Here is a 115,343-nt window from a genome sequence, read left to right as displayed (position 1 = left end):
ATAAAATAAAAATCCAATATTATACAGTTAATACTAAAGAAATCACGGGAACCAGAGGAAGCGCTACCAATTAAAGGTTTCATCCAAAAGATAGCCGACACAAAAAAACAAAGCAACTGAGCTGCTTTGTTTTTTTATGTATTGATTCTGTTTGTTAGGATCCCACTTTGCTTTTTATACTTTTTTCAATTATTGGCTGACTCACTTTTTTATTCCAAAAATCAATTAATGGTCCAGTAAAAAAAGCATTAATTACTGTACCGATTCCAACTGGCCCTCCAAAAATAAAAGCTAGCACAACGAAAAAGATGTCTTGGCTCACTCGAACTGATCGATAGTGAAATTTAGTTCGTTCAACTATAATTGGGGCGATAGCATCATAAGGAGCATTCCCGAGCTTTGCTGACATATAAAACGACGCGCCGAATGTAAAAATCAACACACCAATTACAAGAGCCAAGCTTTGAGTGAAAAAATTGATTTTAATGGTGATAAAATCCGTGTAAATCCACGTGTAAAAATCAATAAAAAAACCCGTAAGAACCATATTAATAACTGTTCCGATACCGATGTAGCTTCTTCCAAGAATAAAAACAATTCCTAAAATAATAAAGTTGATCATCAATTGATAAACACCTAAAGAAAGTCCTAGAACATTCCCGATGCCAATATTCGCTGCAGTATACGGATCTAAGCCAACTTGACCAATCCGTAACGTGGCTGCACCAAAAGCTAAAATTGCCACTCCAATCAAAGCATATAGAGAGCGCAGAGCTCGTTCTCTTATTTCCATTTTCCAACACCTCATTTAAGTTTACTCATCAAGCATCTCAAAAAAGTCATTAAAATGCAAAATATTCTACTTAATTACACTAAAAAACCTAGAGCTGAATTCCAGCTCTAGGTTTTTAATGATTATTTTTTAGCTATATCTTTTAATGCCGCTTGCGCTAATAAGTTCAAGTAGTTCCAAGGGCGGTCAAAATGGGGCTGGAAGAAGAAGTCAGATAAAGCTAAATCTTCTACCGTCATTTTATTTTGCACAGCCAAAGATAATGTATTAGCTGATTGAGTAATATCATATTTAGACATTAACTGTCCTCCAACAATACGATTTGAGCCCTTTTCATAGACTAATTCCATCATGACGTTTTCCGTTGTTGGCATGAACTCTGGACGATAGTTATCTTCAAATTGTGTTGCTTCTACCTCTAAGTTGTTCATTTTCGCACTTTCTAGAGTAACACCAGTTGAGCCGATTTTCCAGCCGAATAAATATAAACCAGAAGTTCCTTGTGTCCCACGATAAGCAAGTTTTTCTTCTGTTAAATTATACCCAACTAACATTCCTTGTCTAACAGCATTTGTTGCTAATGGAATATAATTTGTTGTATTGCTTGGGTTATAGTGTACAACTGCACTATCACCAGCAGCAAGAATATCTGGATTGCTTGATCTCATAAATTTATCGACTACGATCGCACCATTAGGTAGCATGTCTACCTTATCTTTAAGCAATGTTGTGTTCGGACTGAAACCAACACACATAATCACCATGTCAGCATCAAACTCTTGACTAGGAGTAATGACTTTATTCACATGTCCGCTTGCATCCGCTTGGAATTCTTGAACATTTTCACCTAAAGCTAAAGTAACACCACGATCAACAAGTTCTTTTTCCAAAACGTCTGTAAATGGTTTGTCCAGATATTTATTTAAAATACGGTCTAAACCATCGATCAAAGTAACGTCTTTACCTGATTCTACAAAAGCTTCTACCAATTCGATACCAATGTAACCTCCACCAACAACGACAACTTTCTTCGCATCTTTTGCACGTTCGATAATTACGTTTGCTTGGTTAAAGTTTTTACATAATAAAATGTTTTCAGCATCGATTCCTTTGATTGGAGGAACGATTGGCCACGAACCTGTGGTCATGACTAATTTATCATATTCTTTTGTTTCAACTTTGCCTGTGTTCAAATCTTTTGCAGTGATTGTTTTATGATCAACATCGATAGTTTCGACTTCATGTTCCATTTTAACTGTAGCACCTAGTGACGCTAGTTCTTCAGGACTTGAATAGAATAAACTGTCAGCCTCCTTCACTACTCCTCCAACATATAGAGCGATACCGCATGATAAAAATGATACATTATCATTTCGTTCATAAACGGTTACCTCCGCGTTTGGGTGATTTGTTAAAATACTTTTGACTGCAGCTGTTCCTGCATGCGTACATCCTACGACTACGACTTTCATTTTGTAAATCCCTTCTTTCAAGTTAAATTTTTCACCAATGATTTTAATAAAAATCTACTGGTATACTAAAAATATAACAAAGTGAGGATGTGTATTCGAGTTCTTTGCTTGTGAATCACTAACTTATTTTTTCACAAACTTCTCTATTTTTAACTGTTTCTTCATTTGAATCAACATCTACCGGGGGATGAATGCTGTTTTCACAAGCTAAAAAAGCTAAGAAACATAGCTTTCTTAGCTTGTGAAATTAAAGAATTATTCATTAACCATTGCAATAATTTCTATCTCAATCAGAACATCTTTAGGTAAGCGGGCTACTTCCACAGCTGACCTAGCTGGTAAATGATTTGTAAATGCTGTAGCATAAACTTCGTTGAACGCAACAAAGTCGTTCATGTCTTTTAAAAAGCAAGTTGTTTTAACAATATGATCAAAGTCACTCCCTACTTCTGCGAGAATGGCTGCGATATTTTTCAAAACTTGTTGCGTTTGCTCTTCTATGGTAGTACCAGTAACATCTCCAGTCTCAGGATTTAACGGGACTTGACCTGAAGCAAATAATAGCCCATTCACAATGTTCCCCTGTACATAAGGACCGATTGCTTTTGGTGCCTTATCCGTGTGGATCGATCTCATTCTATCACTCATTTCATTCTTTTTTGGCTTTTTGACAATCAGGACATAATCCATATAATTCTAGTCGGTGTTCGTTGATTTCAAAACCAGTCAATTTACTTGCTGCCATCTCTACATCTTCCAATCCTGGATAATGGAAATCCACAATTTTGCCACAATTTTGGCAGATTGCATGATAGTGTTTTTTTGAACTAAAGTCAAATCGGCTAGATGCATCACCATAATTCATTTCCTGAACAAAACCAATATCAGTAAACAAACGTAAATTATTGTAAACAGTCGCAACACTCATATTTGGAAAACGATCTTCTAGTGAACGATAAATTTCATCAGCTGTTGGATGGCTATGATTCTCAATTAGATATTCCAAGATTGCATATCTTTGAGGAGTAATACGAATATTGGCTTCTTTTAATTCTTCCAGTGCATTCTTTACCAATACGTTATCCATTTGGTTCCCCTCCCAGTCTTCTTTCCTAAATGATACTATTTCTAATCTGACTTGACAAGAATAATCGTGCAAATAGTAGGGGAAATAGCAGGTTTATCTCAATTTTTTGTATTTTATTATACTATTACATACTATTTGTGTGGTTGAACAAGTAAAAAAGAGAAGACCCAAATTTACGTCTTCTCCTTCAGTCTCTAGTTATTCAGGAAAATTATACAAAGCCGTTGACAGATATCGTTCCCCATTATCAGGAATAACAGTCAATACTTTTTTTCCAGCACCTAACTCTTTAGCAACTTGGATTGCAGCATTTACAGCTGCTCCTGCTGAGATCCCAACTAACAAGCCCTCTTTCGCTGCTAATTGACGGGCAGTTTCCATTGCCTCTTCACTTGGTACGGCAATAATTTCACCATAAATTTCTGTATCTAATACTTTTGGAATAAAACCAGCGCCGATCCCTTGAATTTTATGTGGGCCCGGGGAACCGCCTTCTAAAACAGGCGATTCTGTTGGTTCTACAGCAACAATCGAAATTTTTGGATACACACGTTTTAATTCTTTCCCAACACCTGTAATCGTGCCACCGGTACCTACTCCAGCCACGAATGCATCCAAACCGGCTGGTCCAAAAACATCCTGAATTTCTTTACCAGTCTTTTTTTCATGTGTTAACGGATTTGCTGGATTATCAAACTGCATCGGCATGAAAAAGCCCTCTTTTTCAGATAACGTTGTAGCTTTGGCAATTGCGCCTTTCATTCCTTCAGCTCCTGGAGTCAATAATAACTCAGCACCATAAGCCTGCATTAATTTTCTACGCTCAATACTCATTGTATCAGGCATTACGATAACGACCTTATAGCCTTTTGCAGCGCCGACCATTGCTAAACCAATTCCAGTATTCCCACTAGTAGGTTCTACAATTGTATCTCCCGCTTTCAGTTGGCCATTTTTTTCAGCAGTCTCGATCATACTTAAAGCAATCCGATCTTTTACACTTCCACCTGGATTGAAAAATTCAAGTTTCACAAAAACGTCAGCCGCTCCATCTGGGACAATCTGACCTAACTTTACAATGGGTGTCTTCCCTATCAATTCAGTAACTGAGTTAAAAATTTGAGTCATGATTCATTCCTCCAGTTTGATATTCGTATAGCTAAAAAATCTGTCTTGTGTTTATAATAGCTTATATCAACTTATCTGGCTATCATTTTGCAACTGTTACTCAATTGATAAGTTCTCTTTAAATAAATTTAACAAACATGTTGTAATGTTGTATAGTATAGGAGACTTTAAAAATAGTAAAGTAGGAGTTATTTTATTTATGAAAATTATTAATATTAGCCCGCGAGGCTATTGTTATGGGGTTGTTGATGCAATGGTCATCGCTAGAAATGCCTCGCTTGATGAAAACTTACCTCGCCCGATTTATATCTTAGGCATGATTGTTCATAATAAACATGTGACTGACGCCTTTGAAAGCATTGGAATCCACACTTTAGATGGAGCTAGTCGTGAAGATATTTTAGCTCAAGTTGATCAAGGAACTGTTATCTTTACAGCTCACGGAACTTCACCAAAAGTCAAACAATTAGCGGTTGAAAAAGGCTTGACCGTGATTGATGCAACTTGTCCTGATGTGACGATCACCCATGAGTTGATTGAAGCAAAGGTTACAGATGGCTATGAAATTATTTATATTGGTAAAAAAAATCATCCTGAACCTGAAGGCGCATTGGGTGTGTCGCCAGAACATGTTCATTTAGTCGCTAATCAAACAGATATTGCTGATTTAGACTTGCAATCTGATAAAATTTTTGTCACTAATCAAACAACCATGAGCCAATGGGATGTTAGCGATTTGATGGAATTGATTCAAAAAAAATATCCTAATGTGCTTATTCATAAAGATATTTGTAAAGCGACCCAAGTTCGCCAAGAAGCCGTTGTTGAACAAGCACAAGGTTGTGATTTAACACTCGTTGTTGGTGATCCTAAAAGTAATAATAGCAATCGCTTAGCTCAAGTTTCCATTGAACAGGCTGGTGTTCCTGCTCACCGCATATCTGATGTATCACAAATCGATCCTAAATGGTTTTATGATGTGGAGCAAGTAGCCGTGACGGCAGGTGCTTCTACTCCAACACAAATTGTCCGCGAAGTTCTTGACTATTTAAAACAGTTTGATGTAAATAATTCTTTAACACATTCAATGGAGTCAACTACAACTTCGGAGTCGATTCTACCTCGCCCGAGAATCAAAGATCTAACTAAAAATCGTCAACGTCGCTTAGAAGAATTGCGATCAGGAAAACGATAAAAATAAAGCTATCAACAATTCGTCATCTAGATGACTGTTTGTTGATAGCTTTTCTTAGGCAACTTGTAATACTTGTCCTACAGTGATCAATTCAGCTGTGATACCATTTGAAGCCATCAATTGATCCACTGAAACTCCGTATTTTTCAGCGATTCCCCAAAGAGTATCACCAGAGGCTACTGTGTATGTTTGCCCAGCAACAGTGGCACTACTTTGTCCAATTGCCGCTTGATCGCTGCTTGCTTGGTTTTCATAGGCTGTAGTGGCTACGGTACTACCACTATCGTACGCTGTTAAACCGTAGGTAGAAATCAACCAGTTCAGTTTACTTGCATAGTTAGGATCCGTTGCATAGCGACCAGCTAAAGCCGCTGTTGCATCCATATAACTCGTTGTATTACTTTTCCATACACCAGAGTAATGATAGTTACCACTTGAAGCTATCGTTGTTTTAAGCACGTTAGCATGGTCTTGAAACGACTCAGTATAGGATGGATAACTTCTAAATGGTTCGGTTACAGTGACCCATTCACCATTCAAATATTCAGCTGTAGGCATATAAACTGTTTGTCCACCATAACTTCCTTTGACACCGAATAAATTATAGTTTGGAGCCGCAGCTAAACCTGAAGTTCCATAACTACTCTCTAATAATGCTTGAGCGATCATGACAGAGGCATATAAATCATTTGCATCCGCTACTGAAGTAGCTGAATAGCCAATAGAATCAATAAATGCTTGTTGTGAAACTGCTCCTTGAGTTTCAACTTCTGTCGCTTGAACACCCAATGGTAACAGATTCCCTGCGACAGGAAGAAATACTAATGAAGTCCCAATCACAGAAACTATTCTTTTATGATTATTCTTCTGTGTTTTTTGTTGGTGTCTACTACTTCTTGTTTTGATCTCGTCCATTCATTTGTTCCTCCTCAATAGAACATCGTAACACCATTTTACTCGTGGAATTTTTTATAAACAATTATTTACTCCTGAAATTTGAAGTTTTAAAGTGAGTGTAATCTAGCTGAAATTTTTGTTTTATAGTTTCAGGAGCAATTGTTTTGTTCAGTTTACATGGTGTCTATTTTTGGACTGTATTTCCCATCAAGAATCCTTTAGATTTCTATTTATTAACTTTTTTATAATAAATAGAAAAATATTGCAAATGTTACACGGATGTTACAAGCTCTCTTCTATCCATTTTTTTACAAATTATACACTCTATTTACACCAACAAAAAAAGCAAAAGTCCAACTAATTCGGACTTTTGCTTTTTCATTTACTATTTATAATTCATTATATTTTGTTACGACATTTTCAACTGTAAAACCAAATTCTTTTAAGACTAAATCGCCAGGAGCTGAAGCACCAAAGTGGTTGATCGTCACAGTTGTACCAGCTGTACCAACATAACGTTCCCACCCGAATGGTGAAGCAGCTTCGATTGCCACACGCTTGGTCACAGCTTTAGGTAAAACAGATTCTTTATATTCTGCTGTTTGTTTTTCAAATAAATCAAAACTTGGCATTGAAACGACTGAAACATCTTTGCCTTGTTCTGCCAATGCTTTTTGAGTTTCAATGGCTAAGTTCACTTCTGAACCAGTTGCAATTAGGATTCCTTCTGGTTTCTCACCTTTTTGCTTAGAAATCACATAGGCACCTTTTTGAACAAGCTCTCCAGCATGTTCTTTGGTTCCTTCAATAACAGGTAAGTTTTGGCGACTTAAAACTAAAACAGTCGGAGCGTCTTTAGTCGTCATAGCGATTTTCCATGCAGCAACTGTTTCGTTCCCATCAGCCGGACGAATCACTTGAACACCAGGCATACAACGGATACTTGCTAATTGCTCAACAGGTTCATGCGTTGGGCCATCTTCCCCTACCGCTACAGAATCATGCGTCAGTACATAAGTTACAGGAGTATTTTGAATCGCTGCTAAACGAACCGCAGGACGTAAATAATCAGTAAAGACAAAGAATGTTCCACCATATACACGGCTACCACCATGTAGTTGAATTCCGTTCATCGCTGCAGCCATGGCAAACTCACGAACGCCAAACCAAATATTGCGACCTTCATATTGACCCGGTTCAAAATCTTTTTCTGCTGCGACCATTGTATTGTTTGATGCAGATAAATCAGCAGAACCACCCCAGAAACCTGGTACAGCCTTAGAGATTGCTTGAATTGTTTCTTTACTTGTTACACGACTTGCAGCACTCGAACCTACCTCATAAGTTGGTAATTCTTTATCCCAATTTTCAGGAAGTTCATCCGCAAAAGCTTGTTTGAATTGTTTTGCTAATTCAGGATGTGCTTTTGTATAGTTTGCAAACATGTCATTCCAATTAGTTTCAGCTTTGCCGCCTTTTTCTACCATTGTTTCTTTAAAACGAGCAGCAACTTCTTCCGGAACAGTAAAATCAGGATATTCCCAACCATAAACAGTTTTAGCCGCAGTAATGCCATCTGCTCCGATTGGGGCACCATGAACAGAAGATGTGCCTTCTTTTGGAGCACCATAACCAATAACTGTTTTGACTTCGATCAAGGTTGGTTTATCTGATTCAGCTTTGGCTGCTTCAATTGCTTTAGAAATTTCTTCTAAATCATTACCATCTTTTACTAAAATATGTTGCCATCCGTATGCTTCATAACGAGCCCCAACATTTTCTGTAAAGGCTTTTGAAGTTGGACCATCTAAAGAGATATCATTTGAATCGTACAACACAATCAATTTGCCCAATTTCATGTGCCCAGCCATCGAGCTCGCTTCTTGAGAAACACCTTCCATCAAATCACCATCACCGCATAAAGCATACGTATAGTGATCAATCACAGGGAAACTATCGCGATTGTATGTCGCAGCAGTGTGCGCTTCAGCCATCGCCATTCCAACTGCCATTGCAATCCCTTGACCTAAAGGACCAGTAGTCGCTTCAACACCATCTGTATGATGGACTTCTGGATGTCCTGGAGTTTTACTACCCCATTGACGGAAACTCTTCAAATCATCCATTGTTACGCCATAACCTGCTAAATGAAGTAAGCTATAAAGCATTGCAGAACCATGACCTGCTGAAAGAATGAAACGGTCTCTATCTACCCAATTTCTAGCTGTTTTTGGGTTTACTTTCAAATGTTTTGTCCAAAGCGCATACGCCATAGGTGCAGCACCCATTGGTAAGCCTGGATGGCCTGAGTTTGCTTTTTGTACTGCTTCAATACTCAATGTACGAATCGTGTTGACGCCTAACTGATCAGTGTTGTCGAACAAAAAAATCATCTCCTATTTAGGTTTTTTTTACCTTTATTAACTATAGTTTAGCGTATTTCGTTTATGAAAGCAATTACTTTTAGTAAAAAAAACTGAAATTATTTTCTATTGTGCAGGCCTTTTGCCTTTTGGATCTCTTTTAACTTCTCTGGTGTAACGTCATTCCCTTTAGGATCAACGACTTTCATGCCCTCGATATGGTGACGCATACCGCCGCGAAAAGCAGCTAGGTATTCTTGACGAAGCACTTTTTGTTCTTCTTTTTCTTTTTCAGTCAACTCATTTTCTTTTGCTTTTTTGGCAAGTTCGTTGATACGAGTCATTTTTTCTGATGATAACATGCTTTTACCTCCTTTACTTTCCATGTCTATCTTATAAGATGAGCGCCAAAAATACAACTATATTCTTAATAAAAAAGGGAAACAAGTACCTTTAAATACAGAATTTAACATTGAAAGCCTACTTACTTTTTAGTAAAAATTAACCTAAAGCCACGTTTAACAGAAACACGAACGCTTGTTTGATTCCTGTACAAAACTATGGTACACTAAAAATATAAATTGAAAGAAGGTGCGGATTGTGGTGAAACGTACAGACACAAGACAAATTGAAGTACTAAAATATATATATGAACAAGTTGAACTTAAAGGTTATCCTCCAACCGTAAGAGAGATTGGAAAAGCAGTTGACCTTTCTTCGACATCCACTGTCCATGGCCATTTAGCCCGTTTAGAAAAAAAAGGAATGATCCTGCGTGACCCTACAAAGCCAAGAGCCATTGAATTGACAGCAGACGGTCTAGAAAGAATCGGGGTCAAACCTACTGTGATCCCTATGCTTGGTGTTGTTACAGCTGGTGAGCCTATTTTAGCAGTTGAAGAAGCATCTGACTTCTTCCCGCTCCCACCTGACCTAAGAACAGAAGAAAATGCTTTATTCATGCTGACGATTCGAGGAGAAAGTATGATCAATGCTGGGATATTAGATGGTGATCAAGTCATCGTCCGCAAACAAAGTGCTGCTTCAAACGGTGATATTGTGATTGCCATGACGGATGAAGATGAAGCAACCTGCAAACGTTTCTTTAAAGAAACGGACCATGTTCGTCTACAGCCAGAAAATGATGCTTTAGATCCAATTATTTTAAATAATGTCAGTATTTTAGGTAAAGTTGTTGGTTTATATCGCAATCATATTTAGAAACAAAGAGTCTGGGACATAACTTGAAAAGTTATGTCCCAGACTCTTTGTTTCTTTTGTTTAAGTGGCATAAATGATTTTACTCTGCAATCACTTTACGCTGATAGGTTTCAAATTGGTAGGCATAATGATTATTTTCATCTTGTTCCCCTTCACTTAAGTTGATCAATGTCCACTCATCCCAAGCAACAGCAGGAAATTTGGTATCACCTTCAAATGAATGATTAATGACGGTGCGATACAACACATCACAATAAGGTAAAAAATCCTCATATACCGCTGAACCACCTGAAATAAACGTAATTCCAGCAAAAGTTTTTGCGTATTCAAGCACCTCTTCCACAGTATGAAATACAATAACGCCTTCTGCTCGGTATTCTTTATCTCTAGTTAAAACAATTGTTTGACGATTTGGTAACGGGCGGCTGCCCATTCCCTCAAAAGTCTTTCTACCCATCACAATGGTGTTATCTTCCGTCATTTGTTTAAAAAACTTTAGATCATTTGGCAAATGCCAAGGTAAGCGATTCTCTTTTCCAATCGTTCCTTGTTCATCTTGTGCCCATATAGCTGCTAACATCGGGGAACTCCTTTCAAATTAAACGGCAATTGGCGCCTTGATTGCAGGATGGGGATCATATCCTTCAATGACAATATCTTCCATTTCAAAATCAAATACCGATTTTTTTTCTTGATTTAATTTTAATGTAGGAAACGCTCGAACTTCTCGAGCCAGTTGTTCATTCATTTGCTCGATGTGGTTAGTATACAAGTGAGCATCGCCGATCGTGTGGACAAAATCGCCTACTTCTAAACCTGTTTCATGCGCAATCAAATGAGTCAGCAAGGCATAACTAGCAATGTTAAAAGGTACACCTAGAAAAACATCCCCGCTACGTTGATATAATTGACAACTCAATTTTCCATCATTTACATAAAATTGAAACATCGTATGACACGGCGGTAACGCCATCGAAGGAACATCTTCTGGATTCCAAGCTGAAACAATCAAGCGTCTTGAATCTGGTGTTTTTTTGATCATCGCAATAACATTTTTTAATTGATCGATAAATCCACCCTCTTTTGTTTCCCAATGACGCCATTGTGCACCATAAATGTTGCCTAATTCACCATGTTTGGCAGCAAATACCTCATCCGATAAAATTGCTTCACAGAATTTTTTATGTTCTATTTCGTAAGTTTGCTTAAACACTTCGTCTGTTAAAACACGATGGCCAAAATCAGTCATATCAGGTCCCTTGTAATCGGCACTTTTCACATAACGTTCAAACGCCCATTCATCCCAAATATGATTGTTGTGTTGTAAGAGGTAACGAATATTGGTATCGCCATTCAAAAACCATAAAAGTTCGCTTTTGATCAAGCCGAAAGGCACTCGTTTAGTCGTTAATAAGGGAAATCCCTCAGATAAATCAAAACGCATTTGATGCCCAAAAATACTCCGCGTCCCTGTTCCAGTCCGGTCTTCTTTTAGATGACCTTCCTCTAAAATTTTACGGCCTAATTCTAAGTATGCTTCTTCCATAGTTTGTGCCTCCTAGTTTTCTGCAAATTCACTCAAATATTCCCAGCGATCCATTTTTCCATCCAGTTCTTCTTCCACTGTCGCCAATTCGGTTTGAAGCTGTTGTAGTTTTGTAAAATCATCACCTTGGTGATTCATCTCTTCTGTAATTTTAGCTGATCGCTCTTCAAGTTGTGCTATATCAGTTTCGATTGTTTGCCATTCTCTTTGTTCCATATATGTTAACTTTGTTTTTGCTTTCTTTTCACCTTCACTAGTTGGTTTTACTTCTGTTTTCGTTGCTTTTTTCGTGGGCTCTTTACTTACCGCTAAATAGTCACTCATCGATCCAAAATAAGTCGTGATGTGGCCTTCTCCTTGAAAAACCAATAGTTTGTCCATTGTTTTATCAAGGAAATAACGGTCATGAGAAACAGCGATTACAGCGCCTTTAAACGTTTGAATGTAATCCTCTAGAATAGTTAAGGTATCAATATCTAAATCATTTGTCGGCTCGTCCAATAATAACACATTTGGCTGACCAATCAAAAGTTTTAATAAATATAGCCGGCGTTTTTCACCACCAGAAAGTTTCCCAATAACTGTTCCATGCATGAAACGAGGAAATAAAAACCGTTCCAATAATTCAGCAACACCGATAGTGGTTCCATCGCTCCGTTGCACTTGTTCCGCCGCTTCTTGTAAATAAGAAATCATGCGTTGGTTAGGGTCCATCGCTTCATTTTGTTGCGTATAGTAAGCCAAGTTAACTGTTTCACCAATTGAATAGAATCCAGCGTCTAACTCTATACGACCCGCGAGGATATTTAATAATGTTGATTTGCCAGCACCATTTTTCCCAGTTATCCCAATCCGATCTTTTGCTTGGATAAGTATATCAAATTCTTTCAAAATTGTTTTATGTTCGATTTGATAATCACCATTTTGGATTTCTAAAACTTTTTTACCCAGTCTCTGGGTTGCTACATCCATTTCCAGCTGACCTTTTTGATCAACTTGATGGAGATTTTCTTTTAGGTCATGGAAACGATCTTGCCGTGCTTGTTGTTTCGTTCCTCGCGCTTTAACACCAGCGCGCATCCATTCCAACTCTTGTTTATAGAGTTGTTTTCTTTTTTCTTCTTGTTCAACACCGACTCGTTCACGCTCAGCCTTAGCAATAATATACGCCTCATAATTCCCCTTGTATTCGTATAGTTTTCCAAAAGAAAGTTCGAAGATTCGGTTTGTGACCCGATCTAAAAAGTAACGATCATGGGTCACCATTAAAATGGCTCCGCGGTAGCCGTTTAAAAAGCTTTCTAACCAATTGATCGCTTCATAATCCAGATGGTTGGTCGGTTCATCCAATAATAATAGGTCAGGTGATTCGATCAATACTTGGGCAAGACTGACACGTTTCTTTTGTCCTCCAGATAACTCACCTATTTTTTTGTGCAAGGTTTCAATCCCTAGTTTTTGTAAAATAATTTTAGCATCTGTATCTGCTGTCCAGGCATCCTCTTTATTCATGCGTTCTTCTGCTTGAGCATATTGTTTTTGAGCAGTAGGATCTAGTCCGTCTTCTGCTAATGCAAGTAGCGCCAACTCATAGTTTTTAACTGCTTGAATAATTGGTGTTTCGCCTTGGAAAACGGCTTCTACAACGGATAGCTCCGGATCAAACTCTTTATCTTGAGAAAGATAGCCGATTTGATAGTCATTTGGCTGTTGGATCGCCTGACCATCACCATCTCCACTATCCTTACCCGCAAGAATATTCAACAAACTGGTTTTTCCAGTCCCATTTGTCCCAATCAAGCCAATCCGATCTTTATCATGAATATGGAAAGAAATCTGATCAAATAATGTTTTCTCTCCATACGTTTTCGTTAATTCAGTTACTTTTAACTCGTTCATTTGCTCACGCCCTTTTCATCCTGCTTATTGTATCAAAAAAAAGTAAAAAAAAGAAGCTAGTTTTCTTAGTCTGCTTCTTTTTTTAATTCTCTTGTCAGTTTCCTTAGTGGAACAGCACTTGAAATATCGTTGATCGAATAGGATTCTAGCAAATTGACATTTTTCCGATATTCATTTGCTTCAAGAGAAGTTATTTTTCCAGAGATTTCATATTCATCGATCACTTTTCGTTCTTCCTGATAGCCAATCAATAGTTCTTTTACATAGTTAGATTGAGAGCGAACAATGAAAGAATCAATAAACGTCCCATCTTCTAGCCTATGCGCCAATTGTAGCCGTCCTTCAATAAAGAAGCGAATGATTTCTTCATCGTAAATACCATTTAGATTATCCAAACTTTTTAAAATAACCTCTGTATTTTGTAAAAAGACCTGGCGAACATTTTCTAGTTCTTCTTTTTGGAATTCTCGTCTATTTTCTTCATCTTTCTGAGCGAATAAATGCTTTGGATGGATAAAAAACGCAATGATTTGCCGAACAAACAGCAACCAAAAACCGATAATCGATAGTAACTGCCTAGCAATTGAACGTTCCATTCTTGATATCAAACGTTCATATAACCGATAGCCTTCAATTCCGATTTCTTTTTGACGAAAGCTCTCTTCCAAACCATCTCGTTCAATCGAAACAATCAATGCTCGTAACTCTTGCACTTCTTGTCGTTGATCCGACGGTAGTTGTTCTGTATACAGTTCTTTTACGCGATCTTGATAATTTTCAATCACAACATTCATTTCAACATGAGGATCTTCTTGATTTATCTTTTTAAGTTTTTCGATGACCTCTTGCAACAGCATTATCCCTTGCATATTTGTACTTTCAATCTCATCTGAGTCGGTTAAAAATGGTAAAACAAGAATCCCTCCAACTAACGTGACCAAAATCACACAAGCAGTGATAAATAAGAGTAACGAGCGTTCAGGAAAATCTTGTCCATTTAAAGTCAACGGTAAAATGAAAATAGTCGCCAAACTAACGGTTCCTTTGACGCCGCCAAACGTTAAAATCAGCATTTCATTCATCGAATGCCAGACGTTTTTCAAGCCGTTTTTTACACTATAAATCACAAAAATGGAGAAAAATCGAGCAACAAACAACGTCACACTTAAAATCAAAATAACCAACATCAAAAAGCTGTTAGAATATGTCTCACTATTCCAAATAGGTGAAAAGACTTGAGATAATTCAATTCCTAAAAATAGAAAGACAAGGGCATTTAGCATAAACGTAATTGTGCCCCAAGTACTTTCAGAAACACTAGAAAGCTCCGCTTCAAACAAAGAGACCTTTTTAAAACTCGCTGCTTGCATAACACCAGCTACTACCGCTGCAATGATTCCAGAAACATGAAATAATTCAGCGACCATATAGGCTAAAAAAGGCAACAATAGTTCCAATAGTAAATAACCTGTAACATCTCTTGCTGAAGCTTTTTCTAAAATCATGACAACTTGACGTTTGATCATCACTAAGATAGCACCTACAAAAGCGCCTCCAATACTAGAGACAACTAAAGTAATTCCTGCATCGGCAGCTGAAAAACTCCCAGTCAATAAAGCCGCTAGCGCAAATTGGAATGCTGTAACGCCGGAAGCATCATTGATTAGGCCTTCACCCTCTAAAATATGCATCGCTTTAGGCGGGATTTGAATTTTTCCAGATAAAGAACCTACAGCAACTGCATCTGTAGGTCCTAAGGCTGCACCTAATGCAAAACAAGCGGCGATCGGTAAAGCTGGTATAACCATATGTAAAGCCCAGCCTACGCTTACAAGAGTAATCAAAACACCAATGAAAGCTAAAAATAAAATGACACTAAAATTTTTCATAGTAGCCGCAGTATCGTTTCGTTCCCCTTCTCGGAACAACAATGGTGCAATGATCATCACTAAAAATATTTCTGGTTCAAATACGATTTCACGACCAATAGAGGTAATTCCAATCAAAACCCCTACAATTATTTGTACGATCGGCAATGGAATGATCGGCACGATTCGATTAAAGACATTTGAAAAGGTGATCGCAAAAGCAAATACAATAATTAAATAAACAAACTCCATCTCGTATCCCCCTTATTCATTACTGATTGAGTTGTTTCCCTAAGTACCGTAATAATTTTTCTTTTTTACAGGTAATTTTCTTTTCTATTAATCCAAGCTCTTTTTCCTTATCACATAGTTCTAATTGTGCACGACGAGCTTCTAAACGGAGCAACTCAGATTTAACCAATTCTATTTTTTTATAGTTCAAAAAATTTCTCTTTTTTATATGCCGTTCCCACTCTGCTTTTTTCTCTGGTGGCAACTCTTTATATTTTTCACGTAATTCAGCAATTCGTTGCTCTATTTCTTTATTCACAACAATACTTCCTTTCAGAATTTCTCTGCACATTATAGCAAATTGTTTAAGAAATACCTACTAAAATTGACTATTATTTTAGAAAAACTTTATGAATGTAATTTCTGACCCTCAAAATGAATTAAAAAGAGAAATCAGCTGTCTAATTTCTCCTTTAAGTGGTTGATTACTGCTTGTCTTCCTCAACTAAAATACTGATTTCAGCCTCTTCATTCAAACGATCGGAAAGAAACGCCAATAGATCTTCTAATGAAATTGAGAATTTCATCATAGGGCCACGACGACCATTTTTAAAATAATTCAAACGAATTTCATTTTCCTTAAGCAATAATGCCATTTTTTCTACATCTCGATACAGCACACCATTTTTATCAAACGGTCCTAAAATGAGTCGATCATCCGAAAGACCTTTTGCATCTAGTAAAAAACTCAAAACAAGTAACATTGCTAAGAAACTACGCAGTCTTTGATCGAGCGATTGTTCAATAAATAGCGTACTAATAAGGATAAATAGACTTACCCCAATCACTAATCCATAGATAAGTTTTCTTTTGACACTCTTGATCAAAATGCTTTTTCTAACCAAGATTAAATAAACATACATGATCACAACAAAAGCTGTGAGTAACACTGTAAAAAAATCTATACCCAAAATACGCTCCTCTTAAAAATAGAATTTCAACCTTTATTTAACTCTGTTAGTTGTTGATTGATTTTTTTTATTTTATCTTTGCAAGCTAATATATCACGAATCATCTGATCACGCTTAACGCCTAGCGGCAATCGATTAACTACTTGATAATATGCAGCGAGCAGTTGAACTTGTTTCATTTTTTCTTTTTGTAAACGTTCTTCTATTAGATTCATCCACTCGCCCTCCTTTTCTTTAAGTATACCTTACTTTTAAAGAAAAATGACTATTGAATTGTTATTTTTTATTGATTGTAGTAAAAAAGGATTCTCTTTCTATTATTGTAGCATACTATTTCTTTTTAGTTGAAGTATACGTTTAGTCACACATTGATAGTTGATCGTCAACCTCAAAAATACTTTTTAAGAATCGAAATAAGGATGAAGCAAAACGAAAGAATCGTTTTGTTTCATCCTTATTTTAATATAATTTATTTATTGCGCTGAAATACAAAGAGCAATAGCTTTCTCACCGAGATGAGTCCCAATAACAGGGTTAAAATGACCGATTTCAATAACTGCATTTGGATACTTAATTTGAAGTTTTGCTTTTTCTTCCTCAGCAACAGCTAAGTTGTTGGCATGAATCACATATAATTTAACGGGTCGGCCAATTTCTTGGTCCCGTTTACCGATAATTGCCTCTGCACGAGCAAAGGCCTTTTTAGTTGAACGGATTTTTTCAAATAAGACAATTTTACCATCTTCAAAAGTCAAAATCGGCTTGATTTTTAATAAACCGGCAATCAGAGCTGCTCCATTCGTTAAACGACCACCACGTACCAAATTGTTCAAATCCTCAACAATTAAATAAGCGTACGTGTTATCACGAATGATGTCTAGCTTAGCAAAAATATCTTCTAGACTAGCATTTTCTTTGATTAAATCTAAAGCAGCTTCTACCATATGCCCCATTGGCACACTTGTAATTTTAGAGTCATAAGGATAAAGTGTAACACCATCGATTGAATCCGTTAGTGAAAATAATGTATTCACAAAACCTGAAATCCCAGAAGAAAGATGAATACTGATAATCGTATCATATCCCTTAGCAGCAATTTCTTTGTAGAGTTCAATCACTTCGCCTAATGCAGGTTGAGAAGTTGTTGGAAACTCGTTACTATTATTTAATAGCTCATAATATTCATCAGCTTCGATATCGACACCTTCGTTATATATCTTACCATCTAAAATAACTGGAATGGGGATAATAAACAGATTAGGAGAGTTCTTAATTCGCTCGGGTAAATAGGCTGTACTATCTGTCACAACAGCAATTTTCATTTTGTAACCTCGTTTCACTCATTTTGCACGTTAGTATAAATATAGCATAAATCAGTTAATATTTAAATAAAATCCTCATTGCCCAAGAAATTCTTGAACTGCCTTTTGATTCGTTTCTAAATCAATTTGAAGAATGCTCCCAGCATAGTAGCTTTCATCGTTACTCCATGAACCTTCTACTGGAACCGCTAAGCGTTCAATCCCACTTCCACCTTTTAGCATCAAAGAAGGACCATTTTTCAACATAAACGTCGTCGGGATATCTGTAGACATATAACCAACTAAACGTCCTAATGATTCAGGTGTACGAAGTAATGCTAAAGGATTTTTCAACTGCCCCATAACAGCCGACATCACTTGTTGCTGACGGCGAACACGACCAAAGTCGCCTTCTTCATCTTTTCTAAAACGAGAATATTGTAAAAGTGTATGCCCGTCCATACTTTGCTGCCCTTTGGCGATATCGACACCATCTAAATTCAAGTCTTTTTCAGCATCGATTTTAACTCCGCTTGGGAACATCGAATCAACAATTTTTTCAAAGGATTGAAAATCAACTTTCGCATAATATCTACATTGAATATTGAAATTTTCCGCTAATGTTTGGCGAACTAAATCCGCACCGCCTAGAGCATAAGAAGCGTTGATTTTATTTGCATCATAGCCTGGAATATCAACGAATATATCTCGCATAAATGAAATCAATTTAGGCTTTTTAGATGGTCCGTCTAATTGTAGTACCATTATGGTATCTGCACGTCCAGCATCTTCTCCTCTTGTATCACTACCCAAAATCAAAATATTGTTGGCGCCGTTTGCACTTTTCACACCATTAAATGTTTCAAGTGCTTCTTTAGGCAAAGATGCATCATTTTCTGCATATGATTTACCTTTAAAAAAGAATCCTACAGCTAAAACAATCAGCAAGACAAAGAATAATGCAATTCTTTTAGGCCAACTAAATCTTCTCTTTTTTCTGATTTTTTTTGGTTTTTTCTCTTTTTTGGGTATTTGTTTTGACGGGCCATTTGAATTGTCTTGTCCCGAATAGTTTTCCTGATGCTCTGTGGGCTCTTGGTCAGGAAATGTTTCTAGTCCTCGATAATAGCTTTGTCTAGGTTCTTCAGAATGATTTTTTTCTTTTCTAGGATTAAAGGAATTTTTCTCTTCTATTGGTTTTGCTTTATCATGTATATGTTTATAACGATCCACGCGGCTCATTATTTCCACCTCACTATCAATTAACAACAGTTATAAGCATACCTTATTTTAATAGAAATTCCTATTAGTTAGTTAAAATTTAACAAAAAATAAAAAGACCTTTTCAGATCTTTATACCCCGTTGATTGGATGAATCGCATAATTTCCGAATATTTTTACAGTTCCACCCATTAAACGTATTTCTTCTAAAGCGTTATCCAGTAATAATTGTGGTTTTTGAACGTTGATATCAATTAAAAAGAAATATTCTCCCAATGTTGTTTTTAATGGACGTGACTCGATTTTGCTCAAGTCAATATCTCGCCAGCTAAATGCTGATAATGCTTTATGCAGTGCACCTGGCATATTATTTGGCATCGTCAAAGCAATTGTCAGCTTCTGGTGTTCTGATTGAATTGGTAACTCAATTTTTTCGGCGCCTAAAACCCAAAATCGTGTTTGATTGATTTCTACATCTTGAATATCTTTCCCAACTATTTCAAGATCATACGTTTCAGCAGACATTTTCGGTGCAATCGCTGCGATTTTTTGGTTTGGATGACTGGCAACAAAATTTGCGGCATAGGCAGTGGATGGTGTTGCCTCAAGCTCAGCCAGTGGAAAATAAGTACGAATAAATTCTTGTGATTGCGCTAAAGCTTGTGGATGTGACATGATTTTCGTTGTTTCAAGCCATCGCGCTTGATTCTTTTTAGACACCATAAATTGTTGATAGATCGGTAGTACAATTTCGGCTCCGACCGGAATGGTTGTCTGATGAAAAAGATAATCTACCGTAGTGTTAACAGAGCCTTCAATCGTATTTTCAATTGGTACGACGCCTAGATCGACCTCCCCAAATTCAACCCCTTTAATACACGCAGGAATTGAATGATACGAAACCAATTCCTCATTTGGAAAGGCAGTTCTAGTTGCATTATGAGTAAAAGAAGCTTCTGGACCTAAATAACCGACTTTCATTGACTCACCTACCTATATATTTTCTAGAATTTCATGAACAATCTCTTCTGGCGTTCGATCATCTGTCGCAACAACTAAGCTAGAACTCTCTTCATAAAAAGGGATACGAGGCTCAAAAACCTGTCTAATTTCCTCTGGGGATTTTGACACAACTAAAGGTCTAACAGTGGTATGATCGTGTTTTAAACGCGGAATAAACACTTCTGGCTTTGTTTGTAAATAGATAACAGGTGCCATTTGCTTTAATAGTTCCCGATTCTCCGGTCTCATGACAATGCCGCCACCTGTTGATACAACTTGATTATGATCAATATAGCGTTTTAAGACATTCGTTTCTCGTTCTCTAAATGCTTCTTCACCGTGTAAATCAAAATATTCTTGAATTGTCATTCCTATTTCTTCAACGATTTTATCATCAAAATCGATGTGTTCCATACCCGTTTTTTCTGAAAGCAGTTTTCCCACAGTGGTTTTCCCCGCTCCCATAAAACCAATTAAAATAATCCCCTTCATCTTCATTCCTCCGTTTATCAATATAATTTAGTTAAATCATCAAAAAATCTTGGATAAGAAACTGAAATTGCTTCCGCTTTGTCTAATTCAACTTTGCCACTTTCTACTAAAAGAGCCGCAATTTGCAGCATCATACCAATGCGATGGTCTCCATAACTTGTTACATTCGCACCGTTTAGTGGTGTTTTACCATGAATAATTAATCCATCATCAGTTGGCTCGATTTTAGCTCCCATTTTGTTTAACTCAGTTGCGACTGCATCGATCCGATTCGTTTCTTTTACTTTCAACTCTTCAGCGTCACGAATAATTGTGGTTCCCTCAGCCTGAGTGGCTAATAAAGCAATGATCGGTAGTTCATCGATTAATCTTGGAATAATTTCTCCACTGATTTCAATTCCTTTAAGATCACTTGTTTCAACGGTTAAAGTTCCAGCTTTATTGGCTTCACTACCCGATTCTTGTACTAGTAGCTTTCCACCCATTTGTTGAATAACATCAATGATTCCCGTACGAGTTGGGTTTAAGCCAACGTTCTTTAAAATGATTTTGCTATCTGGAATGATCAGTCCTGCCGTAAGGAAGAAGGCCGCTGAAGAAATATCCCCTGGCACCACTACTTCTTGTCCAACTAACTTTTGTGGTCCACTGATTCTAATTTCTTTTCCTGAAACTGAAATATCACCGCCAAATTGACGAATCATATCTTCTGTATGATCACGCGTCTTCTCTTTTTCTACAATAACGGATTCACCATGAGCTTGTAAAGCGGCAAACAAAATCGCTGATTTAACTTGAGCACTCGCAACAGGCATTTGATAATGAATAGGGCTTAGTTTTTCTGTACCTTTCACTGTCAGCGGCGGAAACTCTGTCCCATCATGCCCTGTACAAACAGCACCCATTTGATTGATCGGTAGCATTACTCGATTCATAGGACGTTTAGCAATCGAATGATCACCAAACAATTCGGTAGTGAACGATGTTCCTGCCAAAATCCCCATAATCAAGCGAATCGTAGTCCCAGAATTTCCAACATAAATTGCTTGCTTCGCAGGTTTCAATCCTGAGAAACCATTACCATGAACGGTTATAACTTCGCCATCATCTTCAATTTTAACCCCCAAATCTTGAAAAGCTTTTAAAGTGCTTAAACAATCATCACCACGTAAAAAGTTGCGAATCGTCGTCTTCCCTTCAGCAATAGCACCAAACATAATACTTCTGTGAGAAATCGATTTATCACTAGGAATATCAATTACCCCATTCAAACCAATTTTATTAATAACTAAATCCAAAAAATCCCTCCTAAACTTAAAAGCGCAGCGAGCTCGTTCAACTCTGACAGAAAAATAGGAAATTCTAACTGAGGTGTTTTTTGCCTCATTTAGAATTTATCTTTTTCCCGAAGAGTTAGCTCTTGAAGCTAGATAACACATGGTAACAACGTTCCGCTTCGCTACATCTTGTACTTTTCAACATCTTAATAACTGAAGGAAGCAACCTTCCTTTCAGTCACATTGTACCAAGTCTTTTCGTGCGACGAGTAATTGCAGGAGCAATCAATATCAACTCATAATATTGTTGTATTTCTCGGCATGTTTCAAAGCAACTACTATACAAAATCTCATTTTTCATAGCACAAATATTCTGTCTCTTTTTCAATAGTCACTTTCGCTTTTTCTAAATCATCCTGCCTTTTAAAGGTTAATTGTAAAATACCGTAAATATCTTCCCGAGTTTCAAGAATTTTCAAATTAATCAACGAGAGGTTTGCTTTACCTAATAAACCTGTAATCTCTGCAATCACACCTGGGACATCCGGTACGTCAACAAATAAATCATAGAAGGCTGGAATTGCGCCCTCTTTGTGAACAGGCATTTGATTTCTTGTTTCTTTTGCTTCATAGAAAAACTGATAAATCGCTTCACTATTTTCATTTTGGATCCAATCGGAAACTTGTTCCATTTCAGTTTGCCATGAATGCATCAACGTTAATAACGCCTCTTTATTACTCAGCAAAATATCAGTCCACATTTGCGGATCAGAAGAAGCGATCCGGGTAATATCACGAAAACCGCCAGCCGCTAATTGTCGTGAGCGGGGATGTTCTTCATTGAAAACCTTACTTTGGTTGACTAGACCCGCTGCAATAATATGTGGTAAGTGACTGAGCATTCCTGTAATTTGATCATGTTCCTCTGCTGTAAGAACCACAAATTTTGCTCGTGTTCCTTGTAAAATGGTTTGTAATTGCTGGACTTGCTTTTGTGTTCCATCTTCTGAAGCGGTTAAAATATAATACGCATTTTCAAATAAGTTTTCATCCGCTGCCGTCACACCAGATTTATGTGAGCCTGCCATAGGATGTCCACCGATAAACGTTTTTAACCCAGCTGCTTGAGCTGTTTCAATAATTTCTAATTTCGTACTGCCAACATCTGTTATGATTACCTCTGGTTTTAATGACAAGGTTCCTAATAGTTTGAGTTGGTTCAACATACTTTTAACAGGCGTACATAAAAAAATAATATCTGCTTGTACCGCTGCTGTTTCAATTGTGCTCTCTTTTTGGTCAATGATTTTTCGCTTTAACGCAAAGTCTACAGAACTTTCTTGATTATCCATCCCGATGATCGTTACAGCTGGATGCTCTTTTTTTATACATAAAGCAATTGAACTGCCGATCAAGCCTAATCCAATGATCAAAACCTTTTTATCCATTCCGCTTCACTCTCCATTTTTTAATTTGAATTAAAACGTTTGAGTATAGCGGCGGTAAGAGTCAACTTCTGCTTTCATTTGTTCAAAAGCATCGCTACCAAATTTTTCCAACATTGCTTGAGCAACTTCTGTTGCCACAACCGCTTCACAAACAACACTAGCAGCGGGCACAGCAGTACTGTCAGAACGCTCTACGCTTGCTTTGTACGGCTCTTTTGTATCGATATTGACACTTTGTAAAGGTTTATACAATGTCGGAATCGGCTTCATAACACCTCTAACAACGATTGGCATTCCATTTGTCATACCACCTTCAAAACCACCTAGATTGTTTGAAGTTCTTGTATACCCAGTTGCTTGATCCCAGACAATTTCATCCATAACTTGGCTGCCTGGTTTAAAGCCCATTTCAAAACCAATCCCAAATTCAACCCCTTTAAAAGCATTGATACTGGTAACGGCTTGAGCAATTTTCGCATCTAACTTGCGATCCCATTGGACATAACTGCCTAATCCAATCGGCACACCGCCGACAACAACTTCGACCACTCCACCGATCGTATCACCATTTTTCTTAGTTTTATCTATCAGATCACGAATTTCTTGTTCAACTGAAGGGTCAAGAACTCGAACGTCGGATTTTTCTGAACGTTCTTGAATTTCTTGAACGGTTAAATTATCTGGAATTTCAGCTTTGATTCCACCTAATATGGCCACATGCCCCGCTACTTCGATATCTAGCTCTTTCAACAGTTTTTTAGCAACGGCTCCAATTGCCACACGCATAGTTGTTTCGCGTGCTGAGGAGCGTTCTAAGACATTTCTAAGATCATCATGCTGGTATTTAATGCCGCCAACCAAATCAGCATGACCAGGACGTGGTTTGTTAACGCGGCGAATCTTCTTCTCTTTTTCCGTGACTTTTTCGATCGACATAACCGATGTCCAGTTTTTCCAATCTTTGTTCTCAACCACTAATGTCACTGGCGAACCTAATGTTTTTCCGTGACGAATGCCTGAAGTGATTCTTACTTGATCTTTTTCAATCAACATTCTACCGCCACGACCATATCCACCTTGTCTTCTTGCTAGCTCTAAATTAATATCCTCAGGTGACAATGGCAACCCTGCTGGTAAGCCTTCGATAATTGCTGTCAATTCTGGTCCGTGTGATTCTCCCGCAGTAATAAAACGCATGTGATTTCCTCCTAATTTTAAAAGTGTAACGGGCTCGTTCAGCTCTGACAGAAAAATAGGAAAAATTGACTGTGGTGCTTTTTGCCACATTCAATTTTTATCTTTTTTCCGAAGAGCTAGCCCGTGCAGCTAGATATGGTAACAACGTTCCGCTTTGCTTCACCTTGCACTTTTCAACATCTTAATAACTGATGGAAGTAACGTTCCTTTCAGTCACCTTGTACCAATCAATATCAACTCATTACTTCGTTGTATTTCTTGGCATGTTTCAAAGTAAAAGCGTAATAAGCCCGTTTAAGCTCGCCTGGAAAACAGAAAAGCTAACACTCGTTGCTAGTTAGTCTAAATAACTCTTCATTTCTTCGATTGGAATACGAACAATTTTTGCATGACCGATCGTTTCTAATAAAATAATATTGATTTTTCCGCCGCGCGCTTTTTTATCATGTGTCAACGCACTATACAGTTGTTCTTGATCCCACAACTCTGAGGTGATCGGCAAATGAAATTTTTGGATCATTTTATTCAGTTGGTCTGTCGTACCGCTCGGCGTTAATTTTTTACTTTCAGCGACTCTGGTGATCTGGCTCATCCCGATTGCAACCCCTTCACCATGCGTTAAGTTACCGTAACCAGCTGTATTTTCTAATGCATGACCGATCGTATGCCCGAAATTGAGAAGTAAACGAACACCATTATCTAATTCATCTTCTTCTACTACTTTTCGTTTTATTTTACAGCAAGCAGCAATGATGTCTACTGCATGTAAAATCAAATCATGCTCATCAGTCAAATCAGCCAATTTTTGCCATAAATGCTTATCTGCAATCGCAGCTGATTTAATGATTTCAGCAATCCCTTCTCTAACACGTCGAACCTCTAAGGTGTTCAACGTATCAGGATCAATTAAAACGCCATCCGGCTGAGCAAATGTTCCAACTAGATTTTTAGCTTTAGTCGTATTGACGGCTGTTTTACCACCAATACTACTATCTACTTGTGCCAACAACGTCGTTGGAACTTGTAAAAAATGCAAACCACGCATATATGTTGACGCAATAAAACCTGCTAAATCACCCACAACGCCACCACCTAAGGCGATAATCCCATCACTCCTAGTCAATCCTTTATCTGCTAGAAAATCGTAGATTTCAGCAGCGACAGTCAGGCTTTTACTTTGTTCACCTGCATCGATCACAAAAGTTGCAGGCTCAAAACCAGCTTCTAGTAAACGTTTGGAGACTGCTTCACCATACAAAGGCTGAACATTAGTATCAGTTATGATCACAACTTTTTGCGGTGCCCATAACGCTTTTACCCAAGAACCGATATCTTTCAACAGTCCTTTTTCAATGGTTAAATCATAAGAATGGTTTGGTAAATTGACCGTGAGTTTCATTTTTTCAACTCCTATTTTTTATTAAAAAGAAATACTAACCTTTATCTATGCCCTAATTTCGTTCCTTTATTCTCCTAAAGCATTGATTTCTTTCATTGCTTTTTCCATAATATGAACTTCTTGCATCATTCGCATGTAAGTTTTTTCGTTTAGTGATTGTGGACCATCAGACCACGCATTAACTGGATCTGGATGGATTTCAACGATTAATCCATCTGCACCAGCAGCAACTCCTGCACGTGCCATTGGCGGAACTAGGTCCCAAATCCCAACTCCGTGACTAGGGTCAACAATAATCGGAAAATGGCTTAGCTTTTTAATTAGTGGTACAGCACTCAAATCCAACGTATTACGTGTGGCTGTTTCGTAGGTACGAATCCCACGTTCAATGAACATCACATTGAAGTTACCTTGTGCCGCAATGTACTCCGCAGCATTTAACCACTCATCAATTGTACCAGAAATACCGCGTTTTAAGCCAATTGGTTTACCTGTTTTTCCAACTGCTTGTAATAATTTGAAGTTTTGCATATTTCTCGCACCAATTTGCAAAATATCACTGTATTGAGCAATCATATCAATATGCGCTTCATCCATGACTTCTGTAATAACTTTCATGTCAAATTCATCGGCTGCTTGACGAATGTACTTCAAGCCTTCTTCTTCTAATCCTTGAAACGCGTATGGAGAGGTTCTAGGTTTAAATGCTCCACCACGTAAAATCGTTGCGCCGCCAGCTTTAGCAATTCTGGCACATTCACGGATTTGATCTAAACTTTCAATCGAACAAGGGCCAGCCATCATCGTCATACTTCCATCGCCTATCTTAATGCCATCAACATCCACAACTGTGTTTTCTGGGTGAAATTCCCGACTTGTTAATTTGTATGTTAAGGAAATTCTTACTGCGTTTTCAACACCATCGTAACTATTAAATGCTACATCTTGCATTTTTCTTGTGTCACCAACCAAACCAATGATGGTTTGCTCTTTGCCTTCACTTAGATGAACTTCTAGTCCCTCTTTTTTTACTCGTTCAATCACCGATTTGATTTGTGCCTTTGTTGCTTCTGATTTCATAATTACGATCATGTATATTCTCTCCTTCAGTCAATTCTAATTTAGTTGTTTTCAATAATTGGTTTTACGATTTCTATTGGCATTTCTTGTCCTGTCCATTTTTCAAATGCTGCAGCTCCTTGATATAGCAGCATGCCTAAACCGTTGTTGGTTTTAGCGCCACGTAACCGTGCTTGTTTTAGAAATTCTGTTTCTCTAGGTGTATAAATAACATCGCAGACAGCTAAGTCTGGCCGAATGATCGAAAAATCTTGGATCGGTGTTTGACCTTCTAACGGCTTCATTCCGACACCAGTTGCGTTTAGTAATAAGGCACTTTCTGCTACATCTTCAGCCAAAGCGGCTTCATCAGATAAGTCATGTAAGTTAATTGTACAGTTGGTATTTTCAGAAATATACGCTAATTTTTCTTTAATTTTATCGTAGAAATCATCTTTTCGATTATAAACAGTGATTTCCTTAACACCATCTAATGCTGCTTGAACAATAATGGCTGTAGCTGCACCACCTGCACCGATGATTGTCATTTTTTTACCAATAAGATCAACTTCAATGTCTTGCAAGCTTCTCATAAATCCGGTGCCATCTGTATTATGTCCTGTCAGCTTACCTTGATCATTCGTAATCGTGTTGACAGCGCCGATCAAGCGAGCAGCTTCACTTAGCTCATCCATATATTCCACTGCTAATATTTTGTTTGGCATTGATAGATTAGCCCCTATCATATCCAAGTTCTTGATTGAATCGATTGCTTGTTTTAATCTGTCTGTTCCCACTTCAAAAGCAAGATAGACCGCGTCGATTCCTAGTGTTTGAAAAGCTGTATTATGGATCATTGGTGAAACACTGTGACGAATCGGTGTAGCAAATAGTGCAGCCAATCTCGTGTGGCCTGTGATCTTATTGTTCATCTTATTTCCTCCTCAAAAAGTGATTTTCGTCAAACAAAAAAGGTATTCACGTAAATTTTCAGAAAAATCTACAGTGAACACCTCACAAAAAATAGGTAATATAAAAGCCACTATAGATTTTATCATCTACGCGGCTGAAAGTCATCTCAAAATCCCCTAGCCATCATAGATACAAACTTGCTAGTCTGCATCCACAATGTTCATGAATACAAACTCATCTAAAATAGCTAAAGTAATAATTATTCAGTTGTATTTGGTTATGCTTCATGGTTGTCATATGAATCACTCCGTAACTGATTTATTTAAGAATTATTCTCAGTATATACCTACTAAAACTAAGTGTCAACATTTTTTTCTTTTAAATTTAAAATCTGGGGACTTTTGAATGAAGTAACCTTCCGTTTCCAAGGATTGCTTCGATCATTTTTAACCTCAATTAACAGTTAAAATGATCTTCCCTTTATTCTTATTACTTTCCATATAGCGATGTGCATTTTCCACATTTTCAAGTTGAAATACAGAATCAATGATTGGCTTTAGCCTGCCTGCCGCAAATAACTTATTTGTCCTTGCTACAAACTCTTTTGTTAGTTTAGCCTTATAAGCATCACTTCTAGGAGTAAGTAACGTGCCTTTGACTGTGATTCTTTTCTGTAATAACGTCATCAGATTCACGTCTTTAACAATTGCCCCACCTAAAATGCCAATTAGAATCAAGTACCCATCAACAGCGATGCTGGCTAGATTTTGCTCCCAATAAGAAGCTCCGATAAAGTCTAAAATCAAATCAGCACCACGACCACCTGTCTCTTCTATGATTTTTTGACTAAACGCTTCTTCTCGATAGTTAATTAAACTATCTGCTCCCAGTTTCCGACATAACGCGAGTTTTTCTGCGGAACTTGCCGTGACAGCTATTTTAGCGGAGCTTAATTGTTTAGCTAACTGAATCGCAGCTGTCCCTACGCCACTAGCGCCGGCATGAATCAATACGGTTTGAGCAGTAGTCAAATTCCCAAGCCAAAATAGTGTTTGATAAGCTGTAAGAAAAACTTCCGGAATGGCCGCTCCTTCTTCAAAGGTTAACTGATCTGATAATGGCATGGCATTTCCCACATTCATCACGACATACTCCGCATAACCACCACCATTGACAAGTCCCATCACACGACTGCCACATGGAAAAAGGTCTGTATCGCTCTCTACTACTATTCCAGAAACTTCTACACCTAAAATAGCGTTGCCTTTAGGTAAATTTCCAGTTTCTTTAGCGACTAGATCTGTCCGGTTGACAGCAGCTGCCGCAACTTTGATCAAAAGCTGACCTTTTTCTCTAACTGGTATCACAGCTTCTTTATTTAAGGTTAAAACAGCTTGGTTTTCTTTACAAGATAGTTCCATTGCTTTCATCCAATACACCTCGCTCAATCTCACAAAAAACCGTAGATTCTTTTAAAAAGAAGTCCACGGTCAATTAGTTACATATTAAAATTCTTCACCATATACATCATCAACTGTTTGTTCTGGGTCGATCACGATATATAAGCTTTTCGTTTTTTCGCTGACTTTAGTAGATTGATAAACATTATCTAATCCTTCGTCAGTTTTATCTTTGTATGGGAAGTAAACTAAATCTGGTGTACCTGTTTTGTATAAAATTTCCATACGTTCAATATCTTCATATTTCAAAGCACGAGCAAACATCCCTAATTCAAGACCACCAAGGTTGATATCATGTGTTTGAACGTGATCTCCTTCTTGGAAAATTTCGATTTTAAATCCTTCACATGGATGGATTTCCATAAATTCGCTTCCGTGAATACGACCAAAACTAGTTGTGATTTGTTTGATCCATAAATCTCCGATAAAACGGCGACCGATCGTCCAAGTTTCACCATTTCTAAAATAAAATTTCAATCCTGTCATTTCTCTACTCATAATATAAGTCTCCTTATCTAAAATAATTTCTACAAAGTTAAGTTTAGCATAACTTTCATGTTGGGTCACACTATTAGCTTCTTTACTTAGGATGAGCTAATTTTTCTAAAAAAACATCTGTTAAGATAACAGCTCTTTGATGAATCCCTGTGGCTACGACTTGTTCATTGTCAAATACCTCGAAAGAAAAATTGATTTTTGTTTTTTCCTGTGAAGCGACCTTAACTTTGACGGTCATTTGGGCTCCAACTATAGAAGGGCGCAAATGTCTCGCTTCAATCAATGTACCAACACTGGTTTCTTCTGGGGCTAATTGCTTATGCAAATACTCTTTTGCCGTATTTTCCACCATTGTAATCATCACTGGGGTAGCTAAAACCTCTAAATCACCAGATCCAATCTCTTTTGCAGTATCGTTTGAACCAACAACAAACTTTTTCGAAAACTCTTTCACGGCTTTCACTCCTTATCAATCCTATCCTTTGCGTATGCAATTAGTGCTTCTTTATTATTGGTTATTTGACCGTTCACAACAGCGATTTCAAGCATATTAAGCATATCTCCTAGCCATTTTCCAGGATTTTTATCAAAATAAGCCAATAAATCATTACCAGTTAGAGCTAGCTGCTTCCTATCATGAATCGGCAAATCTAAATAACCTTCTTTCGCTTCTTCAAGTGTACTCTTTTGACCAAAATAAAACAATAGTTTTTCTATAGACAAAACCGCATCCAATCCCAAGTTAAACAAATCCATTCGTTTCCAGTCTCCAATGAGACGCTGATTCAACCCATAAATCAATGATTGTACTTCATGAATCATTTGATTAGACTGCTTCCAAGCTTTTAGAAAGCCGCGAATATCATTTTCTTTTAAGCCCATCGTTTGAATCAATAAGGTCCACGCTTGGCTTTCACTTTCGATCTGTTTATTTGGAAGCTCTGAAAAGTTCAGTAATGCTTCCCCTGATTTTTTTAAACCTGGACAATACTGATAACATTCAGTCTCAATAAACGGTAATAAAGCGGCACGTCGATTTTTTCCTAACAATAGTTTGATAAATTCCACCGCAATCCGCTCTACAGAAATTTTACCTAATAACGGATGAAATTCTTCTATTGCTGACAATGTATTAGTTTCAATCGTAAAATCTAACTGACTAGCAAAACGCAAGCCTCGCATCATACGTAAAGCATCTTCATGAAATCGCTCTTTAGGATTTCCTACGGCTCGAATAATTTTTTTTTCTAAATCGTCCATACCATCAAATAGATCAATGATTTCACCATTCACATCCATCGCCAATGCATTGATTGTAAAATCTCTGCGCTTTAAGTCTTCTTTTAATGAACGGACAAACGTCACTGTGTCGGGACGTCTAAAATCTTGATAGGTTGATTCTGTTCTAAAAGTTGTGATTTCATATTGTTCTTCACCGATTAAGACAAGCACAGTCCCATGATCGATTCCTACGTCAATGGTTCGATGAAAAATCTGTTTGATTTCTTCCGGATAAGCGCTAGTTGCTATATCCACATCATGGATTGGTTGATCCAACAAAGCATCACGAACACTGCCTCCAACAAAATATGCTTCAAATCCATGTGCTTGAATTTCTTGTAGCACTCCAGCTGCTTTGGTAAATTCATCAGGTATTATTTCTAATTTCATAATAAGTTTTCCAGTCCATAGACTAATTTATCTAAGTGAACCACCTTTTCACAGCCCAAAGCAACGCCTGTCATAAACGAACTACGGTCATAGGAATCATGTCTGATCGTTAATCCTTCTCCAACACCACCAAATTGTACTTGTTGATGGGCTATCATGCCTGGTAAGCGAACGCTATGGATTTTCATCCCTTCAAAATTAGCACCGCGTGCACCAGCGATCAACTCTTTTTCTTCTGGATGGCCTTGTGTTTTTTTCGAGCGCACTTCACTCATCATTTCGGCCGTTTTGATTGCCGTTCCGCTCGGTGCATCTAACTTATTATCATGATGCAACTCGATGATTTCAACATCTGGAAAATATTCAGCAGCTTTTTGAGCAAATTGCATCATCAAGACAGCACCCACAGCAAAATTCGGCGCAATCAAGCCGCCAACTTTCAAGCGATCTGATAAATCAGTCAATTCTGCTAATTGCGCTTCCGTTAAACCAGTCGTTCCTACAACCGGCGCGATTTTATGCTCTATTGCAAATCGAGTGTTTTCATAAGCAACTTTTGGAATCGTGAAATCGATCCAAACATCTGGCTGAACAGAAAGAACCTCTTCTTTTGTTTTAAAAATCGGGACATTACTATTTGGATATTCAACTAATTCACTGAGATTATCTTTTTCTTCAAATGGATCCAGCACACCAACCAATTCAAATCCGACGTGCTCTAAAACCATCTTGGTTGCAGTAGCCCCCATTTTCCCTTTAAATCCTGCGACTAAAATTTTAATCATTTGTTTGCCCGTCCTTTCGCTCAAAACGATATTTATCCCGTTGATTGAATTTTTCCATATTTTTTTGAAATGCTTCTGTTAAATCTATATCTAGAGAATTTGCCATGATCATCGTGACAAACAAGACATCTCCTAACTCTTCTGAAACCGTTTTTGGTTTTTCATCTATTTTCTTGGGTTTTTCGCCATAATAATGATTGATCTCTCTAGCTAATTCCCCGACTTCTTCTGTTAATCGTGCCATCTGGCTTAATGGAGAAAAATAACCCGTTTTAAATTGTTGGATATAGTTATCCACTTCTTCTTGCATGGAATGCAGAGATTGATTTTCGTCTTTCATTTTACCCCAACCTTTCTATTACACATCTTATCAAAAACTGCGCCATCTGAAAAGGTTCTACTTGTTGTTTTATATTGAGAATGATAAAGTGATTACTGGATAAGGGTTCTTGATGATACCATGATACAGCATCAACCCAGTATGTTTTAGCCAGCTTCGCGAAACAGTTCCTTCAACAATTTAGCGTTTCGCTACGCTTTTAAAATACGAGGAGTGAGTACAATGATTGAAGAAAAAAAGTTTTATGTTAAAGACGTTCTGTTGATTCTAGCAGGTACTTGTCTTTATGGGTTTGGCCTAGTAACCTTTAATATTGCAAATGACTTAGCAGAAGGCGGAGTAACTGGGATCACCTTGATTTTACGGGCACTTTTTTATATCGATCCCGCTTATTCCACTTTGATCATCAATATTCCGTTGATTTTGATTGGGGGAAAAGTTTTAGGAAAGCATTCATTTTATTATACAATTTTAGGTACCGTTTCCTTATCTGTCTTTTTATGGTTATGGCAACGATTCCCCATCGAAGTGAATCTAGATCATGATTTGTTGATTGCTTCTTTATTAGCTGGATTAGCTGCTGGTATCGGTAGCGGATTAGTCTATCGAGTCGGCGGGACGACAGGCGGAACCGATGTGATCGCTCGTATTTTGGAAAAAAATTACGGCATCAGTATGGGCCGTTCCTTGCTGATTTTTGATATTCTCGTTTTGATTTTGTCTTTAAGCTATATCGATGTGAAACGAATGATGTATACCTTGATTGTTTCATTTGTTTTCAGTAAAGTTGTCGATTCGGTTTTAGATGGTGCCTATGCTGCCAAAGGAATCTTAGTGATCTCTGATCATTCAGAAGATATTGGAGAAGTGATCATGTCCTTATTAGAACGTGGTGTGACCTATTTAGAAGGCCAAGGCGGTTATTCTCAAGTCGAGAAAAAAGTCCTTTATGTAGTTGTTAGTCCTAGTGAAATCATAGAAATCAAGCGAATCGTTCATGAGTTGGATGCAAAAGCGTTTATTTCTGTCATTAATGTTCACGAAGCAATCGGAGAAGGATTCACCTATTCTAGACCGACAAAAATGCTCTTCAAAAGAAAAAAACAGCTTAACTAAGTCAAAAATAGAGCGGGACAAAACGAAAGATCCGTTTTGTTTCGCTCTTTAAAGTTGAATAAACGACGAGAAAAAGGTAGCTACTACACTACGTTCCAATCTCATCAATCTCTAAGCATCAATGACACTAAGAATTGAAGGACTTGGTTCTCGGGGCTACACACTTTTTTCTCGGCCACTTTTTTTATTTTTTCAAACGGTTTAATTCATCTGTTAACTCTAAAAACGCTTCGTGGTTTTTATCTTCTAAAGCTAAATCGATTTGATGATAGAGTAAATCAATTTTCGCTTGCTTTTCCTCATGAGCGAAAAACGTATTAATACTTTCAATTACTTCTTCACTCACCTGTTCATTCCAGCGCGCATAAGGATTATCCTCTAAAATAGACAAATACTGGCTATTTTGCCAAGACCCATCAAAGATACATTCCACATAGAGTGCTTCTTTCCAATTCATCCGAATTTCATGGAAAATCTGATCAGTATCCGTAAATTCTTTCCCTGAAAGAAATAAACGAATGGGTTCATCATCGATTTCTTTTGACGTGACTTTTAGTCCACGAACAGCTTTATCTGCTTGTTCAATAAAATGAACATTATTTAAAATGGCTTCGTGATTGATCAAATAGTTTAAAATCCACAATACTTCTCTTTGGCTAAAGGAAATATTATTGACTAACCAAACTAAAAAATCCTTTTTATCTGCGACATTGACAAACATATGATCACCTATCTTTCTTCAATATCATCTAACAGGGATTGCGCTTCGTTGTCCCCAGGTTCGTGGTGAAGATAGTGTTGCAATAACTCTTTTGTTTTCTCTAGTTGCCCTTCCTCACGTAGAAATACAGCATACTCTTTTAAAAATTCAGGCTCATGGGAAAGTTCTTGGTACGCTTGCTCATAATGTACTTTTGCTAAATCAAACTCTTCCAATTCATTATAAGCATGTGCCAAGTTCCATTCACCATACGGATGTCCTTGTTCTTCCATTTGTTGAACGACATCGATCACTTCATCAAATCTATGTTCATTTAAATATAGATTACTTAGCGTAAGTCTTGTTTCATCCGTTTTTTCGCCAAGTTCCAACGCTTCTTTTAATAGCGCTTCAGCCTTTTCTGTATCATGCAATCGATAGGCATTTTCAGAAGCTAATTGATATAAATCCACTTGGAATGGATTTTCTTTGATCCCTTCAGCTAGAACAGTACGCGCTTCTTCAAGTTGTTCTTCTTCTTGCAACGCTTCGCCCAAAGATAAATACAGCGACTGATAATGTGGATTCAACGCTCTTAATTGTTGCAGTAAAGCAATTGCTTTTTGATTTTCATGGAGTTGCAAGTAAGTGAACGCTAATTGGAATAAACGATCATCTGTCTGACCTTCCTCCAACGCCTTTTCTAAAAATGGGATCGCTCCTTCAAAATCGCCAGACATGCTAAGTGTACTACCTAAACGTTCGTTGATTGAGACATTAGAGATTTCGGTAACTTGCCCGTTAAGTAGCTCTTGGTAAGCTGTAGCGGATTCTTGAAACTGACCATTAGAAAAATACAACTCACCTAAAGCAAATAAAATCAATGGTTCGTCCGGCATCAATCGTTGTGCCTCTTTTAATTTTGCTTCACTGACTTCTGGAATTCCGATGACCTGATACAAATCAGCTGTTACTAATAGACTTTGAACATAGCTATCACTATCTTTGCCTACCTTTTCTAGATAGACAAATGCATCATCGATCAAATTATTTTCAATCGCAATTTCAGCTAATGGAAGATTCAAGCCATCAGCCTCTGGAAAAATTGTTATTAAATGGTCAAAAACTAGTTTTGCTTCTTCCAAAAATCCAAGCGACAATAATTCTTCCCCTAAATCCGCAAGCGTATCATCATCATCTTTTCTAATAGCTTCTGCCAACATCAACTGCGCTTGTGCCAACTCTTCTTCATGTAATGCTTGTAGCATTTTCTCACTATATGTTGTCATCATTTACCCTCTAATTTCTTTTAAAATAGTTTTATATTTTTCTACAGTTGCTAATAAATCTTCTGTTTTAGGTTGTTCCATTCGATCAAATTCCCCGACTTCTTTTAAAAGAGCCGCCTTCTCTCCACGCTCAAGACAGTTTAAAATACCTTCCACATAGTCACTGACCAAAATTTGTTCTGGAAAATCGACAGGGAAACCTAGACGAATCAACCAAATTATGAAATTTTTATAATGAAACGAAAACTGATTCACTTCTTGAGACCAAAGCAACTGGATCAAACAGCCTAAAAATCGTTTCATATGACTGGATAATAGGTGTCCATTCGTTGTTTCTAGAACCCTTGCTCAAACAGTCGCCCAAATTGATCGATCATTTGTCCATCGTTTTCATAATAGCGAATCATTTCATCCAACATACCATTAAAAGACTGCTGATTCAAACGTGTTGCATCGCTGTAGTTTTTAAAAAGCATTCTCAAAAAATCATGGCTGCAAACCAAACCACAGCGGATAAAAACAAGAAAATCAACTAGTTTCCCATCTCCATGATCCGTTGTTAATGTATGATCGTAAAGTATTTTATCTGCCAAAACGGAACTTTGTAAAACAGGATGATTGTTTAATTCTATTTGAACTTCATGAATCAGACTCTTGCTTAATGATTGAATAGATAATGGCAAAAGCCAACAATCAGAAGTCAGTACAGATGTTTCATGCAAAAAGTTCGTTAATTGAACAACCCCTTCATTTCCAACACCTAAGAAAAGAAAGTCTTGCTGCTGATCAAAATCAGCTAAAAAAGTTAAGAGACTCTCTAACTCTTTCAGATTATTACAATGAGCGTCATTCTTACAAATATACCAATCTATTTCTTGTTTGTCATCAAAAAGCTGAATTAGTTTTTCCGAAAATAAATCATAGTAGCGCTGATTCGTCAGCAAAAAAAGATGTTTCGATTTAATTGAGGCTGATTTAATTTGGGAAGCAAATGTTTCACCATAGATGATTGTGGTCTCTAACTGATTTTTCTTATAAACAAGTTCCATCGATAACACCCCTCTCTTACAGTTTACCATTAGTCAAGGGAAAACAGAAAGAGGGATGATTTTTATTTTGGAAAAGCAATGATTCTTGATCAAAGACAGTTGTTCTTTTAATTTTCTTAAAGAACAGACATTATTGATTCATAAATTACCAGATATATTTTACTTTTTTTATGTAAAAAAAACTTATTTATAGCTTATACTGGGTTTGTTTCAAAAAATAGCCAACCTCTAAGAAAAATAGCGCAGTTCTTAGAATACTGCTGTTCGAAGAAACAAAGTGATTCAGTCATGATTTGAATAATTAGCACGCGACACTGTTCATAGTTTCATGTTTCATTTTTTAACATAGCTGATTATTTGTTATCTCTTAAGCCAATCTTTGCTGATTGGCTTTTTTGCATAAAGAAAGAACCCTTGAATAATCAAGGGTTCTAAGAACTGTCTTATTTAACAGCATCTTTCAACGCTTTACCTGGTTTGAACGCAGGTACTTTACTTGCAGCGATTTGAATTTCTTTACCAGTTTGTGGGTTACGTCCTTTACGAGCCGCACGTTCGCGTACTTCAAAGTTACCAAAACCGATTAATTGAACTTTTTCACCTTTAGCAAGAGATTCTTGGATTGTTGAAAATACAGCATCCACTGCTGCAGTTGCGTCTTTTTTAGTTAAACCAGTTGAAGATGCAACGTTTTCGATTAATTCTGCTTTATTTGCCATGGATTATTTCACCTCCTCCACAAGGGATAGGATATCTAAAAGATATCGAATTTACGTTTCTTTTTGAGTGGTCCAAAAATCACGTACAAATATTGAATTGGATCAATATTCTGTTATCACGATATCATAGGAAGCTTGTAATAGCAAGGTTTTTGATGCGTTTTAACCAGTTTTTTCTAAAACTATCATTTTTTTTTATAACTCAATGAATTTATTTGTACATTTGAAAAAAGTGTGGTAAAATGCGCTACTTCCGTCTTCTCGGGATAATTTTGATTGGTGTTCCTTCAAACGTGAAGGCTTTACGAATTTGATTTTCTAAAAATCTTGCATATGAAAAATGCATCAATTCTTCTTCATTTACAAAAATGACAAATGTTGGCGGTTTGATCGCTACTTGAGTACCATAGAATACTTTTAGACGCTTGCCTTTATCTGTTGGCGTTGGATTGATCGCAATCGCATCCATCACTACATCGTTCAATAGCGCAGACGGAATCCGCAGATTTTGGTTCATGCTGACTAATTCAATCAATTCTGGTAGTTTATTCAAGCGTTGTTTCGTTACTGCCGAAACAAAAATGATCGGCGCATAATCTAAATAACGAAACTCTTCGCGAATCTCTTCTTCAAAATCGCGCATCGTATTTGTTTCTTTTTCGATCGTATCCCATTTATTCACAACGATAATGATCCCACGACCAGCTTCATGTGCATATCCCGCAACTTTCTTATCTTGTTCACGAATACCTTCTTCGGCATTTAAAACCATTAAAACAATGTCTGAACGTTCAATCGCACGCATGGCACGCATCACACTGTATTTTTCTGTTGATTCGTAGACTTTGCCTCGTTTTCGCATACCAGCTGTATCGATCATCAAAAATTTTTGTCCATTCTCAGATTCAAAACGAGTATCAATGGCATCACGAGTTGTTCCTTCGATTTCTGAAACAATGACACGGTCTTCACCAAGAATCGCATTGATCAAGGAAGATTTCCCAACATTAGGACGTCCAATCAAACTAAATTTGATCGTATCTGCGTCTTCTTCTTCGATTTCAGTAGAAAAATGTTTGACTGCTTCGTCTAAAACATCACCGATTCCCAAACCATGACTCCCTGAAATCGGGAATGGATCGCCTAAACCTAAAGAATAAAATTCATAGATTTCATTTCTCATCTCTGGATTATCCACTTTATTGACAGCTAAGATCACTGGCTTATTACTGCGATATAAGATTTTTGCTACTAATTCGTCTGCATCCGTAACACCTTCTCTACCACTCGCTACAAATACGATCACATCTGCTTCTTCAATCGCAATTTCAGCTTGATGCTTGATTTGCTCCATAAACGGTTCGTCACTTAGATCGATACCACCTGTATCAATAATACTAAATTCACGTCCTAACCACTCTCCAGTGGCATAAATACGGTCTCTTGTTACACCTGGTGTATCTTCTACAATAGAGATTCTCTCACCAGCTATACGGTTAAAAATCGTCGATTTCCCAACATTCGGGCGACCGACAATTGCAATTGTTGGATTTGCCATTCAAATTACCTCCTTGACAAGTTTTCAATCTTTACTAGTTTACCTAAAGCTTGTCTAAGATGCAAGAAAAACTAGTGAAATAAGTCAATTAAAGCACTGAATACAAATAAATCCTGTAATTGTCACGTAAACGATTTGACAATTACAGGATATTTCATTTCAAATAACTCGCTCAGAACTTATTCGACACCATATGCGATACGTTTTACATTCATCAAATGATGAGCTGTTACATTATCGGTTGTACTACTTCCGCCCATTGCGCCACAGCCTAAGGTCATCGAAGGCGCCAATTTTGTTGTTGCACCAATTGCTCCTAAAGCCCCTAATGTATTAACTAGAATACGAGACGCTCTCATTTCTAATCCAAATATTTCGGCATTAGCATCTTTCGTTGTATGGATCACCGCTGTATGGCCTGTTCCTTCATTCGCAAGTAATGCCTTACACGTTGCTACGCCTGTTTCAAACGAGTCAACTGTGAACAAGCCTAAGATTGGCGTTAATTTTTCTCTTGAATATGGATTATGGTGCCCAATCTCAGTCTGTTCTGAAATTAAAATAGATGTTTCTTCCGGTACAGAAATGCCCACTAATTTTGCAACGTCTGAAGCACTTTTTCCAACGATATCTGGGTTTAATGTCCCTGTTTCTCTTAAGATAAATTGGCTGACTTTTGCCGATTCTTCTTCATTCATAAAATAAGCTTTCTTCGCCTTTAATTCTTCGATAACGGCCGCTTTTACGGATTTATCTACTACAAGCGCTTGCTCTGAGGCACAAATGATTCCATTATCAAATGTTTTACTACTAACTACGCAATCAATCGCATGTTTAATATCCGCTGTTGCATCAATCAAGACTGGAACGTTTCCAGGACCTACTCCAATTGCCGGATTTCCTGAACTATAAGCTGCCTGCACCATTGCTTTACCACCTGTAGCAAGGATCAACGAAATATCCTCGTGTTTCATCAAAGCACTTGTTGCTTCCAATGTAGGTTCTTGGATCACTTGAACTAATCCAGCTGGTGCTCCAGCTTCAACGGCTGCTTTCTCAATAATTTCTGCTGCCATCAAAATCGATTTCAACGCTTTTGGATGTGGTGAAAAAATAATTGCATTTCTTGTTTTTAAGGCAATCAATGCTTTAAAAATAACTGTAGCTGTTGGATTTGTTGAAGGGATCAAGCCTGCTACTACACCTAAAGGAATACCAATTTCAATGATTTTATCTTCTTTACGACGATTGATCACACCAACAGTTGCGAGATCTTTAATACTTTCATAAACTTGCTCACTAGCAAATGTATTTTTGATGATTTTATCTGAAACTTTCCCAAAACCAGTTTCTTCGTTAGCTGAAATAGCTAATTTTTCCGCATTATCAAGTGTCTTTTGGTATACATTTTTCACGATCGCATCTACTTGTTCTTGAGTGTAGCTTTCATATTTACTTTGTGCTTCTTTCGCAGTTGCAACTAGTGTTTCAATTTCTTTTACTTTTAGTTCAGTCATTTTGAACACTCCTCTATTTTTGTCGTTCGTTCTCTTATTAGCGCCTTAAACGCTTACAAATTAATTTTAATCTATTTAAATCAATTTGTTAGGGAATATTTTAAGAAGATTATGGACAAAATTTACCTATCCGCGAATTTTTTTCACAAACAATTACACTTGAAAGCTGAATTTATTCAAGGTATCATAGAGTAATAAAGAAAATTTCACAAACAAAAAGGACTATTATCTCATCAAAGAAAAGAGGGTTTATTTATGTGCCGATTATTGATTGTCAGCAACGATCCAAACGAACAACGAATACTTCAACAATCTATCAACGATTCATTTATGAATATAAAAGTATTACCTCCAGCTGAAACGGAACAAGAAGCCTTAGCCATTGCCGAAAAGCTTTTGCCAGAAATTCTGTTGATTGCAATTGATCATTTAGATATTGATGGATTCATCGTAAAACGTAAAATAGTTCAACAACTGCCGAATATTAAAGTAATCATAATGACCGAGCGAGATAACTTCCAAAGTATCCATCAAGCTTTACGTTGTGGTGTAATCGATTATTTATTGACACCCATTGATTTTAATGAGTTAAAATTTGCGATCGATCGTTGTGTAAAATCTCTAAACCAAGTTTCTTTGATGGATGTCTTGAATAATAAACCAACTGTTTTAGCAAAAGAGCAAATTAATACGATTTTGGATTACATTCATGAACATTATGATGAAGAAATCAACTTGACAACTTTAGCCGATATTATGCATTTAAATCGTCATTATGTCAGCCGATTTTTTAAAGAGGCTGTGGGGATGAATTTTATTGATTACCTGACTGCTTATCGCATTGAAAAAGCCAAACAATTACTGATGAAGACAGAAGAATCTATCACTGAAATTTCTGGTACGGTTGGTTACATTGATTCTACCTATTTTAGTAAGTTATTTAAGAAAAAAGTGGGGCAATCCCCTCACCAATTCCGTAAACAGTATCGCGGGGAACATACCCCTGCTGATTTGCGTGTGATTTATAATTAATTTTATAACAAAACCCTCAGCCACTAAACGATCTTTACTGGTGAGGGTTTTTATTATTGGAACGAAAAAAGAACGAGGGTTTCCCCTCGCTCTTATATCTTAAACATCATTATTCTGAATCAGAATCTTGTGCTTTTAGTGCATCACCTAAGATATCACCCATTGTGAAACCAGTATTTTCTTCTGGTAACTCATATTCTTGAACATCTTTTGGTTCTTCTTGAGATTCTGGTTTTGCTTCTAATGCTTTGATGCTTAAAGCAATCCGGTGTTCATCTGGATTAACTTCCAATACTTTTACTTGAATAGCATCACCTTCTTGTAAAACTTCGTGAGGTGTTGCAATATGTTTATGCGAAATTTGAGAAATATGAACTAAGCCTTCAACACCTGGAAATACCTCAACAAATGCGCCGAAACTAGTTAAACGTTTGACAGTTCCATCAAGAACAGAACCAACAGCTGCTTTGTTTTCAATATCTTCCCAAGGTCCAGCCAATGTTTCTTTGATTGATAGAGAAACACGTTCTTCATCTGGATTAATCGAAAGAATTTTAACTTTTACATCGTCACCTACAGTTAACACATCACTTGGTTTCCCCACATGTTGATGCGCAATTTCAGAAACGTGCACTAATCCATCGATACCGCCTAAGTCAATAAACGCACCAAAATCAGTTAAACGAGCAACTTTTCCGTCAACGATATCACCATCATGTAAAGTAGCTAAGATATCTTTTTTCTTAGAATTTTTCTCAGCCGCAACAACTGCTTTATGCGATAAAATCAAGCGATTTTCTGAAGGCTCGATCTCGATGATTTTGAACGTCAATGTTTGGCCTTTATATTCTGAAAAATCAGCAACGAAATGGTCTTCTACCATTGATGCTGGAACAAATCCGCGGACACCTACATCAACAACTAAACCGCCTTTTACAACGTTTGTAACAGGTGCTTCGATGATTTTGCCTGCTTTGAAATCGGCTTCGATTTCTTCCCAAACTTTTTTAGCATCTAAACGACGTTTTGAAAGTAAATAGCTACCATTTTCTTTATCTTTACCAATCGATGTGATGACAACTAAATCTAAAATGTCACCGACACTCACTAATTCGTTGATATCTTCTACTTGTGTAGTTGATAATTCTTTTGCTGGTACTACGCCTTCAACGCCTGCACCTTCGATACCAACAACGACTTGTTTGTCCTCAACCGCAAGCACTTCACCTTTAACGATGTCGCCGACGCTTACCTCTTGGACACTGTTCATTGCATCTTCCATTGTTTCATTGCTGATTTCCACTTTTTTGTCTTCTGTCATGAATATATCCTCCTATGCCACCAAAAAATTCGTAAAAAACTGACCTACTCCCTTAATAGTACGGGATTTTACTGAAAAAATAAAGCGATTTCTCTCATTTTCTTTTTTTTATTTGAGATAAGAAGTTATTTTCTTTCTTTAAGACAAAGAAAGTATCACTTTAACACAGTTATACTTTCCTAAAAACAATTCTAATTGGCTTATAACAGGTTTAGTTTTTCTTTGAAATAACCTTTTCAATTGTATTTACAACCTCTTCAATACTCATACCCGTTGTATCGATTTTCACAGCATCTTCCGCTTGTTTTAAAGGCGAAACTTCCCTTGTTGAATCCAAATAATCACGGTGTTCGATTTCCTCTTTTAACGTTTCAAAGTCTGTTGTGATCCCTTTTTGTTGGTTTTCCTTATAGCGTCTTTCAGCACGCTCAACCACACTGGCAACTAAGAAAATTTTTACTTCTGCCTCAGGTAATACAGCTGTCCCAATATCACGACCATCCATTACAACGCCACCGGTCCGACCGATCATTTGCTGTAATTCGACCATCTTCTCCCTAACAGCGCCGTGTTTGGCAACGATTGAGACCGAATTCGTCACATCAGGTTGCCTGATTGCTTCAGTGACTTCAAGGCCATCAATAAAAACTAGCTGATCTTTTTCGGTTTGCTGGAATGAAATCGTATGATCTAAACATAAATCACTCAACGCTTTCTCATCTTCAAAATCGATATTTTTTTGGATTGCTAAATAGGTCAATGCTCGATACATAGCACCAGTATCACAATAAATATAATTCAATTTTTTGGCTAAAATCTTAGCTACCGTACTTTTCCCAGAAGATGCTGGGCCGTCAATGGCAATGCTTATCTTTTTCATAACAAACTCCTTTGTTTATCACATAGTAAAAGAGTCTGGCACAAAACATTGGTTGTTTTGTTGCAGACCCTTAATAATCGAGACCCAAAATAAAATTATTATCTCGAATGTTTATTTCACGCGCAGTTTATCTCCTGGGAATAAGGTTTCATTTCTAGAACGCCCATTTAACTGCTCCAATTGTTCGATAGAAATCCCATTTCGTGCTGCTACTTGTTGGAATCCTTCACCATTCAACACTTCTGTATATTCTGGCTCTTCTGCAACTGACTGAGGTGTTGACTCTTGCGGCACATTACTACTGCTACTATTTTGTCCGTCACCATTTGTTACATCAGAAGAAGATGCAGGCTGTTCTTGTGATGCATCAGCACTTGAAGATGATGGTTGTGTTGTGCTATTTTTTGTTGAAGATTGAACCACCACCGATGATGAAGGCTGACTAGCATTTTTATTGTCATTTGGTTTATCTCTCATCACGTAAAGGTATGTTCCAACTGGTAAAGCAATGATCAATAGTAAAAGAATCACTAAAATTGTTAGAAAGACCGTGTTGCCCTTTTTTTGTTGACGTTTCTCTGAGCGGGAACCCCCAGCATTTTTATCTGTTTCATAAATTGACTGCTCCCAAGGTTCACGTGCACCTGATGGTTTTTTCTTATCTTTTTTACTCACGTATCGTTCCTCCTAAAATTCTCTCGTTTGCTATTATACCACAGCTTTTTGTCAACTGCAGTCTAAAAAAAGATTATTTTCATTCTTTAAATAATCTTATTAAAATGTCCTCCCACTGATTGGAGATTTCGTTTTCTTCTGGTGATTGTACTATTCGGGCTTTGTACTTGTCAAAGGATAAGCCACAACGGTCACAACAAATTTCTTGACTGCTTTCCGTGATTTTTTCTGAAAAATACTGCTGAATGAATACACGACGGCATTTTGCTTCTTTGATATAGTTTAACATAACCGCTAATTGTTGTTGCCTTTCTTTCTCTTTTCTTAATAATCTTTGTTTCAACTCTTCAATTGTATAGTCTTTTTCTAAATAGCCTTGCAACCATTTTTGCTGAATTTCATTTAATACTGGCAAGAGATGTTCCTGATTCTCTGATTGTCTGGTAGCGAACTCATTTAAAAGTGTCCGATCTAGTCTACTTTCTGATTGGAAATAATAATGAATCGATTCATCCCCTTTTTGATAGAGTAAAATTGCAACACTCGCTTGACCATCTCGACCCGCCCGCCCGATTTCTTGAACATAATTCTCTAAGCTATCCGGGCAATCATAATGAATAACAAAACGCACATCAGGTTTATCGATCCCCATACCAAAGGCATTCGTAGCACATAAAACGTCTAATTGATTTGCTACAAACTGCTGTTGCAATAAACTACGTTCATTTGCAGTCAACCCGCCATGATAAAAAGCTGACGTTAAATCAGTTTCTTCTTTGATCAAACGATTGATTTTTTCGGCTGTTTTTCTAGTTGCACAATAAATGATCCCTTTATTTTTAAGCTGGGTCAAATAAGAAATGAGTGTATCGTTCTTTTCTGTACACTGATTGACAATCAAACCAATATTAGGTCGATTTACAGAATAAATCACTTCAGAAACGTTTGTCCGATAGCTAAAAACTTGATTGATAATTTCTTTTTTAACTGCTGGCGTTGCTGTAGCAGTTAATGCTAATGTTAGTGGATTGCCACACTCTGCTTGAATCTTAGCTAATTTGGTATATTCTGGTCTAAAATCAACGCCCCATTGAGAAACGCAGTGCGCTTCGTCAACGACAAACAAGGCGATCTTTAAATGAGCTATTTTGGTACGAACCTCTTTTTGTGTCAACGTTTCAGGACTGATCAAAATATACTTATAATCCCTTAAATGATTTAGGACATATTGCTTTTCTGAAAAAGACAAACTACTATTTATTGCTATCACACTTGTTTCACCTTTTTTTTGAAGCTGGATCACTTGGTCTTCCATCAAAGAAAGTAACGGTGAGACAATCAGCACTGAACCCGTTAGTATCTGTCCAACAAATTGATAACATAACGATTTACCTGTTCCTGTAGGTAAGACAGCCAACGTATCTTGGTTTCTTAATAATTGCTCGATTACTTCTTTTTGTCCCGGTTTAAATGTATTGAACCCGAATTTGGTTTGCAGCACTTGTTCTAAATTGATCATCCTCGGCTTGCTTCTCTTTCTTCTCTTAATTTTTGAATTTGATACAAACGAAACTCGAAATAGTCCACTTCTGGATTTTCTTGTTTTACCAAACGATAGGTCCAATCTTGATAAGGCTTTGAATAGTCGCCTAAACAAGCATAAGTCGGCTGCGATATAAAGCGCTCAAATGGAAAATCCTTTGTTAAAGCTAGCTCCATTAGATGATCCTTGATCGTGCTCAGTTTCACTTTCCTTTGTACAGCTAATGCTTCTACTGAAGGTTGCATTTTCAAGTATCGAGCCGTTTCATTCATACTTTTATTTTCATTTTGTTTCAACAATGGCAGGAGCAGCTTTTTTAGGAAAGAAGCATCTGGCATCAATAAAATCGTATCAATCAAATGATGCAGCTTTTCTTTTTTGATTAAAAATCGGTTAAAGACAGTCTCTTGATTGGGCATTACTTGAAACGATGTTTTCCCAATTGTTTGATAGCCTGAAAATTGCTGTGCAAAAAAATCCGCTTCTTCTTTAGGGAGTGCAGAAAAAATTTGAGTCCATTCCTTTTTGACCGTTTCAATCAATTGCGCTTTTGGTAGTGATCTTATATACGTTTTTATTTGTTTTTGGTATAAAGGTGATTGTTCAAGTGGAAGATAATTTTTATTGTTAAAAGATAAATGAGAAACGACTTGTACAGTAAATTGAAGTAAACGCCAAATCATTTCATCTGTTTTACCAAAGCGATAATTATCGATCCAAGAATAGTGGTCCTTTTCATGAGTCAATGCTTGTAACCCTCTAGCCGTGATCTGAACCTCACTATCACTTGTTTTAGACAATAGCTTTTGCTTCACCAAATTATCTAATAGGATATCAAACTGTTTTTCAGACAGCTCAGGAAATAACTGGAAGAAGCGCAAATTTTCATAAAGAAACCCATATAATAAAACGGAACTTGTCCGTTTTCCTTTTAAAAGATGATACAAAGTTGAGGTACGCACCTTGTATCCATGTTGAAATAAAGCTAAAATAAAGGAAGGCTCCATATTTCCACCTCTTTCAATGACAGAATAGGATGTGCTTATATGTTATGTAAAATAATTCCTGAAAAATGCATTGCTTGTGGCTTATGTCAAGTTTATGCACCAGAAATTTTTGATTATAATGATGACGGCATCGTCATCTTGAAAAATGATAGCGAGGCTTTTCAAGAGTTTGTTCCTGAACGTCAACAAGCTAATGCTTTAACAGCGTACCGTAAATGTCCCGTTCGTGCAATAGAGATTGTAGAAAAATAAAAAATCTATAAATCCTAAAAGGAGAAGATCCTTGTTTTAAAATAAGATCTTCTCCTTTTAGGATTCAATTGATTGTATTCAGCCACTCAACTACTTTACGAGCAACTTCATCTTGTTGTTCATCATTATTTATCTTAGCAGGATTATCGCCCTTTTGCTCACCATAACTACCAAATCCAGCATGGTTCCCTCCATTGATTTCTTCATAAACTGTTTGCTTAGGTAAATATTTTTTGGCTTGATCATACGCTTGCCAATTTAAAACACCGTCTTCAGATCCAGTCAATGATAGGACTGATCCTTCAAAATTTGAAAGACTGCCCTTTTTATCAGGATAACTTGCTAAAAAAAATACACCTTTCACTGCCTCTTGATTCTTCCGTTCGGCAACAAAACGACTAGCCATCACGCCTCCTAAGGAATGTCCCCCGATAACATACTTACTTAGATGATTAGCCTCTATGATTTGTTCAGCTTTATTTTGTCCTAAAACAGCTAGATTTAACGGTTCTTTTACAAGATAGACCGGAAAACCAGCCTCTGCTACTTTTTCAGCCCAAATACTATAACTAGCAGTTTCTACTAAAGCTCCTTGATAAAAAATAAGGGCTGGTTTTTCTTGATTCCCCTTAAAAAATAATACACCGTTTTCGTCTATCGCCTTTTTTGAAACTTCTAAAGCGTTTGTTGTAGGCGTATATGTAATGGTTTTCAGGTAAAATAAGCCAATTAAAACCAAAGCTATCAGTACACCGACAAACCAAAGGAAACGTTTCTGCCATTTTTTCATTTGCTGTCCTCCTCTTTCTCGTCTCATCTATAATATCAGAAATCATGTTAAAAACAGACAATTATGGCTCAAAAAAAAATATAAAGCAGAACAAGCCGTCCGCTCTATATTTTTTTAGTTTATATCAATCAATTATTTAGTTATCGTCTTTTTATTGCCCAACTGATATTGTTTTCTAGAAAGCCATGGTAAAAGTTTTGCATGAAGAATCAAGAAAACAGCACTCACAATTGCGCCTTTGATCAAGTTGAATGGAATAATACCGATCGTAACGTATTTTGCTAATGACATTCCTAAAAATTGTCCCGCTGATACGCCGAACAGTTTCAAATAAAGTGGTGTGATCACAAAATAATTGGCTACACCCATGAAAACTGTTAAAGCGATTATTCCTGTAGAAATGCCTAAAACTTTATTTGAAAGCTTGTCGCTTCCTCGTTTGAAAAAGTAATACATCGGTAAAGTAAAGACAGTTGTGGCAAAAAAGCTAGCCGCATCTCCAACTAAATTTTGTGGTGATGCACCTGTTGTGAATAGATGCAGTACAGATCTTATAAAAGCTGTACTGATTCCAGCTAATGGTCCGAATAAAAACATGCTGATCATAACTGGAATGTCGCTGAAATCGATTTTTAAAAAACTTAGTGATGGTATGATCGGAAACGCCACAAATTGTAAAACCACACCGATTGCTGCTAACATTGCTACACTTACCATTTTTTGTACCTTGTTGTTTCGCATATGAAATCCTCCTGTTTAAGGACCCATCTTCAAACGAACTTCTTTAAACTGACTTTTCAGTGATTGCTCTTGCTCTGCTGTGAAAAGTTACTTGGTTGAACGATCGGAATTCTGTCGTTACATACTGCTTGGTTATACCAGATTATTGGTCATTATTTGATTGTGTTCAAAGATACTGCAGTATTTCGTAATGAAAGAGATAGTAACCATCATTAGTTTTTAGTTAAGTATGGCGTTTCAACTTCTCTTTTCCTTGGTCCAGTAGTGTTCATCATCTACTCTGTCCTTTGGCCAATCGTAGTCCTTCAATTCTTAGAGCTTTAGCTCTTAGAAATTGATGAGATCGAAGCACAGCGTAGTGATTCAGTACTGAGGTTACTTCGCTCTCTTCGTTCGCCAAGTACTGTTCATCATCTACTCTGTCCTTTGGCCAATCGTAGTGATTCACAGCAAAAACTCTATTTTCCAGCAGGGAAAATAGAGTAGAGTTATCTTATCTGAAAAATGCCAATTCAAATAAGCCCTATCTTCTTTATCCAGACTTTACTGTCGGTATTGGAATTTCACCAATTCAGCCACTTCAAATGAAGTAGGTCGTGGACTATAACCACCGGTCGGGAATTTCACCCTGCCCCTGAAGACGAACCTTTATTAAATTTTTGTACATCTCCTATTATACATCTAAAAGATGAAAAAGCAATAGTTACGTTCTTCACATGAATAAGTTAAAAAAAAAGGGTGAAATAAAAGCTAAAACCACTTTTATCTTGCCCTTTAGTTACTATAAACAGTAGAAACAGAATCAATTTCTTCTACTACTTCGATTGATTCATCAAAACGCTAATTTCTTTTTTATTAAGATTACGATATTCCCCTGGGCGTAGCCCTTTTAAAGTCAAATCGCCATACTTTTCTCTTTTTAGTTTCTGAACTGGGTAGCCAACTGCTTGCAACATGTTTTTTACTTGATGATTGCGTCCTTCATGGATTGTCAGTTCTACAATACTTGTGTTTGTTTTTAAATCGACAGATATAATCTCAAATGCCGCAGGTGCAGTCTTGTAGCCTTCGATTTTCATCCCTCTGGTTAGTGGCAACAAATCATGTTTTTTGGCTAAGCCTTTTACTTTTGCCACATATACCTTATCGATTTCATGACTTGGATGGGTCAATTTTTGAGAAAACTCACCATCATTCGTCAAAAGCAATAGACCTGATGTGTCATAGTCTAATCGCCCAACTGGATAAATCCGTTCTTTGATGTGTGAGAAAAAATCTGTTACAACTTTTCTCCCTTTATCATCAGAAACAGCGGAAATTACCCCTTTTGGCTTGTAGAAAAGATAATAACCATACTCTTCTTTATAGATTGGCACATCATCAACTTCGACCTTGTCATTTTTTCCAACTTGGGTACCTAATTCACGAATGATTTTCCCATTTACTTTAACTCGTCCATTAACGATGTATTCTTCTGCTTTTCTGCGAGAGGCAATCCCCGCATGCGCAATTACTTTTTGAAGTCTTTCCATCTAGTTTTCTTCCTCCGATTTGGTTGTATCCGTTGTTATTTCTTCTTCATTGAGTTCTTTGTAACGATCGAAAAAGAGGTCTAAAGGTAGTTCTTCAGCGATTTCTTCTTCCATCTGATGAATATCAGGTAATTCTTCTAGCGATCTTAAACCAAAATAATCCATAAAATAAGCGGTTGTGCCATATAAAATAGCTCGACCTGGTCCATCTACTCGCCCTTTTTCTTCAATCAATTGGCGAGCAACTAATTTTTGCATCGAACCAGCAGATTGTACGCCTCTGATCTCATCAACTTCTACTCTTGAAATTGGCTGTTTGTAGGCCACGATCGACAACGTTTCAAGTGCTGCTTGAGATAACGCATTGGAAATCGGCGACTGCGCATATTTTTTTAATAATGGAGCAAAGTTTTTTTTGGTAGATAGAATAAAATGATTTCCTACTTCTAAAATATTTAAAGCAGATTGTTTATCTGATTCATAGCGTTCTTTTAAAGTGGTCAAGGCTTCATAGGTTTTTGCCGTGGAAAGGTTTAGCAGATAGGATAATTCTTCTAGCCCAATCCCTTCTTCACCAACAACAAACAGAATCGCTTCAATTTGGCTGACTGTGGTCACATTGTTTCCTCCGTACTTGATTCAATCTCTTCAGACCTATTATATAATAAAATCGTACTATAATTGTCCTCTTGTTCTACATGGATAATACCTTTTTTCATTAATTCCAGCAATGCCATAAAAGTCGTAACGACCTCTTGTTTTGAATAAGAAGTGAAAAATGATTCAAAATGAATGGGTGTATTGTAATCCATTTGGCACATTCTTTGAGAAATCGTTGTAATTTTCTCTTCAATCGATACATCGTCTCCGCTAACCGTCGTTTCTACAGGTTGGCGACTCTTTTTCTTTTCTAGCATTGAATGAAATGCTAAGAATAAATCAATTGTGTTTAATTGGTTTGGTTCTAATAATGGGTTGTCTTCTTTGTACTCATCGATATCCATTGGTTCTTTTGTATAATAAAGGCTTCGTTCAGATTCTTTATCATGCAAGAGTCCTGCTGCGTATTTAAATTTACGATATTCCAATAATTGAGCAACTAATGCATCCCGCGGATCTTCTCCATCCAAGATTTCATCATCTTCTGTCAGTTCTAATTCTTGTTTAGGCAAGAGCATTTTGCTTTTAATGGCCATCAATGTTGCTGCCATCACAATATATTCTCCAGCAATCTCTAATTCCAAGGTTTTCATTGTATGGATGTAGTTCATGTACTGTTCCGTTACTGCAGCGATTGGAATGTCATAAATATCGATTTCTAATTTTTGGATTAAATGCAACAGAAGATCCAATGGTCCTTCAAATACATCCAATTTCACATTAATTTCCTGCAAGATCATCCAACTTTCTTTTTAAGCTCTTTAGTTTACCACAAAATTCACGCATTGTGTTCTTTCCATTTAGATAAATAGGCAGATGTTGCCAATGTGCCATAGATTTTTGTGTCCGGATAGAGTTCAACAATTTCGTCTAACAGTTCGAAACCAATCTTTTCGCCTCTAAAAGAAGGGTTGATTGATATATCATGTAAAATCATCGCTTCAGATGTTTCTACTTCGATCCCCACAATTCCTTGAATATTTTGTTCTCCAGCTGGCGTCCAAAATAACAGATGTAAGTCATTTTCTGTTTCATACATATCTATTCCTTTTAGTAATGCCTGATATTCAGTCAGTTTTTGGTGAAAGCTTAATAGTCCCATTGCAATCTTACGTTGCTCTTTTCGATAATAGTTTAACATGATCTCACCGTCTTTCTTTTTTAGCCTCATTAGGCTCTTGGAAAATGCTGTTTATAGACATCTGCCATACGTTGCTTGGTAATATGTGTATAGATTTGTGTTGTAGAAATATCAGCATGTCCTAAAAGTTCCTGGACAATTCTCAGATCAGCACCATTTTCTAACAGATGAGTGGCAAAACTATGGCGTAATGTATGCGGTGTGATATTTTTATGAATTCCAGCTGCCACAACGATTTGGTTCAAATTTTTCCAGACTCCTTGGCGAGACAACGGTCTGCCATGATGATTGACAAATAAGTGGGTCTCGTTTTGATTTTTCTTTATCAAAACAGGACGCGCTTCTTCTAAGTATTTTTCGATCCACTTGATCGCATAATCACCTAGTGGAATAATTCGTTCTTTATCCCCTTTACCAATGGTCTGCAATAATCCAATCGACAGATGTAAGTCTCCAATTTTCAAATCTACTAACTCACTCACCCGCAACCCTGTTGCATACATTACTTCTAAAATCGTTCGATTCCGGATCCCTAAAGGTTTGGACGTATCTGGTGTTTCAATCAGCAAAGTGACTTCTTCAACAGATAGCGTGCTAGGTAGCTTTTGAGCCTTTTTAGGTGAATCGATATGTTGCATTGGATCATGATCTGTGATCCGTTCTTGCCTTAGAAATTGATGAAATCCCCGTAAGCTTGAAATCATTCTAATGATCGTTGCAGAGGAATTGTTTTGATTATGCAGCATTTGTAAGTATTCCATAATTGTGTAACGATCGATTTTTTGCCAAGCGTCGATTTTTTGCTCGCTTAGAAACGTGCTGTATTTATGTAAGTCTCGTTCGTAACTCTTCCTTGTATTGAGAGAAAGTCCTCGTTCTATTTGTAAGTAATGGAGATAGTCAATGATTTGTTCTTCCATCTATTTTACCTCATTTCTTTTTATTATCATATCAAAGAATTCTGGCAGCTGTATAGTGAAATCATAAAATTTGTGAAAATAGATTATTGCTCTAAAAAATCGTCACCAGTATTTTCAACTGGATGACGATTATCGTTAATCTACGTATGTTGTTAAAAAGCTGCCAACTTTTTCTTTATAGGCTTTTGGATCGACTGTATAAGCTTTAGCATGAGCTGCCCCTTTTACAACAAACTTCTCTTTAGGTGCATCAGTTGCTTCATATACTTCATCTAACATTTCAAACGGAACAAACTTGTCTGCATCGCCATGGATAAACAACATCGGTACTTTATTTTTCTTCAATTGTGCAACTGAACTTGCTTCGCCAAAGAAATAACCAGCACGAATTTTAGTAATCAGACTTGTCACTGGGATCAACGGAAAGGCCGGTAAATTAAACATATCCTTCAATTGATAAGCTAGTTCTCCGTTAACAGTAGAATAACCGCAATCTTCAACAATCGCTTTAACATTGCTTGGCAGCTTTTCCCCACTAGTCATCATTACAGTGGCACCGCCCATGCTGATCCCATATAAAGTAATTTGCGCGTCGTTACCATTCTCAGCGATCACTTTATCGATCCATTGAAGATAATCTTTGCGCTCTGGCCAACCAAAACCAATATAATCCCCTTCGCTTTCGCCATGTCCACGAGCATCTGGTACTAAAACATTATAGCCCCAATCATGATACATTTTAGCGAAACTGGCCATTGTTTCGGCGCTACCCATATAACCATGCGCCATGATAACATTTTTATCCGTTTTTGCTTCTGCTGGCAAATAGATTGCTTTTAATTTCAAACCATCCTTAGAGGTTAAATCCCAGTATGAACGATTCTTTTCTTCTTTAAACCATTTTTCTTCTGGCGTTTTCACTTCAACATCTGTTCCTGGCGTATCCCCAGCTAAAAAATCTTTTTGCGACGGCACAACAGCATAATTATAGAAATACATGCCTGCTCCAGTCAATACAATGACAATTAAAACAACGATAGCGATCAAAATTTTTACTATGCGATTCATCCCATTACTCCCCATTTAAAAGCATCATTAAAAAACACATTATTTGGTCAAAAAATGATACTAGCTTTTTTCAAATTCTTAAATAGTATAATGTTTTATTGAATTTTTCGCAATATTAATCACAAATAACGACATTTTTTTTCGTTTGTTCGTCTGCAAAAATCATCTCAAAATTGTCTATAATGTTCCGTTCTTTAGAAATTGGCAATAAATAAATCTCTTGTAATGAAAAGAAACCAACATCATTCGTTTCTATGCCTGTTTTTAGCATTTCATTTTCAGCTTCACATCGAATGAAAAATTTATAAACATACGTCAATGCGGGAGGAAAATTATGTTTTGACATATCTAATACGGCAATCAATCGCTCTGCCTTTACTGTTATTCCAGCTTCTTCCATGGTTTCCTTTTCAGCTATTTCCTTAGGCGAATAACCAATATCTGCCCAACCTCCTGGTAAAGACCAACAGTTATCACTTTTTTCTTTTACAAGTAATAATTTTCCAGCTTGATTAAAAACGACTGCACGAATATCGACTTTGGGTGTTGCATACCCTTCATCTTGATCAACAAGAATCGTTAATGCTTGATCTGATAAACCTGGATACAGCGTACTCATTAACTGTTTTGTCACTTGAAAAAGTTCTTCATATCGTTCTTGATCAAAAATATCTTTTCCATATTTTTTTCCCGTTTGAGCGATGCCTTGAAGCTTTGCCAATAAAATACTTAATTCTTTTTCCATAAGACTCACCTCGTTTCTTTCTATTTTAACGAAGATGTTTGTGATTTACAGTTTACCTGAACATTCTTAAGGAAGAAAAAATAAAACCAAGTAAAGGTCATGTAAAACTTTTACTTGGCTTTATTTTTTTCTATTTACTATTTTCGATTAATTTGAAACTAGACCAAGGTTTTAAGAAATCCAACAAGAATAGCTCATCATCAGAGATCCGACCAACAACATTCACTCGGCCATCATTCTTCATTGGTTTTAAAGCGATTTGTGTTTCGCCTTTATATTGTCCATAATCAACATTGTCGATCAAGACATCCCCTTTTGTCATGTCTTTTGTATTATGCGCAGGAAAAGCACGATCTTTAAAGTGAATTCGAGTCATCGTTGAACGTAAAATATATTCTGAACGATCACCACGATAGCTATGAAGACTTGTGAATAACACTTCTCTTTCATCATCACTGATATCTTTAGCAACGTCAACTTTCACAGACGGATATTCCGCATTAAAGGCCTCGGCCATCGCTTTTAATTCTGCTTCTGATGCATAAGCATTTCCCACTAAAATATCATCGATCAAACCAGTCAACACTAAATGTTTTACTTGAGTAGCGATTTCCAAATCACGATGATCTTCTAAAGAACACAAACCATCTTGCGTTGGCCAAGGACCAAAGGTTGCGTCATGAGAATTAACAAAGGCCATCGTATTTAAATTATATTTTCTAAATTTTTCAGAGCAGTAAACAAAATGATCATAACCTAAACCAGAATAGCGATGTGGATAAAAATTATGTGAGCCTAATAAATTATCTGTATTTGGTGAATAGCTCATGATGTTGTCTACATAGTTTGTTCCAGAACTCATATTGATTTCAATTTTGATGCCGTATGGGTTACGCGTCATTCTTGCCTCTTCAGCACCAGTAAAACCAACGTCTAACCGTACGCCATAAGCGCCCATTTCATCAAAAAACGATAAGTCATCGTAAGAGATTTCTAATTGTTCAAATAAGGCAGGATTAATATCGACCATGACTTCCATTCCAAGACTATTCGCATAATCAACAACTTTTTTAAACTCTGCTAAAACCTTTTCTTTATCTTCTGTAATTTGAAGTAAACTTGTAAAAACACGCTTAAATCCATATTTATGCGCTAAGTCTAGATATGCTTTGTCCTTTTCAAAAGTTGATCTTTCTGGATAAATCGAAATACCTAATTTTCCCATGATTACTGCCTCCTAAAATTTGTATTGATTATAATGTATCCATTTTCATTATAGCAGAATAAGAAAAAGTGGTCTACACCTTTTCTAAATCTTAAAATTTTTTGATTTGGACTGGCAGTTATAATGATGATTTGTTATGATGAGATGTAACTATTTTTGAAAGGAAGATCTAACTTTATGAAAACAAAAAAATTCATAGCTGCCACAGCACTTCTGACATCTTTAGTATTATTTGCAGCGTGTGGACCTAAAAATGAGAAAAAAACCGCAGACTCTTCTGCTGCTGAAACAAAAACATCTGAGTCTGTTGATTTAAACGCATTGGAATTGCCACAGCTCTCTGACACAGTCAGCGAAGATGAAGATTTAGTTGAAATGGTCACAACTGAAGGATCAATTGAGATCAAACTATTTCCAAAACAAGCACCAAAAACTGTTGAAAATTTCATTACTCATGCTAAAGATGGCTATTACGATAATGTCCTTTTCCATCGTGTTATCGAAAACTTCATGATTCAAGGTGGCGATCCTAAAGGGGATGGTACTGGCGGAGAAAGTATTTGGAATGGTTCGTTTGATGATGAAATTTCTAATCAGCTTTATAATATCAGAGGTGCCTTATCTATGGCTAATGCGGGTAAAGATGCACAAGGAAATGGTACAAACGGTAGTCAATTCTTTATAGTTCAAAATAGCGATGATATGTCAGATGGTTTATTGAAGGATTACTATCCAGAAAAAATCATTGATGCGTATAAAAAAGGCGGTACTCCTCACCTAGATGGCAAACATACTGTTTTCGGTCAAGTGACTAAAGGTATGGATGTTGTAGATAAAATCGCTGCTGCTGAGACAGCTGAACAAGATAAACCTAAAAAAGATATCCGCATCGAAAAAATAAACATTTTACAAGAAGCAAAAAAATAAACATTTAAAAGAATGGTGTGCCACTGCCATTCTTTTTTTCTTTCTGATTGGAGGTTACTCATGAAAAAAATAATGATCGCAGGACCAGTTGGCAGCGGTAAAACCACTTTTGCAAAACAATTATCCACTAAAATGAAGCTTCCTTACTACGAGCTAGACAATCTTATTTGGGATCGCCAACCTGCCGGAGACCGACCTTATCCTGTAGAAGAATCTTCCCGACAGCTCCAAGAAATTCTAGCTCAGGATACTTGGATCATCGAAGGCACGACAACTAAAAATTGGATCAAGCCTGCGATAGTTTCCGCAGACATAATTTTTGTATTACTGCCTCCCTATCGCATTCGTCTATATCGTATTATTCATCGCTTTATAAAGCAAAAAATGAACCAAGAAGCGGCTCATTATAAACCTACGATCCATCTATTAAAAATGATGTTTATTTGGAACCATCATTTTGAGAAAAAAAATCTTTTTGAATTACAAAAATTAGCTGAATCATCTCATAAAAAGCTAACGCTATTAACGAGTAACAACGCCTATGCTTCTTATAAAAATGAGCAACACATAGATTGATTGTGAAAAAAACTCTTTCCCTATCCTCATCTAACAGAATATTACTGTCCAATTTTGAAATAACGTGGTACTGTTGACAAAAGAGGTGAAAGCATATGACGTTTAATCCACAAATTGAAACGCTCATACTTGAGGCTTCCAATCGGAAAGCTCCTCATTTCGTAGCAAACGTAATCAATTTTCAGCATTTTGACCAAGAAGACGTAAAAGAGACTGCGCAAAAATTAATTGATGATGGGCGCATCCAAGCGACAATTCATTTTCATCATAACGATTTATGTACAATCGACTTTATACCTCAGGCTATTTGAACGAATTGATTACTAAAAAGGACTGCCAGCTATACATTTGAATGTATAGCTAGCAGTCCTTTTATTATTTCAGTTGTTGTAGAGCCTTTTCTGGTATAGCCTCTTCTGAAACTTCTTCATAGGTTTCAACATGTGCACCTTTATTGTATATTTTTAGGTAGCGATCTGTAACCAACTCGTGATCTGCTGTAAACGTTAGTTCTTTTTTCTTACCATCCTTATCTACAGCTTGTTGCTTATATGTTGTAATGCCGTAGCTATTGATACTATCGGCTTTTTTTGTTTTAACATAGACTTCACCTTTGGTAACGAGCGGGTTTAATTGGTCGATTGTACCAGAAAGTTCGTCCGATTGATTTTGCGTATATAGTTTAGCCCCAAAAAGAGCAACTCCTCCTAGTAAAGCAAGTACAACGATTGTTTTGATTATTTTCACGATAATTCCTCCAAATTTCATTTGATAAGCTTATTTTAGCAATGAAATAACCAAAAAAAATCGGTCAAATAGATGAACTCTGTTTAAGACTTTTGGCCTAGTATGTTCTCGGACTCTTTTTTATTATTGAGCGATCATACTGGATACAACTATAGAAAAGTAGTTCATGTCTTAGATCCAGGTTGCATCACTCTTTAATTTGATGGATGTAAATACGTCTATGAGTTGTTCTTCTGTTTTATTGAGTATTCCAGAAATACTTAACGTTGCCATTCCACTAGCAACTATCCATAATTTCAAATGAATATTTTCCAGCTGCTCTTGTGATACATTAGTATACTTTACTTCGCTTTGGATCGTTTTCTTGAACGAATTAAAAGATAGTTGGTGTAATTCTTTGCCATATGAATGTTGCTCTACAAATAGTGCTATGTACAGTTTGCTCTTTGCTTTGGCAAATTCAATCTGATTGACACCGAAATTTGCTAGAGTGTTTGACGTACGTACCGTAGAAAAAAAATCCCTTTCCAAACCTTCATACACTGTTTTTAACAACGTCAGCTTCAGTTCTTCCATGTTCTTAAATTCCAAATAGATTGGTTGCGTTGAAATCCCCATATACTCGGCAACACTTCTTGCTGTGATAGCAGAAAAACCTTTTTCTATCAACAAATCTTCGGCAGCTACTAAAATATGTTGTTTTTTATATACTTTTTTTCTAACCAAAAATAATCACTCCTTATTTAGTGGAAACTCTTACTATTTCATAAATCAAGCTATCCATGTGATAATTTATCATTTTATTTTTTTATTTATTCTTTTATTTTACACTCTTTTAGTCACTCATTTTCTCAATAATTATGGCTATATCAAAAAAACATGATAATTTGTCAGATTTTTCTAAAATGTTATTGACCGATGAACTATTTACACGCTATAGTTACACTATTGACAAATAACGGAGGTATTTTTTATGGCTAAAAATAACAGCCAAACACTTTTTTTACATACTGATAAAAAACAATCGAATATGGCTGAAAAAAATAGAAGCTATTATTTTTTGATTGGCTATTGCTTGATTCTGATCATGATCGGTTTTTTAAGTGAGCCTGTGACTACTTTATGGGCTGGTATGACACGTATTTTAACCTCCCCTAGTAATCTACTGACTGATTATATTGAACTTGGCACCTTTGGTAGTGCCTTTGTAAATAGCGGTCTACTCACTCTAATTAGCGTTCTTCTGGCTAAAAAAGAAAAAATTCCAATCAACGGGCCGATGATTGCTGCATTATTTACGGTATCTGGTTGTTCTTTTTTTGGAAAAAATCTGTATAATTCGATTCCAATTATTATTGGTGGACTTTGCTATGCCAAAATCGTGAAAAAACCTTTTTCTCAATTTATTGTGGTTAGTTTGTTTGGCAGTGCTCTTTCTCCGATTATCAGTTATTTAACATTTGGAATCTCTTTGCCATTGGTACAATCGATTCCTTTAGGATGCTTCGTAGGCGTTTTTATTGGATTGATTTTACCTCCTTTAGCTTCTCACGTTCTTACCTTTCATCAAGGGTTCTCCTTATATAATGTTGGTTTTACATCCGGCCTTATTGCGATGATGTTTACTGGTATCTTACGGATGTTTGGTTGGAAAATCGAAGGAAAAAATTTGGTTTCAACTGCCTTTCATACCAAACTTCTTTTTTTCTTACTTTTTTTATTTCTATTGATGTTTTTTGTTGGATTTGTTGTCAATCATTTTTCATTAAAGGGCATGAAGGAGATCAGTAAAACCTCTGGTAAATTGATTACTGATTTTATTTCTATTGCAGGAATCGGAGCAACTATGATGAATATGGCCTTGATGGGGTTGTTGCTCGTTGGGTATACTCAACTTAGCCATTCTACCCTTAACGGTCCAATTGTTGGGGCAATTTTATCAGCAGTTGGTTTTAGTGCTTTTGGTAATCATATTCTCAACAGCTTACCATTGTTAGTCAGCGTCTTTTTCACAGCACAATTCTCTTCTGTTTTTGCAGTCGATCAAACCACTGTGGTTCTTGCTGGGATCTTCGCTACAGGGTTGGCTCCAATTGCTGGATTTTATGGTATTATCTTTGGCTTGATTGCTGGATTTTTACATATGTCATTAGTTACAAATGTCAGCTATCTACATGGTGGCTTAAATCTTTATAATAATGGATTTTCTACTGGTTTTGTAGCAGCGGTCATGGTACCATTACTTGATAATATTTTACAGATTAGAAAGGTGAAACAACATGCAAGAAAGAGACAAAGCTAGGAGAATCGTAGATGAGTTATTAACTTACTTTTTTTCCAATGATATTGAAGAAATACGGATCGGCGTAAACTTTACATCTGAAGGTTTTTCTGTTGAAATCCAAGGGAAAACTGAGCAAGAGCCTGACAGTGTCCTACATTTATTAGAATTGCTAAACACACCTAGAGATCTAAGCATTGAATCGTATTATGATGAATTATTAGGGCTGACGCATCATGAAGAAGAAGATTATCACCTACTAGGTTTGATGATCGATGAAGCTGAAATTAGTTTTGACACACCTATCTTTGAGATCAAAGTCTATAGAAAAAAATAACTACCTCACTAAAAAAGCGAAAGAGCAACCTTCAATTTATAGGTTTGCTCTTTCCCTTTTTTATTCATAAACTGCACGAGTACCACCAATCAATTTAGGTCTCGTATGTAAATAAGTCGTATGCGCTCCACCAATCTCTTTAATTGAGGTCCGAACTGGAATTTGAACATGTTGGATATGCATCCCGATTGATGTGTCACCAATATCAATTCCGCCTTAGGCAACGATTTTTTCCACAACAACTGGATTTGAAAAACGTTGGTATGCTGATACTGCAGCAGCTCCTCCAGCATGTAGGTCTGGCACAACCGAAACAATCTCAAAATGATGGTGCTTCGCTACTTCTTTTTCAATCACTAAAGAACGATTAATATGCTCACACCCTTGTACAGCTAAATGAATCCCTCTTTTTGCCAAAAACTCTTGGATTGTCGAGACAATTAGGACGCCTATCTCCAAGCTAGAGTTTTTGCCAATCATTCCACCATTTACCTCACTACTACTACAACCAAGGACAAAAATATCACCTGTTTCAAACTTTGCCTGTTCAAAATATTCTGCAAGTCCTTGTAGCAAATGTTTTTGATATTTTTTTAGTTCACTCATCTCTGCCTCTCCACCCTTTCGTTTTTTATTGCTCATAGCATTATTATCGCGAATAATTGCTCATAGGTCAAAACAAAAAAACACCCAAAAATTGGGTGTTTATCTTTGTGCTATTTACCATCTACGATATTTAAACGAACTTTTTTAGGTCCATCCACACGCACACTGTAAACAATTGTTCGAATTGCTTTCGCAACACGACCTTGTTTACCAATGATACGACCAATATCTTCAGGTGATACAGTCAAATTGTACTCTAGAAAAACATCAGATTCTTCTACTTCTAACTTAACCATCTCAGGTTGACTGACTAATGGACGAACGATAGTTAAGACTAACTCTTTCACATCTGCCATAATTGGTCACCTTATTTCTTTTCAAGTTTAGCTTCGTGGTGTTTTTTCATAACGCCTTCTTTTGAAAGGATGTTACGAACTGTATCTGAAGGCTGAGCGCCTTTAGACAACCAGTCTAAAACTAAATCTTCTTTTAAAACTACTTCTGCAGGATCTTTTAAAGGATTGTAAGTTCCAACAGTTTCGATGAAACGTCCATCACGAGGAGAACGAGAATCTGCGACTACAATACGGTAAAAAGGACTCTTTTTAGAACCCATGCGTTTTAAACGAATTTTTACTGACATTTTATATATTACACCTCCATTAACTTAATCACAAATGTTAGTTTACCAGAAATTGATAGAGCTGTAAAGAGTTTTTTCTTGACACCTTAAAAAAAGCTTCGTTACACTGATTTTTACTACTCTTATGCTATACTTAAAATACCTTGGCAGGGGCAATCAATCGTTGCTTAACAAAGACAAGCTATGAACAGTAAAGAGTTCTCTTTATCTGTTCATAGCTTATTTTTAGTGTTTGTAAACGGTAGGAGCAAACGGCCTCGATACTTCTAGGATCGGAGTGAAACGAGAACCGTAGATGTAGAAGCACCCTTATTCTTTTCTAGGTAACTATGTCGTACTTACTAACAAAAGTCCTATTTTCTTGTAAAAAAAGGTAGTTAGTTCTAAAATTAGATAAAGAACGTTATTTAATAATTGGAGGAATGATTTATGAAGAAAAAAATTGGATTTTTTGTCGGAAGCTTAAGAAAAGATTCTTATAGTAAAGCTGTAGCAGTTGCTCTTTCTAGTTTATTTCCAGAAGAATATGAACCTATCTTTATCGATTTACATGACTTAACAATGTACAATCAAGATTTGGATGATAACGGAACACCGCCTGCTGCCTGGACAAAATTTAGAGATGAAGTAAAACAATTAACAGGTCTGGTTTTTGTCACGCCTGAATATAATCGCTCGGTTCCTGCTGTTTTAAAAAATGCTTTAGATGTCGGTTCAAGACCCTATGGGCAAAACATTTGGGATGGCAAGCCAGGTTTAGTTGTCAGCGTATCTCCTGGCGCTTTGAGTGCATTTGGTGCAAATCATCACCTACGTCAATCACTCGTTTTTCTGAATGTCCCAACACTCCAACAACCTGAAGCGTACATCGGCAACGTTGTCAACTTGATCAACGAAGATGGAACGATTGCTGAAAATACGATGAACTTTTTCAAAACGATTGTTGATGCCTACTTAGTTTTTTTAGATAAGAATAGCTGATTGACTTAAAAGTAGTCTAAACCAAAATGAGCAACTAGTTTTGGTTTAGGCTATTTTTGCGTTAATTCTTCATAACGAAAACAAGTTTCCACATGATCATTAATGATTCCTACTGCTTCCAAAAATGCATAAATAATCGTGCTGCCGACAAACTTAACCCCTCTTTTTTTCAAGTCTTTTGTTATTCTATCCGACAGGTCATTCGTTGTTGGAATCTCCTCTTGAGTTTGATAGGAATGGATCAGCACATTGTGATCATTAAAATTCCATAAATAGTCAGAAAAAGAACCGAATTCGTTTTGAATCTCAATAACTTTTTGGGCATTATGAATTGTCGCTTCAATTTTTCTACGATTCCGGATAATCCCAGGATTTCCCATGAGTTCCTCAATCTTTTTCTCATCATAATTTGCCACTTTTTTTAGATCAAATCCATCAAAAGCCGCATCGAAAGAATTTTCTTTGTTCAAAATAGTTTGCCAACTTAGCCCCGCTTGATTGATATCTAATATCAATTTTCTAAATAATCGTTGATCCTCATATAACGGAACACCCCAAATCGTATCATGATAGTGCTTCATTTTTTCATTTCCTTCTGCCCAAGAACATCGCTGTTTCACCTGTTTCCCTCCAATTATTCCGATTTTGTCTCTCCCCTTATCTTAACAAATTTTTACAAAAAGTGTTTACAAACCTAACTGTACTATGTATACTAGTACACAACGAACACTGCTTTAGAAAGGAGCTATTTATGGTTTCTATTGATAAAACAAGTAGCAAACCCTATTATGAACAACTTATTTTAGGAGTTAAAGAAGATATCCTAAGCGGATCACTTCAATCTGGAGACCGTCTCCCTTCTGTTAGAGAAATGGCTCGCCTGCTTATGATGAATCCTAATACAGTCAGTAAAGCGTATAAAGTATTAGAAGCCCAAGAAGTCATCATCACAGTGAAAGGTAAAGGTACTTATGTTAAAAAGATTGATACTGAACTTCGAGATGATTATCAGATACAAAAAATCAAAAAAAAGCTGAATGAGCTCATTATTGAAGCCCATTATTTAAATGTTTCTAAAAAGGAAATAAATCAATGGTTGGACGAAAGCTATCAACACTTGAAGGGAGAATAGACATGAAAATAGAAAATCTAGAAAAAACTATCGATCATCGGGTTATTTTGAAAGACATCAACTTAACATTTTACCAAGGAGAAATTACTGGTTTGATCGGACAAAATGGTTCTGGTAAAACCACTTTTTTCAGAACACTATCAGGTCACTATGAGTTGGATACTGGGAAAATTATGATTGATCAAGAAGATATTCAGAAAAATAAATTACTCAAACAAAAAATCTTTTATATTGATGAACAATACAATTTCCTCTCTGGTTACACCTTAAATAAATTGCTTGTTTTCTACCAAAATGCTTATGCCAGTTTTAACAAAGAAAAGTATTTGACCTTAACAAAGAAAAATAATCTGAATCCTAATTTAAAATATCGTTCGATGTCTAAAGGTATGCAAGGACTTTACAAAATGATTTTGGCTATTTGTTCTAATGCAGAGTATCTTTTATTAGATGAACCTCTTGATGGCTTGGATTTTATTGTCAAAAAAAATGTTTTAGGCCTTCTTTTAGATGCTGTTAGCGAAAATAGTCGATCGATCATCATTTCTTCTCATAATTTAAATGAGCTGGAAAGTATCATTGATCGTGCACTTATTTTGAAGAGTAATCAAATTCAGCTTGATTATCATCTAGAGACATTGAGAGAACATGCTCGTAAAATCCAGATGGTTTTCAAAACAAAAAAGGTTCCTCAAGTAGTTAAAGAAAACAGCCGTTTGTTGCATTTTCAAGGGCGTGTTGTTACAGCGATCTTTGAACACTATACTGAGGAATTAAAAGCCTTGATTCAAGCAGAGCAACCTGTTTTATTCGAGGAGCTACCTTTAACCTTGGAAGATGTCTTTGAAGCGAACCTTACTCATGAGGAAATGAATAACTCATTACAAGGAGAAATGGTATGAATAAACAATTAATGACTATTTTAAAAAAGCGTTATGGACTTGCTCTACTTATTACAAGTCTTTGTATTATCTTATTTTATGGTTATAACGGAGTCAGTGACGTCAAGCGTTGGCATGAAATGAATGCCTATTTCGATTCTGAAGAGTACATCAAAGATTTGCAACAACTATCAGAAGATGATTCGCCTAGATATAGCGGCTTATCACTTGGTGAACGACAAGCATTAGATAAAAAAGAAGGTTTAAGTTTATTTTATCAGACAACTTCCTACGATGAACACGGAAAACTCATTTCGGTTTCTGATCAACCTTACTTTTCCGCCTATTTCAATGAGAATCCAATTCTTCTGATTGCAGTGTTAGCAACAGCTGGCTTTCTGATGTTTTTCACTGATCTAAAAACAGCTTTCAATGAGTTTTTATTTTCCTTAGGTGTTTCTAAACGTAGAATTTATTTCTCGAAGTTTGCTCTTGTTTCACTCCCATTATTAAGTAGTGTTCTTTTGGCAAAAATAGTATTTGTTGGGATTATTACAACAGGTATTCCTACTGAGTATGTCAATATTGGGTTGCCGACTTTAGCTGCAAATGTTTTGGCTAGTTGGACAACCTGTATTCTTTATTTCTCCCTTTCTGCATTTATTGGCTTGGTAACAGGAAATATGATTTTAGGACCGCTGACAGTCTTTGGATTCTGTGCGTCATTAGAATTCTTTATTACTGGCGTCCTAAACGCATGGTACTATTTTACCAACGCAACAATTGATCGCTATATTACCAATAAATTTTTTGTTTACACTGTAAGTAAAGAATCAATTTCAGCCCTTCCAATTATCTTAGCCCTGACTATATCAGTTTTGCTATTCATTTTTGGCTCATTTCTGTTTCCAAAACTTACATTGGAGAAAAAAGGCAACTATTTACTATTTGATAAGCTAAAGGTGCCGGTCGTTATCGCTATGACACTTTATGTGCCGATGGTTCTCGTTTTTAGCAGTGGGGTCTATTTTGGCGAAGAAGTTAGTTCTCCTATTCCAAGTTTACTGACTTATTGTATTTTAACGGCTTTGATTGGTAGCTATCTTGTTTTTAGAAAAGAAATCAATGAGTGGATCAATCTAAAACGACAGCTAAATCGTAATAGCAGTATTAGTTCATAGTTTTGTCACAACCTAAAAAGCTGGTCAGAATCAATAGAGTCTGGCCAGCTTTTTTATGATTTATTTTTTCTTCTTTTTCTTCTTCTTGTTTTTCTTCACCATACGGTTCATGGCCATTTTTCCTAGTTTCCCTTTGATGCCTCCACCAAGCATTTGATCCATACCTGGAATATCCATATTTCCTTTGGACATTTGTTGCATCATTTTTTTAGATTCTTTAAATTGTTTGATCATACGATTCACTTCAACTACGTTATTACCTGAACCAGCAGCGATCCGACGGCGGCGACTTGGATTTAGCAAGTCTGGATTTTCTCGCTCAGCTGGTGTCATTGAAAGCACCATGGCTTTTTTACGAGCAACATCTTTTGGATCGACTTTAACATTTTCTAAACCAGGCATATTATTCATACCAGGGATCATCTTCAATAGATCCTCGATTGGTCCCATGCCCATCACTTGATCTAATTGTTCAATAAAATCATTGAAGTCAAAGCTGTTTTCCTTCATTTTTACAGCAAGTTCTTCAGCTTTTTTCTCATCATAATCTTGTTGGGCTTTTTCGATCAGTGTTAACATATCACCCATACCTAAAATACGGCTAGACATCCGATCTGGATGGAAAATTTCTAAATCAGTCAGTTTTTCACCAGAACCGATAAATTTGATTGGCGCACCGGTAACCGAACGGATTGATAGTGCTGCACCACCACGTGTGTCTCCATCAAGTTTTGTGATGACAACACCTGTGATGCCTAATTGTTGATTGAAGCTATCTGCAACATTCACTGCATCTTGCCCAGTCATTGCATCAACAACAAGCAAGATATCATCTGGTTGGGCAATTTCTTTGATTTGTTTTAATTCGTCCATCAATGTTTCGTCAATATGCAAACGACCTGCCGTATCAATCAAAACATAATCATTTTTCTTTTCTTTGGCTAACGCCATCCCTTGACGTACAATTTCAACCGGGCTTGTGTCTGTTCCCATGTCGAAAACTGGAACATCTAATTGTTGACCAAGTACTTTCAATTGATCGATTGCTGCTGGACGATAGACATCGGCCGCAATCATTAAAGGACGCGCATTTTCAGTTTTGATTAAGTGATTGGCTAGTTTACCGCCAAAAGTCGTTTTACCAGCTCCTTGCAAGCCAACCATCATGATCACTGTTGGGATCCGCTCTGATTTGTTTAAGCCAACTGTTTCTGTCCCTAATGTCGCTGTTAATTCTTCATCCACGATTTTGACGATTTGTTGTGCTGGTGATAAACTTTCTAAAACTTCTACTCCAACTGCGCGTTCACGTACACGTTTCGTGAAATCTTTAACTACTTTTAAATTTACATCGGCTTCCAACAAAGCCAAACGAATTTCTCTCATCATTTCTTTTACGTCAGCTTCAGATACTTTTCCTTTACGACGTAATTTGCTCATTGCCTGTTGCAGGCGGTCTGTTAAACTTTCAAAAGCCATAATCTCATTCCTCTACTTCTTGTATTTGTTCTATATAATGGGCGATCGTTGTATCTTTCGGATAGGTTTCTTTCACGTAGTTTTTTAATGTGTCCAGCAATTCACCACGTACCACGTAATCAGAAAAAAGATGAAGTTTTCTTTCATATTCTTCTAAAATTTTTTCCGTTCGTTTAATATTATCGTACACTGCTTGACGGCTGATCTCATATTCTTCAGCAATTTCCCCTAATGAAAAATCATCGGCATAGTACATCTCCATATAATTCATTTGTTTTTCTGTCAACAAAGTGGAGTAAAATTCAAACAACGCGTTCATTCGATTGGTTTTTTCAATTTCCATAGTCATTACTCCTATCTTCAATCCCTTTTAGGTTACCGATTTCAGAGTGATTAGTCAATAGTTCTTATTTGATTTTCCAGGATTTTTTCAAAAGATTCTATTAATCGATCATAATAACTTTGCGCGTTGGCACAAAAGTCCTTTTTAGAAAAACATTCTTCAATCACTTCTTGTTGATTATTTTTTTGATGATAACCTGTTAAAGTTGCTTTAGCACTAGGATCATTGAGTAATTTCTTTAACATCTTCAAAGGGACAGAAAACAAACTTTCCACTTCTTCTTCTTGTAATTGAAATTCTCCTAAAGAAATTTCTTGTTCAATCAAATAGACATTAGTAAATTCATTATCAATAAAATGCCCTAAATTGATTTTCACAGGAAATACTCCAAGAAAATGGGCTTTTTCAATGGGAACATCTATTCCTAATTCTTCTTTGACTTCTCTAAAACCATCGATGACCGTCTCTTGTGCTAATAAATGTCCAGCAGCTGTGATATCCAGTTGGTTAGGGAAGTCTTTCTTTGTCGATGAACGTTTTTGAAAATAAACCGTAAGCTCATTATCTGTTATTGTATAAAACCAACAATGAAATGTTTCATGCCAAAGACCGTATAAGTGGATTCGTTGCCTTGTTTCCGTGCCAATTTGTCGATAGTTTTCATCGAAAATCTTTAATACTTCGTTTTCTGACATTTTCTTTCCTCACGATCAAGCACTGTTTGCCAGTCATTTTCTGAAATAACCTCAAGTCCTTTTGAAATAAAATAAGACGTTGCAACGCCAGGTCCACTTCGATGATTTCCAGAAAATGTACCATCATAAATACTTTTTCCTCCACAGGAAGGACTATTTTCTTTTAAAATGATCGTTGTAACTTCTTTTTCAATTAGTTTTTGATAGGCCATGATTGCCCCGTGTTTAAATAGGTCAGTCACATCTGCTCCCGTGTTTGTAAGAACTTTCGCTTGACCATTCCAAACATCGAAACCGTCTCCACCTATGATTTCAGCTGGTTCTCTAGGAATTGGCAATCCACCTAATACTTCAGGACAAACAAGGATTGCTTTTTGATCTTCTACTAACTTTTTTAAGGCCACAATCTCTTTTGCTTGCCCATCATAACGACAACAAATACCACCAAGACACGCACTAATCCCAATCATTCGCTTCCCTCATTTCAATCTTTATTATTATACCATTTCTTTTGCTTTGAAAGTAGTTTTAGAAACATTCCATAAAGTTTTTGATACCTGCAAATCTATGATAAAATAATCTTGTGTTTATTTCGTATTATAAGGAGCCAAATAGATGAAAAAAGTACTCGTTGTCGATGATGAACCGTCGATTGTAACATTATTGACTTTTAATTTAGAAAAAGACGGCTATGAAGTGATGTCCGCTGTTGATGGTGCCGTCGGTTATGAATTAGCGTTAACCAATCAATTTGATTTTATTATTTTAGATGTGATGTTGCCAAATATGGATGGTTTAGAAATTACAAAGTCCTTGCGCCGCGAAAAAATCGACACCCCCATCTTAATATTGACTGCAAAAGATGATCAAGTTGATAAAATCATCGGCTTAGAAATCGGAGCAGATGACTATTTAACAAAACCCTTTAGTCCTAGAGAAGTACTAGCCAGGATGAAAGCTATCTTTCGCCGCTTAAAACCAGTCTCAAACAAAACAGAAGAGTTCAATGAAACAGTTAAAGCGCCTTTAGTATTAGGCGATATTCATGTAGACGAACAAAATTATGAGGTGACCGTTCGAAGCAAAAAAATCGAGCTAACACCAAAAGAATTTGAGTTACTCGTTTACTTTATCAAGCGCAAAGACCGTGTGATCGATCGTGATACTTTATTAGATCGAATTTGGAACTATGACTTTGCTGGTCAGAGCCGTATCGTAGATGTTCATATTAGCCATTTAAGAGATAAAATCGAGATCGACCCTAAAAGACCAGCATACTTGGTTACAGTCAGAGGATTTGGTTATCGATTCCAGGAGCCTAAAAAATGAAAAAACGCCAACGAATCGAGTATTGGCTAGTCGGTATTGTGATGATCATGTTGTTTGTCGGCAGTATCTTTTTGACAAACTATTTTTTTAAAAAGGAATTATTATCTCAGCAAGAAGAATATTTACAAAAAAAAGGAACCTTGATTCTCGATCAACTCTCCCCTAATTTATTTTTAACAGAACACTTCTCTGAGCAGGAAGAAAAATTGATTGAACACTATTCAACAGATAAAAATGAACGCTTGACGTTGATGACTGCTAAAGGAGATATTTTTTATGACAGTATCGATCCTGCACTTCATGAATCAAGAAGTGATCGACCGGAGATAAAAGCCGTTTTATCTGGTGCTGATTTTGGTTCGGCATTAAGAAAAAGCATTACGTTAAAACAAGAGTTGCTTTATCTCGCATTGCCAGTTGATAAAAATGGTGAACGAATCGGGATTATTCGCATGTCTGAAGAAACAGCGCAATTTTCTAATAGTATTCAATCATTTCGACGCTATATTTTATTCACTTTCGGTTTATTGTTTTTGATTATTACCGCTTTTGTTTTTTTACTACTTCATCAGAAAAATGAACCACTGGTCACAGTCTTACCGGTACTGAAAAAAATCGTCAAGTACCCCGATGAAGCTCGGTCCATTATTCAAGATTCACCTGAATGGAATGAATTGTATCAAACGGTCAACTTGCTAAGCCAACAAATGAGTCAAACTTATTTAGCTTATACATCCACAGATGAACAGTTTCATGCGTTACTCGATGAATTGATGATCGGTGTCTTTATTATTGATGTTGATGGAAAACTACAACTGATCAATCCTAAAATGATCGATATTTTGATGATTGAGAACAGTGATGTTGGTAAAAATTACTTCGATGTCATCAAGGAGCCTGCATTGATCCACTTGATTCATCAAGTCATTACAGAAAAAAGCTCTGTTCATCAAGAAATCAAGCTGACTGAATCATTAAATGAAACCATTTTAGATATGTCTTTACGCTTTATAGAGGAAGATGGCAATGATTACCAAGTTTTAGGTATTGCGTATGATTTAACTCGAGTGAGACAATTAGAAAAAATGCAAAAAGATTTTGTTAGCAATGTTTCCCATGAATTGAAAACTCCTGTGACTTCTCTATTAGGATTTACCGAAACTTTATTAGATGGAGCCAAAGAAGATCCAGAAACGTTGACCCAATTTTTGGAAATCATGCAAAAAGACGCTTTACGCCTACAGCAACTTATCCAAGAAATTTTGCAACTTTCACGGGACGGAAAAAATATTTCTTATAATGATCAAGAAGTTTCTTTGCATCCCTTTGTTCAAGAAATTTTGCGTTCTTATCGTAAAACGATCAAAGATAAACATTTAACAATCGAAATCCTTGGCGATGAAACCATAACCTATGTTACAAAATATGAACTTTTCTACCCCATCGTTAAAAATTTGATCGAAAATGCTATTCAATATTCTCAAATTGACGGGACGATTACGATTGATTTTGGTTTTACTGATATGTTCTATTTTATAGTAAATGATAGCGGTATTGGGATTAGTTTAGAAGATCAAGAACGTATTTTTGAACGTTTCTATCGTGTTGATAAAGCTAGAAGTCGTCATTCTGGTGGTACTGGTCTAGGATTATCAATTGTCCACAATTATACCGAACTATTAGGTGGAACCGTTATGATCGATAGCCATTTAGGCTTAGGCTCAACCTTTACAGTAAGACTTCCAATAAAATGACAAATCAAAAAGAGGCCGACGTTATTTACGTCAAGCCTCTTTTTGATTCTTTTAGGGGGAAGAATTTATTTTTTAGTAATGCTTCCAGATACGTCTCGTTCGACTTTCATTGAAGTTATTGGTAAGTAGCCTAACTCTTTGACTACTCCTTCTTGAACATCATCTGTCAACATGAAGTCTAAGAATGCTTTTACATCATCATCTGGTTGACCTTTAGTATACATATGCTCGTAAGACCAAATTTTCCAAGAATTGTCTGCAACATTCTCTTCTGTTGGTTTTACATCATCAATACTTAAGGCTAACGTTGAATCATCCATGTATGAAAACGCAAGATAGCTGATTGCTCCAGGTGTTTGTGCAACGATTTGACGTACGGTTCCTGATGAGTCCTGTTCCTGTGATTGGACAGCTGTTGCCCCATCCAGTCCCCATTTTTCGAAGGTTGCGCGTGTACCGCTGCCACTTGGACGATTGATCACAGCAATCTCTTGATCCTTACCGCCTAGCTCTTTCCAGTTTTTTATTTTCCCAGTAAAAATGTCGATCAACTCTTGCTTGCTGATATTTTTGACCCCAACTTCTTTATTTACAACTGGTCCCATACCTACAACCGCTACACGATGGTCAACTAGTTTCGACGCATCGACACCAGATTTTTCTTCGGCAAATACATCAGAATTCCCAATGGTTACAGCACCGTCAGATACTTGAGAAAGTCCTGTTCCGCTTCCTCCACCTTGAACAGAGATTGTATAATTGGGATTTTCTGAAATAAATTGATCTTTCGCTGCATCGACTAATGGTTGTAATGCCGTCGAACCTACGGCAACGATTTTAACTGGTTGATTACTATTAGTGCTACTATCTTTAGATTTATTACTACTGTCACTAGTTGCAGCTCCTTGATTACCGCACCCTGCGATCAAAAGTCCTACACTTAACATCATTGCTGCTACTAAACGTTTCTTCATCTTTACACGTCCTTTTCAATTAGTTACAAGCTTAGTTTAACAGCGCTCTGTTAATTCTGTTTCAACGTTTTGTAAATAATGAGTAAAGGAATGTAAAGGTTCTGTTGAGAGTAAAAAAGGGTCTTGGACAAAAGTCTTTTCAGATTAACAGCATCTTGTTAATCCCAAATAAACGGCGAAAAAAAAGCAGCTCCTTCGGAAATAAGCCGAAATTCACAAAAATTTGAAGAACAATTTTCGTGAATTCCTCCTTATTTCTCGGAGCTAAACGCTTTTGTCTCGACCTTTTTTCATCTCAATATATTGACCAATTCGTTTCATTGCTTCTTTTAAGGTAGCCAAATCTGCCGCATAACTAATTCGGACGTAGCCTTCAGCTTCTTGACCAAACGCCACACCTGGAATGATCGCAATTGCTTGTTGCTGAGCTAGATCCACACAGAATTTCATTGAATCTTGTTCATAGCCTGTCGGAATTTTAGCAAAAATATAAAAGGCTCCATTCGGTCTAGCCACTTCAAATCCCAAAGAAGTCATTTGTTCATAAACAAAATCTCGACGCTCACGATATTCTTCTTTCATTGCGGCTGCATCATTCATCCCTTCTACTAAAGCTCTAACTGCGGCTTTCTGTGAAATTGTAGAAGCGGCTGTTACTAAATATTGATGCACTTTGATGATTTCTGCTATTAAATTTTCAGGACCAAAGATAAAACCGATTCGCCACCCAGTCATTGCATGAGATTTTGATAATCCATTGATCAGAATTGTTTGTTCTGGAATAAATTCTGCAATAGAGACATGTTGATCTTCGTATGTCAATTCACTATAGATTTCATCACTTATTACAAAAATCGGATAGTTTTTTAAGACAGTTGCAATCGCTTTGACTTCTTCACGGTTATACGTCACACCTGTAGGATTACTTGGGTAATTTAGGATAATGGCTTTGACTTGCTCACCATGTTCTACCATTGCCGCTTCAATCATCTCAGGCGTTAATACGAAATGGTTTGAAGTCGTGTCAATATAAACGGGTTCTGCTTGAGCCAACGTAATCACTGGTTCATACCCTGGATAGATCGGTGCAGGCATCAAAACCTTATCGCCTGGTTCTAAAATAGATAAGAGACTTGCTGAAATTGCCTCAGTAGCACCTACAGTCACTAAAACTTCAGAGGTTGGTTGATAATTGACACCATATTTTTCTTTCATAAAAAAAGTAGCTGCTTCACGAACATCTGCTAATCCCGACATACCAGAATAATGAGAAAAATTTTGGTCGATCGCCTCATGGGCAGCCGTTTTTACATGTTCTGGTGTGTTAAAATCCGGCTCTCCTAATGTCAATTTTATAATGCCGTCGATATTTGTTACTTGTTCATCAAATTGGCGAATCAATGAAACAGCAATTTTATCTACTTGTTTATTAAAGCGTTTCGTTAAATCCATCAAACCATCTCCTCTTATTTGCTCATCTACTAACTGCAAAATCGATTATTATCGAAACACTAGCAGTATCATTGTATTTTTCTTAATGGAATTATCATAGCATAGTTCCGCTTAAAATGAAATTTCTATTTCAAAAATTCGTTTTTTCTTTCCAAATACACATTTTCCTCTTGCGAAAGCGTTCATGCTTCTTTATAGTTAAAAGAAATGAAGGGAGCGAACCAAAATGAAAGGTCTTAGAAAAATCACACCTTATGTCCCAGGAGAACAGCCAAATTATCCAGCTATGATCAAATTGAACACAAATGAAAATCCTTATCCCCCTGCTCCAAAAGTTGCTGATACGTTGAAAGACTTCGATGTGGAACAATTAAAACGGTATAGCTCCATTGATAATCTTGCTTTGAAAAACGCTTTAGGAGCCAAACATCAATTATCTCCAGAACACTTTTTGATTGGTAACGGTTCTGATGAGGTCTTGGCTTTTTGTTTTCTTGCCTTTTTTAACAGCTCTGATCCGCTCTTATTTCCAGATATCACTTATGGTTTTTATAAAGTTTGGGCTGATTTATTTCAAGTTCCATTTAAAGAGTTACCGTTAAATGATCAGTTTGAAATAGTTATTGATGATTATAAACAGTTAAATGGCGGAATCATCATCGCAAATCCTAATGCACCTACAGGTTTATTTAAACCACTTTCTGAAATCGAGTATCTATTAAAAGAAAATCCAGAAGTGATTGTCATCATTGATGAAGCCTATATTGATTTTGCTAGGTGCTCTGCTGTCACGCTTCTAGATAGTTACCCTAATCTGATCATTATCCAAACATTCTCAAAATCAAGTTCTTTAGCAGGATTACGGGTAGGTTATGCCATTGGCAACCCTGACTATATACAAATTGCGGAAAGTATAAAATCATCCTTTAATCCTTATTCAGTTGATATGTTAGCTGAAAAATTAGCTGTAGCAGCTGTTGAAGATTCAGCATATTATAAGGAAATAACACAGAAAATTTGTACAACTAGAGACTGGTTTTCTAAAAACATAACAAATTTTGGCTTTTCTACCCTAGTTTCAAAAACAAACTTTGTGCTGCTAACTCATCCGAATTTAAATATGAACGAGCTTTATCACTATTTAGAAACAAAAGACGTATTTGTTCGCTACTTTCCAAAAATTGAGCGATTGAATAATTATCTCCGCGTTTCAATTGGTACACAGGTCGAAATGGAAAAAGTTTCCCAACTCCTGCATGATTACGTGATAAATGATCACGAATAAAAAATTAGCACCAAACAATCAGCTGTTCAAAGAACTGATTGTTTGGTGCTATAATCTAGCTGAGCATTATTTACAACGCTTGATCATTGTAATAGTAACGACTGTAAGTATAGTTGTTGCGGTTACCGGATTGGGAATGTTAATTGAGCATCCCATTAGCTCATCGTCAGGTGTCCGCTCAAATGGTGTACCGATAATATCATCTAACATTATATTATTCCGCTTTTTTTCTATTGTTGAAATTGATAACTTCCTCATCTATTCACTCCATTCTTCGTTCTATATGAAATCCAGATATTTGGCTAAAATTCTTAACTTTTGATTTTTATCTACAAAATAGTCTTCTAGTAAATATGGCACCTGAAACGGCAGATTTCATATCAGTAAGCTGCAGTACACTTTTTCCCACAGATTTTTCAAATGACCTACCGATGACCTGGATCCATAACAATTTTATTCTCTCTTCTTTCCATCATTCCTATTGAAAATTTTCTCATAAAAAAACAACTCCTTCTTTTTTTAATTCCACCATAATTAAAAACGACTTAATAGATGGTATTTATAACAAAAAAGAACACCCTATAAATCAAGATGCTCTTTTACATTTTTTTCTATTTTGTTAGATAGCAGTATAATCCGATAAAAAATAGTTAGTCCTGACTCACTTCAAAATAATTGTTTCAATTCTTTTATAAAATACTGACCAATTGTGCTGATTGTTTTATTTTTTTGGTAAAGAACACAGATTTTATTATTGGTACTTTCTGCTAATGGAACCAAGCGTATTTCCTTTTTAGTAAAACCCGTTACCACACCAGAACCAGAGGCATAAGCGTCGGTCTCAACCAGCAAATTCATCAATGTTCCACGATCATTCGTATAAATCACTGTTTCTTGCTCCTGATTTTCAATTAAATCCTCTGAAAAATAAGCGAAATTGCTGCCTTCTTGGGTAAATCGCACTTGAGGATAGCAGCATAGTTGCTCCAGTTGGATTTCTTTTTGCTGGGCTAAGGGATGGTTTTTTCCAAGGAAAATGTGCGTTTTAAAGCTCCCCATCACATCATACGTTAAATTGGCTTGCTCTAAATATCGCTCAATCCCAGATTGGTTTTGGCTATTCAAATAAATAATCCCAAGCTCACTATGATAGCTTTTCACATCTTCAATGACTTTTAGTGTTGTTGTCTCAAAAACACGGAAATTTTTGTACTGATCTTTGAATTGCTGAATCACTCTGCCCATTACTTCGCCTAAAAAATCATAGTGTTGAGAGGAAATTGAAAAACGTTCGCTTTTAGTTACTTCCTGATAACGATTTTCAATCATTTCCATCTGAGTCAATATTTTTTCTGCATGTTCTAAGAATGTCAGTCCCTCTTCCGTCAAAGAAGCCCCTTTGTTCGTACGAATAAACAACGTCACCCCGATCTCTTCCTCTAATTCCCGAATCCCATTAGAAAGACTTGGCTGCGTGATAAAGAGCTTTTTCGCTGCTTCTCGAAAGCTGCCGTTATTAGCAACTGCTACAACATATTTCATCTGTTGAATATTCATAGGTGACCTCCATCTTATTCGGAAAAATAGATTTTTCGTCCGTTTAACGCTTGGGTAGGGCGATTATTGAACGGTAACATCCCTTCATCAATTCGTTCAAAGAACTCTTGATCCATTTTTTGAATCGTATCAAATACAAACCAATGGACCGGTCCTTTGGTCGGTGGTGTTGTCAACGAACCTAAATAATGAAAATGTGATTTTTGTTCAGGTAAAAAAATTGAAGGATCAAACCATTGTTGATGGGTTTCTGATTTCCATTTCAGCGTTGTTTTATTTTTTGAAAATTTATTTTCTTCTGTTGTAATTGTAAATAAGCAACCAACAACTAAGTTATCACCAGAATTATTCATATGAACTAAATGAAATTCCAATGGTGCGTGTTCGCCATCAAAGGTATGTTCACTTGGCGTATGAAAATGAATATCAGTCAAATAGTATTTTTCATCTTCAAAAATGATATAGCTTTCTGTATTTGGTGGAACAAAATGAAATGTATTTTTAAATTCTTTTTCTGTAAACTCTTCTGATTTATAACAAAAATCAATCGCTCTACTTGTTGATACACCATTGACTAAGTTTTTTGATAAATTAATTGGTGATTGGTAAGGATACTTTGCACCAGTTGAAAACCAATCACACAGGGTATGCCAATGCTCGGGTCCGAGCTCTCCTTCGTATCCCCATTCTACATCCATATTCCGAATATTTTTCATCAAACCCCACCTTCTAATTTTGTTACTTGAATAAAATAACTGTATCTTATTTAGGATTAACAGTCAATTTTCAAAAACGACTCCATACATTTTTTTTAAATTATAGCATATTTAGGAAGAATTCATTGAATCAAGAAAAAAAGTATAACCTTTGACTAACTGATCAAAAATTATACTTTCATGCGTGATACTACTTATTTAGCCAATTTTCAGGATCTTTTTTCCAATCTTTTAATAGCACAACATCTTTTTCTTCAATATAATTGGATTCTAATGCCGCATCAATCAATGTTGAATAGTTTGTTAACGTAATTAAATCCATGTTTTGTTCTTCAAATTTTTGTTTTCCTTTGGGTAACTCATAAGTGAAGATCGCTGCAACACCTAAAACATCTGCCCCTTCGCGTTTTGCGGCCTCAGCTGCTTCTAAAACGCTTCCGCCTGTTGAAATCAAATCTTCGATCACAACCATTTTTTGTCCTTTAAAAATCCGACCTTCAATTTGGTTGCCTTTCCCATGTTCTTTGGCTTTACTGCGGATATAGACCATTGGTAAGTCTAAAATATCTGCAACCCACGCCGCATGAGGAATCCCAGCAGTTGCTGTTCCTGCAATGACTTGAACATCAGGATAAGTTGCTCTGATTTTTTCTGCTAATCCTTTGGCGATTTCTTTACGAACAACTGGATAACTCATGGTAATACGGTTATCACAATAGATTGGGCTTTTGATTCCACTGGCCCAAGTAAAGGGTTCGTTCGGGCTTAAGAATACCGCTTCGATTTCTAATAAATCTTTCGCAATCGTTTTAGCTAATTCTGTCATTTGGTTTCTCCATTCCATTCATTTTTAATTTGTTGGTACGCTTTGTATGGCTCCTCAGCTTGTGTTATTGGTCGCCCAACGACAATATAGGTCGAACCGATTTTTCTTGCATCGGTTGGTGTTACTACACGTTGTTGATCGCCTACGTCGCTCCCGCTTGGACGAATTCCTGGTGTTAAGCAGATGAACGACTCACTTGTCGCTTGATGGATTGCTTGGGCTTCAAGTGCTGAACAAACCACACCATCTAAACCAGCTTGTTCAGTACATTTGGCGTAATGGATCACACTCTCATTTAATGAAACATCAATTAATTGCTCTTCTTGCATGTCTTGTTCACTTGTTGAGGTAAGTTGGGTTACAGCAATTAAGATTGGAACTTTAGCGCCTGTCAAAGTTCCTTTTTCTAGTCCTACTTTTGCAGCTTTCATCATTTTAATACCGCCCGCTGCATGAACGTTCGTCATGTCAACACCCAGTTTAGCTAGGCCAATCATTGATTTTTCTACAGTATTAGGAATGTCATGCAATTTTAAATCTAGAAAAACAGAATGACCCAATGATTTTAACCAACGAACAATTGCTGGTCCTTCTTGATAAAACAACTCCATCCCAACTTTAACAAATAATGACTCTTCCGCAGGGAATAACTGTAAAAAATTTGTTACTTCTGTTTTTGAAGGAAAATCTAGTGCGATGATCGGTCGTTGACTCATTTATTTTTTTCCTCCCTAACTTCTTTTATTAGTTGCTCCAAAGATTCGATCCCAAGATCTGCCATTCTGCTAGGCAATGCCTCGATTAGTTTTGGACAAATATACGGATCAGTAAAGTTAGCTGTTCCAACAGCTACTGCGCTTGCTCCAGCCATAAACATTTCTAGTACATCATCCACAGTCTGAACACCACCCATACCGATGATCGGTAAATTAGAGATTTGTGACACCTGATTGATCAATCGAATCGCAACAGGTTTGATTGCAGGTCCTGATAGTCCTCCTGTTTGATTGGCCAAAATCGGACGACGTGTTTTTAAATCGATTCGCATCCCTAAAAGTGTGTTGATCATAGAGAAGCCATCCGCACCGCCAGCTTCAATCGCTTGGGCAACTGGAACAATATCTGTAACGTTTGGCGAAAGTTTCACGTAAATTGGGACTTTTGCCACTTTTTTTACAGCTTGTGTTAGTTGAAATGCCACATCTGGATCTGTCCCAAACGCAATTCCACCATGTTTTACATTAGGACATGAGATATTTAACTCGATTGCTGTTACATTAGGAGCATCACCAATTTTGCTGCAAACCTCAACATAGTCTTCTTCACAGGCCCCGGCAACATTGGCAATGATTGGTACATCGTACGCTTCCAAAGCTGGAAGTTTTGTATTCATGACAACGTCCAAACCGGGGTTTTGTAGGCCAATCGCATTTAACATACCGCTCGGTGTTTCTGCTACCCTAGGTGTTGCATTGCCAAAACGTGCTTGCGGTGTTGTGGCTTTGATCATGATCGAGCCAAGTTTGCCCAAATCATAATACTTCGCATATTCTTCACCAAAACCAAAACAGCCACTAGCAGGAATGATGGGATTCTTTAATTCTAACCCAGGAATACTGATTGCTAACGGATTCTTCATCATAAAACCACCTCACTGGCTCTAAAAATCGGCCCTTCATCACAAACTTTTACACTCGAAGTGCCACTTTCATCATCCGGCACATGGCAGACGCAGGCGTAACAAGCGCCCATACCGCAAGCCATTCGTTGTTCTAATGAAAGAAACACATTAGGGTTATCAGAAAAAACGTGTGCGATCATTTTTAACATACCATTAGCACCACAAGCATAAACTGCATCAGGTCGTTCTTTTTCTATAGCAGATACTAAAAGGTTTCCCACATTTCCTTCAACACCAAAAGAACCATCGTCTGTCGCAAAACGTGTATCTCCTAAGGCCATAAATTCTTCTTGGAAATAAGCGACTTCTTTAGAGGCAAACCCGAGAAAATGTACGACTTCGATCCCTTTTTGCTTCAATTGCTTTGACAGTTCATACATAGGCGGAATTCCGATACCGCCCCCGATTACATAAGCTTTTTGACCAGCTGTCAGACAATCAACATCAAAACCATTTCCTAAAGGTCCCATCACATCCAATAAGTCCCCAGCTTTGAGTTCAGAAAAAACTTTCGTGCCGTCTCCCTCTATACGATAAATAATTGTACAAGTCTGTGCCTCTTTGTTAATTTGATTGATACTGATTGGCCTTCTTAAAAGCAGATCTGCTCGAGGTACTTTTATATGAATAAACTGCCCAGGTTTTTCCATTTCATCAACTAATTTACCTGTCAGTGTCATTTGAAAAATTCTTGGTGCTAATTTTTTTTGAGAAACGATCGTCATTATTTCCTGTTTCATGTATGCTACTCCTTCTCAAGACTTTATTGTAATAAAAGCCGAGAAGGTCTCTCGGCTTTTAAATTTAGATAGACTCTGTTGAAAATGACCGTGATTCCAACACTTTTAAGATGGCTTCTGCCGTATCCAGAGAAGTGAACAATGGGACACCGTGTTCTACTGCTTCACGTCTGATCAAAAATCCATCTTGATTTAAATCAGAACGATTCTTATCCATCGTATTTACCACAACTTGGGCTTCCCCGCTACGAATCAAATCAAGAACCGTTTCGCCACCTTGATTGATTTTAAGAACGGTTTTAACTAATAAGCCATTTTCTGCTAAAAATTCAGCCGTGCCTTTTGTTGCGATCAAGCTATAGCCAATTTCATTAAATCGTTTTGCTAATGCCAACGCCTCTTCTTTTGTTTCATCAGCTATGGTAAACAAGACTGCACCAAAACTTGGCAAATGTAACCCTGATGCTTCAAACGCTTTATATAAGGCTTTTTCTAGACTATAATCAGAACCCATTACTTCACCCGTTGATTTCATTTCAGGCCCTAAATAAGTATCGACCTTTTGGAGTTTAGTGAAAGAAAATACGGGTGCTTTGATATGGACTTGCTGACTTTCAGGATATAAACCATCTTGATAGCCTAGATCGGTTAGTTTTTCACCAAGAATTGCTTTTGTTGCGACTTGAGCCATCGGAATTCCTGTGATTTTGCTTAAAAATGGTACTGTTCGACTAGCACGTGGATTAACCTCGATCACATAGACTTTTTCCTCATGGATCACGAATTGGATATTCATCATACCAATACAGTTCAATCCGATTGCTAATTTTTTTGTATAATCGGCAATCGTTTGTTGAATGTCATTCGACAAAGTTTGTGGCGGGTACACCGCCATTGAATCACCGGAATGAACGCCAGCACGTTCGATATGTTCCATAATACCAGGAATCAAGACCGTTTGACCGTCGCAAATCGCATCTACTTCACATTCTTTACCCAATAAATAGCTGTCAACTAAGACAGGATGCTCTGGTGAAGCTTTTACTGCATTTCGCATATAATCTTCCAAGTCTTTTTGGTTTTCAACAATTTCCATTGCTCGTCCACCAAGAACGTAGCTTGGTCGAACTAAAACTGGATAACCGATTTTATTGGCAACAGCCACAGCTTCTTCAGCACTCGTAGCGGTATCGCCAGGTGGTTGTGGAATATCCAACGCTTGTAGTGCTTGCTCAAATAAGTCACGATTTTCTGCTCTGTCTAAATCTTCGATCGATGTTCCTAAGATTTTTACACCTTGCTTAACTAGTGGTTCTGCAAGGTTGATTGCTGTTTGACCACCAAACTGAACGATTACGCCTGTTGGTTGCTCTAACTCAATTACATTCATCACGTCTTCAAGCGTTAATGGCTCAAAATATAATTTATCCGAAATCGAGAAGTCTGTTGAAACTGTTTCAGGATTACTATTCATAATGATTGCTTCATACCCTGCTGCTTGGATTGCTTTTACTGAATGAACGGTTGCATAATCGAATTCTACTCCTTGTCCGATTCTGATTGGACCAGATCCTAAAACCAAAACAGACGGTTTTTCAGAACGGATGCTTTCATTTTCGAATTCATACGTACTGTAAAAATAAGGAGTTTGAGATTCAAACTCAGCCGCGCAAGTGTCGACCATTTTATAAACTGGCAATATCTTTTGCTCATGACGATAGTCAGAAACTTCTTGTTCACTTATTTGCCATAAATCAGCAATTTTTCGATCAGTAAACCCATTTTGTTTTGCTTCTTTTAATGTTTCGCTATCTTTGAAATTACTTTCTAATGCTGTCTCTAGCTCAACGATATGAAGTAATTTATCAAGGAAGAACAAATCGATTTTAGTTAACATAGCCAACTCTTCGATTGTAAATCCTCGTCTGATAGCTTCTGATAGATAAAATAAGCGGTCATCTTGCGCTTTTACGATTTTTTCTGTCAAAAGTTCATCGCTGACTTCTTTTATTTCTTTTAATTCATTATGATAAGCACCGATTTCTAGTGAACGAACAGCTTTTAATAATGATTCTTCGATGTTACGACCGATGGCCATAACCTCACCTGTCGCTTTCATTTGAGTACCTAAACGACGTTCCCCTTTTTCAAATTTATCGAAAGGCCAGCGAGGAATTTTTGCCACTACGTAATCCAATGCTGGCTCAAATTCTGCATAGGTTGTTCCTGTAACTGGATTTTTCATTTCATCCAAGGTTAATCCTACAGCAATTTTTGCTGCTAATTTAGCAATCGGGTAGCCTGTTGCTTTACTGGCTAGGGCGGACGATCTAGAAACTCTTGGGTTAACTTCGATCACGTAATAATTAAAACTGTGCGGGTCTAATGCTAGCTGAACATTACAGCCCCCTTCTATTTTTAGCGCTCTAATGATTTTAAGGGACGCATCACGCAGCATTTGATATTCATGATCAGATAATGTTTGACTTGGTGCAAATACAATCGAATCTCCTGTATGGATCCCGACCGGATCGAAGTTTTCCATATTACAAACGACGATCGCATTATCAGCAGAATCTCGCATCACTTCATACTCGATTTCTTTAAAACCAGCAATACTCTTTTCAATCAAGCATTGTGTTACAGGCGATAATTTCAGCCCATTTTCAGCAATAAGCCGTAATTTCTCTTCATTATCACACATTCCTCCGCCCGTTCCACCTAAAGTAAACGCAGGACGTACAATGATTGGATAACCGATCGTATTGGCAAAGTCCACTGCTTGCTCTACGGTATTGATGATTTCACTTTCAGGAATCGGTTGATCCAACTCTTCCATTAATTGTTTAAACAAATCACGATCTTCAGCTTGGTCGATCGCATTTAATTTGGTTCCTAGTAATTCTACATTCAGTTCAGCCAAAATACCGGATTCGGCAAGTTCCATCGCCATATTTAACCCCGTTTGACCGCCTAAAGTAGGTAGTAATGCATCTGGCCGTTCTTTTCGTATAATACGAGAGACAAATTCTAGTGTGATCGGTTCAATATACACTTGATCGGCAATTTCTTTATCTGTCATGATCGTTGCCGGGTTTGAATTAACCAAAACGACTTCGTATCCTTCTTCTCTTAAAGCAAGACAGGCTTGTGTGCCAGCATAATCAAATTCTGCAGCTTGGCCAATAATGATCGGTCCAGAACCGATTACCATGATTTTCTTGATATCTGATCTTTTTGGCATTAGTCCTGCTCCTTCCATGCATCCATTAATTCCATAAATTCGTCAAACAAATGTAGACCATCGTGTGGACCTGGTGCTGCATCTGGGTGGTATTGAACAGTAAAGGCCGGGTATTGACGATGTCTAACCCCTTCTACTGAGCCATCATTCACTTCTACATGAGTAACCATCAACTTCTCAGGATCAACTGTTGCAGCATCAACTGCATAGCCATGATTTTGTGAGGTAAAATCGATTCTCCCAGTTGCTATTTCTCGAACCGGATGATTTAAGCCCCGATGACCAAACTTCATTTTATAGGTATCTGCTCCATTAGCTAAAGCGAATAGTTGATGCCCTAGGCAAATACCGAAAATCGGGACTTTTCCTTGGATTGCTTGAATCATTTCAATCGCTTCTGGCACATCTTTTGGGTCCCCTGGGCCATTTGTCAACATCACACCATCTGGTGAAAGTTCTAAAATCGTTTCCGCATCAGTGTTGTACGGTAACACGGTCAAGTTGCAATGTCGTTTTGATAATTCTCTTAAAATACTATGCTTCAAACCAAAATCAACAACGATCACATTTCTACCGATTCCAGGACTTGGATAAGGTTTGGTTGTCGAAACTTGCGCTACTTGATTTTTTGGCAAGACTGTAGCTTTTAATTGATCAAATTCATGCGTCAAATCGTCATCAATATCGATAAACCCAGCTTTCATGGTTCCAACAGAACGGAGTTTTCTAGTCAATGCACGAGTGTCGATTCCTGAAATCCCTGGTATGCCTTTTCTTTTTAGAAATTCGTCCAGCGTCATCTGTGCCCGCCAGTTTGAAGCTAAACGCGCATGTTCTTTCACTACCACGCCTTTACAAGTAGGCGAAATTGATTCATAATCATCACGATTGACACCATAGTTTCCGACCATCGGATAGGTAAATGTAATAATTTGACCATTGAAACTTTGGTCAGTGATCGTTTCTTGGTAGCCTGTCATACTTGTTGTAAAAACAATCTCTCCAACAACGTTGACCTGTGCACCAAAGGCTTTTCCTTCAAAAACGGTTCCGTCTTCTAGTATCAATAGTCGTTTCAACTTTATGCATCTCCCTTAGCCCAAGCTGATTGTCCATCAACAAAGGTCATTAATGTGTTCCCTTTGACTTTCCAACCAACAAACGGTGTATTAACACCGAGTGATTCAAAGTCCTGATCGTCGATTGTTTCTTCTAGCTCTAAGTCAAAAATAGAGATGTCTGCCGGAGCACCAATCGTTAGTGTTCCTGCATCTAGACCGAAAATTTCTGCGGGTTTGGTTGCCATCCAATCAATGACTTGTTCCAAGGTGAATTTTCCTGTTTCAACAAAATTCGTATAGATTAGTTGAAAAGCTGTTTCACTCCCAACTATACCAAAGGGAGCTTTTAAGAATGTTTGATTTTTTTCTTCTAGTCCATGTGGCGCATGATCCGTTGCGATACAATCGATCGTACCATCTAGTAACCCTTCGATTAGTGCATCACGATCAGATGTTGCTCTAAGCGGCGGATTCATTTTCCAGAAACCGTTGTCTTCAGGGATGTTTTCATCAACTAAAATCAAATGATGTGGCGCAACTTCTGCTGTAACGTGAATCCCAGCTCGTTTGGCATCACGGATGACACGAACACTTTCTTTTGTTGAAACGTGGCAGACATGATAGTGAACACCTGTTTCACCGGCTAAGACAACATCACGAGCAATCTGTGATGCTTCAGTTGAACTTAAAATCCCTGGTAAACCTAACTTTTTAGAAATTTCACCCTCGTGCATGACTCCGCCAAAAAGTAGTGACTCATCTTCTGTGTGGGCCACGATTGCCATATCAAGTGCTGCTGCTTCTTTCATTGCAAGATACATAATCCCTGCTGTTTGTACGCCTACACCGTCGTTTGTAAATGCGAAAGCGCCAACTTCTTTTAACGCTTTTTGGTCGGTCAATGTTTCACTGCGTAATTCCTCTGTGATTGGAGCATATTGTAGCACTTTCACTACAGCATTTTTTTCAATGATTTCGTATACTTCTTTTAATTTTTCTGCAGTATCAGGAACAGGATTTAAATTGGGCATTGCACAAACCGTTGTATATCCACCTCTGGCTGCTGATTTACTACCCGTTTCGATTGTTTCTTTATAAGTAAACCCTGGTTCTCTTAGATGAACATGGACATCCACTAATCCTGGTACGATCAATTGACCTTTGGCATCGTAGACTTTATCAAATGTACTTTCTTCAAAAAATTCTCCAATTGCTCTGATCTTGCCCTCTTCGATCCATATTTCTGCTGGAATCAATTGATTATCTTTTTTTATGATTTTCCCATTCTTGATAAGTGTTTTCATATTGTTCACCTATGCCTTTCCTTGTAATACTGCTTCTAAAATTGCCATTCTCATATAGACACCATTACTCATCTGTTGGATGATTCTAGATTGGATTCCTTCTACTAAAGAATCAGCCAGCTCAACATCACGATTCACAGGAGCAGGATGCATGATGACCGCATGTTTTTGTAGTCGTTTTGCGCGCTCAACCGTTAGGCCATATTGCTGATGGTACTCTTCTTTTGAGAATATTTCTGAACCATCATGGCGTTCATGTTGCACTCTAAGCAACATCATCACATCAACTGTTTCGACCACTTCATCTAACGGCATATAATGGCCATAAGCTTCAAATTGCTTATCGTACCATTCCTCTGGTCCTGAGAAAAAGATCGTTGCGCCAAGTCTCTTTAACATCTGCATGTTTGATTTCGCTACTCTAGAATGTGTAATATCCCCGACGATTGCAATTTTCAATCCCTCAAAGTATCCAAATTCCTCGTATATTGTCATTAAATCTAATAGGCATTGGGTAGGATGTTGACCACTGCCGTCACCACCATTAATAATGGAACATTGGATTGTTTTACTTTGAATCAGTTCATCATAATAATTTTCTTCTCCATGACGAATGACTGCCACATCAACTCCGATTGCCGACATTGTCAGCACTGTATCATAAAGTGTTTCACCTTTTTTGACTGAGCTCATACTTTCTTCAAACTCAATAACTTCAATCCCTAATTTTTTTTCGGCAACATCAAAGCTCTTATGCGTTCGTGTACTATTTTCAAAGAACAAGTTTGTCGCAAAGTATTGTTTTTTTTCAGGTTGCCAAGTCGCTCCTTGTTTAAATTCTTGGGCACGATGAATCAGGCCCATAACTTCTTGGTCACTTAATACTTCTACTGTTAAAAGATGTTTTAAACTGATACGTTCAGATGTGATGATCATTCGTTTTCCTCCTTGTTTTAAAAGCTGAAAGGCTAGCTCTTGAAGCTAGATATCAATGGTAACAACGTTCCACACTTTTTTACCTAGTTAGACTACTTTTCTTCACTGCGCGCTGTTTCAGGTAAAATCAGGTTTAGAATGATTCCTAAGACTGTTGCTAATGCCATTGATGACAATTCAAAGGTATCCAATTTAAAGACCAATCCGCCAATCCCAATGACTAAGATCACTGAGGCGATCAATAGATTCTTTTTCTTATCAAAGTTGATTTGATTGTCAATCAGGATTTTCAACCCACTTGCCGCAATGACACCGAATAAGACAAAGCTGATACCAGAGATAACTGGACCAGGGATACTTAAAATGATTGCACTTAATTTCCCTACAAAACCTAATCCCACTGCGAACACTGCAGCTCCTGCAATCACGAACACACTATGAACACGAGTGATTGCTAGAACACCGATATTTTCGCCATAACTTGTAACAGGTGGTCCGCCGACTAAACCAGCTACGATTTGCGCCGCTCCGTCTCCCATCAACGTTTTGGATAAACCAGGATCTTGAAAGAAGTTGCGTTTAGTCAATTTATTTAAGACCATTAAGTGTCCGATATGTTCCGTCATTGTGACGAATGCGATCGGCGCCATCGTTGTGATTGCATTCAAATGGAGTTTTGGTTGATATTGAACAAAAGGAATCTCGAAGTTTGGCATGGCAAACCACGCAGCTTGTTTGATTGGTTCAACATCTACAATCCCGAATAATAAAGCAACTAAATACCCACTAACGATTCCTAGTAAGATTGGAATCAACCCCAGAAAGCCTTTGAAAAACATGTTATAGAAAATGGTTAACCCCAATGTGATCAACGCAACCGCGATGAATTTGAAATCATAGTCCCCATTGTTGTACATAGCATTATTTGCAGCATTTGAAGCCAATCCTAAGCCGATGACCATCACTACAGGTCCAACAACGATTGGTGGCAATATTTTGTCTAGCCAAGCCGATCCTATTTTACTGATGATAATGGAAACAATCAGATAAACCAACCCTGTTGTCATTGCCCCTTGTGCGATTGCTGGATAGCCGTCACTTTTCATCAACATCTGCATAGCGGCAATAAAAGCAAAGCTACTTCCCAGATAAGCTGGAATTTTACCTTTCGTTACGAATAAGTAAACGATGGTTCCAAGCCCTGAACTGACCAAAGCTATTCCTGGATCTATTCCTACTAAAATCGGAACTAAAACTGTTGCACCAAACATGGTAAATAAATGCTGTAAACTTAACCCGATCCAATGTGCAGTCTTGGGCTTATCGTGAATATCTAATACTGCTTCTTCATTGCGAAATTCTTTTTCTGTCATCTCAACCTATCCTATCTGTACTAATGTATTTGTCTATTCGTCTATGCTGGCGATCAAAATTCGATCAGCTCCGTCTTTTTCTTCAACTTCAACAATGATTTCTTCTGCCATAGAAGTTGGAATATTTTTTCCTACGTAGTCTGCTCTGATTGGAAGTTCTCTGTGACCTCTATCTACCAAAACGGCTAATGAAATTTTTCTTGGTCGTCCAAGATCCATCACTGCATCCATTGCCGCTCTGATTGTCCGACCTGTAAAAAGTACGTCATCGATCAGAATTACTTCTTTGCCTTCTAAAGAAACTGGAATGTCAGAAGAGTGAAGTTCTGGTTCTTCTAATGAACGATCTTTCATCGATTGACCGTCCATATCATCTCGGTATAAGGTAATATCCAACTCACCGACTGGAACGTCAATTTGTTCTAATTGTTTTAAACGTTCAGCAATTCGTTGAGCGATGTAGATTCCTCGTGTTTTGATGCCGACCAATACGATATCTTGGATTCCTTTGTTTCTTTCAATAATTTCATAAGTGATTCTTGTAAGTGCACGTTTCATCGTTACTGCGTCAACGACTTCTTTTTTTTGCATGTTTGACTCCTCCTGAAAATGTACTTTTTAATGTTGCTTTATGAGCAACTTGTTCTAATGTGTAGGCGATACACTTGCTCTTTTTCATGTGGTGTTAGTTCTGCCTAGTGTTGAGTAGTTAAGACTTTTGGTGATTCACTACTAAAGTAGCTTCGCTCACTTCGTTCGCCAAGTACTGTTCATCATCTGCTCTGCAAAGCAATCGCAGTGATTCACAGCAAACAAAAATCCTCCCACCCGTATTCGGATAGGAGGATTGAATTTATCTATACAAAGATACTATTCATTTCACACAGATTCTTTCTAAGCGCACCTAGATATTGTTCTGCATGTTTCCTTCTTAGCCTCACGGGACTACTCTTAAAGGATGCTTATTTAATTTTCTTTCTCAAAACAGTGTACCTTTTCTTTTCAAATAAATCAATCATTATTTCTTAATTGATCTAAAGTTTTTTCAAAAAGCTCTGGTAGTGGCGCTTCAAAGACCATCATTTGGCCAGTTGTAGGATGTTTGAACCCTAAAACCTCAGCATGTAAAAATTGACCGTTGCCTTTTAATGTTTTTCTTGGTCCATAAAGTGGATCGCCTGCAACTGGAAACCCAATATATTTCATGTGAACACGTATTTGATGAGTGCGTCCTGTTTCCAATTGTAATTGAACTAATGTATATCCCTCATATCGTTCTAAGACTTCAAAATGAGTCACAGCTGGTTTTCCACCTTCAATGACTGCTTGCATTTTTCGATCATTTTTTGAACGGCCGATCGGTGCATCAATCTCACCTTTATCGTGTGTAATTTCACCATGAACTAAAGCAATATATTTTCTAATCGATGTTTTATCCTTTAACTGTGCTGCTAATGCCTCATGAGCTTTATCATTTTTGGCTACCATCAATAAACCAGATGTGTCTTTGTCAATCCGATGAACGATTCCTGGTCGAATAATCCCATTGATCGAAGAAAGATCCTTGATGTGATATAACAACGCATTGACCAGGGTCCCATTTTGATGTCCAGCAGATGGATGCACAACCATGCCTTGCGGTTTATTGATTACCAACACATCATCATCTTCGTATACGATTTCAATCGGGATATCTTCAGCCACAACGTCAAGTTCGACTGGTTCTGGTACATTGATGCTGATTTCATCGTTTTCTTTTACTTTATAATTTGGACGAGTCACTTCACCATTGACCGTTATATTTTGATCTTTTAACCATTGCTGGATCTGAGAACGTGAGTGCTCTTTCAATAAATCACTCAAAACTTTATCGATCCGTCCTTTTTCTTGTTTTACTTTTACATTAATTTGTTCCATTTTTCCCATCCTTCGCTGCTTTTTCGTCTAAAATCAGATAAATAAAAATACATATCACGCCAATAACTAGCGCTGAGTCAGCAACATTGAAAATCGGAAAGCTGATAAAATCTGTTTGGAACATATCAACAACATAACCTAAACGTAAACGATCAATAAAATTGCCGACGGCTCCTGCTAAAACTAAACTCAACCCAATTGTAAACCACTTACTTCCATTAATATGTTTGATTAAAATATACAAAACTACGGCTACGACAACCACAGTAACAATATAAAAAAACCACATTTTTCCCTCTAAAAGACTCCAAGCAGCTCCTGTGTTACGAAGATACGTAAACGACATAAAGCCAGGGATAAACTCTTTGGTTTCTCCAAGTGGAATATTTGTTACGGTTAAATATTTTACCCATTGATCTAAACCGATCAAAACTGCACTAATAATCAGATAAACTGCTAACAACGGCTTTCATTCCTTCTCTAAATTATTGTATAAATCCCTCGGACGAATAATTCCAAGTAAGCTTCCATTAGGGTTACCATCTTTTGTAATCAATATCGCTTCTAATCTGACTTGCGTTACGAACAGTTCTTCAACCTGAAACACAGTTGTGTCTTTGCCGACAAATTGATAGTTACTTCCTTTATAATTGCTTACCAAAAGTTCGGCTGCTTTTCTACCTTCTAATTGGATATCTCCTTTAGAGCTTTCAACGGCTAACCAAATTCCTAGTCCACGAACTGTAATTAGTCCCTTAAAGATACCTGCATCATAAATTGGAAATTGTGAATACTGTTTACGTGCCACAATCGCTAAAATATCTTTAATTGAAATATTTATATCAAATCCGGTTACCTTTTTTGCAAACTTCGGCAGCACTTTTTCTGGACTGATCAACGCTTGTTCAATTTCCTGCATACGATTCACTGCCCATTCATTCGGTTCAGCTATCACGAAATCAGTTGAGATTTGTTCATGTACGATGGCGTTTCTTAATTGTGCCATTTGCAGTAAATCATCTTGAAAAAGCGGAATATGGCTGTCTTTTTTTCTTGATAGTCTGCGAACCATCTCACTAAAGCCCATATTGGTCGGATTATTCAATTGTTCACGAAACCACTTTTCAATTCGGTTAAAACTACTTAAAAATTCTTCAGCTCTTTCACCCATTAGGTCTTCTCCTTGATCACATAAGCTTTATTCAACATTGAAAAAACAAACATAAAATAAAGAACAAGCAATAGTAAAACGCCAACGATATTCAATTGTAAAACTGGAATTAAAAACATGCCAACAAAGAGTATAACATAAATCAAGATCAGAGTTGGGTTCATCGTTATCTCTAAATCAATCGTTTGATTCTGATTGCTTACTGTAATTGGCATACTCTTCAAAAAGAAAAACCTAGCCTGAATTGTGCATTCTAATTCTTCTAATTCGACTTCTTTTGTTTCATTTTGGCTTAAATAAAACCACTTTTCATTGTTTTTTCTAATCTCGATTGGACTGCCCATTCCATAAAATCCGGTATTTCTAGTACAACGAATCTTCATGCTGATCCCTCCTCGAGCTCTAGTCTAAAGTATATAACAAAAAGCGTCTGACTGGAAGAAAGAAGTTGGCTTGAATGGAAATAATCGAAATGACAAAAAAACAAAAGTCTCACTAACTATCGACTTTTGTTTTTCAGTTTAATTCGTACTAAATTTTAAAATAATCCAAAGGCATTCCCGTCTTTATCTACATCCATATTTAACGCGGCTGGTTTCTTTGGTAAGCCTGGCATTGTCATAACATCGCCTGTTAACGCAACAATAAATCCAGCGCCAATTTTTGGGACCAACTCACGAATCGTTATCGTAAACACTTCTGGGCGCCCTAATTTTTGAGGATCATCGGATAAGGAATATTGAGTTTTAGCCATACAGACCGGCAAACGATCCCACCCATATTTTTCGAAAGTTGCTAATTGAATTTGGGCCTTTTTGGAAAAAGACACATCCTCTCCACCATAAATTTTGGTCACGATTGCTTTGATTTTATCTTCCAAGTTCATGCCCATTTGATAAATGGTTTTAAAATCTGCTGTTTGCTCTGCAATAACTTGCGTAACACGTTTAGCTAAGGCAACACCGCCTTCAGCTCCTTTTTCCCAAACGCTTGTTAACTCAACAGGGACGTTGATTGCTTCACATAATTCACGTAAAGCTTCGATTTCGTTTTCAGTATCGGTTACAAATTCATTGATCGCCACAACTACAGGTAAGCCATAACTTTGCATATTTTCAATATGCTTGTGTAAATTTGAAAATCCTTTAATTAAAGCTGAAATATTTTCTGTATTTAACGCATTTTTAGCTACTCCGCCATGCATTTTCAGCGCACGGATCGTTGCGACAATCACCACTGCATCGGGTGCTTTCTTTAAATTTGGGACCTTGATATCTAAGAATTTCTCTCCACCCAGATCAGCTCCGAAACCTGCTTCAGTTACAACATAATCCCCCAGCTTCAACGCTGTTTTCGTTGCTAAAATACTATTACAGCCATGTGCGATATTTGCAAATGGACCGCCATGGACAAATGCTGCAGTGCCATATATTGTTTGAACTAAATTAGGTTTGAGTGCGTCTTTCAATAGTAAGGTTAAAGCACCTTGAACGCCTAAATCACTAACCGTTACAGGATCACGATCAAAGGTATAGCCTATAACAATATTTCCTAGCCTAAACTTCAGATCTTCTAAGTCGATTGCTAAACATAATATGGCCATGATCTCACTTGCCACAGTAATATCAAAACCGTCTTCACGAGGCACTCCTTGGACTGGACCGCCTAAGCCTACGATTACTTGACGCAACGCACGATCATTCAAGTCAACTACTCGTTTCCAAATGACCCTTCTAGCGTCGATCCCAAGTTCATTCCCTTGTTGGATATGATTATCTAATAAAGCAGAAAGCGCATTATTAGCTGTTGTGATCGCATGCATATCCCCAGTAAAATGCAGATTGATATCTTCCATTGGCAACACTTGAGCGTATCCTCCACCTGTTGCACCGCCTTTGATACCCATAACAGGTCCCAATGAAGGTTCACGTAATGCGATGACTGTTTTCTTACCAATATGATTCAATGCATCTCCTAAACCAATGGTGACTGTTGATTTCCCTTCACCAGCCGGCGTGGGGTTGATCGAAGTTACTAGGATCAATTTACCTTCATTATTATCTGCCAGACGCTGAATGGTTTGAAAATCGATTTTAGCTTTGTATTTCCCGAATAATTCTAGATCTTCATCTGTTAAACCAATTGATTCTGCTACTTTATTAATAGGCAATAAGTCAACTTCCTTTGAAATTTCTATATCTGTCTTCATATAAAACCTCTTTTCCCGAACTATTTTTAGTTATCCAATCTATTTGTTAAGTTATTCCTTATTATAACGTGTATCACAGCGCTTTTCCATCATTAAAATAACTTTTTTGCAAAAGATTGACGAGTTCCGTTTTTCACTTTATAATGATGCTAGACTTTAGAAAATAAAGGAGCGTGATTTGAATGGAAAAAGGGTTCGTCAAGTGGTTCGATAATAGAAAAGGTTACGGCTTTATTGGTTACAATGAGGACGAAGAAATCTTTGTTCATTTCACAGCAATCGAAGAAGATGGCTTTAAGTCATTAGAAGAAAATCAAGCCGTAGAATTTGAAGTAATGGAAGGCACACGAGGGTTACAAGCCGCTCATGTGAAGAAAATATAGAAAAAACAGCATTCTGCTTAGCAGAGTGCTGTTTTTTTAATAGTGTTTACCAATAGTCAATAATGGATCATCAATAATCTGGGTCGTCAATGAGCATTGTTGTTTCATTGACTGGATAAATGCGTGTTTATTTTTTTTCGTCATGATAAATAGTTGCGTACCTTCTTTAAACTCAATTGAGCTTATTTCGATACATTTAGGTCCAACTCGAATCATTTCGATTGCAGACAATGTTATTTTTTTCCGTCTAATTGGCAATAACGCATGCACGATCAATTGTTCATTCTCGATCATAAAATAACGATTGCATCCTAATAAAGTAAAGAAAAAGAAGATGCCTAACACGATATTACTAGTCAAATAAGGACGAGTATGCTCCAATGTTAAGATTAAACTTAAAAATAAAATGCCAAATGTACAGGACCAATAAATTATCGCTGTGGATAATTCTGGTTGCCAATGATAGACTTTTTTCTTCATGTAGCGACCCCTTAATAAAAATTCAATATGTTATAATAGTAACATACTTCAACTTTGAACGAAAAGAAAATAAGGAGATATTTATGTTACGATTATATGTCGATGCTGCAACAAAAGGAAATCCAGGTCCAAGTGGCGGAGGGATCGTTATTGTCGGCGAAAATTTGCATGAGCAGCTGCATGTTTCACTTGGTGAGTGTTCCAACCACGAAGCTGAATTTAAAGTATTTATCCAAGCACTGCAATTCGTCATCGAAAAAAAATTAAATAATCAAACGGTTTTGATCCACTCTGATAGTAAGATCGTGGTACAAACAATTGAGAAGCAACATGCTAAGAATCCACTATTCCAGCCCTATCTTAAATCCTTTCAACAATTAGAAAACCGTTTCCCGCTATTATTGGTAAAATGGCTTCCTGAAAGTCAAAACAAAGGTGCAGATACTTTAGCCAAACAAGCATTACAAAAATATCAGTAATTATTCCATTGTTATATCTGCTATTTCCCCTTTTGTAACTTGAATAATCGCTGCCGGAGACAATTCGATTTGCATACCTCTTTTACCTGCTGACACAATAATAGTATCAAATTGTCTTGCCTCTTCAGCAATATAAGTTGGAAATAATTTTTTCATGCCAATTGGTGAGCATCCGCCTCGAATGTATCCAGTTGTTTCTTCTAAGTCTCTCAAATGAAGCATATCCACTTTTTTATTGCCACTTGCACTAGCTAATTTTTTTAAATTCAGTTCCTTATTACCAGGGATCACTGCTACAACAGGACCAGTTTTATTGCCAATGGTTACCAATGTTTTAAAAATTTTACCGTCTGCAATTCCGATCTTTTCAGCAACACTGTTTGCACTTAAATGATCCTCGCTCCATCCAAACTCATATTCTTGATATGGAATTTTCTGCTGTTCTACAATTCGTATTGCATTTGTTTTTTGGATTTTTTTCTTTTTTGCCAACGCTATTCACCTCATAATCAAGTTTAACAAAGAATTCAATCGATGCAAGAAAAATAGACTAGCGCCCAATAAGTTTCCTCATTGCGAACTAGTCTGATTTTTACAATGCTAACGTTTTAAGAATTTTACGTAATTCCGCTACTGGTACTTGACCGGGTGCAGAAGCCTTTTTAGCCACACCAAATGTCATTGCTGAACCAAAAACTTCGCCACACATGCGACTAACCATACCCAGCTGCCCCATGGACATTGTTACGATTGGTCGATCTGCATGCTTCGTTTTCATCTCATTCGTTGCCTCTAAAAGTGTCAACACATCATTTGAAGATTGTGGCATGACCGCAATCTTGCAGATATCTGCATTTTTTTCCTGCATCATGCATAGTCTTGATACGATTTCTTCTTTAGTAGGTGTTTGATCGAAATCATGATTACACATCACGATTTTGATTGCTTTTTCATGTGCTCTCTTAATCGTCTCTTGAACGAAAGTATCATCCATAAACAGCTCAACATCTAATAAATCAATTGCCCCATGTTCAATAACCGTTTTATATAAACCAAAGTATTGCTCATCTGTAAAAGCAAGTTCTCCACCTTCTTGTTTGGTTCTAAAAGTGAAAAGTATTGGTTTATCAGATAAAATTTCTGCAATTTTTTTTGACATTTCAGCAGTTGCTTCAAAATTAGTTACTTGATCAAAAAAATCAACACGCCATTCAACAAGATCACAATCAATCGTTAATAAGTGTTTTGCTTCTTCTATTAATTCTGATTCATTTTTACCCACTAAAGGAACAATGATTTTAGGACTTCCACTTCCAATAGTCACGTTTTTAACTGTTACTGTATTCATTTGATGGATCCTCCCTATTTAGATGTATCGATTGTTTGACGATAACGAATAAATATAATAACTGCTAAGACAAAACCGATACCAGCTATGATCGTATCAAACAGCATGATACCACGTACGTTGGTTTTAGCAATTTGTGCTGCTGCAACAGGAATAACAAATGATGCAATACTACCAAATGTATAATAAATTCCTGTGATGGTTCCTTTTCCTGCTGGGAACATTTCTCCCATAACGGTCAATCCTAATTGTAACACGCCGCCCGCTGCAAAGAAACCAACTAAAGCTGCTCCAATCATACAAACTAATGGTGTCGGGAACAACCACATTACAGCAATCGTTAAAAATGAAACGAATGTATAAATAACCACTAGATAAACTGAACGAACTTTTGATGCCATAATTGCCGTAAACGCCACACATAATAATGAACCAATCGAATAATATGAAACTAACACACCTGCATCCGTTTGCGCCATCCCTGCCACTTGTTCACCATAAGTTCCGATAAATTGGCTGATTAAATAAAACGTCGCTTGTGCGATAAAACCATAAATAACAAATGCAACACCTTCAATCGCCATCTTAGGTTTAGATTTAAATTTAACGGTTGGTGCTTGCCCAACTGCTTCTTCCGTTTCTTCAGCTAGTTTTGCATCTGCATCTGGAAATGGTTGTTTCCATAAGAAAATGGCATTCACACCAAGTAAAATTGCAGCGATCATAAATGACCAACCAAACCATAAGTGATTTGAGGCTAAAAATTTAATGATCAATGGAAGAGCAAATTGTCCTCCTTGAATAAATGCTTTTAATAGTACAGTTGCAGTTCCTGCAGTTTTTGGAAATGATTCCATTAAAGCAGGATAAGTCCCAGAATCTAAGAATGAATTAGAAATCCCAGCCACAACTGCAAAGAACATCGCTAACTCAACACTTGGACTATATAAAATTCCAAAGAAGTAAGCGGCATATGTCACCATTCCTAAGTAAATAAATGGTTTACGCCCAAATTTGTCAGATAGTCGCCCTGAAATCATAATTGCAATCAAACGTCCAATCCCTAACATCGAAATAACTTTAGCAATTCCCATCAAATCTGTATCCCATTGAGTCATCAATGCATTTTGGTTTTGAGAAATAATAATAACGCCCATCCCATGGACAATGTAGTTGATATATAGACCTATGGCGGTCGGTGTGTATTTGTTTTTCATCATTTTCTCCTAACTGTTAGTCCTTAAATAGTAATTCTTTAATATAATCAACAGGCATATCTTCCCCAGTGAAATGTTTAAATGCTTCTGCCCCTTGATAAAGCATCATGCCCAAACCGTTGATCGTTTTTTTTGCACCATGTTCACGAGCAAATTTTAATAATTTTGTTTCTTTTGGAATGTAGACAACATCAAAGACAACTAAATCTGGACGAATCACTTCTGGATCGTTGATCAGGCTTTCTTCTTGTAGAGGTTTCATGCCAACACCTGTCGCATCAATATAAATACTACTTTCGCTGATTGATTGCTTAAATGCTGCTTGATCAGTTAAATCAGTTAAGGTTGCTGTACAGTTGGTATTCTCATTAATTTTCTTCACTGTTGCTTCTGCATTTTTATAGTGTTGATCATTTATGTTGAAAATACGTAGTTCTTTGGCACCGTCTAAGGCCGCTTGAATGGCAATTGCCGTTCCTGCACCACCTGCTCCAGTCATTGTTACGATTTGAGCTTTGACTTCTACACCCTCTTCTTTCAATGCACGCATGGCACCAGTTCCATCCGTTACATGTCCCACCAAATGACCTTTTCCATCTTTATTTGTTACTGTATTTACTGCACCTACCAACTTTGCCGCTGGCGAAAGTTCGTCTAAATAAGGAATAATAGCTTGTTTATTCGGCATTGAAACATTTGAACCACGAATCCCTAATGCACGAATTCCCTGAACGGCATCTTTCAACTCTTCATTTCCTACTTCAAACGCCATATAAGCATAATCTAACCCTAACTTAGCAAAAGCTTCATTATGCATTGTCGGAGATAGACTGTGACGAATTGGTGTTGCAATTAAACTAATTAATAATGTGTGTCCGTCAATTCTTTCTGTCATTTTCATTTCCCTCACTTTATATAGTTTGTGTTGCTTGTAAACTCTTTGTTTGTTCAAATAACATTTTCTGTGTACGAGTGTTTTCTAGTACTTCAATCGTTTTTAAAATGTCACGTGCTTCTCTTGTTCCTTCCATGATTCGTCTAGCTACTTTACTATCCCCCATATTTAACAGGACAGCCCCATTCTTTCTTGCATACTGATCTAATTCACGAATCATTGGTGCTTCTGCACGCATTCCAAGACATACGAAACCTAAATCAAATGGCAACTCAATCATTTCGCCATCTTTTTCAACTAAGAAACTATTTTCTTTTACTTCGGTTAATTTTGTTTCTACATGAACTTCCACATCGAATTTTTCGACGATTTCCATCATCGCAAGCTTTGTAATCAAATCTAGATCTTTCCCGATTTCACCTTGCATTTCCACAATACTAACTTTTTTTGCACCACGTTCAGCATAATATTCGACAACATCTAAGCCAACCGCGCCGCCTCCGATCACGACGATTTCTTTTCCTTCAAATTCTTGGAATTTAGACATGTCGTCTAAAATATCAAAAATAGAAAAGATTTTTCTGTTTGGATTCTCTAATTGTTCTTTCAATCCATTAATTGGTGGTAATAAAGGTTTTGCTCCAGTCGCGTTTACGATAATATCTGGACCAATTGCTTCAATATCAGCTAACGTTGCTGCATGATTTAGGTGAATCGCTAAATTATCAAGCTCTTTACAACGATTGATTTCATAGGTAATAAAATCATCGATTCTTTTCTTATCAGGGAAACGTGCAATTTCGTGACCTAAGCCACCTAAATAGTCTTTTTGTTCAAATAGCTCAACACTTACGCCAACTTCCGCAGCTGTAGCAGCAGCTTCAAGTCCGGTAGTTCCTCCACCAATTACAACCATTTTCGTTGGATGTAAAACAGGCTTCATTTTGTAGTCATCTTCATAATGAAGATCAGGATTGACTGTACAGCGCATCGGACGAGCTTTAGCAATTCGATGGTCAGCACACCCAATATTGCAGGAAATACATTTTCTTAGTAAATCTTCTTGGCCATTGGCAACTTTATTGACCCAATTTGGCTCAGCAATTAAGCCACGACCCATCGCTAATAAATCAGCATCTCCTGATTCAAGAATTTCAGTTGCTCTTTTAGGACTACGAATATTACCAGAAGTTACAGTAACTTTATCTGGAAAACGTTCTTTAACAGCTTTCGACATGTAAGCACGCCAGCCATCTTCCAAGTTCATTTTATCGATTTGATATTGTAAGCTATCATTCAATGCAGCTGAAACATTCAAAATATCGACTTCTTCTGCAAAATAACTTAAAATCTCAATCGTATCTTCTAAGGTATTCCCACCTTCTAATAGCTCATCGGCACTAAAACGAAGCGAAATCGGGAAAAAAGGACCCACTGCTTTTCGAACAGCTTCAACAACTAATTTGGTTAAGCGAGCGCGATTTTCTGGGCTTCCGCCAAATTTATCCGTCCGTTTATTGTATAAAGGAGATAAAAACTGACTTAAAAGATACGAATGTCCTGCGTGAATTTCTACACAATCAAAGCCAGCACGTTGCGCTCTTAAAGCACCATCCGCATATCGCTCCACGATTTCATAAATTTCCTCTTCAGTCAACGGACGTGGGATTGGATTCCCTTTTTTTGAAGGAATATTCGACGCTGAAACTGGTTGTTCCCCATCTAATCGTAGACCATAAGCCGAAGCTCCAGCATGGTTGATTTGAACGGAAGTACACGCTCCATACGCATGCATTTTTTCATTAAAATGCCACAGACCTGAAATATATTGATCATTGTCCATCCTTAATTGACGAGCTCCATTAGTGCCCATTGGATAATCGATACACACATTTTCTAACGTGATCAACCCCGTTCCACCCTTAGCACGTTGCTCATAATAAGAAACATGCTGCATACTGAACGTCCCATCCATATTGGCGAAATTCGTCCCCATCGGTGGCATCACCACACGATTTTTTAAAGTCATCCGTTTAACCGTTAACGGTTCAAAGATTGCTTGATAATTATTCATGATTACCTCCTAATTTTAAAAGCGTAGCGGGCTCGTTCAGCCTTGACAGGAAAATAGAAAAAAATTGATTGTACTGTTTTTACCACAAACTATTTCCCCTATTTTCCTTTTGATAAAGCAGTAGAAAAAATTGATTGATTCTTTTAATTACAGGTACTTTTTCTAAAATACAAACACAATTTAAACAATGCTTTTTATTGTTACCTTATTCACAATATCTATAAATTTATTCTAATCCAACAAACCGATAAATTCCAATGAATGTTTTTTATGTTTTAGATAAATATATTTTATAGTTCTACTCGAATTCATTTTACATTTGTGATGCATATTTCTAAATTTATTGATAAACTGTGTTTATGAATAAATGACCGATAAGGAGTTTTACACATGAATTTGCGGCAATTAGAGTTTTTTAGAATGTTAGCAGACACTCAGCACATGACCCATGCGGCCAAGTTATTAAATACCACACAACCAAACTTAAGCCATTCTATGTCAGAATTAGAAAAAGAATTAGATGCACAGTTATTTGAAAAAAGAGGTAGAAATATCCAACTAACAAAATATGGAAAATTTTTCTATACGTACGTTTCAACGGCTTTAGAAGAACTAGCAAAAGGTGAGCGAGCTTTAAAGGAATTGGTTAGTCCTGACAAAGGCTTGATTGATTTTGGCTTTATCTATACAGCTGGCTCTTTTTTAGCTCCTATGTTAATGAAAGAATTTTCAGCTTATCCTGGCAATGAACAAATTCGCTTCAATTTATTTCAGGGAAATTCCTCAGATATGACTGATCTGCTTTTAAGAGAGGATGTCGATATCGCAATTACTTCTAAGCTAAAAGAAGATGAACAACTTAATTATGAGATTTTGACTGAACAAGAGATTGTTTTAGTTGTCCCCATTAATCACCCTTTAGCAATAAATGATACGATTTCTTTAAAGGATACAAGTGATTATCCTTTTGTTTATTTTAATGAACGAAGTGGTTTGCGCCCTTATCTCGATAAGTTGTTAACGGCGGCTGCCATTACACCGACGATTGTTTGCGAAGTTGAGGAGGATCATACGATGCTTGGTTTTGTAGCGCATGACTACGGAATTGCTTTGATGCCAAAAATTCCTTCGATCGCTGCCTATAATGTTAAAACAATTACCTTGAAAGATAACTTCTTCCCTCGCTATATTTATTTAGCAACTAAAAAAGATCATTTTCTTTCACCAGCTGCTCTACGTTTTAAAGAATTTATTGTGCCATTTGCACAAAACATGTTTTATCACTAAAGAAAAGAGCTTGTTCTTTTTTTTACAGAACAAGCTCTTTTCCTTATTTTTCTATTTCAATGAAGAAAACTTTTAGGTAGTTCCCTTCTTCAAAATGTTTATTCGTTTTAAAATCACTTGGTAATTGATACGTTTCCTTAAATCGATAGTTCACCTGCTTTTCTTCTAATGCTGCAACAATCATTTTTTTATATTTTTCCAGAGAGATATTCGCAGCATTCGTTGAGGCGATCAATAAGCCTTTATCTGACAAAATATCTACAGAATCCTTGACTAAGTCACCGTAATTTTTAGCAACAGAAAACACTTTTTTCTTATTACGAGCAAAACTTGGCGGATCAAGAACGATCACATCATAGCTTAATTGCTTTCGGACAGCATATTTGAAATAATCGAAGACATCCATTACTACGATTTTTTGATCTGTCACAGCTAAATGATTCACTTCAAACTGCTCTTTCGTTTTTGGTAAACTACGTTTGGCTAAATCTACACTAGTTGTTGTACTTGAGCCGCCCATTGCACTAGCAACTGAGAATGCCCCTGTATAGCTAAACATGTTCAACACCGTTTTTCCAGCAGCGATCCCGTCGACCAGGCGCCCTCGCACTTCTTTTTGATCCAGAAAAATCCCTGTCATCAAACCATCATTCAAATAAGTAGCGTACGTTACCCCATTTTCAACAACCAATAGTGGCTCAGGAGCATCGTCTCCAAATAGTTTTTGTGATTCTGGTAAAAATTTGGTTGCAAAGCGCACTTTTTCATATGCCCCTTTGATTTCTGGAAAACTTGCTTTAAACGCTCGAATAATTTCTGCTTTTTTTTGATACAAGGTTTCGTTATACCAAGAAAATACGGCAAAATCATCATAACGGTCGATGATCAGTCCCCCCAGTCCATCCCCTTCTCCATTAAATACGCGATAAGCTGAAGTTGATTCATCTTGTTCATATGCGACTCGATGACTTTTAGCTTTTAAAAATAGATTTCCTAAAAAATCTGCATCGACATTTCCTTGCCAGTTGACTAACCAGCCGATTCCTTTATTTTGTTCACCAAGATAGCCTGTCGCAATAAATTGACCTTTACTATCAATAAACGTGACCCATTCATCTGAAAATGATTTAGGCGTAGTAATAAGGTCCTCTTTTTGAATAAGGGGATATCTTCCTTTAAATTTTTTCTCTGATTTTTTTGTTACGGTTATATTCATTCATGTCATCCTCAATTCAGATTTGATTTTCCAGTAAAATTAGCTTGGTTGCTTGTATTCACATCATTGGCTAGTATATCAAAAAAAGCGATCCCTGTCGTTAGCTAGAATCAATTATCTAATTTCTGATATCTTAAGAAAAGTAAAATTTTATTAACTTTACTAGCTAGAATCTTGATTTAAATTGACATAGAATTACAGAGAGAGTAAAATTGGAAGAGTGTATAGAAAGTTAATGGAGATTTTTCAAATTACTTTCTCTTAGATCTGATTTTAGAAAGGATACGTTTACTTTGAATATTATAAAAAAAATACATATGCCTAAGTTTTTAAACACGCGTTTAGGACTTTTTGGGTTTGTGGCTGTGTTGATTTGGTTGAAAAACATTTTTGCTTATACAGTTGATTTTCATTTAAGAATCGAGAATGCTTTTGAATATTTCATTCTCTTTATTAACCCAATTGCTTCTACGTTTTTCTTATTGGCAATTGCTTTATATGTGAGAAGAAAGAAAGCTTCCTATATTACGATGATGGTCTTGTATTTTCTGTTGACGTTACTACTATTCTCTAATGTAGTGTATTACAGAGAATTTACTGACTTTATTACGGTGAATACAATGCTTGGTGCTGGGAAGGTTGCTAGCGGACTTGGCGAAAGTGCCTTACGTTTGTTTAGACCCTACGATGTCCTTTATTGGCTTGATTTCATTATAATTGGTATTTTATTGCTAACTAAAAAGATCAAAATGGATGAACGTCCTGTTAGAGCACGAGTTGCCGTTTCAATTAGTATGTTATCTGCTTTGTTTTTTGTCGCAAACTTAACATTAGCCGAAACAGCTCGTCCTCAATTATTGGGTCGCCAGTTCTCTCGTGATTATATCGTTAAGTTTTTAGGCTTAAACGCTTTTACAGTTTATGATGGTGTTACTACCTACCAAACGAACCAAGTTCGAGCAGAAGCTAGTGAAAATGATATGGACGCTGTTTCAGATTACGTCAAAAGTCATTATGCCGCACCAAACCCTGATACATTTGGTATGGCTAAAGGAAAAAATGTGATTTATATTCACTTAGAAAGTTTCCAACAATTTTTGATTGATTACAAATTGAAAGATGAAAAAGGTGTTGAGCATGTTGTAACACCATTTATCAATAGCTTATATCACAGTAACAGTACCTATAGTTTTGATAATTTCTTCCACCAAGTGGGTCAAGGAAAAACAAGTGATGCTGAAACCATGTTTGAAAATTCGTTATTTGGTTTAGATCAAGGTTCATTATTCACTCAAGTTGGTGGTAAAAATACCTTTGAAGCAGCTCCTGCTATTTTAGGTCAAGAAGCCGGTTATACAAGTGCTGTCTTCCATGGGAATGCTGGTAACTTCTGGAACCGTAACGAAACATACAAGCATTTAGGTTATAATTATTTCTTTGATGCTAATTACTATGATGTTAATGAAGATAATTCATTCCAATACGGCCTGCATGATAAACCGTTCTTCCAACAATCGGCTCAATATTTGGAACACTTGCAACAACCGTTTTACTCTAAATTTATTGCTGTTTCAAATCACTATCCATATTCTCAATTTACGAATGATGAAGCTGGATTCCCGATTGCTCAAACATCTGATGAAACAATCAACGGCTATTTTGCTACAGCGAACTATCTTGATAAAGCCGTTGAAGAATTCTTTAATTATTTAAAAGCTTCTGGTCTGTATGAAAACTCTGTAATCGTCCTTTATGGTGATCACTACGGCGTTTCGACTTCTAGAAACCAGAACTTAGCGGAATTACTTGGGAAATCAAAATCAACTTGGAATGACTTTGACAATTCAAGCATGCAGCGCGTTCCTTATATGATTCATATTCCAGGTCAAACAAATGGCGGAATCAATCATACGTATGGTGGTCAAATCGATGCGTTACCTACCCTATTACATTTAATGGGTGTTGACACGAAAAACTACATTCAAATGGGTCAAGATTTATTCTCTAAAGACAATTCACAACTGGTTGCATTTAGAAATGGTAATTACGTTTCACCTAAATATACAATGTTAGGCTCTAGTATCTATGAAACTGCTACTGGTCGTCTGCTAGAAGAACCCACTGAGCAGGAAAAACAAGAAGCTAAAGCATTGAAAGAACAAGCTAATTTACAGTTATCAATGTCTGATCAAACGACAAACGGTGATTTGCTACGTTTCTATACAAATAGCGGATTAACACCAGTCAATCCGGATGATTACAATTACAAAGATCAATTGAAACAATTAGAAAAAATTGAAGATGAAAAAGGCAATAAATCCACAAGTGTTTACAGTAAAAACAACAATACTTCTACCGTTGATAAATACCATACTGAAACTTACCAAGACTATTTAAAATCTGGTAAATAATCACGAAAGCTTGAGTAAATTACTCAAGCTTTTTTATATCTTATTCATAATTTATTCATATTCTTCTTTTATACTTAGTTTAGTGAGGTGAACCTAGTTGAAAAACATCCGTTACGCTTTTGCCAGCGTTTCTTATCATAAAAAAATTTCTTTTAGTATTGGTGTCTGCTCGGCTCTTTTTCTATTTCTATTAACGAGTATTCTGAATCTTAAGGATCTAGAAAGATCATTGTACAACCAAGTCAGTACCGTAATCAACAACACTGATTACCACTTCAATTATCAAAAAATTATGCAACTATATACTTCTTTATATGTTGTTACGTTAGTTCTATGGACAATTTTAATTACACTATTACTCTTTATTTCATTGAAATTAAAAAAACAAGATATGATGAAATGGCGTATTATGGGATTTTCAAATGGTTTCGTCATGAAGCAATCCATTTTAGAGAGTATTATTCCAATCGCATTTGGCATACTTGTTACTGCTGTTTTTCTTGGTGTCTGCCAACATACATATGAATACATTTTAATCCAAGCCAGACCCATCCTCGCTAATGAACTAGGTATTAAGAGAGTGACACTTTTCTCCTCTAAGATGATAATTGAGAGTACGCCGAGCAGTCAACTAATAGATTCAACTGCCGACACGCACTTTCTGTCCTTACGAATAAGCAACTTACCTGGTGCTGCAATTTTTAGAGCGTTCTCAAAGAGTTCTTTCTTAGTACTATCGATTACAGCGTTGAGCACCTTAATTTCCACTTCTCTTCTTTCAAAACAATCGAAAAAAGTATTTAGGATGTGAGTACATGAATTTTCCTTTAGCAAATAATTGGACTGAAGACAGTTTCAAAGAGCTATTTCAACAGCAACATATGACGGTCGTTTTAGAAGATCAAAGTAGTATCCAAGCTGATTTTTATTTTTTAATTGATAAAACATTTGATATGAAACAGGCCATGGCGATTGGCTTTATTCTATCTGAAAATATCTTTTTGCCTTATCTTTCGATTAGAGATAATTTATTTGTAGGAACTTCAATCAAGGAAAAGGACAAAAAGAAACGACTGAACGATTTATTCACCTACGTTTCTCTTCCAGCAAGTGTATTAAACAAATCAGAGGATCAATTAAATACTTTCGAACAAATCAAACTCCAGTTGATTCAATTATTACTACTAGAAAAAGATATCATTATTATTGATGATATCTTCCAAAAACTAACGATTAGTCAAAGACAAGAGCTACTACCCTTACTTCAAAAAATCGCAAAAGAAAAACAAAAAGCGATTTTAGTTTTAACGAATGATATTCAAATTGCTGAAAGTCCATATATGGATAAAATCATTAAAACAGCTTAAAAAAGCGCCAATCAAACATTTTCTGTTTGATTGGCGCTTTTTCTAGGTTTCGTCTTCTATTTCAACATCAGGAAATGAAATAGTAAAACTAGTTCCTTGACCTTCCTGACTTTCTACACTGATCTTCCCTTTGTGCAGACGAACCAATTGTTGAACGATAGATAGCCCTAAACCGGACTCACCATATTTTGTATTCTTGCGAGAAGGATCAACTTTGTAATATCGATCCCAAATGTTTTGAACTTGTTCCTCCGTCATGCCTATTCCAGTATCTGAAATCGTAATGATCGTCTCCAAGTACCCTTTTTGCAAGTGAACCCGAATCTCTCCATCTTGCGTAAATTGAATCGCATTTTGAATAATATTAACCATGATTTGAACAAAACGATCATAATCCGCATAAACATCGATTGCTTCATCGGCTTCTAATATCAACTGATCATTCGCTGATTCAGCTTTCCCTTCTAACTGCGTCAGGATATTCTTCAACGTTTCAGTTGCATCAAACTTTTTGACCACAATACTAATTTGATTGGTTCTGATTTTTTCATAATCTAAGTTTTCATTGACTAAGCGAATTAACCGTGAAGTTTCATTTTGCATCAATTTAATCGCATTTTCTCTTTGGCTTTCCGGAATCGCATTATATTGCAGCCCCTCCAACAAGCCATTAATGGTTGTGAGTGGCGTTCTCATCTCATGGGAAGCATCCGCCATAAATTGGCGACGCCGATCTTCTTGTCGATCAATTTCTTCTCTAGATTCCTTTAAAGACTCAGCCATTTTGTTAAAATCTTCTGCTAAATCATCGAATTCATCTTTGTCATGCGTAACCAATTTAATATCAAAATTACCGCTCGTGATTTCTTTCGTTGCTTTTCTCATTCGATTGATTCGCTTCACTTGGAAACTAGCAAAGAAATAACTTAGGATCAATCCAACGATGCTGGATATAATAAAGCCTTTGAATAAATTGGCCGTTATTGCATCGACACTATCTGAAACATTTTTTGCTGGTTGTGTAATGACTAACGCACCAATAATGATGTTCTCATTGGATTGAACATTGGTTTTGCTGACCGGCATCATTACATAAGATGACATATTTTTATTGCCGTAAATATCTCTGTCGATCGTCGCATATTCTTGCTGCCCTTGCATTAAGGCATCCCAATTTTCTTTAATAACTGTGTTATCAAGTTTTTTTTCTGAACTCAGAGGGTATTGCACCTGCATATTTCGATCATAAAAAACAAACTGAACATCTTGATTGCTTAAAAATCCTTCAAATAACTGAAACGAAGTGTTCCAAATGTCTTGATCCGTCATCCCTGGCATTCTATTGATCGAATCTTTGGTTTTCCAAGCGGATATAGCATATCCACGAAGCTGCTCATAATTGGTATCCTGTAATGTTTTTTTGGTTAATTGGGTAAAAGATGTCCCCACGATCAATATAATTAGAATGATCACACCCCAAAAAGCCAATAATTGTTGATATAAATATTTCATCTATGCTACTCCAGAATCGTCAAATTTATACCCTACGCCCCAAACTGTTTGAATAACCTGTGGTCCAACCTTTTCAATTTTTTGACGTAACTTTTTAATGTGAGCATCCACAGTCCGTTCATCACCAAAATATTGATAATCCCAAACCATTTCCAGTAACTGCTCACGTGAAAATACTTGTCTTGGCTTTTTCGCTAACGTATAAAGCAAATCGAATTCTTTTGGTGTCAATCCGCCAATTAGTTTGTCATCCAGATAAGCTTCTCTAGTTTTAGTATTCATCTTGAAATGATCTGTCTCCACATCAAATTGATCGTCTGAACGTTCTGATCCTTCTACCGCATGCTCCCCGATTTCAGAACGACGATGGAGCGCTTTGATTCGGGCAATCAATGTCAATGGGCTGAATGGTTTGGTGACGTAGTCATCTGCTCCCATCTCCAAACCGATCACTTGATCACTTTCGGAATCTCTTGCTGTCAACATAATGATCGGAACTGTATTTGACACTTTCCGAACCTCACGGCAAACTGCCATACCATCCATCGTCGGTAAATTCAAATCAAGTGTGATCATATCCCATTTTTCTGGGTTTTCTAAGAAGGCATCAAGTCCTTCTTTACCATCATATTTAAACGTAGCCTCCCAGCCCTCATTTAAAAAAAACATTTGCATCATTTCTGAAACAGACTCATTATCTTCTATCATCAATACATTCATTATTTTAATCGCCTCTTTCCTTCAAGTTTAACGTCATTTATATTATACTCTAAAAATCGGCCAGCTCCAATAACTTCTATCTTTCTTCAAAAAAGCTTTGTCTTTTGTTCAATCTTTGATACTATTAGGGATGAAAGGACGTTGAAAATTCATGAAAAATATCCAAGCAGTCACATTTTTTGATTTAGATGGTACATTATTGGATCACAAATCACAAATTACACCAGAGATCACAAATGCTATTCAAGCATTAAAAAATAACAATATCTTACCTTTGATTGCAACCGGTCGGACAATAGTAGAAATCGAACATATTATGAAAGCTAGCGGAATTGATTCAGCAATCGTAATGAATGGTCAATTTATTCAAGTTGAGGGAAAGAAAGTCTATTCCGATGAATTTACTTACGAAGAATGTTTAAAAATGTATGAACAGGTCAAAAGTCTTGGTCATGAACTATCCTTTTATAATGATCAACAAATTTGGTGTTCTGGTCATAATGACATAGTCACAAATGCGTATGCCTTTATCCATTCCCAAGCACCTGTAATCGATCATTCCAGTTTGAAAGATAAAACGGTTAATATGATGTTAGTTCTCTCAGAGGATGGCGATGAGCACTATTTAAAGAATTTTCCAGAAATGACCTTTTATCGTAATGGCCCCTACTCTATCGATACAGTTAGAAAGGGCGTTTCTAAAGGAACTGGCGTTCAAAACCTGTTCAAAACCCTCGACTTACCAAACGTTCCTACGTTTGCTTTTGGTGACGGAATCAACGATCTTGCGTTATTTGAAGCATGCGACAATAAAATTGCTATGGGCAATGCACGTAAGGAACTCAAAGAACGATCTAGCTTTATTACTAAGAAAAATACTGAAGGCGGAATTGTCCATGCCTTAAAACATTTTGACTTGATTTAAGCTGGCAACTCCATAAAAAAATCCCACTTCTTATTTAGAAGATGGGATTTCTTTTTTATGTCTTTTTTGATGAACACAGATAATGGTTCCTGTCACTTGAATCAGTAAGAGAAAAAGTAAAATAGCACTTAATCCTAGATGTCCTTGATCGAACGTTCTTTTTAACAATATAAGTAAAATCAGACTGCTTACTGAATAAAGTGACCATTGCTTATCCATAATATCTAGACCCCTTTGGTTTGTTACCTATAAGGATAGGACTTTTGCTTAGAAAAAGCAAGGATGTTTTAGGTATCTGTGAAGTTTCCAACAATTTTTTAGTGTTTCTTTATAATTCTAAGGAAATTCTAAAATTAGCTTAGCTTCTTTTTTTGTCTTCGAATGATTTTATTCATTTCAAACATCTCAAAAAAATGATACACTAATTTTACTGCGAATTTAATGTAAGGAGTTTTGTTCCATGGAGGAAAATAAACAAACAAATACACAACTTATCTTAGATACATGTTTGATGGCTGGCAAGATCATGACAGAAAGTGGTTCTGAAGTTTACCGAGTTGAAGATACAATGAACCGGATTGCGGAAAATGCTGGTCAAAAAGAAAGTGTTAGTTATGTAACCGCTACTGGTCTTTTTATGGGCTTTCGCTCTAGTAATTATACTCAATTAGAAAATGTTACAGAACGGAGTATTAATTTAGAAAAAGTTGCTATCGTTAATAACCTTTCGCGAAAATTCGCGGATAAAGAAATCTCATTAGTAGAACTTAATCACAAGCTCACAAATATCAATCATGAAGCACCAACGTATTCCGTTTCACTACAAATTCTTGCAGCAGGTCTTGTCAGCTGCACTCTGATGTACATTTTTGGTGGCAATTGGCATGACTTTCTTGCTACATTTTTGATTGGTATGATTGGATATAGCGTGGCGTACTTCACAAAAGAATGGCTGAACATCAAATTTCTTGATGACTTTCTTGCTGCTTTTACCATTGGGCTACTTGCTTATCTAGCAGTCAAATTCCACTTAGCAGGCAATATTGATAATATCATTATTGGGGCCGTGATGCCTCTTGTCCCTGGTGTAGCTATTACAAACTCTTTTAGAGACATACTAGCAGGACATCTTTTAAGTGGAACAGCACGAGCCACTGAAGCAATATTTATTGCTGGATCAATCGGTATCGGAATTGCCATCGTTTTTAAATTATTTATGTAAGGAGAATTGAACGTGGAAGTACTCATACATTGTTTATTTAGTTATTTAAGTACCGTTACTTTTGGCATTGTAACAAATGTTCCCAGAAAGCTTTTAAATGCTTGTGGTATCACAGGTGCTGTAGGCTGGATGATTTATTGGTCTACGAAAAACTTAGAAGCAGGAGCGATCTTTGCTAACTTTTTAGGCGCAATCGGAATTGGGTTGTTAAGTATTTATTTTTCTCGTAAAAAAAAGATGCCGATGACGATTTTTAATATTCCCAGCCTTGTTCCATTAGTACCAGGTGGTCCTGCCTATCAAGCGGTCAGAAGCATTGTTTTAGGTGATTATGTTTTAGGGTTCCATTCAATCATCAAAGTAATCATGACTGCTGGCGCGATTGCCGCTGGCTTTATGGTCACTGGAATCGTCGAACGATTATTGAAAAATGTACTAGACAAAAATAGAGCTGGCTTTAAAAAAACTTAACTTAAAAACTCGATCAAGTAAACAAACAGCCTTGATCGAGTTTTTAGATTAATCTAGCGAAATTTCTTCTGTCTCTTCTTCAAAAAACAACAACAAATCCTGCAAGCTTAATTTTTCTTTTTCTTCCTTGTTTAGATCTTTAACGATTTGGCCCTTTTGTAAAACAATCAGCCGATTCCCATAATGCAACGCATCTTCCATCCGATGGGTAATCATTAAACAGGTCAACTGCCCTTCTTTGATTCTTTGATCCGTCAATCGCATCAATTGTTTCGACGTTTTAGGATCTAAAGCCGCTGTATGCTCATCTAAAAGTAACAGCTCAGGCTTAGTCAGTGTTGCCATTAATAAACTTAAAGCTTGTCTTTGCCCGCCTGATAAATTCCCTGTTGGGGTATCTAAATGGTTTTCCAAGCCATTACCGACCTCGCTACAAATTTTGGTAAAAAATGCTCTTTCCTCATTGATCTTACGTAAACGCAACCCACGTTTTTTCCCACGATAAAGTGCTAATAATAAGTTCTCAGCAACAGTCATTCTAGGCGCCGTACCCATTTTGGGGTCTTGAAACACACGAGATAAATATTTGGCCCGCTTTTCTTCAGAAAAAGTTGTAATATTTTGCTCGTTGATCAATAACTCTCCTTCGCTCAAAGAAGTGGTGCCAGCAATACTATTGAATAAAGTGCTTTTTCCTGCTCCATTACCACCTAAGACAGTCACAAATTCTCCTTGAGTAATCGTTAAATTGACATTATTCAAGATAGTTTTTGTTTCATTTAAACCATTGTCGATCCGTTTTGTTGCATGTTTAAGTTCTAAAACCGTACTCATCTTTCATCCTCCTTTGATGGCAAAAAGTGTAGATTCAGAGCCTTTTTTAACTGAGGAATCATTAAGCATGCGGCTAAAATCACAGCTGAAAAGACTTTTAAGTACGTAGTGTCAAACCCTAACTTGATGACTAGTAAGATCAGCAGTTGATAGATGATACTCCCGACCACGATAGCGACTAAACGTTCTGCAAAAGTCAATTCACCAAACAACACTTCACCAATAATGATTGACGCTAATCCAATAACAATCACACCAGTCCCTTTGTTAACGTCCGCATAACCATCATTTTGGGCAATCAACGCTCCTGACAGAGCAATCACACCATTAGATAATGTCAAACCTAATATTTTCATGGAATCTGTCTTGATCCCGATTGAACGCGCCATATGCTCATTATCTCCCGTTGCAATATAGGCTTGTCCTAAATTTGTATTAAAGAAAAACAATAATAAGCTAATGATGATTGCTAAAAATATCACACCTAAAAAGACAATATCATAGTAGTTAGGCAAATTTAGTTGTAAAAAGAAATCTTGAATCTTTGGCTTGTTCAGTAAAGATAAATTTGGTGTCTGCATCACATAAAGAATAACCGAATTCAACCCGGACATCACCAAAATACCTGCCAAAATCACTGGGATTTTCCCTTTAGTAAATAGTAGTCCTGTTACCAAGCCCGCACACATCCCAGCTAAAACACCCAACAACGTAGCTATGATTGGATGAATTCCTGATGTGATTGCTGTGACACATACGGCTCCTCCTAATGGAAATGAGCCTTCTGTCGTCATATCGGGAAAATTTAAAATTCGATAGGTCATAAAAATACCTAATCCTAGTATTGCCCATAACATTCCTTGTCCAATTGCTGAAACAATCATTTGATTCTCTCCTTTGTTTAGTCTACGCTCTTCGCTTTTGACTTGATTTTTTCTGGAATTGATATTCCTAATTTATCAGCTTGTTTTTGATTAACAATTATATCACCTGTTTTAAATGTATAGATAGCAGTCGTTGCAGGTTTGGCTTTTCCTGATAAGATATCCGCGGCCATTTTACCAGTTTGAACACCTAAGTCAAATTGATTGATCCCTACGGTAGCCAGCCCACCTTGTTCTACCATAGTATCTACAGAAGGAATGATCGGTGTTTTTGTTTTATCAGCTTCATTGACGACAGTTTGCATCGCATTTGCAATTGTATTATCCGTTGGAATATAAATAAAGTCCACTTCACTCGTCATTACTTGAACTGTTTGTGCAATTTCATTACTTGACGGTACTGCGTACGTTTTTACGCTCATTCCCTTTTTCTCTGCAACGTTTTTTGCTTCTTCAACCTGATATTTAGAATTTTCTTCAGATGAGGCATATAAGATTCCGACTTTTTTACTCTTCGGCAAAATCTCAGTCACTAAATCAAACTGAGCATCCACTGGCGATTTATCACTAACTCCAGTGATATTGCCACCAGGCTTTTGGTTATCTTTTACAAGTCCAGCACTGACTGGGTCCGTGATTGCACCGAGAACAATAGGGATTTCTGTGGTTGTATTCGCTAGCGCTTGGGCCGCAGGTGTTGCAATCCCGATCAAAACATCAGATTTTTTTTCTTGCACCAATTGCTGACTCATCGTAGCTAACTTACTTTGATCTGCTTGTCCATTTTGAAAAGCGATCGTCATATTTTTTCCATCCTCATACCCTTTTTCCTTCAATCCAGCTTGAATCCCTTTATAAATCTGATCTAAAGCAGGATGACTAACAAACTGTAAGACCCCCACAGTTGGTAACTTCTCTTTAGCTGATTCTTTTTTTTCTACAAAGAACGAACCAATTAAATAAACAACAATAATGACGACAACAACCGATAAACGATTTTTTCTCATAACGTTTCCTCCTAATTTAAAAGCTGAAAGAGCTTGATTAGCCTTGACAGGAAAATAGGG

General features: G+C 36.8%; 121 protein-coding genes, 1 pseudogene and 1 riboswitch. Of the genes and pseudogenes, 26 read left to right on the top strand and 96 right to left on the bottom strand.

From position 1 onward, the window contains the following. Window positions 1–154: 154 nt before the first annotated feature. The 5 genes from ATZ35_RS13255 to cysK form a co-directional block, all read right to left on the bottom strand. Window positions 155–793 (bottom strand): YczE/YyaS/YitT family protein, encoded by a 639-nt coding sequence (locus ATZ35_RS13255; protein ID WP_208927651.1) that lies wholly within the window; start codon window positions 791–793, stop codon window positions 155–157. A gap of 122 nt (window positions 794–915) precedes the next feature. Continuing rightward, window positions 916–2,265, bottom strand: coding sequence for an NADH oxidase (locus ATZ35_RS13250; RefSeq protein WP_208927650.1), 1,350 nt, complete (start codon window positions 2,263–2,265; stop codon window positions 916–918). A gap of 255 nt (window positions 2,266–2,520) precedes the next feature. Continuing rightward, a complete protein-coding gene (locus ATZ35_RS13245) occupies window positions 2,521–2,901 on the bottom strand; it encodes a RidA family protein (protein ID WP_086279460.1) in 381 nt (126 codons plus the stop codon). Between the two features lie 13 nt (window positions 2,902–2,914). Then, on the bottom strand, window positions 2,915–3,352 hold the full coding sequence (gene perR / locus ATZ35_RS13240) for a peroxide-responsive transcriptional repressor PerR (protein ID WP_086313079.1): 438 nt from the start codon (window positions 3,350–3,352) through the stop codon (window positions 2,915–2,917). Between the two features lie 198 nt (window positions 3,353–3,550). Next, window positions 3,551–4,480, bottom strand: a complete 930-nt coding sequence (gene cysK, locus ATZ35_RS13235) for a cysteine synthase A (RefSeq protein WP_208927649.1) — start codon at window positions 4,478–4,480, stop codon at window positions 3,551–3,553. Window positions 4,481–4,679: 199 nt separating this feature from the next. Between cysK and ATZ35_RS13230 the strand changes: the two genes are divergently transcribed. Further along, window positions 4,680–5,675 (top strand): 4-hydroxy-3-methylbut-2-enyl diphosphate reductase, encoded by a 996-nt coding sequence (locus tag ATZ35_RS13230; protein ID WP_208927648.1) that lies wholly within the window; start codon window positions 4,680–4,682, stop codon window positions 5,673–5,675. Between the two features lie 54 nt (window positions 5,676–5,729). Here ATZ35_RS13230 and ATZ35_RS13225 read toward each other — a convergent pair whose 3' ends face one another. The 3 genes from ATZ35_RS13225 to ATZ35_RS13215 all read right to left on the bottom strand — a co-directional run bounded on the left by ATZ35_RS13225 (window position 5,730) and on the right by ATZ35_RS13215 (window position 9,297). Continuing rightward, a complete protein-coding gene (locus tag ATZ35_RS13225) occupies window positions 5,730–6,590 on the bottom strand; it encodes a glucosaminidase domain-containing protein (RefSeq protein WP_208927647.1) in 861 nt (286 codons plus the stop codon). 371 nt (window positions 6,591–6,961) lie between these two features. Further along, entirely contained in the window at window positions 6,962–8,956 is a 1,995-nt protein-coding gene (tkt, locus tag ATZ35_RS13220; RefSeq protein ID WP_208927646.1) for a transketolase, read from the bottom strand. A 98-nt stretch (window positions 8,957–9,054) separates the two neighbouring features. Beyond that, entirely contained in the window at window positions 9,055–9,297 is a 243-nt protein-coding gene (locus ATZ35_RS13215) for a DUF896 family protein (RefSeq protein ID WP_208927645.1), read from the bottom strand. 238 nt (window positions 9,298–9,535) lie between these two features. On the opposite strand from ATZ35_RS13215, the gene lexA reads away from it, so the two are divergent. Then, complete coding sequence (gene lexA / locus ATZ35_RS13210) at window positions 9,536–10,156, top strand: transcriptional repressor LexA (RefSeq protein ID WP_208927644.1); 621 nt, start codon at window positions 9,536–9,538, stop codon at window positions 10,154–10,156. A gap of 79 nt (window positions 10,157–10,235) precedes the next feature. On the opposite strand, the gene ATZ35_RS13205 is transcribed toward lexA, so the two are convergent. From ATZ35_RS13205 to ATZ35_RS13095, 23 genes are all read right to left on the bottom strand, one after another. Continuing rightward, window positions 10,236–10,736 (bottom strand): dihydrofolate reductase, encoded by a 501-nt coding sequence (locus ATZ35_RS13205; RefSeq protein ID WP_208927643.1) that lies wholly within the window; start codon window positions 10,734–10,736, stop codon window positions 10,236–10,238. A gap of 18 nt (window positions 10,737–10,754) precedes the next feature. Next, a complete protein-coding gene (locus tag ATZ35_RS13200; protein WP_208927642.1) occupies window positions 10,755–11,702 on the bottom strand; it encodes a thymidylate synthase in 948 nt (315 codons plus the stop codon). 12 nt (window positions 11,703–11,714) lie between these two features. Beyond that, the gene (locus ATZ35_RS13195) at window positions 11,715–13,601 is read right to left on the bottom strand and encodes an ABC-F family ATP-binding cassette domain-containing protein (protein ID WP_208927641.1); all 1,887 of its coding nucleotides are present in this window, start codon (window positions 13,599–13,601) and stop codon (window positions 11,715–11,717) included. 65 nt (window positions 13,602–13,666) lie between these two features. Then, window positions 13,667–15,721 (bottom strand): cation:proton antiporter, encoded by a 2,055-nt coding sequence (locus ATZ35_RS13190; RefSeq protein WP_208927640.1) that lies wholly within the window; start codon window positions 15,719–15,721, stop codon window positions 13,667–13,669. 19 nt (window positions 15,722–15,740) lie between these two features. Further along, window positions 15,741–16,019, bottom strand: a complete 279-nt coding sequence (locus tag ATZ35_RS13185; protein WP_208927639.1) for a hypothetical protein — start codon at window positions 16,017–16,019, stop codon at window positions 15,741–15,743. A gap of 166 nt (window positions 16,020–16,185) precedes the next feature. Further along, window positions 16,186–16,671, bottom strand: a complete 486-nt coding sequence (locus ATZ35_RS13180; RefSeq protein WP_208927638.1) for a hypothetical protein — start codon at window positions 16,669–16,671, stop codon at window positions 16,186–16,188. A 26-nt stretch (window positions 16,672–16,697) separates the two neighbouring features. Next, entirely contained in the window at window positions 16,698–16,886 is a 189-nt protein-coding gene (locus tag ATZ35_RS13175) for a hypothetical protein (RefSeq protein ID WP_208927637.1), read from the bottom strand. Between the two features lie 258 nt (window positions 16,887–17,144). Next, window positions 17,145–17,993 (bottom strand): DegV family protein, encoded by an 849-nt coding sequence (locus ATZ35_RS13170; RefSeq protein ID WP_208927636.1) that lies wholly within the window; start codon window positions 17,991–17,993, stop codon window positions 17,145–17,147. A gap of 75 nt (window positions 17,994–18,068) precedes the next feature. Further along, window positions 18,069–19,214 carry an LCP family protein gene (locus ATZ35_RS13165; RefSeq protein ID WP_208927635.1) on the bottom strand — a complete coding sequence of 382 codons (1,146 nt, stop codon included), beginning with the start codon at window positions 19,212–19,214 and terminating at the stop codon, window positions 18,069–18,071. 111 nt (window positions 19,215–19,325) lie between these two features. Beyond that, window positions 19,326–20,174, bottom strand: coding sequence for a prephenate dehydratase (gene pheA, locus ATZ35_RS13160; RefSeq protein WP_208927634.1), 849 nt, complete (start codon window positions 20,172–20,174; stop codon window positions 19,326–19,328). A gap of 12 nt (window positions 20,175–20,186) precedes the next feature. Continuing rightward, window positions 20,187–20,687 carry a shikimate kinase gene (locus ATZ35_RS13155; RefSeq protein ID WP_208927633.1) on the bottom strand — a complete coding sequence of 167 codons (501 nt, stop codon included), beginning with the start codon at window positions 20,685–20,687 and terminating at the stop codon, window positions 20,187–20,189. Window positions 20,688–20,704: 17 nt separating this feature from the next. Continuing rightward, window positions 20,705–21,985: a 3-phosphoshikimate 1-carboxyvinyltransferase gene (gene aroA, locus ATZ35_RS13150; RefSeq protein WP_208927632.1), complete on the bottom strand. Its 1,281-nt coding sequence runs from the start codon at window positions 21,983–21,985 to the stop codon at window positions 20,705–20,707. Between the two features lie 329 nt (window positions 21,986–22,314). Continuing rightward, window positions 22,315–23,412 carry a prephenate dehydrogenase gene (locus ATZ35_RS13145; protein ID WP_208927631.1) on the bottom strand — a complete coding sequence of 366 codons (1,098 nt, stop codon included), beginning with the start codon at window positions 23,410–23,412 and terminating at the stop codon, window positions 22,315–22,317. A 30-nt stretch (window positions 23,413–23,442) separates the two neighbouring features. Next, the gene (gene aroC / locus ATZ35_RS13140; RefSeq protein WP_208927630.1) at window positions 23,443–24,609 is read right to left on the bottom strand and encodes a chorismate synthase; all 1,167 of its coding nucleotides are present in this window, start codon (window positions 24,607–24,609) and stop codon (window positions 23,443–23,445) included. Between the two features lie 337 nt (window positions 24,610–24,946). Further along, window positions 24,947–26,008: a 3-dehydroquinate synthase gene (gene aroB, locus ATZ35_RS13135; RefSeq protein WP_208927629.1), complete on the bottom strand. Its 1,062-nt coding sequence runs from the start codon at window positions 26,006–26,008 to the stop codon at window positions 24,947–24,949. A 66-nt stretch (window positions 26,009–26,074) separates the two neighbouring features. Beyond that, the gene (gene aroF, locus ATZ35_RS13130) at window positions 26,075–27,100 is read right to left on the bottom strand and encodes a 3-deoxy-7-phosphoheptulonate synthase (RefSeq protein WP_208927628.1); all 1,026 of its coding nucleotides are present in this window, start codon (window positions 27,098–27,100) and stop codon (window positions 26,075–26,077) included. A gap of 29 nt (window positions 27,101–27,129) precedes the next feature. After that, window positions 27,130–27,999 (bottom strand): shikimate dehydrogenase, encoded by an 870-nt coding sequence (gene aroE, locus ATZ35_RS13125; protein ID WP_208927627.1) that lies wholly within the window; start codon window positions 27,997–27,999, stop codon window positions 27,130–27,132. Window positions 28,000–28,431: 432 nt separating this feature from the next. Beyond that, complete coding sequence (locus tag ATZ35_RS13120) at window positions 28,432–29,409, bottom strand: NAD(P)H-quinone oxidoreductase (RefSeq protein ID WP_208927626.1); 978 nt, start codon at window positions 29,407–29,409, stop codon at window positions 28,432–28,434. Between the two features lie 75 nt (window positions 29,410–29,484). Next, the gene (locus ATZ35_RS13115) at window positions 29,485–29,937 is read right to left on the bottom strand and encodes a hypothetical protein (protein ID WP_086279485.1); all 453 of its coding nucleotides are present in this window, start codon (window positions 29,935–29,937) and stop codon (window positions 29,485–29,487) included. An 82-nt stretch (window positions 29,938–30,019) separates the two neighbouring features. Continuing rightward, the gene (locus ATZ35_RS13110) at window positions 30,020–30,391 is read right to left on the bottom strand and encodes a thioesterase family protein (protein WP_208927625.1); all 372 of its coding nucleotides are present in this window, start codon (window positions 30,389–30,391) and stop codon (window positions 30,020–30,022) included. A gap of 5 nt (window positions 30,392–30,396) precedes the next feature. Continuing rightward, entirely contained in the window at window positions 30,397–31,608 is a 1,212-nt protein-coding gene (locus ATZ35_RS13105; RefSeq protein ID WP_208927624.1) for a CCA tRNA nucleotidyltransferase, read from the bottom strand. After that, window positions 31,605–32,393 (bottom strand): 4-hydroxy-tetrahydrodipicolinate reductase, encoded by a 789-nt coding sequence (gene dapB, locus ATZ35_RS13100; RefSeq protein ID WP_208927623.1) that lies wholly within the window; start codon window positions 32,391–32,393, stop codon window positions 31,605–31,607. The genes ATZ35_RS13105 and dapB overlap by 4 nt, the downstream gene beginning before the upstream one ends. Then, the gene (locus ATZ35_RS13095; RefSeq protein ID WP_208927622.1) at window positions 32,386–32,733 is read right to left on the bottom strand and encodes a nucleotide pyrophosphohydrolase; all 348 of its coding nucleotides are present in this window, start codon (window positions 32,731–32,733) and stop codon (window positions 32,386–32,388) included. The genes dapB and ATZ35_RS13095 overlap by 8 nt, the downstream gene beginning before the upstream one ends. Window positions 32,734–32,955: 222 nt before the next feature. On the opposite strand from ATZ35_RS13095, the gene ATZ35_RS13090 reads away from it, so the two are divergent. Then, complete coding sequence (locus ATZ35_RS13090; protein WP_208927621.1) at window positions 32,956–33,849, top strand: YitT family protein; 894 nt, start codon at window positions 32,956–32,958, stop codon at window positions 33,847–33,849. 184 nt (window positions 33,850–34,033) lie between these two features. On the opposite strand, the gene ATZ35_RS13085 is transcribed toward ATZ35_RS13090, so the two are convergent. From ATZ35_RS13085 to ATZ35_RS13060, 7 genes are all read right to left on the bottom strand, one after another. Further along, window positions 34,034–34,570, bottom strand: coding sequence for a ReoY family proteolytic degradation factor (locus tag ATZ35_RS13085; protein WP_208927620.1), 537 nt, complete (start codon window positions 34,568–34,570; stop codon window positions 34,034–34,036). Window positions 34,571–34,578: 8 nt separating this feature from the next. Beyond that, window positions 34,579–35,838 carry a tetratricopeptide repeat protein gene (locus ATZ35_RS13080; RefSeq protein ID WP_208930492.1) on the bottom strand — a complete coding sequence of 420 codons (1,260 nt, stop codon included), beginning with the start codon at window positions 35,836–35,838 and terminating at the stop codon, window positions 34,579–34,581. 3 nt (window positions 35,839–35,841) lie between these two features. Beyond that, window positions 35,842–36,141: a hypothetical protein gene (locus ATZ35_RS16820; protein WP_244148167.1), complete on the bottom strand. Its 300-nt coding sequence runs from the start codon at window positions 36,139–36,141 to the stop codon at window positions 35,842–35,844. 32 nt (window positions 36,142–36,173) lie between these two features. Next, complete coding sequence (locus tag ATZ35_RS13075; protein WP_244148166.1) at window positions 36,174–36,887, bottom strand: hypothetical protein; 714 nt, start codon at window positions 36,885–36,887, stop codon at window positions 36,174–36,176. A 443-nt stretch (window positions 36,888–37,330) separates the two neighbouring features. Further along, complete coding sequence (gene hbs / locus ATZ35_RS13070; protein ID WP_010761417.1) at window positions 37,331–37,606, bottom strand: non-specific DNA-binding protein Hbs; 276 nt, start codon at window positions 37,604–37,606, stop codon at window positions 37,331–37,333. Between the two features lie 247 nt (window positions 37,607–37,853). Beyond that, window positions 37,854–39,164 (bottom strand): ribosome biogenesis GTPase Der, encoded by a 1,311-nt coding sequence (gene der, locus ATZ35_RS13065; RefSeq protein WP_208927619.1) that lies wholly within the window; start codon window positions 39,162–39,164, stop codon window positions 37,854–37,856. A 179-nt stretch (window positions 39,165–39,343) separates the two neighbouring features. Further along, on the bottom strand, window positions 39,344–40,681 hold the full coding sequence (locus ATZ35_RS13060) for an aldehyde dehydrogenase family protein (protein WP_208927618.1): 1,338 nt from the start codon (window positions 40,679–40,681) through the stop codon (window positions 39,344–39,346). Window positions 40,682–40,936: 255 nt separating this feature from the next. Between ATZ35_RS13060 and ATZ35_RS13055 the strand changes: the two genes are divergently transcribed. Continuing rightward, window positions 40,937–41,713, top strand: coding sequence for a helix-turn-helix domain-containing protein (locus tag ATZ35_RS13055; protein WP_208927617.1), 777 nt, complete (start codon window positions 40,937–40,939; stop codon window positions 41,711–41,713). A gap of 109 nt (window positions 41,714–41,822) precedes the next feature. On the opposite strand, the gene rpsA is transcribed toward ATZ35_RS13055, so the two are convergent. The 5 genes from rpsA to ATZ35_RS13030 all read right to left on the bottom strand — a co-directional run bounded on the left by rpsA (window position 41,823) and on the right by ATZ35_RS13030 (window position 47,139). Continuing rightward, entirely contained in the window at window positions 41,823–43,034 is a 1,212-nt protein-coding gene (gene rpsA / locus ATZ35_RS13050) for a 30S ribosomal protein S1 (RefSeq protein WP_208927616.1), read from the bottom strand. 211 nt (window positions 43,035–43,245) lie between these two features. Further along, a complete protein-coding gene (gene cmk / locus ATZ35_RS13045; protein ID WP_208927615.1) occupies window positions 43,246–43,914 on the bottom strand; it encodes a (d)CMP kinase in 669 nt (222 codons plus the stop codon). A 111-nt stretch (window positions 43,915–44,025) separates the two neighbouring features. Further along, on the bottom strand, window positions 44,026–44,589 hold the full coding sequence (locus ATZ35_RS13040) for an SAG1386/EF1546 family surface-associated protein (protein WP_208927614.1): 564 nt from the start codon (window positions 44,587–44,589) through the stop codon (window positions 44,026–44,028). A gap of 79 nt (window positions 44,590–44,668) precedes the next feature. Next, entirely contained in the window at window positions 44,669–46,108 is a 1,440-nt protein-coding gene (locus ATZ35_RS13035) for a RecQ family ATP-dependent DNA helicase (protein ID WP_208927613.1), read from the bottom strand. Further along, window positions 46,105–47,139, bottom strand: a complete 1,035-nt coding sequence (locus ATZ35_RS13030) for a YpbB family protein (protein WP_208927612.1) — start codon at window positions 47,137–47,139, stop codon at window positions 46,105–46,107. Before ATZ35_RS13030 ends, ATZ35_RS13035 begins: the two co-directional genes overlap by 4 nt. Window positions 47,140–47,178: 39 nt before the next feature. Here ATZ35_RS13030 and ATZ35_RS13025 point away from each other — a divergent pair, with 39 nt between their 5' ends. After that, window positions 47,179–47,391, top strand: a complete 213-nt coding sequence (locus ATZ35_RS13025; protein ID WP_208927611.1) for a ferredoxin — start codon at window positions 47,179–47,181, stop codon at window positions 47,389–47,391. Window positions 47,392–47,455: 64 nt separating this feature from the next. Here ATZ35_RS13025 and ATZ35_RS13020 read toward each other — a convergent pair whose 3' ends face one another. The 10 genes from ATZ35_RS13020 to ATZ35_RS12975 all read right to left on the bottom strand — a co-directional run bounded on the left by ATZ35_RS13020 (window position 47,456) and on the right by ATZ35_RS12975 (window position 56,213). Further along, complete coding sequence (locus ATZ35_RS13020; RefSeq protein ID WP_208927610.1) at window positions 47,456–48,181, bottom strand: alpha/beta hydrolase; 726 nt, start codon at window positions 48,179–48,181, stop codon at window positions 47,456–47,458. Window positions 48,182–48,313: 132 nt separating this feature from the next. Further along, entirely contained in the window at window positions 48,314–48,922 is a 609-nt protein-coding gene (locus tag ATZ35_RS13015) for an ECF transporter S component (RefSeq protein WP_086279500.1), read from the bottom strand. 521 nt (window positions 48,923–49,443) lie between these two features. Beyond that, a riboswitch (FMN riboswitch) is annotated at window positions 49,444–49,568 on the bottom strand. Window positions 49,569–49,737: 169 nt separating this feature from the next. Continuing rightward, window positions 49,738–50,454 (bottom strand): pseudouridine synthase, encoded by a 717-nt coding sequence (locus ATZ35_RS13010; RefSeq protein ID WP_208927609.1) that lies wholly within the window; start codon window positions 50,452–50,454, stop codon window positions 49,738–49,740. After that, window positions 50,455–51,072, bottom strand: coding sequence for an SMC-Scp complex subunit ScpB (gene scpB / locus ATZ35_RS13005; RefSeq protein WP_086279502.1), 618 nt, complete (start codon window positions 51,070–51,072; stop codon window positions 50,455–50,457). Beyond that, complete coding sequence (locus tag ATZ35_RS13000) at window positions 51,069–51,848, bottom strand: segregation/condensation protein A (protein WP_208930491.1); 780 nt, start codon at window positions 51,846–51,848, stop codon at window positions 51,069–51,071. Before ATZ35_RS13000 ends, scpB begins: the two co-directional genes overlap by 4 nt. A 44-nt stretch (window positions 51,849–51,892) precedes the next feature. Beyond that, window positions 51,893–52,255: a GNAT family N-acetyltransferase gene (locus ATZ35_RS12995; protein ID WP_208927608.1), complete on the bottom strand. Its 363-nt coding sequence runs from the start codon at window positions 52,253–52,255 to the stop codon at window positions 51,893–51,895. Between the two features lie 29 nt (window positions 52,256–52,284). After that, complete coding sequence (gene xerD, locus ATZ35_RS12990; RefSeq protein ID WP_208927607.1) at window positions 52,285–53,175, bottom strand: site-specific tyrosine recombinase XerD; 891 nt, start codon at window positions 53,173–53,175, stop codon at window positions 52,285–52,287. Between the two features lie 135 nt (window positions 53,176–53,310). Continuing rightward, a complete protein-coding gene (locus ATZ35_RS12985; RefSeq protein ID WP_208927606.1) occupies window positions 53,311–54,243 on the bottom strand; it encodes an alpha/beta hydrolase in 933 nt (310 codons plus the stop codon). Between the two features lie 115 nt (window positions 54,244–54,358). Continuing rightward, entirely contained in the window at window positions 54,359–54,988 is a 630-nt protein-coding gene (locus ATZ35_RS12980; protein ID WP_208927605.1) for an NUDIX hydrolase N-terminal domain-containing protein, read from the bottom strand. Between the two features lie 130 nt (window positions 54,989–55,118). After that, entirely contained in the window at window positions 55,119–56,213 is a 1,095-nt protein-coding gene (locus ATZ35_RS12975) for a DUF871 domain-containing protein (RefSeq protein WP_208927604.1), read from the bottom strand. A gap of 177 nt (window positions 56,214–56,390) precedes the next feature. Here ATZ35_RS12975 and ATZ35_RS12970 point away from each other — a divergent pair, with 177 nt between their 5' ends. The 3 genes from ATZ35_RS12970 to ATZ35_RS12960 all read left to right on the top strand — a co-directional run bounded on the left by ATZ35_RS12970 (window position 56,391) and on the right by ATZ35_RS12960 (window position 58,027). Then, on the top strand, window positions 56,391–57,140 hold the full coding sequence (locus ATZ35_RS12970; RefSeq protein WP_208927603.1) for a peptidylprolyl isomerase: 750 nt from the start codon (window positions 56,391–56,393) through the stop codon (window positions 57,138–57,140). 60 nt (window positions 57,141–57,200) lie between these two features. Continuing rightward, the gene (locus tag ATZ35_RS12965) at window positions 57,201–57,716 is read left to right on the top strand and encodes a P-loop NTPase family protein (RefSeq protein WP_208927602.1); all 516 of its coding nucleotides are present in this window, start codon (window positions 57,201–57,203) and stop codon (window positions 57,714–57,716) included. Window positions 57,717–57,811: 95 nt separating this feature from the next. Further along, on the top strand, window positions 57,812–58,027 hold the full coding sequence (locus ATZ35_RS12960; protein WP_208927601.1) for a hypothetical protein: 216 nt from the start codon (window positions 57,812–57,814) through the stop codon (window positions 58,025–58,027). A 64-nt stretch (window positions 58,028–58,091) separates the two neighbouring features. Here the strand turns inward: ATZ35_RS12960 and ATZ35_RS12955 are convergent, their stop codons facing one another. Both ATZ35_RS12955 and ATZ35_RS12950 read right to left on the bottom strand, forming a co-directional pair. Beyond that, window positions 58,092–58,463, bottom strand: coding sequence for a YxeA family protein (locus tag ATZ35_RS12955; RefSeq protein WP_208927600.1), 372 nt, complete (start codon window positions 58,461–58,463; stop codon window positions 58,092–58,094). Window positions 58,464–58,634: 171 nt separating this feature from the next. Continuing rightward, window positions 58,635–59,189: a TetR/AcrR family transcriptional regulator gene (locus ATZ35_RS12950; protein WP_208927599.1), complete on the bottom strand. Its 555-nt coding sequence runs from the start codon at window positions 59,187–59,189 to the stop codon at window positions 58,635–58,637. A gap of 247 nt (window positions 59,190–59,436) precedes the next feature. Between ATZ35_RS12950 and ATZ35_RS12945 the strand changes: the two genes are divergently transcribed. Together ATZ35_RS12945 and ATZ35_RS12940 are read left to right on the top strand one after the other, a co-directional pair. Then, window positions 59,437–60,765: a DUF1576 domain-containing protein gene (locus tag ATZ35_RS12945; RefSeq protein ID WP_208927598.1), complete on the top strand. Its 1,329-nt coding sequence runs from the start codon at window positions 59,437–59,439 to the stop codon at window positions 60,763–60,765. Beyond that, window positions 60,743–61,081, top strand: coding sequence for a hypothetical protein (locus tag ATZ35_RS12940; protein WP_208927597.1), 339 nt, complete (start codon window positions 60,743–60,745; stop codon window positions 61,079–61,081). Before ATZ35_RS12945 ends, ATZ35_RS12940 begins: the two co-directional genes overlap by 23 nt. Before the next feature lie 60 nt (window positions 61,082–61,141). Here the strand turns inward: ATZ35_RS12940 and ATZ35_RS12935 are convergent. The 3 genes and pseudogenes from ATZ35_RS12935 to rpsP form a co-directional block, all read right to left on the bottom strand. After that, window positions 61,142–61,687 (bottom strand): annotated as a pseudogene (locus ATZ35_RS12935) (TIGR01440 family protein). A gap of 110 nt (window positions 61,688–61,797) precedes the next feature. Beyond that, window positions 61,798–62,043 (bottom strand): KH domain-containing protein, encoded by a 246-nt coding sequence (locus tag ATZ35_RS12930; RefSeq protein ID WP_208927596.1) that lies wholly within the window; start codon window positions 62,041–62,043, stop codon window positions 61,798–61,800. Between the two features lie 11 nt (window positions 62,044–62,054). Beyond that, a complete protein-coding gene (rpsP, locus tag ATZ35_RS12925; RefSeq protein ID WP_010761445.1) occupies window positions 62,055–62,330 on the bottom strand; it encodes a 30S ribosomal protein S16 in 276 nt (91 codons plus the stop codon). A gap of 429 nt (window positions 62,331–62,759) precedes the next feature. Here rpsP and ATZ35_RS12920 point away from each other — a divergent pair, with 429 nt between their 5' ends. Then, a complete protein-coding gene (locus tag ATZ35_RS12920; protein ID WP_208927595.1) occupies window positions 62,760–63,311 on the top strand; it encodes an NADPH-dependent FMN reductase in 552 nt (183 codons plus the stop codon). A 50-nt stretch (window positions 63,312–63,361) separates the two neighbouring features. On the opposite strand, the gene ATZ35_RS12915 is transcribed toward ATZ35_RS12920, so the two are convergent. Then, window positions 63,362–63,931, bottom strand: a complete 570-nt coding sequence (locus ATZ35_RS12915) for a DNA-3-methyladenine glycosylase I (RefSeq protein ID WP_208927594.1) — start codon at window positions 63,929–63,931, stop codon at window positions 63,362–63,364. Between the two features lie 131 nt (window positions 63,932–64,062). Between ATZ35_RS12915 and ATZ35_RS12910 the strand changes: the two genes are divergently transcribed. The 3 genes from ATZ35_RS12910 to ATZ35_RS12900 are packed head-to-tail and all read left to right on the top strand — an operon-like array spanning window position 64,063 to window position 66,505. Beyond that, on the top strand, window positions 64,063–64,443 hold the full coding sequence (locus tag ATZ35_RS12910) for a GntR family transcriptional regulator (protein ID WP_208927593.1): 381 nt from the start codon (window positions 64,063–64,065) through the stop codon (window positions 64,441–64,443). Between the two features lie 2 nt (window positions 64,444–64,445). Next, on the top strand, window positions 64,446–65,345 hold the full coding sequence (locus tag ATZ35_RS12905; protein WP_208927592.1) for an ATP-binding cassette domain-containing protein: 900 nt from the start codon (window positions 64,446–64,448) through the stop codon (window positions 65,343–65,345). Further along, complete coding sequence (locus tag ATZ35_RS12900; RefSeq protein ID WP_208927591.1) at window positions 65,342–66,505, top strand: ABC transporter permease; 1,164 nt, start codon at window positions 65,342–65,344, stop codon at window positions 66,503–66,505. The genes ATZ35_RS12905 and ATZ35_RS12900 overlap by 4 nt, the downstream gene beginning before the upstream one ends. 60 nt (window positions 66,506–66,565) lie before the next feature. On the opposite strand, the gene ffh is transcribed toward ATZ35_RS12900, so the two are convergent. From ffh to ATZ35_RS12880, 4 genes are read right to left on the bottom strand one after another with little or no spacing between them, the layout of a single operon-like run. Beyond that, the gene (ffh, locus tag ATZ35_RS12895; protein ID WP_208927590.1) at window positions 66,566–67,984 is read right to left on the bottom strand and encodes a signal recognition particle protein; all 1,419 of its coding nucleotides are present in this window, start codon (window positions 67,982–67,984) and stop codon (window positions 66,566–66,568) included. A gap of 4 nt (window positions 67,985–67,988) precedes the next feature. Next, window positions 67,989–68,327, bottom strand: a complete 339-nt coding sequence (locus ATZ35_RS12890; protein ID WP_208927589.1) for a putative DNA-binding protein — start codon at window positions 68,325–68,327, stop codon at window positions 67,989–67,991. Window positions 68,328–68,377: 50 nt separating this feature from the next. Continuing rightward, the gene (locus ATZ35_RS12885) at window positions 68,378–69,022 is read right to left on the bottom strand and encodes an NUDIX hydrolase (RefSeq protein ID WP_208927588.1); all 645 of its coding nucleotides are present in this window, start codon (window positions 69,020–69,022) and stop codon (window positions 68,378–68,380) included. Beyond that, window positions 69,001–69,492: a 2-thiouracil desulfurase family protein gene (locus ATZ35_RS12880; RefSeq protein WP_208927587.1), complete on the bottom strand. Its 492-nt coding sequence runs from the start codon at window positions 69,490–69,492 to the stop codon at window positions 69,001–69,003. The genes ATZ35_RS12885 and ATZ35_RS12880 overlap by 22 nt, the downstream gene beginning before the upstream one ends. 145 nt (window positions 69,493–69,637) lie before the next feature. On the opposite strand from ATZ35_RS12880, the gene ATZ35_RS12875 reads away from it, so the two are divergent. Together ATZ35_RS12875 and ATZ35_RS12870 are read left to right on the top strand one after the other, a co-directional pair. Beyond that, entirely contained in the window at window positions 69,638–70,351 is a 714-nt protein-coding gene (locus tag ATZ35_RS12875; RefSeq protein WP_208927586.1) for a response regulator transcription factor, read from the top strand. Next, the gene (locus ATZ35_RS12870) at window positions 70,348–72,105 is read left to right on the top strand and encodes a sensor histidine kinase (protein ID WP_208927585.1); all 1,758 of its coding nucleotides are present in this window, start codon (window positions 70,348–70,350) and stop codon (window positions 72,103–72,105) included. Before ATZ35_RS12875 ends, ATZ35_RS12870 begins: the two co-directional genes overlap by 4 nt. Window positions 72,106–72,170: 65 nt before the next feature. Here ATZ35_RS12870 and ATZ35_RS12865 read toward each other — a convergent pair whose 3' ends face one another. After that, window positions 72,171–73,079, bottom strand: coding sequence for a phosphate ABC transporter substrate-binding protein PstS family protein (locus tag ATZ35_RS12865; protein WP_208927584.1), 909 nt, complete (start codon window positions 73,077–73,079; stop codon window positions 72,171–72,173). Between the two features lie 264 nt (window positions 73,080–73,343). Further along, window positions 73,344–74,531 (bottom strand): pyridoxal phosphate-dependent aminotransferase, encoded by a 1,188-nt coding sequence (locus ATZ35_RS12860; RefSeq protein WP_208927583.1) that lies wholly within the window; start codon window positions 74,529–74,531, stop codon window positions 73,344–73,346. A gap of 226 nt (window positions 74,532–74,757) precedes the next feature. Between ATZ35_RS12860 and ATZ35_RS12855 the strand changes: the two genes are divergently transcribed. Next, a complete protein-coding gene (locus ATZ35_RS12855) occupies window positions 74,758–75,816 on the top strand; it encodes a pyridoxal phosphate-dependent aminotransferase (protein ID WP_208927582.1) in 1,059 nt (352 codons plus the stop codon). A 66-nt stretch (window positions 75,817–75,882) separates the two neighbouring features. Here the strand turns inward: ATZ35_RS12855 and ATZ35_RS12850 are convergent, their stop codons facing one another. From ATZ35_RS12850 to ATZ35_RS12765, 18 genes are all read right to left on the bottom strand, one after another. After that, on the bottom strand, window positions 75,883–76,074 hold the full coding sequence (locus tag ATZ35_RS12850) for a hypothetical protein (protein ID WP_208927581.1): 192 nt from the start codon (window positions 76,072–76,074) through the stop codon (window positions 75,883–75,885). Between the two features lie 408 nt (window positions 76,075–76,482). Beyond that, window positions 76,483–77,373, bottom strand: a complete 891-nt coding sequence (locus ATZ35_RS12845; RefSeq protein ID WP_208927580.1) for a LysR family transcriptional regulator — start codon at window positions 77,371–77,373, stop codon at window positions 76,483–76,485. Window positions 77,374–77,387: 14 nt separating this feature from the next. Continuing rightward, window positions 77,388–78,089 carry a carbonic anhydrase gene (locus ATZ35_RS12840; protein ID WP_208927579.1) on the bottom strand — a complete coding sequence of 234 codons (702 nt, stop codon included), beginning with the start codon at window positions 78,087–78,089 and terminating at the stop codon, window positions 77,388–77,390. 190 nt (window positions 78,090–78,279) lie between these two features. Continuing rightward, window positions 78,280–78,915, bottom strand: coding sequence for an orotate phosphoribosyltransferase (pyrE, locus tag ATZ35_RS12835; RefSeq protein ID WP_208927578.1), 636 nt, complete (start codon window positions 78,913–78,915; stop codon window positions 78,280–78,282). Further along, window positions 78,912–79,631 carry an orotidine-5'-phosphate decarboxylase gene (pyrF, locus tag ATZ35_RS12830; protein WP_208927577.1) on the bottom strand — a complete coding sequence of 240 codons (720 nt, stop codon included), beginning with the start codon at window positions 79,629–79,631 and terminating at the stop codon, window positions 78,912–78,914. Before pyrF ends, pyrE begins: the two co-directional genes overlap by 4 nt. Next, complete coding sequence (locus tag ATZ35_RS12825) at window positions 79,628–80,557, bottom strand: dihydroorotate dehydrogenase (protein WP_208927576.1); 930 nt, start codon at window positions 80,555–80,557, stop codon at window positions 79,628–79,630. The genes pyrF and ATZ35_RS12825 overlap by 4 nt, the downstream gene beginning before the upstream one ends. Then, window positions 80,554–81,336, bottom strand: coding sequence for a dihydroorotate dehydrogenase electron transfer subunit (locus tag ATZ35_RS12820; RefSeq protein WP_208927575.1), 783 nt, complete (start codon window positions 81,334–81,336; stop codon window positions 80,554–80,556). Before ATZ35_RS12820 ends, ATZ35_RS12825 begins: the two co-directional genes overlap by 4 nt. Window positions 81,337–81,400: 64 nt before the next feature. Further along, window positions 81,401–84,580 (bottom strand): carbamoyl-phosphate synthase large subunit, encoded by a 3,180-nt coding sequence (gene carB, locus ATZ35_RS12815; RefSeq protein WP_208927574.1) that lies wholly within the window; start codon window positions 84,578–84,580, stop codon window positions 81,401–81,403. Next, the gene (locus ATZ35_RS12810) at window positions 84,580–85,659 is read right to left on the bottom strand and encodes a carbamoyl phosphate synthase small subunit (protein ID WP_208927573.1); all 1,080 of its coding nucleotides are present in this window, start codon (window positions 85,657–85,659) and stop codon (window positions 84,580–84,582) included. The genes carB and ATZ35_RS12810 overlap by 1 nt, the downstream gene beginning before the upstream one ends. A 2-nt stretch (window positions 85,660–85,661) precedes the next feature. Then, on the bottom strand, window positions 85,662–86,945 hold the full coding sequence (pyrC, locus tag ATZ35_RS12805) for a dihydroorotase (protein ID WP_208927572.1): 1,284 nt from the start codon (window positions 86,943–86,945) through the stop codon (window positions 85,662–85,664). Between the two features lie 9 nt (window positions 86,946–86,954). Beyond that, the gene (locus ATZ35_RS12800) at window positions 86,955–87,881 is read right to left on the bottom strand and encodes an aspartate carbamoyltransferase catalytic subunit (RefSeq protein ID WP_086279538.1); all 927 of its coding nucleotides are present in this window, start codon (window positions 87,879–87,881) and stop codon (window positions 86,955–86,957) included. 92 nt (window positions 87,882–87,973) lie between these two features. After that, a complete protein-coding gene (locus tag ATZ35_RS12795) occupies window positions 87,974–89,254 on the bottom strand; it encodes a solute carrier family 23 protein (RefSeq protein ID WP_208927571.1) in 1,281 nt (426 codons plus the stop codon). Window positions 89,255–89,287: 33 nt separating this feature from the next. Beyond that, window positions 89,288–89,845 (bottom strand): bifunctional pyr operon transcriptional regulator/uracil phosphoribosyltransferase PyrR, encoded by a 558-nt coding sequence (pyrR, locus tag ATZ35_RS12790; RefSeq protein ID WP_208927570.1) that lies wholly within the window; start codon window positions 89,843–89,845, stop codon window positions 89,288–89,290. Window positions 89,846–90,265: 420 nt separating this feature from the next. After that, on the bottom strand, window positions 90,266–91,171 hold the full coding sequence (locus ATZ35_RS12785; RefSeq protein WP_208927569.1) for an RluA family pseudouridine synthase: 906 nt from the start codon (window positions 91,169–91,171) through the stop codon (window positions 90,266–90,268). Then, window positions 91,158–91,634, bottom strand: coding sequence for a signal peptidase II (gene lspA, locus ATZ35_RS12780; protein ID WP_086444494.1), 477 nt, complete (start codon window positions 91,632–91,634; stop codon window positions 91,158–91,160). Before lspA ends, ATZ35_RS12785 begins: the two co-directional genes overlap by 14 nt. A 6-nt stretch (window positions 91,635–91,640) precedes the next feature. Continuing rightward, the gene (locus tag ATZ35_RS12775) at window positions 91,641–92,342 is read right to left on the bottom strand and encodes a CBS domain-containing protein (protein ID WP_208927568.1); all 702 of its coding nucleotides are present in this window, start codon (window positions 92,340–92,342) and stop codon (window positions 91,641–91,643) included. Continuing rightward, window positions 92,342–92,725: a hypothetical protein gene (locus tag ATZ35_RS12770; RefSeq protein ID WP_208927567.1), complete on the bottom strand. Its 384-nt coding sequence runs from the start codon at window positions 92,723–92,725 to the stop codon at window positions 92,342–92,344. Before ATZ35_RS12770 ends, ATZ35_RS12775 begins: the two co-directional genes overlap by 1 nt. Before the next feature lie 155 nt (window positions 92,726–92,880). Beyond that, on the bottom strand, window positions 92,881–94,551 hold the full coding sequence (locus ATZ35_RS12765) for a formate--tetrahydrofolate ligase (protein WP_208927566.1): 1,671 nt from the start codon (window positions 94,549–94,551) through the stop codon (window positions 92,881–92,883). Window positions 94,552–94,733: 182 nt separating this feature from the next. On the opposite strand from ATZ35_RS12765, the gene ATZ35_RS12760 reads away from it, so the two are divergent. After that, on the top strand, window positions 94,734–94,934 hold the full coding sequence (locus tag ATZ35_RS12760) for a cold-shock protein (RefSeq protein ID WP_025869040.1): 201 nt from the start codon (window positions 94,734–94,736) through the stop codon (window positions 94,932–94,934). Window positions 94,935–94,970: 36 nt separating this feature from the next. On the opposite strand, the gene ATZ35_RS12755 is transcribed toward ATZ35_RS12760, so the two are convergent. Then, window positions 94,971–95,414, bottom strand: a complete 444-nt coding sequence (locus tag ATZ35_RS12755; RefSeq protein ID WP_208927565.1) for an EbsA family protein — start codon at window positions 95,412–95,414, stop codon at window positions 94,971–94,973. An 83-nt stretch (window positions 95,415–95,497) separates the two neighbouring features. Between ATZ35_RS12755 and ATZ35_RS12750 the strand changes: the two genes are divergently transcribed. After that, window positions 95,498–95,893, top strand: a complete 396-nt coding sequence (locus ATZ35_RS12750) for a ribonuclease HI family protein (protein ID WP_208927564.1) — start codon at window positions 95,498–95,500, stop codon at window positions 95,891–95,893. Here the strand turns inward: ATZ35_RS12750 and ybaK are convergent, their stop codons facing one another. The 5 genes from ybaK to ATZ35_RS12725 all read right to left on the bottom strand — a co-directional run bounded on the left by ybaK (window position 95,894) and on the right by ATZ35_RS12725 (window position 101,427). Beyond that, entirely contained in the window at window positions 95,894–96,385 is a 492-nt protein-coding gene (gene ybaK / locus ATZ35_RS12745; RefSeq protein WP_208927563.1) for a Cys-tRNA(Pro) deacylase, read from the bottom strand. Between the two features lie 100 nt (window positions 96,386–96,485). Next, window positions 96,486–97,241 (bottom strand): type I 3-dehydroquinate dehydratase, encoded by a 756-nt coding sequence (gene aroD, locus ATZ35_RS12740; RefSeq protein WP_208927562.1) that lies wholly within the window; start codon window positions 97,239–97,241, stop codon window positions 96,486–96,488. Window positions 97,242–97,255: 14 nt separating this feature from the next. Continuing rightward, the gene (locus ATZ35_RS12735) at window positions 97,256–98,458 is read right to left on the bottom strand and encodes an MFS transporter (RefSeq protein WP_208930490.1); all 1,203 of its coding nucleotides are present in this window, start codon (window positions 98,456–98,458) and stop codon (window positions 97,256–97,258) included. 16 nt (window positions 98,459–98,474) lie between these two features. Next, window positions 98,475–99,353: a shikimate dehydrogenase gene (locus tag ATZ35_RS12730; RefSeq protein ID WP_208927561.1), complete on the bottom strand. Its 879-nt coding sequence runs from the start codon at window positions 99,351–99,353 to the stop codon at window positions 98,475–98,477. A gap of 16 nt (window positions 99,354–99,369) precedes the next feature. Further along, window positions 99,370–101,427, bottom strand: coding sequence for an oxidoreductase (locus ATZ35_RS12725; protein ID WP_208927560.1), 2,058 nt, complete (start codon window positions 101,425–101,427; stop codon window positions 99,370–99,372). 390 nt (window positions 101,428–101,817) lie between these two features. On the opposite strand from ATZ35_RS12725, the gene ATZ35_RS12720 reads away from it, so the two are divergent. Further along, window positions 101,818–102,714: a LysR family transcriptional regulator gene (locus ATZ35_RS12720; RefSeq protein WP_208927559.1), complete on the top strand. Its 897-nt coding sequence runs from the start codon at window positions 101,818–101,820 to the stop codon at window positions 102,712–102,714. A 43-nt stretch (window positions 102,715–102,757) separates the two neighbouring features. Here the strand turns inward: ATZ35_RS12720 and ATZ35_RS12715 are convergent, their stop codons facing one another. Next, window positions 102,758–103,930, bottom strand: a complete 1,173-nt coding sequence (locus tag ATZ35_RS12715; protein ID WP_208927558.1) for a class I SAM-dependent rRNA methyltransferase — start codon at window positions 103,928–103,930, stop codon at window positions 102,758–102,760. A gap of 302 nt (window positions 103,931–104,232) precedes the next feature. On the opposite strand from ATZ35_RS12715, the gene ATZ35_RS12710 reads away from it, so the two are divergent. From ATZ35_RS12710 to ATZ35_RS12700, 3 genes are all read left to right on the top strand, one after another. Further along, window positions 104,233–106,341, top strand: a complete 2,109-nt coding sequence (locus ATZ35_RS12710; protein ID WP_279614933.1) for an LTA synthase family protein — start codon at window positions 104,233–104,235, stop codon at window positions 106,339–106,341. 97 nt (window positions 106,342–106,438) lie between these two features. Continuing rightward, window positions 106,439–107,152 carry a hypothetical protein gene (locus ATZ35_RS12705; protein WP_208927557.1) on the top strand — a complete coding sequence of 238 codons (714 nt, stop codon included), beginning with the start codon at window positions 106,439–106,441 and terminating at the stop codon, window positions 107,150–107,152. A gap of 4 nt (window positions 107,153–107,156) precedes the next feature. Beyond that, window positions 107,157–107,708, top strand: coding sequence for a hypothetical protein (locus ATZ35_RS12700; protein WP_208927556.1), 552 nt, complete (start codon window positions 107,157–107,159; stop codon window positions 107,706–107,708). Between the two features lie 42 nt (window positions 107,709–107,750). Here the strand turns inward: ATZ35_RS12700 and ATZ35_RS12695 are convergent, their stop codons facing one another. Continuing rightward, window positions 107,751–109,220, bottom strand: a complete 1,470-nt coding sequence (locus tag ATZ35_RS12695) for an ATP-binding protein (RefSeq protein ID WP_208927555.1) — start codon at window positions 109,218–109,220, stop codon at window positions 107,751–107,753. Further along, window positions 109,221–109,940 carry a winged helix-turn-helix domain-containing protein gene (locus ATZ35_RS12690; RefSeq protein ID WP_086279558.1) on the bottom strand — a complete coding sequence of 240 codons (720 nt, stop codon included), beginning with the start codon at window positions 109,938–109,940 and terminating at the stop codon, window positions 109,221–109,223. Window positions 109,941–110,091: 151 nt separating this feature from the next. On the opposite strand from ATZ35_RS12690, the gene ATZ35_RS12685 reads away from it, so the two are divergent. Next, window positions 110,092–110,865 (top strand): Cof-type HAD-IIB family hydrolase, encoded by a 774-nt coding sequence (locus tag ATZ35_RS12685; protein ID WP_208927554.1) that lies wholly within the window; start codon window positions 110,092–110,094, stop codon window positions 110,863–110,865. 30 nt (window positions 110,866–110,895) lie between these two features. On the opposite strand, the gene ATZ35_RS12680 is transcribed toward ATZ35_RS12685, so the two are convergent. Beyond that, on the bottom strand, window positions 110,896–111,084 hold the full coding sequence (locus ATZ35_RS12680) for a hypothetical protein (RefSeq protein ID WP_086279560.1): 189 nt from the start codon (window positions 111,082–111,084) through the stop codon (window positions 110,896–110,898). Between the two features lie 241 nt (window positions 111,085–111,325). Here ATZ35_RS12680 and ATZ35_RS12675 point away from each other — a divergent pair, with 241 nt between their 5' ends. Together ATZ35_RS12675 and ATZ35_RS12670 are read left to right on the top strand one after the other, a co-directional pair. Further along, window positions 111,326–112,087, top strand: a complete 762-nt coding sequence (locus tag ATZ35_RS12675) for a threonine/serine exporter family protein (RefSeq protein WP_208927553.1) — start codon at window positions 111,326–111,328, stop codon at window positions 112,085–112,087. 12 nt (window positions 112,088–112,099) lie between these two features. After that, a complete protein-coding gene (locus ATZ35_RS12670) occupies window positions 112,100–112,558 on the top strand; it encodes a threonine/serine exporter family protein (RefSeq protein ID WP_208927552.1) in 459 nt (152 codons plus the stop codon). A 48-nt stretch (window positions 112,559–112,606) separates the two neighbouring features. On the opposite strand, the gene ATZ35_RS12665 is transcribed toward ATZ35_RS12670, so the two are convergent. From ATZ35_RS12665 to trpX, 3 genes are read right to left on the bottom strand one after another with little or no spacing between them, the layout of a single operon-like run. Further along, window positions 112,607–113,392, bottom strand: a complete 786-nt coding sequence (locus ATZ35_RS12665) for an ABC transporter ATP-binding protein (RefSeq protein ID WP_208927551.1) — start codon at window positions 113,390–113,392, stop codon at window positions 112,607–112,609. After that, the gene (locus tag ATZ35_RS12660; RefSeq protein ID WP_086279564.1) at window positions 113,389–114,276 is read right to left on the bottom strand and encodes an ABC transporter permease; all 888 of its coding nucleotides are present in this window, start codon (window positions 114,274–114,276) and stop codon (window positions 113,389–113,391) included. The genes ATZ35_RS12665 and ATZ35_RS12660 overlap by 4 nt, the downstream gene beginning before the upstream one ends. A gap of 17 nt (window positions 114,277–114,293) precedes the next feature. After that, complete coding sequence (gene trpX / locus ATZ35_RS12655; protein WP_208927550.1) at window positions 114,294–115,283, bottom strand: tryptophan ABC transporter substrate-binding protein; 990 nt, start codon at window positions 115,281–115,283, stop codon at window positions 114,294–114,296. Between the last annotated feature and the right edge of the window lie 60 nt (window positions 115,284–115,343).

Source organism: Enterococcus rotai (genome assembly GCF_001465345.1).
Classification (GTDB): Bacteria; Bacillota; Bacilli; order Lactobacillales; family Enterococcaceae; genus Enterococcus_L; species Enterococcus_L rotai.
This window is presented reverse-complemented; position numbering and strand designations above follow the sequence as displayed.

What these genes read in the sequence shown, in the direction of transcription:
- ATZ35_RS13255 (WP_208927651.1), bottom strand. Translation starts at nt 793, where the DNA reads ATGGAAATAAGAGAACGAGCTCTGCGCTCTCTATATGCTTTGATTGGA.
- ATZ35_RS13250 (WP_208927650.1), bottom strand. Translation starts at nt 2,265, where the DNA reads ATGAAAGTCGTAGTCGTAGGATGTACGCATGCAGGAACAGCTGCAGTC.
- ATZ35_RS13245 (WP_086279460.1), bottom strand. Translation starts at nt 2,901, where the DNA reads ATGAGATCGATCCACACGGATAAGGCACCAAAAGCAATCGGTCCTTAT.
- perR (WP_086313079.1), bottom strand. Translation starts at nt 3,352, where the DNA reads ATGGATAACGTATTGGTAAAGAATGCACTGGAAGAATTAAAAGAAGCC.
- cysK (WP_208927649.1), bottom strand. Translation starts at nt 4,480, where the DNA reads ATGACTCAAATTTTTAACTCAGTTACTGAATTGATAGGGAAGACACCC.
- ATZ35_RS13230 (WP_208927648.1), top strand. Translation starts at nt 4,680, where the DNA reads ATGAAAATTATTAATATTAGCCCGCGAGGCTATTGTTATGGGGTTGTT.
- ATZ35_RS13225 (WP_208927647.1), bottom strand. Translation starts at nt 6,590, where the DNA reads ATGGACGAGATCAAAACAAGAAGTAGTAGACACCAACAAAAAACACAG.
- ATZ35_RS13215 (WP_208927645.1), bottom strand. Translation starts at nt 9,297, where the DNA reads ATGTTATCATCAGAAAAAATGACTCGTATCAACGAACTTGCCAAAAAA.
- ATZ35_RS13205 (WP_208927643.1), bottom strand. Translation starts at nt 10,736, where the DNA reads ATGTTAGCAGCTATATGGGCACAAGATGAACAAGGAACGATTGGAAAA.
- ATZ35_RS13200 (WP_208927642.1), bottom strand. Translation starts at nt 11,702, where the DNA reads ATGGAAGAAGCATACTTAGAATTAGGCCGTAAAATTTTAGAGGAAGGT.
- ATZ35_RS13195 (WP_208927641.1), bottom strand. Translation starts at nt 13,601, where the DNA reads ATGAACGAGTTAAAAGTAACTGAATTAACGAAAACGTATGGAGAGAAA.
- ATZ35_RS13190 (WP_208927640.1), bottom strand. Translation starts at nt 15,721, where the DNA reads ATGGAGTTTGTTTATTTAATTATTGTATTTGCTTTTGCGATCACCTTT.
- ATZ35_RS13175 (WP_208927637.1), bottom strand. Translation starts at nt 16,886, where the DNA reads ATGAATCTAATAGAAGAACGTTTACAAAAAGAAAAAATGAAACAAGTT.
- ATZ35_RS13170 (WP_208927636.1), bottom strand. Translation starts at nt 17,993, where the DNA reads ATGAAAATTGCTGTTGTGACAGATAGTACAGCCTATTTACCCGAGCGA.
- ATZ35_RS13165 (WP_208927635.1), bottom strand. Translation starts at nt 19,214, where the DNA reads ATGAGCCGCGTGGATCGTTATAAACATATACATGATAAAGCAAAACCA.
- pheA (WP_208927634.1), bottom strand. Translation starts at nt 20,174, where the DNA reads ATGAAAGTCGGTTATTTAGGTCCAGAAGCTTCTTTTACTCATAATGCA.
- ATZ35_RS13155 (WP_208927633.1), bottom strand. Translation starts at nt 20,687, where the DNA reads ATGAAGGGGATTATTTTAATTGGTTTTATGGGAGCGGGGAAAACCACT.
- ATZ35_RS13145 (WP_208927631.1), bottom strand. Translation starts at nt 23,412, where the DNA reads ATGGATAAAAAGGTTTTGATCATTGGATTAGGCTTGATCGGCAGTTCA.
- aroC (WP_208927630.1), bottom strand. Translation starts at nt 24,609, where the DNA reads ATGCGTTTTATTACTGCGGGAGAATCACACGGACCAGAATTGACAGCA.
- aroB (WP_208927629.1), bottom strand. Translation starts at nt 26,008, where the DNA reads ATGAAACTCACGGTCAATTTACCAAACCATTCTTATGATTTAACCATT.
- aroF (WP_208927628.1), bottom strand. Translation starts at nt 27,100, where the DNA reads ATGATCGTAATTATGAAATCAGAAGCAACAAAGGCACAAATCAAATCG.
- aroE (WP_208927627.1), bottom strand. Translation starts at nt 27,999, where the DNA reads ATGAACAATAAGATCACAGGCCACACGAGATTGGCTGCACTATTTGCT.
- ATZ35_RS13120 (WP_208927626.1), bottom strand. Translation starts at nt 29,409, where the DNA reads ATGAAAGCAATGGAACTATCTTGTAAAGAAAACCAAGCTGTTTTAACC.
- ATZ35_RS13115 (WP_086279485.1), bottom strand. Translation starts at nt 29,937, where the DNA reads ATGAGTAGAGAAATGACAGGATTGAAATTTTATTTTAGAAATGGTGAA.
- ATZ35_RS13105 (WP_208927624.1), bottom strand. Translation starts at nt 31,608, where the DNA reads ATGAAATTAGAAATAATACCTGATGAATTTACCAAAGCAGCTGGAGTG.
- dapB (WP_208927623.1), bottom strand. Translation starts at nt 32,393, where the DNA reads ATGATTAAAATTTTAGTCGCAGGATTTAAAGGGAAAATGGGGGCTACT.
- ATZ35_RS13095 (WP_208927622.1), bottom strand. Translation starts at nt 32,733, where the DNA reads ATGAAAGACGAAAATCAATCTCTGCATTCCATGCAAGAAGAAGTGGAT.
- ATZ35_RS13090 (WP_208927621.1), top strand. Translation starts at nt 32,956, where the DNA reads ATGATTGAAGAAAAAAAGTTTTATGTTAAAGACGTTCTGTTGATTCTA.
- ATZ35_RS13085 (WP_208927620.1), bottom strand. Translation starts at nt 34,570, where the DNA reads ATGTTTGTCAATGTCGCAGATAAAAAGGATTTTTTAGTTTGGTTAGTC.
- ATZ35_RS13080 (WP_208930492.1), bottom strand. Translation starts at nt 35,838, where the DNA reads ATGACAACATATAGTGAGAAAATGCTACAAGCATTACATGAAGAAGAG.
- ATZ35_RS16820 (WP_244148167.1), bottom strand. Translation starts at nt 36,141, where the DNA reads ATGAAACGATTTTTAGGCTGTTTGATCCAGTTGCTTTGGTCTCAAGAA.
- ATZ35_RS13075 (WP_244148166.1), bottom strand. Translation starts at nt 36,887, where the DNA reads ATGGAACTTGTTTATAAGAAAAATCAGTTAGAGACCACAATCATCTAT.
- hbs (WP_010761417.1), bottom strand. Translation starts at nt 37,606, where the DNA reads ATGGCAAATAAAGCAGAATTAATCGAAAACGTTGCATCTTCAACTGGT.
- der (WP_208927619.1), bottom strand. Translation starts at nt 39,164, where the DNA reads ATGGCAAATCCAACAATTGCAATTGTCGGTCGCCCGAATGTTGGGAAA.
- ATZ35_RS13060 (WP_208927618.1), bottom strand. Translation starts at nt 40,681, where the DNA reads ATGACTGAACTAAAAGTAAAAGAAATTGAAACACTAGTTGCAACTGCG.
- ATZ35_RS13055 (WP_208927617.1), top strand. Translation starts at nt 40,937, where the DNA reads ATGTGCCGATTATTGATTGTCAGCAACGATCCAAACGAACAACGAATA.
- rpsA (WP_208927616.1), bottom strand. Translation starts at nt 43,034, where the DNA reads ATGACAGAAGACAAAAAAGTGGAAATCAGCAATGAAACAATGGAAGAT.
- cmk (WP_208927615.1), bottom strand. Translation starts at nt 43,914, where the DNA reads ATGAAAAAGATAAGCATTGCCATTGACGGCCCAGCATCTTCTGGGAAA.
- ATZ35_RS13035 (WP_208927613.1), bottom strand. Translation starts at nt 46,108, where the DNA reads ATGATCAATTTAGAACAAGTGCTGCAAACCAAATTCGGGTTCAATACA.
- ATZ35_RS13030 (WP_208927612.1), bottom strand. Translation starts at nt 47,139, where the DNA reads ATGGAGCCTTCCTTTATTTTAGCTTTATTTCAACATGGATACAAGGTG.
- ATZ35_RS13025 (WP_208927611.1), top strand. Translation starts at nt 47,179, where the DNA reads ATGTTATGTAAAATAATTCCTGAAAAATGCATTGCTTGTGGCTTATGT.
- ATZ35_RS13020 (WP_208927610.1), bottom strand. Translation starts at nt 48,181, where the DNA reads ATGAAAAAATGGCAGAAACGTTTCCTTTGGTTTGTCGGTGTACTGATA.
- ATZ35_RS13015 (WP_086279500.1), bottom strand. Translation starts at nt 48,922, where the DNA reads ATGCGAAACAACAAGGTACAAAAAATGGTAAGTGTAGCAATGTTAGCA.
- ATZ35_RS13010 (WP_208927609.1), bottom strand. Translation starts at nt 50,454, where the DNA reads ATGGAAAGACTTCAAAAAGTAATTGCGCATGCGGGGATTGCCTCTCGC.
- ATZ35_RS12995 (WP_208927608.1), bottom strand. Translation starts at nt 52,255, where the DNA reads ATGTTAAACTATTATCGAAAAGAGCAACGTAAGATTGCAATGGGACTA.
- xerD (WP_208927607.1), bottom strand. Translation starts at nt 53,175, where the DNA reads ATGGAAGAACAAATCATTGACTATCTCCATTACTTACAAATAGAACGA.
- ATZ35_RS12985 (WP_208927606.1), bottom strand. Translation starts at nt 54,243, where the DNA reads ATGAATCGCATAGTAAAAATTTTGATCGCTATCGTTGTTTTAATTGTC.
- ATZ35_RS12980 (WP_208927605.1), bottom strand. Translation starts at nt 54,988, where the DNA reads ATGGAAAAAGAATTAAGTATTTTATTGGCAAAGCTTCAAGGCATCGCT.
- ATZ35_RS12975 (WP_208927604.1), bottom strand. Translation starts at nt 56,213, where the DNA reads ATGGGAAAATTAGGTATTTCGATTTATCCAGAAAGATCAACTTTTGAA.
- ATZ35_RS12970 (WP_208927603.1), top strand. Translation starts at nt 56,391, where the DNA reads ATGAAAACAAAAAAATTCATAGCTGCCACAGCACTTCTGACATCTTTA.
- ATZ35_RS12965 (WP_208927602.1), top strand. Translation starts at nt 57,201, where the DNA reads ATGAAAAAAATAATGATCGCAGGACCAGTTGGCAGCGGTAAAACCACT.
- ATZ35_RS12960 (WP_208927601.1), top strand. Translation starts at nt 57,812, where the DNA reads ATGACGTTTAATCCACAAATTGAAACGCTCATACTTGAGGCTTCCAAT.
- ATZ35_RS12945 (WP_208927598.1), top strand. Translation starts at nt 59,437, where the DNA reads ATGGCTAAAAATAACAGCCAAACACTTTTTTTACATACTGATAAAAAA.
- ATZ35_RS12940 (WP_208927597.1), top strand. Translation starts at nt 60,743, where the DNA reads ATGCAAGAAAGAGACAAAGCTAGGAGAATCGTAGATGAGTTATTAACT.
- ATZ35_RS12930 (WP_208927596.1), bottom strand. Translation starts at nt 62,043, where the DNA reads ATGGCAGATGTGAAAGAGTTAGTCTTAACTATCGTTCGTCCATTAGTC.
- rpsP (WP_010761445.1), bottom strand. Translation starts at nt 62,330, where the DNA reads ATGTCAGTAAAAATTCGTTTAAAACGCATGGGTTCTAAAAAGAGTCCT.
- ATZ35_RS12920 (WP_208927595.1), top strand. Translation starts at nt 62,760, where the DNA reads ATGAAGAAAAAAATTGGATTTTTTGTCGGAAGCTTAAGAAAAGATTCT.
- ATZ35_RS12910 (WP_208927593.1), top strand. Translation starts at nt 64,063, where the DNA reads ATGGTTTCTATTGATAAAACAAGTAGCAAACCCTATTATGAACAACTT.
- ATZ35_RS12905 (WP_208927592.1), top strand. Translation starts at nt 64,446, where the DNA reads ATGAAAATAGAAAATCTAGAAAAAACTATCGATCATCGGGTTATTTTG.
- ATZ35_RS12900 (WP_208927591.1), top strand. Translation starts at nt 65,342, where the DNA reads ATGAATAAACAATTAATGACTATTTTAAAAAAGCGTTATGGACTTGCT.
- ffh (WP_208927590.1), bottom strand. Translation starts at nt 67,984, where the DNA reads ATGGCTTTTGAAAGTTTAACAGACCGCCTGCAACAGGCAATGAGCAAA.
- ATZ35_RS12890 (WP_208927589.1), bottom strand. Translation starts at nt 68,327, where the DNA reads ATGGAAATTGAAAAAACCAATCGAATGAACGCGTTGTTTGAATTTTAC.
- ATZ35_RS12885 (WP_208927588.1), bottom strand. Translation starts at nt 69,022, where the DNA reads ATGTCAGAAAACGAAGTATTAAAGATTTTCGATGAAAACTATCGACAA.
- ATZ35_RS12880 (WP_208927587.1), bottom strand. Translation starts at nt 69,492, where the DNA reads ATGATTGGGATTAGTGCGTGTCTTGGTGGTATTTGTTGTCGTTATGAT.
- ATZ35_RS12875 (WP_208927586.1), top strand. Translation starts at nt 69,638, where the DNA reads ATGAAAAAAGTACTCGTTGTCGATGATGAACCGTCGATTGTAACATTA.
- ATZ35_RS12870 (WP_208927585.1), top strand. Translation starts at nt 70,348, where the DNA reads ATGAAAAAACGCCAACGAATCGAGTATTGGCTAGTCGGTATTGTGATG.
- ATZ35_RS12865 (WP_208927584.1), bottom strand. Translation starts at nt 73,079, where the DNA reads ATGAAGAAACGTTTAGTAGCAGCAATGATGTTAAGTGTAGGACTTTTG.
- ATZ35_RS12860 (WP_208927583.1), bottom strand. Translation starts at nt 74,531, where the DNA reads ATGGATTTAACGAAACGCTTTAATAAACAAGTAGATAAAATTGCTGTT.
- ATZ35_RS12855 (WP_208927582.1), top strand. Translation starts at nt 74,758, where the DNA reads ATGAAAGGTCTTAGAAAAATCACACCTTATGTCCCAGGAGAACAGCCA.
- ATZ35_RS12850 (WP_208927581.1), bottom strand. Translation starts at nt 76,074, where the DNA reads ATGAGGAAGTTATCAATTTCAACAATAGAAAAAAAGCGGAATAATATA.
- ATZ35_RS12845 (WP_208927580.1), bottom strand. Translation starts at nt 77,373, where the DNA reads ATGAATATTCAACAGATGAAATATGTTGTAGCAGTTGCTAATAACGGC.
- ATZ35_RS12840 (WP_208927579.1), bottom strand. Translation starts at nt 78,089, where the DNA reads ATGAAAAATATTCGGAATATGGATGTAGAATGGGGATACGAAGGAGAG.
- pyrE (WP_208927578.1), bottom strand. Translation starts at nt 78,915, where the DNA reads ATGACAGAATTAGCTAAAACGATTGCGAAAGATTTATTAGAAATCGAA.
- pyrF (WP_208927577.1), bottom strand. Translation starts at nt 79,631, where the DNA reads ATGAGTCAACGACCGATCATCGCACTAGATTTTCCTTCAAAAACAGAA.
- ATZ35_RS12825 (WP_208927576.1), bottom strand. Translation starts at nt 80,557, where the DNA reads ATGATGAAGAATCCGTTAGCAATCAGTATTCCTGGGTTAGAATTAAAG.
- ATZ35_RS12820 (WP_208927575.1), bottom strand. Translation starts at nt 81,336, where the DNA reads ATGAAACAGGAAATAATGACGATCGTTTCTCAAAAAAAATTAGCACCA.
- carB (WP_208927574.1), bottom strand. Translation starts at nt 84,580, where the DNA reads ATGCCAAAAAGATCAGATATCAAGAAAATCATGGTAATCGGTTCTGGA.
- pyrC (WP_208927572.1), bottom strand. Translation starts at nt 86,945, where the DNA reads ATGAAAACACTTATCAAGAATGGGAAAATCATAAAAAAAGATAATCAA.
- ATZ35_RS12800 (WP_086279538.1), bottom strand. Translation starts at nt 87,881, where the DNA reads ATGATCATCACATCTGAACGTATCAGTTTAAAACATCTTTTAACAGTA.
- ATZ35_RS12795 (WP_208927571.1), bottom strand. Translation starts at nt 89,254, where the DNA reads ATGACAGAAAAAGAATTTCGCAATGAAGAAGCAGTATTAGATATTCAC.
- pyrR (WP_208927570.1), bottom strand. Translation starts at nt 89,845, where the DNA reads ATGCAAAAAAAAGAAGTCGTTGACGCAGTAACGATGAAACGTGCACTT.
- ATZ35_RS12785 (WP_208927569.1), bottom strand. Translation starts at nt 91,171, where the DNA reads ATGGAACAAATTAATGTAAAAGTAAAACAAGAAAAAGGACGGATCGAT.
- ATZ35_RS12775 (WP_208927568.1), bottom strand. Translation starts at nt 92,342, where the DNA reads ATGGGTGAAAGAGCTGAAGAATTTTTAAGTAGTTTTAACCGAATTGAA.
- ATZ35_RS12770 (WP_208927567.1), bottom strand. Translation starts at nt 92,725, where the DNA reads ATGAAGATTCGTTGTACTAGAAATACCGGATTTTATGGAATGGGCAGT.
- ATZ35_RS12765 (WP_208927566.1), bottom strand. Translation starts at nt 94,551, where the DNA reads ATGAAGACAGATATAGAAATTTCAAAGGAAGTTGACTTATTGCCTATT.
- ATZ35_RS12760 (WP_025869040.1), top strand. Translation starts at nt 94,734, where the DNA reads ATGGAAAAAGGGTTCGTCAAGTGGTTCGATAATAGAAAAGGTTACGGC.
- ATZ35_RS12755 (WP_208927565.1), bottom strand. Translation starts at nt 95,414, where the DNA reads ATGAAGAAAAAAGTCTATCATTGGCAACCAGAATTATCCACAGCGATA.
- ATZ35_RS12750 (WP_208927564.1), top strand. Translation starts at nt 95,498, where the DNA reads ATGTTACGATTATATGTCGATGCTGCAACAAAAGGAAATCCAGGTCCA.
- aroD (WP_208927562.1), bottom strand. Translation starts at nt 97,241, where the DNA reads ATGAATACAGTAACAGTTAAAAACGTGACTATTGGAAGTGGAAGTCCT.
- ATZ35_RS12735 (WP_208930490.1), bottom strand. Translation starts at nt 98,458, where the DNA reads ATGAAAAACAAATACACACCGACCGCCATAGGTCTATATATCAACTAC.
- ATZ35_RS12730 (WP_208927561.1), bottom strand. Translation starts at nt 99,353, where the DNA reads ATGACAGAAAGAATTGACGGACACACATTATTAATTAGTTTAATTGCA.
- ATZ35_RS12725 (WP_208927560.1), bottom strand. Translation starts at nt 101,427, where the DNA reads ATGAATAATTATCAAGCAATCTTTGAACCGTTAACGGTTAAACGGATG.
- ATZ35_RS12720 (WP_208927559.1), top strand. Translation starts at nt 101,818, where the DNA reads ATGAATTTGCGGCAATTAGAGTTTTTTAGAATGTTAGCAGACACTCAG.
- ATZ35_RS12715 (WP_208927558.1), bottom strand. Translation starts at nt 103,930, where the DNA reads ATGAATATAACCGTAACAAAAAAATCAGAGAAAAAATTTAAAGGAAGA.
- ATZ35_RS12700 (WP_208927556.1), top strand. Translation starts at nt 107,157, where the DNA reads ATGAATTTTCCTTTAGCAAATAATTGGACTGAAGACAGTTTCAAAGAG.
- ATZ35_RS12695 (WP_208927555.1), bottom strand. Translation starts at nt 109,220, where the DNA reads ATGAAATATTTATATCAACAATTATTGGCTTTTTGGGGTGTGATCATT.
- ATZ35_RS12690 (WP_086279558.1), bottom strand. Translation starts at nt 109,940, where the DNA reads ATGAATGTATTGATGATAGAAGATAATGAGTCTGTTTCAGAAATGATG.
- ATZ35_RS12685 (WP_208927554.1), top strand. Translation starts at nt 110,092, where the DNA reads ATGAAAAATATCCAAGCAGTCACATTTTTTGATTTAGATGGTACATTA.
- ATZ35_RS12680 (WP_086279560.1), bottom strand. Translation starts at nt 111,084, where the DNA reads ATGGATAAGCAATGGTCACTTTATTCAGTAAGCAGTCTGATTTTACTT.
- ATZ35_RS12675 (WP_208927553.1), top strand. Translation starts at nt 111,326, where the DNA reads ATGGAGGAAAATAAACAAACAAATACACAACTTATCTTAGATACATGT.
- ATZ35_RS12665 (WP_208927551.1), bottom strand. Translation starts at nt 113,392, where the DNA reads ATGAGTACGGTTTTAGAACTTAAACATGCAACAAAACGGATCGACAAT.
- ATZ35_RS12660 (WP_086279564.1), bottom strand. Translation starts at nt 114,276, where the DNA reads ATGATTGTTTCAGCAATTGGACAAGGAATGTTATGGGCAATACTAGGA.
- trpX (WP_208927550.1), bottom strand. Translation starts at nt 115,283, where the DNA reads ATGAGAAAAAATCGTTTATCGGTTGTTGTCGTCATTATTGTTGTTTAT.